This window comes from Streptomyces sp. NPDC014870 (genome assembly GCF_043081505.1).
GTDB lineage: Bacteria > Actinomycetota > Actinomycetes > Streptomycetales > Streptomycetaceae > Streptomyces.
In genome coordinates this window covers 133,392-246,465 of sequence record NZ_JBIBWQ010000001.1, presented here as the reverse complement: position 1 = coordinate 246,465, position 113,074 = coordinate 133,392, and the positions used below count along the sequence as shown (strand labels likewise).

The following is a 113,074-nucleotide window of genomic DNA, read 5'->3' as shown; positions in this document are numbered from 1 at the left end:
CCGTCAGGTGACCTTCTCGCCCGCGGCCAGCTTCGCCACCATCCGCTCCAGGCGCTGCGCCCGGCCCTTGGCCGTGCGGGTCTGCCAGAGCCGCACGATCACCAGATACTGATCGGTCTTGCCGAGCCCCGCGTAGAACTCCCGGGCCCGGTCGTCGGCCGCCAGGGCCGCCGCCAGGTCGTCCGGCACGGTCGCCTCCGCCTGTGACGGGTACGCTCCCTCCCACCGCCCGTCCGTCTGCGCCGCCCGCACCTCGGCGAGCCCAGGCTCCCGCATCCGCCCCGCCGCGGTGAGCGCCTCGACCTTGCGGACGTTCACCTGCGACCAGAGACTGCGGGCGCGGCGCGGGGTGTACTTCTGGACGTAGTACGCCTCGTCCCCGCTCTTGCGCTGCCCGTCGATCCAGCCGAAGCAGAGCATGCTGTCGAGGATCTCCGGATTGCTGAGGGAGACCCCGCCCTTCCCCTTCTTGGCGATCCTCAGCCAGATCCCGGGGCTGTCGGCGTGGTGGGCCTCCAGCCACGTCTCCAGTTCCGCCGTCTCGGTGACGGTCATGATGTCGAGCCCTTCGTACTGCTCCACCGTCCGGCTCCCCTGTCGTGGTCGACGCCGTCCCCGCGGGCCGGGGACGCTCATGACCACGATAGGGAGCCGCACTGACAGTGCCGTCCCGTCAGAAGCGGGCGTGGGTGGTGATGTCCGACTCGAACTGGGTGATCATCTCCGGGGTCACGGTCGGCCGGCACTGGCCGATGGCCTCCAGATAGTCCGCCGTGGTCGCGCCCGGCCGGCCTTCGTCGCCGACGGAGCGGGGGCCGACGGGGACGAGGTCGCGCTCGAAGGAGTTCTGTGCGGCGATCCGGGCGGCGTGCTCGATGTCGGCGGGCGTGAACAGGTCGCTGGCCGCGACCAGTTCGTCGATGTCGACGTCGGAGCGGCCCTCGGTGTAGCGCCCCCAGATCGCGGCACGGGCCGCCTTGTCCGGCGTACCGATCGGGATGAGGTAGTCGAAGCGGCCCGGGCGGAGGAAGGCCGGGTCGAGGGAGCGGATCGAGTTGGTGGCGCAGACCAGCAGCCGCTCGTCCCGCTCGCGGAAGCCCGGGATGAGCTTGAGGAGTTCGTTCGTCACACCGTGCATGCCGCCGGGCTGCGCGAGCTCCTGGCGGACCGGGGCGATCTCCTCGACCTCGTCGATGAAGACGAGAACCCGCTCCAGCTCCGCGATCCGGGCGAACGCGGAGCGCAGCGCGGCCGCCAGGTTCCCCTCGTCGGCGAGCCGGGACGGCAGGATCTCCACGAACGGCCAGCCGAGCCGGGACGCGATGCCCCGTGCGAACGTCGTCTTGCCGGTCCCCGGCGGACCGAACAGACCCACCGCGCGCGGCGGCCGCACACCGTGTCGCGCCGCGCGCTCCGGCTCGGCCAGCGGGAGGACGACGCGCCGTTCGATCAGGTCCTTCTCCCGCTCCATGCCGGCGACCTTGGCCCAGAGGTCTCCCGGCAGCAGCCGGCCGCCGAGGTCGTCGAGGAGGTTGGCGGCGGGGCCGTGCAGCGGCTCCACCTTCTCGAAGTAGGCGACGGCCGGCTGCCGCGTGTAGCCGGCGTTCAGGAGGCCCTCGCCGAGCAGTTCCTCCTCGGGCAGGACGTACGCGATCCGGCCGACCCGCGCCGCGACCAGCCGCCGCTCCAGCTCGACGAGGAGCGCGCTGGCGAGGCCCCGGCCGCGCCAGGCGGAGGAGATCGCGATCCGCATCACCCAGGCCCGCTCCCCGGAGACGGAGGCGAGGGCGGCGCCGATGGGAACGCCCTGGTGGACGGCGACGACGGCCGGCTGGCGGGAGGTGAGGGCGCTGATGCACTCAGCCAGGGAGAAGACGGACTCCTGGCCGAGTTCCGCCGTGGTGTCGATCAGATGGACCACCGCGGCGAGATCGCTCTCGCGGTAGTCGTGGATGAGCCAGTTCACGGATGCCGCCCCTCGTTCGTTCGATCGTGTGATCGTTCGTGTCGCGCCGTTGCGGCGAGGCTAGGGGCGAGGGCGGAGGCGGGTCGTGCGCCACCGTGCACAAGGCGTGAACGGTGATTGCTACGAACCGTCACTGGGCGTACGGCGCCCGACGGGTCGTCCTCGACGCGCCGGCCGCGTGCAGATGGCTGGAAAAGGGCTGTTCGGAACGGGCGAGGCCCCCGAAGGAACTTTCCTTCGGGGGCCTCGCGAGGTGGTGCTCGGTGGTGCTTAGTACGCCGGCGCGAGCTTCGGGTTCGGGCCGTGGGCGTTGTCGGTCTGGTTGCCCTCGGAGGCGAGGAACACGATCAGGATGATGAAACCGACCAGCGGAACGAAGTTGATCAGGATCCACCACCCGGAGCGGCCGGTGTCGTGCAGACGACGGACCGTCACGCCGAGACCGGGCAGGAACACGGCCAGCGCGTAGATCGAGTAGAGCAGCGGGTACGTGCCGATCGCGAAGTCGACGGCGGCGAGGACGATGAACGCGATGATGTTGAACAGCGCGAACATCCAGTATTCCTTGCGGCGCGCACGGCCGCTGAATACCGCGTACTTCTTGAGAACGTCGAGGTACCAGTTCACTTAGTCCCCCCAAGGACTGGGAAATGCGAGTGGGAGCCTGTCCCTGTGGAGCAAGCTTACGCAGAACTTATGTGGCCGAAACGCCGAGGGTCAATTCGTTACCTGCGATGGGGTGTTGGGGGTCGGTGTGTCTTGATTTGCGATTGTTGCAGGGTGGTAGCGGTTGCTGACGCACAGCGACGGTGCCCCGTCCCTGGCCGGGATGGGGCACCGTTCCGAGGGGGGATCAGGGCTTCCTCAGGTCTTTCTGGTCTTGCTCATGAGCAGTCCGCCCGCCGTGAGCGCGAAGAGGCAGACGCACGCGCCCGTGATGACGTTGCTCAGGATCGCGCCGGTTCCGGCGTCGGTGGTGGCGACCACCCAGGGGGAGAGGATCAGCCATACGCCGAGCGCCAGGACGACGAAGTTCAGGTCCTGGGACCGCTCGGGCGCCATCGACATGCAGAGGCCGAGGATCGCAAGGGCGATGCCCGTGACCAGGTTGCTGAGGGCGAGTTCGGGCCTGGCGGTCGAGAAGTGGACCACCCACCCGGAGACCGCGGCGTAGATGCCGGCGAGGATGACGAGTTCCTCCACCGCGGCGACACCTCGGGTCTGGAGTATCTGCGAGTATCGTTCCCGCATTTCCGGAGCGTCGGGGTGTCCCGTCATATCACCGGGGCGGTGAGAGACGTCAGACATACGACTCGCCTCCTTACTGGCGTCCTGCACGTCTGATCGCGCTTGCGGCGTCGTGCCGCGGTTTCATTGTGCTCTTATCTGGCCTTTATGTGTAGGTCTGTCCGATATCGTATCCGGACAGAAATCGGCGGGTCGATTAGCGGGGATCCGCCAAGCGGAAGAAGTGTTCTGTGAATGTTCAATGATGTGTCATGTGGTGTACGGACGGGTGATGATCTCCATGTTGTGACCGTCGGGATCGTCGAAGTAGGCGCCACGGCCGCCGAAGAGGTCGTTCACCCCGCGATCCGTATGGCCGGGGTCGGCGTAGTAGGGCACACCGATCGCCTCCAGCCGCGCGATCATCAGGTCGAACTCCTCGTCCGGCACGAGGAAGGCGTAGTGCTGCGAGACGACCGGCGTCTCGGCGTGCTCGTAGAAGTCCAGCGTCACGCTGTTGCCCAGGGCCACGGGGAGGAAGGGGCCGAAGGGTGCTGCGACCTCCAGCCCGAGGACCGTGGCGAGGAACTCGGCGGAGCGTTTCCTGTCCGTGGCTTGCACGATCGTGTGGTTGAGCTCGGCGGTCACGGGTCCTCCCGGAGTGCGGTCCGTGGTCTTCCCGTTCCGACGGTAGTCCGTCAAACGGGCCCACGGGAGGCGCGGGGTGCGGACGGGGCGGCCGGTGAGGGGTGTCCGGCGTAGCCTGGAAGTGGACTCGGGGACTTCACGTCGCACCGCCGGGAGGCGGAGGAACATGACCGGAATCGTCTCCAGAAGCTTCGACTCGGCGGATGAGACCCGTCCGTTCGAGGACGCCAAGGGCCGGCTCGACCTGATCACCACGGATCGCGGCCCGGTCGGCCGCGCGGTCTTCGAACCCGGCTGGCAGTGGAGCAAGCACATCAAGCCCATCGCCGGTACGGACAGCTGCCAGGCCGCCCATGTCGGCTATGTCGTCGGCGGCCGGATGAAGATCGTCATGGATGACGGGGAGTCCCTCGAAGTGGGCCCCGGCGACCTCTTCGTCGTCGATCCGGGCCACGACGCCTGGGTCGTCGGTGACGAGCCGTGCGTGGCCCTGGACTGGGTCGGCTTCGGCGACTACGCCGTCCGCCCGGGCTCCTGACATCCGGAGTTGACGAAAGGCCCTAGGTGTCGAGCAGATCAAGGAGATGTGATCAGCGGTTTGTGCGAACGGCTGGGCGGCCGTACGGGCGAGTGACGCGCGCTGCTCGGGGGAGGGTGGCGCGTTGCCCGGCCGCTCGCGCAAAAGCCCTGATCAACGGTGGCGCCAGCCTGTTATCGTCGCCCGCATGCGTGAACTGGTCACCCCCACCGCCCACCTGCACCGTTCCTGGCTCGAGGCGCACGCGGAGTGGAATCCCGGCGCCCGCCAGGCGGGCGCGGGGATAGGGCTCGCGGAGAGGGAGGCCCTGGCGATCCCCGAGGTCTTCGCCTCATGGGTCGGCCGACTGCGCGAACAGGCCGATACGGACCGGGTGTTGGGCGAGGAGCGAGTGCACGCCACCCATTGGTGGATCGTCGAGGACGGCGCGTACGTCGGCGCGATCGACCTGCGCCACCGGCTCAACGACTTCCTGCTGCGGGCCGCCGGGCACGTCGGCTACAGCGTCCGTCCCTCCGCCCGCCGTCGGGGCCACGCCACCTGGGCCCTGGGAGCGATCCTCCCCGAGGCCCGCGTCCTCGGCATGGACCGGGTACTGGTGACCTGCGACGAGGACAACATCGCATCGGCCCGCGCGATCGAGCGCAATGGCGGTGTCCTGGAGGACATCCGCGCCACCGAGATCGGCCGCAAGCGCCGCTACTGGATCACCCTGTGAAGAACGGGGGCGCGGGGAGCCTTCGGCACCTCGCGGACGCGCGGGGACGCACGCGGACGCCCCCGCTTCCGTCGGATTCCGCCCGAGGCGTGCGCGGGTGACAGCCCGTCGGGTCCCCGACCGCGCAACGGGCCCCCGTGCGTCACACCGCTCGCGCGGCGGCTAACATCACGGGCTTCTGCTTTCCCCCCATGCAAACGGAGTGCCCATGAACCCCACTTCTGGCTTCCCCCTGTCCCGCCGCGGCCTCATACGCACCTCTGCCGGCGCCGCGCTCGCCGCGCTCGGACTCGGCGTCGGCGCGCAGAGCGCCGCCGCGGTGACCGCCACCAAGCGGTTCGATCTCACGCAGCCGTCGCACGACCTGTTCCGCTCCAAGGACACGCACGGCGCGCGCGTCCAGCAGAGCTTCGCCTTCGACTGGGAGAACAAGTTCCTGTTCGTCGCGACCAAGCGGACGGGATCCACCGAGGCCGACGGCGACCTCTGCATCAACAAGATGGACTTCGACGGCAATTACCTCTCGTACATGCACCTCAACGGCTTCGGCCACGGTGTCGCCTTCGCCGCGCTGCCGAGCGGTTCCGACACCGAGCTGTGGATCGAGTGCGCCGCGAACACCGGCGGCTACGGCACCGCGCTCGCCCCCATCCGCTACACCGCCGACACCACCCTGGGCTCACCGGCGGCCTCGGCCGCGTACCGGCCGATCTCCGGGGCCACCGAGTACACCTGCTCCGTCGACCCGGTCTACCGGCGGATGATCGTGCGCTACCACACCAGCAGCGGCAAGCGCATCGCCGTCTACCCGCTCTCGGCCTTCGAGACGCGCGACTTCGGCGGGCCGCTGGTGGACTTCAAGCAGCCGACGATCCCCGGCACCCCGCAGGGCTACACCCTCTACGGCTCGTACATGTACTACCTGACGGGTGACGCGTATCCCAAGCCCGGCACTCCCGTGGGCGACGGCAACTCCTACCTCACCAGCATCGACATCAACACGGGCACCGTCGAGCAGGGTCCCGTCCTTACCAAGGCCGGCTCCACCCTCCACTTCCGCGAGCCCGAGGGCCTCGCGATCTACCGCACGGACGCCGGTGAGGCCCGCCTCTTCCTCGGCTTCGCCACCGGCGAGGACGGTGACCGGCGGTCCAGCATCTTCTACAAGAACGTGCTGGTCTGACCCGGGCCCGGCCGTCGGCCGACGTCAGCCGTACGCGTCCGTCATGCAGTCCCGGGCGCAGGCGCCCCGTTCGTACTCGTGGCGGAGGGCCGCCGCCGCGAGGCGGGGGTCGGCGTCCGGCCGGTCGAAGTGCTCGTCCGCCAGCCGGACGACGTCCGAGACCGTGATGATCGCCGGCTCCCCGACGCCCGCCGCCCCGCGGGCGGAGGCGATCGCCATGCCGGCCGCCCGGCGCAGCACCCGCCAGTGCTCCCGCTCCGTGGCGTCCCCTGCCCGAGCGGGGGCAGACGGGCGCGCCGAGCGGCCCTGGCGGGCGACGCCGAGAGCCATGAGACCGATCCCGGCGGCGACCACCAGGATCCCGACCGCCGTCCCCGCGTGCAGCCCCGCCATGCGCGACCTCCCTGCCGTCCCCTTGAGTCGTACCCCGGCCGGCCGGACTCCAGTCGAGGGGGGAGGCGATCAGGTGACACGCGTAAGTGACACGTGTCACCTTTCTGTTTCAGGCGTTGACTCGGCTGATCACCGGCCGGACGCTGCTTCTATGACCGTCACCACCGTCACCACCACCCGCGGCCCCGTGCGCGGCGAGCGCCGGGCCGACGGGAGCCTGCGCTTCCTCGGCATCCCCTACGCGCAGCCGCCCGTCGGCGACCTCCGCTTCGCGGCGCCCGTGCCGCCGGAACCGTGGACCGAGCCCCTGGACGCCACGGCGTACGGCCCGACCGCCCAGCGGCGAGCCTTCGCCGAGGTCACGACCATCCCCGAGCCGTCCGTCCCGGGCGCCGGGGTCCTCAACCTCAACGTCTTCACGCCGGGCACGGACCCCGAGGCCGGACTGCCGGTCCTCGTCTGGATCCACGGCGGCGGGTACGTGGCGGGCTCGGCGGCCAGCCCCTGGTACGACGGCTCGGCCTTCAACCGGGACGGTGTCGTCCTGGTCTCCCTCGGCTACCGGCTCGGCATCGAGGGCTTCCTGCACCTCGACGACGCCCCCGACAACCGGGGCGTCCGCGACTGGATCGCCGCCCTCGAATGGGTCCGCGACAACATCGCCCGCTTCGGCGGCGACCCCGCCAAGGTCACCATCGCCGGCCAGTCGGCCGGCGGCGGCGCCGTCCAGACCCTGCTCGCCGTCCCCGCCGCCCGGGGCCTGTTCCGGGGTGCCCTCTCGGTCTCCGGGGCCGTCATGAGCCCCGACGGACCCGAGGTCGCACGCGCCGCGTCCCGGCTGTTCACGGCCCGCACCGGCGTGCCCGCCACCGCCGCCGCGCTCCGGGAGCTCAGCGACGACGAACTCCTCGATCTCCAGGACCGGCTCGGCGCGCCGGGCCCGGACCGCGAGGGTCTGCCGCCCCTGCTCTCCCTGGCCCCCTTCGCCGACGGCGAGCTGATCCCGGAGCCCGTTCTCGGCGCGCTCACCACCGGGGACGCGGGCGCCGACGTGCCGCTCATGCTCGGCTTCACCGCCCACGAGTTCAACGCCTTCCCCGCGCCGGGACCCGACGGCCCGCCCGTCCCGGTACTGCTCGGGGCGCTGGGCCTCGCCGAGGAGAAGGTGGCGGCCTTCACGAAGGCGTACGGCGCCGACGGACCGGACACGCTGTTCGGCCAGGCGCTCACCGACGTCACCTTCCGCGCGCCCTCGCTGGCCGTCGCGGAGGCCCGCGCGGCGAGCGGACGTCCCACCTGGCTGTACGAGTTCCAGTGGGAGTCGCCCGTCAACGGCACCGCCTTCCACTGCCTGGACCTGGCGTACGCCTTCGACCTCCTGGACGCCGAGGGGGTCGCCGCCGCCGCGGGCGACGCGCCGCCCCGCGCCCTGGCCGACGCGATGCACGGCGCATGGGTCGCGTTCGTACGGGACCAGGACCCGGGCTCCTCCTGGCCGCGCTACACGGCGGGCGACCGGGCCACGATGCTCTGGGGGGCCGAGTCGCACGTGGAGCGGGACCCGCTGGCCCAGGTCCGCGAGATCTGGCACGACTGAGCGGCCGAGCCCTGCGGAGCGGGCACGGGTGGACCGAAGGTCAGCCCGCTCGGAAGCCGATGGTCCCGTCGGGCAGGACGGCCTCCACCGTCGCTCCGTGCTCGACGGTGCGGCTCACCGTGCAGAACTTCTCGTGCGTGAGCCGCACACCGCGGGCGAAGACCTCGGCGGCCTTCGGGTTGTTGTCGGGCAGCTCGAACTCGTAACTGACCCTGATCCGGCCCACCCGGCCGTCGTCCTCCGGTGCGGAGACCGACTCCACGACGATCCGCAGGTCGTCGTGGTCCACGGCGCGCGCCGTCCGGTCCACCACCATGCCGCCGCAGCCGCCCATGGCCGCGAGCAGCAACTCGACAGGCGTGAACGAGGGCTGGGCGTCCGGGTCGTCCGCCGCCCCCATGCGTACCTCCGCCCCCCGGTCGTTGCGGGCGGTCCACTGCCGGTAGCCGGTGCGGACGGTCTCGATGCGGTAGTCAGCCATGCTGGTGCGGGCTCCTCGGTGCGAGTGTGCGAATGGATGAGCGCCTGGGTGCGGCGGGTGCGGACGGATGTGCGCGTGGGTGCGGCGGGTGCGTGTCGGTCGCCCGCCCACGCAACCCCACCGGGCCCCGACCGCCAAGGGGACGCGCCGCGACGGGCGTACGCCGGTCTGAGTATGCGGGGCAGGCCGGGTGAGTACGTCGCCGGATGCCCAGCCCGGGCCTCCAGCGGTGGAATGGGGGCATGACCACGGACGCCCGGCACACCAGCCGTATCCAGCACGTCACGGCCACCGGCTCGGCCGTGGCGGTCGCGCTCCTCCCGCTCGTCGTCGGCATGATGCTCGCGCGGAGTGTGGGTGCCGACCCGATGACGTCCGTGAACGCGCTGATCACGAGCGGCGGACAGCGCGCCCGGCTCTCCCGCTGCCAGCTGCGCGCCGTGCCGCGGCCGGCGCTTCCCGCCCTCCCTGCCCTGCCCGCCCTCTCCGTGCTCCGCCGGGGTCGGTGAAGACTCCTCCAACTTCCGTCCAACTCTCGGTATGGGGACCGCGGTTGGGGTTCTCGTGCGTAGCCTTGGGGGTGGGGGAGTCGGCTGCGCGGGGGTGGGGCTTGTGACTGCTGGATCCGGTTCGCGACGGCGCGGGCGGGGGCCGCTGGGCGGACGCCTCGCGCTCTGGCTGACACTGGCCGCGGCCGTGCTCGCCGCGGCCCCGGCCGCCGCCGTCACGGCCGCCCCGTCCGCCGGGCCACCTGCCCAGGCGGCCCGCCCGCCGGCCGCCGGGGCCGCACGGGCGCGGGACTGCGACCCCCGGCGCGCCGGTCCCCGCCCCGACCGGGTGGACGGCGAGGCCGTACGGCGCATCCGGGAGCGCGGGCATCTTGTCGCCGGCGTCGACCTGAACAGCTACCTCTGGGCCTCCCTCGACCAGGACGCCCAGGAGCCGTCCGGCTTCGACATCGACCTCGTACGGGCGATCGCCCGTGACATCCTCGGCCCGAAGGCCACGGTGCGCTTCGTCAGCATGCCGCCCGCCCAGCGGATCCCCCGGCTGCAGAGCCGCCAGGTCGACGTCATCGTGCGCACGATGAGCATCACCTGCGAGCGGCTCGCCGATGTCGCTTTCTCCAGCGTCTACTTCGAGACCGGGCACCGGCTCCTCGTGCCGCAGGACTCCGAACTCACCGGCTTCGACGCGAAGCTGCGCGGCCGGCGCGTCTGCCTGAGCAAGGGCAGTTCGGCCTCCGACCTGCTGAAGAACTCGGGCACCGGCGCCGTCGCCGTGGAGACCGCGAGCCATCTGGACTGCCTCGTCGAACTCCAGCAGCGGAACGTGGACGCCGTCCTCACCCATGCCACGCTCGCCGCCGGACTCGCCGCCCAGGACCCCACGCTCACCATCGTCGGACCGCTCCTCGACACCTCGCTGTACGGCGTCGCGATGAACAAGGACGACACGGACCTGGTCCGGCGGGTCAACGCGGTGCTCGAGGACTATCGGGCGGGCGGCACCGCGAGCCCCTGGATGGTCTCGTACGACAAGTGGCTCGCCCCGACCCTGGGCCCCCGTCCGCAGGGCCCGCCGCCGGCCGCGTACGCCGACTGACGTACGCCGACCGCGGGTGTGCCCTCAGCCCCGGAACGTGGCCGGACGCTCGGGAGACGCCTCGGCGAGGGCCTTGGTGACCGCCTCGACCCCGGCCCGCAGGCCGTAGACCGGGGTGTCGGGCTGCTGGCGCCAGGAGTCGTCGATCCCGCCGGCGTCGACCGTGTCGAAGCCCAACTGGTCGATCAGGGCGCGGACGGTCTTCTTCGCGACCTCGTCGTCGCCCGCCACCGGCAGTGCCATCCGCTCCGGGTCACCGGCCGGAAGCGGCCGGTCCAGGATGTCCTCGGCGTACGTGCCGTTGAACGCCTTGATCACAGGGTGGCCCAGGTGCTGCTCGATCCAGCGGCTCTCGGTGAGGCCGTCGTCCTCGATGGCGGCGATCCGGCCGTCGCGCTGCTGCGGGTAGTAGTTGTTGGTGTCGATGAGGGCGAAGCCCTCCGCGGCGTCCGCGAAGAGGCCCGAGGGCAGGTCGGGAACCGCCTTGAGGGGCACGGTGACGACGACGATCTCCGCGCCGCGCGCCGCCTCCCCGGCCGCGACGGGCGTCGCGCCGGTCTCCTCGGCGAGCGCCGTGAGGGTGTGCGGACCACGGGAGTTGGCGACGGACACGTCGTGCCCGAGTGCCGTGAGGCGACGGGTGAGATTGCCGCCGATGTTGCCTGCGCCGATGATGCCGATCTTCATGGACGTTCCTTCCGAGCCGGTGCGACGGGGTGTCACGAACGGTCTGAACCTCCTGGCCCGGGCGAGGTATTCCCGGTTCGTCCCGCGGTGTCGTGAGGGCTTGGAGGTGCCGCGGTGAATCCTGGGCCGTTCCGGCATGCGGAAGTCGGCAGATGAGCGATGATCCCCTTCGACGTGGTGGTCCGTGGAGAGGGCAGTCGATGACCGTGCGGGAAGACGCGCACCAGCAGCATCAGGAGCGGAACGAGGAGCGGAACGAGGAGCGGAACGAGGGGCGAGGCGCGGAGCGGGACGCGCCGGGACCCGACCGGCGACGCTTCCTCGGGTACGTCCTCGCGGCGCCGACCCTCACCGTCGCCGCGCAGTTCGGCGAGGCGGTCCTCGCTCCCGCCCCGGCGCTCGCCGCCGCCCCGGCACTGGTGCCGTCCCTGCCCGGGCCTTCCGAGATCTACGACCTCAACGACATGCTCACGCACGCCGCCCTGCCCACCGCGAACCTGATCACGATCCGCATCGAGGCCGACGGCTCCGCCTCCTTCGCCCTGCCCCGCGCCGAGGTCGGCCAGGGCATCACCACCTCCTCCGCCATGGTGATCGCCGAGGAGCTCGACCTCCCGCTGGACAAGGTGCGGGTCAGCCTCGCGGACGCCCGCCCGGAGCTGCTGTTCAACCAGATGACCGGCGGCTCCAACACCACCATCTCCACCTTCACCCCGCTCCGCGTCGCCGCCGCCGTCGCCCGGGGCCGGCTGCTGCGCGCCGCCGCGCTCGAACTCGGCGAGCTGCTGGGATCGCTCACCGCCAAGGCCGGCGCGGTCGTCTCCTCGGCGACAGGCCGGAGCCTCGGCTACGGCGAACTGGCCGCGAAGGCGGCCGCGGTGAGTGACGCGGCGGTCGCGGTCGTCCTCAAGAAGCCCTCCGAGTTCACGATGATCGGCACCGCTCAGCGGCGCATCGACGCCCTGGAGGCCGTGACCGGCCGCAAGCGGTTCGCGATGGACGTGCGCGTCCCCAACGCCCTGCCCACGATGGTCTGCCGACCGCCGACCATCAACGGCACGGTCCGCTCGGTCGACAACCTGGCCGAGGTGCGTGCCGTGCCGGGTGTCACCGACGTCGTACGGATCTCCACCGGCGTCGCGGTCCGCGCCCGCACGTTCGGTCAGTGCATCGACGCCGTCCGGGCCCTCAGGGTCACCTGGGGACCCGGAACCGCTGAGGGCGCCTCGGACGCGACCGTCCAGCGCAAGCTGAGGGCGGCCGAACTGCCCCTCGTCGTACCGCCGTTGCCGCTGCTCACCAAGGCCGTCGACGCCCGCTTCACGTTCCACTTCTCCAGCAACAGCGCTCTGGAGACCAACTGCGCCATCGCGGACGTCCGTTCGGACTCGGCCGAGATCTGGGCGAGCCTGAAGACGCCGATCGTGGCACAGGAACAGATCGCCCTCCAGCTCGGTCTTCCGATCACGGCCGTGAAGGTCCATGTCACCGAGGGGGGCGGCTCGTTCGGCCGCAAGCTCTTTCACGACGCAGCCGGGGAGGCGGCCGAGATCTCCCGGGCCATGGGCAAGCCCGTGAAGCTGATGTGGCACCGGACCGACGACTTCCGCCAGGGCCGTACGCACCCCATGTCGACGTCCCGGGTCCGGGCCACGTACACGCTCGGCGAAGTGCTGACGTACGAGCAGCGCCACACCTCCGTCGCCACCGACTTCGGCCACGGCCTCGGCGAGATCATCACCGCCTCTGCCGCCCAACTGCCCGTGGGCGACCTCGCGTTCTCCGAGACCATCTTCGCGCTGACCCAGCAGAGCCCGTATCACTTCGGGGTCACCACCCAGCTGCTCAGCGAGACGGACAAGGGGTTCAACACCGGCTCCATGCGCGGTATCTACTCGCCCAACGTCCGGTGCGCCCAGGAACTGGTCGTGGACGAACTCGCCAGGCGCATGGGCAAGGACGCGTACGACTTCCGGCGCCGGCACCTCAAGGAGGAGCGCGCCCGCGCGGTCCTGGACAAGGTCGCCGAGCTGGGCCGCTGGGGCCGGTCGATGCCCTCGGGCATGGCCCAGGGCATCGCCCTCCACCCCGAGTACCACGCCTTCGTCGCCGTGCTCGCCGAGATCGACTGCCGACCGGAGACCACCGGCCGGAAGGTCCACGACGCCTACACCGGGCCACGTGTGACCAAGGTCGTCTGCGCGGTCGACGTCGGCCTCGCCGTCAACCCGCGCGGTCTGGAGGCCCAGATGATGGGCGGGATCGCGGACGGCATCGCCCTCGCGCTGACCTCCGGCCTCCATCTCGAGAACGGGCACTTCCGGGAGGGGAGCTGGGACAACTACTTCTACACCCGGCAGTGGAACACCCCGCCCGAGCTGGAGATCGTCGTCATGCCGCCGACCTCGGACCGGCCGGGCGGCGCGGGCGAGCTGGCCGTCGGGGCCGCGATGGCCGCCGTGGCCTGCGCGTACGGCCGGGCCACCGGCACCATGCCGACGACCTTCCCCGTCAACCACGGCGAGCCGCTCTCCTTCGAGCCGCTGCCCACCACCCCGCCGATCCCCGCCTCGCCGGTCGACGGCCTCGACCGCGCCTTCTAGGACCCAGGAGCCACCGTGCCGCACCACACCTTCATCCTCAACGGCAAGGCCGTCACGGCCGAGGTCGAGGACGACGTCCGGCTGCTGTGGGTGCTCAGGGACGTCCTCGGCGTCACCGGCCCCAAGTACGGCTGCGGGCTCGGCGTCTGCCAGGCGTGCACCAGCCACATCAACGGCAAGGCGTTCAACCCCTGCTCCGTGCCGGTCGCGGCGATCGCCCCGACCGACGAGATCACCACGATCGAGGGCCTGCCGGCCACCGTCGGCGCGGAGCTGCACCCGATGCAGGAGGCCTGGCTGGATCTCGACGTGGTCCAGTGCGGCTACTGCCAGCCCGGGCAGATCATGACGGCCGTCGCGAAGGTCCGCGCGGCGCGCGAGGCCGGGCGGGAGATCGACGAGGCCGATCTGGACGAAATCCGCAACATCTGCCGGTGCGGGACCTATAACCGGATCCGTGAGGCGATCGTGGCGGGAGCCCGCCGGATGCCCTGACACCAGCGATGAGCCGGCCCGGCGCCGGCCCGGCACGAGGGAGAGCGGACATGGCACGGAAGATCGTCCTGTTTATGGGGGTCTCCCTCGACGGTTACATCGAGGGACCCGACCGGGACATCGGCTGGCACCGGGTCGACGAGGAGCTGCACCAGTACTTCAACGACGAGCTCGCCACGATGGGCGGCTTCCTCGGCGGCCGGGTCACCCACGAGCTGATGGCCGCCTACTGGCCCGACGCCGGCAAGAGCCCGGACAGCGCGCCGCAGGAGGTGGAGTTCGCCGCCCTCTGGCGCGACATGCCCAAGATCGTCTACTCCACCACGCTGGAGAGCGCGGACTGGAACACGACCATCGTCCGCCAGGTCGACCCCGACGAGGTCCGGGCCCTGAAGGAGCAGCCCGGCGGTGACCTGGCCCTCAGCGGCGCCGACCTGACGGCGGCGTTCCTCGAACACGACCTGGTCGACGCGTTCCACATCAGCGTCCACCCCGTGCTCATCGGTGAGGGCAAGCCGCTCTTCGGCCCCCGGCACTCCGAGATCCCGCTGACCCTCACCGCGACCCGCACCTTCGGAAACGGCGTGGTGATCCTGCGCTACGACCGGACCCGCTGAGGGGAGGGGCGGGCGGGCCCCTCGAGCCATCGCGGGCCCCTTACGGCACTGCGGGCCCCTTACGGCACCGCGGGGCTGCGGCATCGCGGGCGCCGTACTCGGCATGCGGGTCGCGCGGGGTTGAGTTGTGCTGGGCGGGAAGTCCCTCGGTCTTCCCGACACTCCCCGAAAGGTGATCCACCCGGACAACGAGCGCCGCATGGCGCGGTGCATGAACCCGCGCCGGATCGTCGAGCTGGACGCCGGGCACGCCTTGCTCGCCTCCCAGCCAGGCCCCGTGACCGACCTCATCGAGGAGGCCGCCGCGGCGGGCGGCTGAGCGCCGCCGGCCCAAGTTGTCACGAGAGCGGCGCCGTTCCTTCCGGTTGTGTTCGTCATGGCTTCCCCGGTCGTACCCAGGATCCTCCTGGGTACGACACAGAGAGAGGCCCCTCCCGTGCAACGACGTGAGTTCGCAGCAGCCGTCACCGCAGCCATCGCCGCCCCGGCCGTCCTCGCCGCGCCTCCGGCGCAGGCCGCCTCGGACCGTGCCGACGAACGCCGGGGGAGCGAGCACCGTACCGACGCGCGCCGGGGTGGCGAGGGGCTGCCGCACCACATGCTCGCGGTGCTCGCCGCCGAGCTCGACGACAAGGTCGCGGCCCGCGCCCTCGTCCCGCACCTGTACGACGTCGGCTTCGACTGGCGACCGGAGACGGCCGCGCTCGGCGAACTCGACTTCATCGTCGCGTACGGCTTCGGCAACCGGCCTCCGGCCGGCGGCGGCGACCCCGCCAAGGTGCGCTACGAGCCCGGCCCGGTCAACGAGGCGCTGGCCGACACCGTCGCCGCACTCCGCAGGCGCCGCGACGTGCCGGTCTACGCGCAGTGGGAGATCGCCCACTTCCTGGAGTCCAAGCACCAGATGACCGACGTGACCTCGATCGAGCCGGTCGTCGCCCCCGACGGGACGATCACCTACCTCTCCACCGACGGCGTCGCCGCACAGGTCGCCGAGGCCAGGAAGGCGCTTCCCGGCGGCATCGGCACGGCGGGTGTCATCGGCTTCCGCGACCATGTGAAGCGGTGTGTGCAGACCACCCGCGACCGGGGGATGCGGGCGTTCGCGCCGCGCGGGATCGAGCTGCCCGCGACATACGACGCCGAGTCCGGCCAGGCCTGGACGCGTCGCCGCGATCTCTACCTGGTGCACGACATGACGGCCCAGTGGACGGTGCTGCGGCAGAAGCTGATCGCGCGCGCCTACCCCAACGGCTGATCCGGGCCGACGCGTTCCGACCCCTTGTGGGCTGCGAGGCAACTCCTTACTGTCGGGTAAGTCGCCCTGGCGGACAGGGCAGTTGATGCCGCACGGTCTCCCGGAAGGAACATCGATGTCTGCTGTCCGGACGCGGGGCGCCCGACGCCTCCTGCTCGGTTCCCTCGCCGCCGCCCTCGCGCTCACCGTCGGAGGCGGCGGTGTCACCGTCGCCGCCCCGCAGGCCGCGTCCTCGGCGCCCACGGGTCACGCGGGACTGCGGCCGGTCATGTTCGTCGGGAACAACTGGGACGGCACCGCCGACGTCATCGAGGCCTCCGGCGACTTCTCCCGCATCGGCCGGATCAACGTCATCCCGGACCGCGAGCAGCGGATGTGGGAGATCGGGCTCAACCCCGTCAAGCTCGCCTTCTTCCTCGGCGTCCGGCTGGGTCCGGGCGAGGGGCACGACCAGTTCGTCGACGACATGTACGCCACGCCCGACGGATCGGCGATGGTGGTCTCCCGGCCGAGCTTCGCCGACGTCGTCTCGATCGACCTGCGGACCGGCGCGATCAACTGGCGCTTCCCCGTGTCCGGTTTCCGCTCCGACCACATGGCCGTGTCGCCCGACGGCACCCGCGTCGCCGTGTCGGCCTCCATGTCCAACCGGGTGCACGTCCTCGACATCACCACGGGCCGGGAGCTCGGCTCCTTCGCGACCGGGGACAAGCCCCACGAGAACGTCTTCACCGCCGACGGCCGGTACCTGTGGAACATGGCCATCGGCGAGGTGACCACCGCCCTCGACGGCCCCGGCTGGGACTGGACCAAGGGCGACCGCCGCATCACCGTGGTGGACGCCCGCACCTTCGAGCAGGTCAAGGTGATCGACATGCGCGCCCGGCTCGACGCCTTCGGCCGCAAGGACCTCTCCGACGCCGTCCGGCCCGTCGCCTTCACCCCGGACGAGTCCACGCTCTACTTCCAGGTCTCCTTCTTCAACGGCTTCCTGGAGTACGACGTCGCCACCGACCGCATCACCCGGCTCAAGACCCTCCCCGAGAACCCGGCGACCGACCCGGACCGGACCACCTGGGTCAACGACTCGCGCCACCACGGCATGTCCATGAGCCCCGACGGCTCCAAGCTCTGCGTCGCCGCCACCATGGACGACTACGCCACCGTCGTGGACCGTGCGAGCCTGAAGGAGGGCCCGCAGGTGCCGGCCGCCAAGCCGTACTGGGCCACCGTCAGCGGTGACGGCCGCTCCTGTGTCGTCTCGGAGAGCGGCGCGGACAAGGTGACGGCGATCGACTTCGCGACCGGGCGCCCTGTCGCCTCGGTCGCGGTCGGCGACCACCCGCAGCGGGTCCGCCTGGCGCACATCCCCGCCGACTGGACGGGCCCGTCGGCCGTGCGGTGAGCAACCGGAGCGCGGGGCGGTCAGAGGGGGGCGACGCGGCCCGTCGCCAACCTCTCCCGTACCGCGTCGAGATACTCGGCCACCGCGTCCCGGTTACGGGTCAGGAACCGGATGCGCTCCGTCATCCGGTCCCGCTCGCCCTCCAGCGTGGCGAGCATCTCCGGGGTGGCGTCGGGGAAATGGATGACACGGGGCTTGTCGAGGCAGGGCAGGATCTGCTTGATGATCCGCGTCGGCAGGCCCGCGTCCAGGAGACCGCGGATCTGCTGGACCCGGTCCACGTTCGACTCGTCGTAGACGCGGTAGCCGTTCGGCAGGCGATCGGCCACGATGAGACCCTGTTCCTCGTAGTAGCGCAGCATCCGGCGCGCGGTGCCGGTGCGGTCCGCGAGCTCTCCGATGCGCATGTGGTCCACCTCACAGCAGTTGGCTTTGACCTTCACATCAATGTGAGGGTTTGAGCATACGTGGCATGAGCAACCACACCGCACAGAAGGCCGGTTCGCCCGCACGCGAGAGCAGGCACGAGAGCGCCATCACCGCCCGGCTGCCCTGGCCCGCGCTCCTCGCCCTGGCCACGGCCGTCTTCGTCACCAGCCTCACCGAGACCCTGCCCGCCGGCGTCCTCCCCGCGATGAGCGCCGACCTCGGCGTCGGCGAACCCGCCATGGGCCAGTCGGTCACCGTCTACGCCGGCGGCACGGCCCTCACCGCCCTCCCGCTGACCGCCGCCACGGCCGGCTGGCGCCGCAAGCGGCTGCTGCTCACGGCGGTCGTCGGCTTCGCCGTCGCGAACACGGTCACCGCGCTCTCCACCCACTACCCGCTCACCATGGCCGCCCGATTCCTCGCGGGCGTCGCCGCCGGTCTCGCCTGGGCGCTCCTCGCGGGCTACGCGCGGCGCATGGTGGCCGCCCACCTCCAGGGCCGGGCGGTCGCCGTCGTCATGACCGGCGTCCCGGTCGCCCTCGCCCTGGGCGTCCCGGCCGGAACCTTCCTCGGCGCCGCGCTCGGCTGGCAGGTGACGTTCCTCCTCATGACCGCACTGGCCGCCGTCCTCACCAGCTGGATCGCGCTCACCGTCCCGGACTTCCCCGGGCAGCCCCGGGGCGGCCGGGCACCCATCCGGCGGACCCTGGCCGTACCGGGCGTCGCCCCGGTCCTCCTCGTCACCCTCGTGCTCGTCCTCGCCCACACGATCCTGTACACCTACGTCGCCGCCTTCCTCGACCACCTGGGCATGGGCGGCTCCACCGGCGCCGTCCTCCTCGTCTTCGGCGCGGCCTCGCTGCTGAGCATCTGGATCACCGGCCTCCGCATCGACCGGGGCGTCCGCGCCCTGACCCTCGCGGGCGCCGCCCTGTTCGCCGTCGCCGCGGGCGCGCTCGCCGTGGCGGCGGACAGCCCGGTCCTCGTCCTCACGGCCGCCGCGCTGTGGGGACTCGGCTGGGGAGGCGCGCCGACCCTGCTGCAGACGGCCGTCGGCGACGCCGGTGGCGAAGCCGCCGACACCGCGCAGACCATGCTCGTCAGCCTCTGGAACGCCGCCATGGCGGGCGGTGGCCTCGCGGGCGGCCTGCTGCTCGACCGCCTCGGCGCGGGATCCCTGCCCTGGAGCGTCCTGGCGCTCCTGCTCCTGGTCCTCGCCGTCGTCGGGGCCGCCCGCACCCACGGCTTCCCGGCCCGGCGAGGCCGCGCCGACGGGTGACGACAGGGGCCGTGACGGCGTGGTGCGCCCGGAGGGGGCCGCCCGGGGAGCCGCCCGGCGGGCTTCGAGAGGTCGTACCCCTACCCGTCATACTTCGGAGCCACCCGCCGACTGCCCCCTCCGGCGGGACGCCGACCACACGACGTGATCCCTACCTTCGGCACCGGAACGACCCACCACCCGGTACGGAAGGACACCCCATGGCGTCCCGCCCGCGCAGCCGCCGGCTGCGCCGCACGCTGCTCACCGCGCTCGTCATCGCCTCCGTGGCGGTGCCCACCGCGGGCGCCGCCCGCCCCGCCGCCGTCCCCGCGCCCCCGCCGCCCGCGCTCGGCCCCCTCGCCCCGCTCACGGCCGACGGCCTCGAACTCCGGTACGCCACCAACCGGGACGCCGTTCTCGCCGCCGCGCGGACCGCCGCCGACTACGGCGACCGGAAGCGGGCCGCCGTCCTGCGCGGCATGGCCGGCCGGGACCGGCGGCTCCTCTCCTTCGACGGCCGGGACGGCGGCCGCAGCGTCGAGGCCGTCGGCGACCTCGCCCGCGCCGAGCGCGTCGCCGTCCTCGTCCCCGGCTCCGACACCGCGCTCGGCAGCGAGCGGTTCCGGGCCGGAGCCGTCGCCCTCCAGCGGGAACTGGGGGAGCGGACCGCGGTCCTCGCCTGGCTCGGGTACAACACCCCCGCCACCGCGAGCGCCGCCGCCGTCACCCCGGGGCGCGCCGACGCGTCCGCGCCCGGACTGCGAGCCTTCGTCGAGGAGTTGCGGGCCGCAAAGCCCGCCGCCCGGATCACCCTCCTGTGCCACTCCTACGGCTCCGTCGTCTGCGCGAAGGCCGCCCACAAGCTCCCCGCCGACGCGCTCGTCCTCTACGGCAGTCCCGGCACCGGCGCCGACCGCGCCGCCGACCTGGGAACCGGGGCCACCGTCTGGGCGGGCCGGGGCACCGCCGACTGGATCGCCCACGTACCGCACCTGCGGATCGCGCTGCCCCTGGGCGAACTCGGCTTCGGCACCGACCCGCTCGACCCCGAGTTCGGCGCCCGCGTCGTCGACGCCGGGACCGGCGGACACAGCGACTACCTCCTGCCCGGCTCCGTACCGCTCACCAACTTCGCCCGGATCGTCGAGGGAAGGGAGCCCACCCGTGCGTGACCTCGTCCGGCGTGTCGAGTCCGCCACCCCACCGGGCCGGGACCGCGGTCTCGACGCGCTGCGCGCCCTGGCCATCCTCGGCGTCGTCCTCGGGCACTGGCTCGTCACCGCCCTGGTCGTCGACAGCGGCACGGTGCGCGGCGCGAGCCCCCTCACCCACCTGCCCGAATTCACCCCGGTCTCCTGGGTGTTCCAGACCCTGGCCGTCTTCTTCCTGGTCGGCGGAGCCGTCGCCGCGCGGGGCCACGCCGCCGCCCGCGCCCGCCACGAGAGCTACCGCTACCACCACTGGGTGGGAGCCCGCCTCGGCAGGCTCTTCCGGCCCGTCGCCGCCGTGCTCGCGGTGTGGACCGTGGTCGCCCTCGCGATGCTCGCCGAGGGAGTGCCCTGGCAGACCGTGCACACGCTCGGCAAGCTCGTGCTCTCCCCCCTCTGGTTCCTGCTCGTCTTCGCGGCCCTGACCGCCGCCACCCCGTTCCTCGCCCGCGTCCACCCGCTGTGGCCGCTCGTCGTCGTCCTCCACGTCGACCTGATCCGCTTCGGCCTCGACGGACCCGCGTGGCTCGGCTGGATCAACGTGGCCGCCGGCTGGCTCGTCCCGTACTGCCTCGGCGCCGCCTGGTCCCGGAACGGGCCGAAGGACCGCCGCACCGGCTGGGTCCTGCTCCTCGGCGGGGCCGCCGCCACCGCACTCCTCGTCCTCCTCGCCGGCTACCCCGCCGCCATGGTCGGCGTGCCCGGCGCCCCGCTCTCCAACCTCAACCCGCCCACCCTCGCAGCCGTCACCTTCGGCCTCGCCCAGTGCGGCGGCGCCCTGCTGCTGCTCGGACCGCTGCGCCGGGCCCTGCGCCGGCCCGCCGCCTGGGCGGCCGTGGCCCTGCTCAACCTCAGCGCCATGACCGTCTTCCTCTGGCACCAGACCGCGATGATCGCCGTCACCGCCACCGGACTGCCGGCGCGCGAACTCCTCGGCCACGGAGCGCTCCTGGGCCTGCACTCCGTCCCCGACGGCTACGGATGGGTGCTCGCCCGCGTCGCCTGGCTCCCGCTCTTCGCCGCCGCGCTGCTCACCTGCTGCGCCGCGTTCCACACGTACGAACAGGGCGGCCGGCGCACACGGGCAGGCCGCCCCGAGCGCCCCGCCGAGACGAAGGAGGCACGACGTGCCTAGGGTTGAGTCGCGCAGACGAGAACAGGTGGGGGAGCGCATGGGGGACGGCTACGGGGTGCGGACGTGGTACGCGCTGCGGGAGACACCGCGCACGGTCCACGGTGAACTGGGGAGCTGGGCCCGCGACCCACTGCCCCGCCACACCTGGCTGGGCTGGCTGCCGCACGCCCATGTCGTGCTGTTCGCGGTGCTCGTGGGCATCGGCGACATCAACGTGTACGCCCGGCTGGAGGGAGCCGGCTCGGGCCAGGCCCGCGCCCTTGTTCTCGTCCAGGTGCTCGCGGTCGTCCTCGCGCTGTCCCGGCCCGTCGGGGCCTGGTGGATCTCCACCACCGTGCTCTTCCTGATCGGGCTGAGCACCCAGCACGTCGCCGGTGCGGCGGGGCTCTGGCCCTGGAGCGGTTTCGGGATCGCCCTGCACACCCTGCTCCTGTTGCTCCTCGCCCTGCGCGTCTCCGCGCCGGCCGCCGGCGCCGCCCTGACCCTCACCGTCCTGTCCGGGGCGCTGAACCTCGTCGTCGCGTCGAGCGGGGGCTCCCTGACCGGCGGGACCATCGCCTTCACGATCGCCGTGGTCGTCGGTGTCGCGCTGCGCAGCAGCCGCGTCGCCAGGACCCGGCTGAGCGCCCAGCAGGTCCTCACCGCCGAGGAGCGCTCCCGGCGCACGCTCCTGGAGGAGCGCGGACGGATCGCCCGCGAACTGCACGACGTCGTCGCCCACCACATGTCCGTCATCTCCATCCAGGCGCAGGTCGCCCCCCACCTCGTCGAGAACCCCTCCGAGGAGCTGCGCGAGCACCTCGCCGGCATCCGCCAGAACGCGGTCGAGGCGCTCACCGAACTCCGACGCGTCCTCGGCGTCCTGCGCGCCGAGGACCCCGCCGCCGAACGCGGGGCGGACACACCCCAGCCGACCCTGGACCGTCTCGGCGAACTCCTCGACAACGTGCGCGCCGCCGGGGTCGCCGTCGAGGCCACGACCCTCGGCGAGCGGCGACCCCTGGCGCCGGGCATCGAACTCTCCGCGTACCGCATCGTCCAGGAGGCGCTCAGCAACGCGATGCGGCACGCCCCCGGCGCCGGCGTCCAGGTGGAGATCCGCCACCTGCCCGGCGGGCTCACCCTCCGGGTGGCGAACACCCCGCCGACCCGCCCCGTCGACCGGGCCGCCGTACCGCTCTCCCCGGGGCCCGGCCACGGCCTGCTCGGCATGCGCGAACGCACCACCATGCTCGGCGGCGACCTCGCCACCGGCCCCACCCCCGACGGCGGCTACGAGGTGACCGCCACCCTCCCCGTCCCGGTCCCGACCGCCCCTCTTCGCGCTTCCTCTCCCGCCCGCGACACCCCACAGAAGGACGGCACATGACGAGCGGCACCATCCGGGTTCTCATCGCCGACGACCAGATGATGGTCCGTCAGGGCTTCACCGTGCTGCTGAACGCCGAACCGGACATCGAGGTCGTCGGCCAGGCCGTCGACGGCGCCGACGCGGTCGCCCAGGCCGCCCGGCTCGACCCCGACGTCGTCCTGATGGACATCCGCATGCCCGGCACCAGCGGCATCGAGGCCACCCGGCTCCTCGCCGAAGCCGCCGACTCCACCGCCAAGGTGCTCGTCCTGACCACCTTCGACCTCGACGAGTACGTCTACGACGCACTGCGCGCCGGAGCCTCCGGATTTCTCCTGAAGGACGCGTCGGCGGAGGAACTGGCCCACGCGGTACGGGTGGTGGCGAGCGGCGACGCCCTCCTCGCCCCGCACATCACCAAGCGCCTGATCGCCGAGTTCTCCCGGGTCACCGCCGCGCCCCGGGTCCCCCGGAAGGACCGGGTCGGCGATCTGACCGAGCGCGAGACCGAGGTGCTCGCCCTGATCGCGAACGGACTGTCCAACGCCGAGATCGCTGCCCGGCTCGTCGTGGCCGAACAGACGGTCAAGACCCACGTGGGCCGCATCCTGGTCAAGCTCGGTCTGCGCGACCGCACCCAGGCCGCCGTCTACGCCTACGACACCGGACTGGTGCGCCCGGCCGGACACTGAACCACCGCCACCACGGGCGGTCCGGTGGGCGTCAGTCGGTGTCGGTGGCGGCGATGAGCGCGACCCGGGTGCGCGTCGGGTCGAGGACGGCGAAGGCGAGGTCCGACAGGTCGCCGAAGAAGAAGTCGCCGCGCCCCGGCGCGAGACGCAGCCACCGGTGCTCGGCGCAGGCGCGGACGGCATCGCCCAGTTCCACCGAAAGGTCGAGGTCCATCAGGGCGTACATCGCGCGCCAGGTCAGCAGTCTGGCGTACGCCCTCGGCCTGCCGTCGCCCCACATGCCGCCGTCGAAGGCCGCGACCATCAGGTCGCCGGCCACGTCGTCCGCCGTGGTGTGGGCCGCGGCCGGGCCGTCCGGCCCGTACCCGGCCAGGCAGGTCGAGCCGAGGGAGGCCAGTAGCCCGGAGTTGAAGTCGGCGGGATCGACAGGACGCGGCAGCGTGAAGAACTCCACCGAGTGGCGGCCGAGTTCGGCGAGGGGAGCGCGGGCCGTCCCGATGCGCCGCTCGTCCGGGACCCGGCGGGCCGCCCGCCCCGCCTCGCCCCCCGCGGCCGTCGGGGGTATCGCCGGATAGGCGGCGTACAGCTCCTCGGGACGCAGCGAGCTGAGCAGGACGCCGCGCGTCCACGTCCGCTGCCGCATGGCGTTCTCGAACTGGAACGAGGCGAGCGGCAGCCAGGAGAGCGGATGACCGAGGGCCCGCAGCCCCTCCTGGAACGCCAGATACGGCTCGTCGCGCAGGCCCCAGCGCAGCGCCATCTCATGGATCAGGACGGCGCGGAACTCGGTGCCGGGATCGTCGGCCGCCGGCGGCCGCTCGAAGTGCGGGCGGAGCGCCGCCGAACTCGGCCGCCGCACCAGCTCCTGCGCCAGATGGGCCATGAGCGTGGCGGCCCCGGTCGCCCTGCCGAGCCGGGCCGCGTGCTCCCCGAGCCGTACCGCCTGGTCCGTGGCGGCCCGGGAGTGGTGCTCGGTCAGGAACTCGACGGCCTTCAGAACACCCGGGCCGTACCAGTCGCGTGCGCCGAGTCCTTGCTCGACAGCGAGGTCGTGGAGCCGCTCGGGGTCGGTGGCGGCGTAGACCCTCAGCGAGGCGTCGTTGGGCAGGGCGGGGGGTCGGGACTCCGGCATGGAGCCCAGGCTACGTGTGCCGAACGGGGCGAGCGGTCACGGGTCCCGGCCGGGACCCATGACCGCTCGGCGCTGTCCGACGGGGCGGGTCAGACCGCGGGCGGCACCCGGGAGGGCCGTCCGGAGCCCTTGGTCAGGGAGTACCCCGCGACGCCGGCCAGCGCGGCGAGCACACCGCCGACCGCCGTCCAGATCCAGCGGTCCGACCACCAGCCGGAGGACCAACCGTCCTCGGGCGCCCGGGCCTCGACCGCCGACGGCGCGCCGGCCACGGCCGCGTCCTCGGTCGTGGCCCCCGGGACCAGCGGCGCGGCGAGCGAGCCACCGCCCGCGTACGCCCCGCCTTGCTCGACCGACACGGCGCCCACCTTGGCCGTGAACGACTGCCCGAGGTCGTCCTCGGGCAGCCCCGTCACGGTGAGGCGGACGTAGTAGCTGCCGGGCAGCGGGTCCTCGTCCCAGGTGTCGGCCCACGGGCGGACCGGGCGCAGGGTGCAGGACAGCTCCACGGACGGAGCCTCCTTCGCCGCCACGCGGGACTGCATCCCGTACATGCACGGCTGGCGGCGCCGCAGTCCGTCGTAGACGTCGATCCGCCAGGTGGAGGCGCCGTGCCGGGCGGTGGTCTCGGGCAGCGTGACCGAGGCCGTCACCGTCGGCCGCTGCCCGGTGTCGGCGGGGAACACCCAGTAGAGGTAGTCACCCGTGGAAGCCTGGGCGGTGGCCTGCTGGCCCTGCCGGAAGAAGGCGGCGGTACGGAACGTGGTGCCGGCCTCGGTCGGACCGGCCTGCGCCTCGGCGCTCGCGCTGCCGCTGGGGGTCGGGGTGTCCGCGAGGACGGGTGCGGCCGCCGGCCCGAACAGGGCGGCGCCCGCGAGCAGGACGGTGGTCAGCGCGCGTACGGTACGCATCAGTTGGTCCTCCAGACGGCGATGCGCCAGCGGGACACCCAGCCCCACAGCAGACCACCCACGAAACCGGCCAGGACGAGCGCGCCGAGCAGCCACCAGCCCCGGCCGAGGCCGAACGCGGCCACGTCGGAGGCCTCGTCGGGCGCGTCGACGATGTCGAGGGCCAGCTCGACCGGCATGCCGGGGGTCGTCTTCACGGACGGCGGCGCGGAGAAGGAGTTGCTGAGCTGGAGGCAGACGGTCTCCGCCGCGGGCTTCGTGTCCGCGTCGACACCGTCCACCGGCTGCTTGGGATAGCGCAGCCCGGTCGAGATGACGTCCGTCCGTCCGTCACCCGCCTCGGATCCGCGGACGATCTCCCGGCCGCGCACGGTCACCGCCCGCAGCAGCACGCCGTAGTCGTCGTTCACGGCGCGGTCGGCGGACACGCTGACCGAGGCACGCAGTTCCTGACCGGGCAGGACGTCCACCCGGTACCAGCGGTGCTGGCCGAAGGTCTCGCGGTCGGTGTACACACCGGGCTTGAGCACCGGGGCGTCCGCGCAGCGCTCGGCACCCTGGGTGGCCACGGGGGTGACGACCGGGTCGGCCGCCCGGTCGACCAACTGCCGGACCCGCTTGGAAAGTTCCTCGGTGTGCCGGATCGAGGTGTACGTGCCGCCGGTCGCCTCCGCGATGCAAGTGAGCTGCTGACGGATCTTGGCGTTCGGCACGAGGCCCAGGGTGTCGATGGTGAGGTGGATGCCCCGGGCGGCGATGTCACGCGCCACCTCGCACGGGTCGAGCGGTGCGCAGGTGTCCTCGCCGTCCGTGATGAGCACGATCCGGCGGGTGGCGTTGCCCTCGCCCTTCAGGTCCTCGGCCGCGCCGAGCAGGGCGGGCCCGATCGGCGTCCAGCCGGTGGGGGCGAGGGTGGCGACGGCGGTCTTGGCCTCGGTGCGGTCGAGCGGGCCGACCGGGTAGAGCTGCCGGGTGTCCTTGCAGCCCGTCTTGCGGTCGTTGCCCGGGTAGTCGGCGCCGAGGGTGCGTATGCCGAGCTCCACCTCCTCGGGCACGGCGTCCAGCACCTCGTTGAAGGCCTGCTTGGCGGCGGCCATCCGGGACTTGCCGTCGATGTCGGTCGCCCGCATCGAACCGCTGACGTCGAGCACCAGCTCGACCTTGGGGGATTCCTTCGCCGCCGGTTCATCGGCGACGGCGCCGCTCGGGAACAGCCCGACGGCCAGGACGGCAAGCAGCGCGCAGGCCCCGGTCGACAGCCGTTTTCTCGTGATCATGGGCGGGATCGTAGGGATGATCGTACGACAATCCAAAACGGCCCTCCCCGCAGGGGGACCGGGCTACGCCATGACCTCGCGGGCGGCGTCGAGAAACACCAGTCGGTTGTCCTCCAGGTAGTCCCGCACGCTCTCGTCGGCGGGCAGGCCCTCCCACACCGTCCGGTTGAGGTCGAGGAAGTAGGCCCGGGCCGCGTCATGCACGGGGAGCGGAAACTGGATGCGGATGAGCCGTTCCGCGACCCAGAGCCGGTTCATCACGCCCTGGGTCGTGAGGTACCAGTCGTGGGTGTCGTCCCACTCGGAAGGGCGGGTGAACGCCGAGCGTTCGGCCTCGGCCGCCACCTCGATGAACCGCTCCAGCAGCGCCAGCCGCTCCGCCCGACGACTCTCCGCATCGTCCAGCAGTTCCTGCGCGGCAGGTCCGACAGCAGGCCGAGAACCAACTTCCCTGCCCGGCGGCGGGATTCGACGCGCGTGAACCGTCCCGCCATCCGGCCCATCAGGGACTCGAACGCCTCCTGCCGGCGGCAGGTTTACGCTGTGACCTGAGGCCATCGCATGATCTTCAGTCCTCATACGCCGATGATCAACGGTGGCCGCACTCATCTCCATAGCGCGTCAGGGTCGCGCAGCGTCTGCCTGCCGTCCTATGTCTGGAGGACTTGTGCAACGTGGCGAAGTCTGGTGGGTCCAGTTCGACGAGCGGAGGTTGGTCGTACTGCTGTCGGGAGACGACCCGTCCGGGATCCGGGTGATCCAGGTCGTCGCTCCGGCGGGCGTCGACATCAGCGGTCTGGGCATCGAAGTGACGGTTGGCGCCGGTGAAGGACTGCCGTTCGAAGGCGTGCTACGGCTCGCGTTCCCGCGTTCAGGCTTCACCCCGTGCACGTGGCTGACCACGGTGTCACGGGACGACCTTGTAGAGCGGGCGGCCGTCCTGTCCTCCGCGAAGCTCAGCGAGATCGACGGTGCCCTCCGACTCGCCGAACAAGCGCAGGAGCAGACCCCGGCGACGACCGCGAAGCTCAGCGAGATAGGGGACACCCTCCGTCTCGGCGAACTCGGGTAGAGAAGGAGCCGACGTCCGCGACCACTCTGCTTCGTGCCCACCAAGGTGGGCCGCCACCGCGACCTCATCCGATGCCCTGGGGCCACGACACCGTCAGATCAGTTGACCGCGTGGACCTGCCCGGTGAAGGTGCGCAAGGCCGCGCGACGGACCTGGTCGATCCGAAGGCGACCACCACCGGGCCTCCGACCGCTCCGGCCCGCACTCAGCGGTGTTCGGGGTTCTCGAAGTCGAAGCGGCAGCCGGCGTCCCACTCGGAGCGCTGGTTTCCGTGGGCGGGGATGCCACCGCCGTCCTTGAGCATCCTCGCCAGGTGGAGCTGGTTCCAGGTCATGAAGGTCGTGTTGCGGTTCGTGAAGTCGTTGTCCGGCCCGCCGGAGCCGGGGTCGAGGTACGACGGGCCCGGGCCCGCCTCACCGACCCAGCCCGCGTCCGCCTGTGGTGGAAGGACGTATCCGAGGTGCTGGAGACTGTAGAGGACGTTCATCGCACAGTGCTTGGCGCCGTCCTCGTTGCCGGTGATCAGGCAGCCGCCCACGCGACCGTAGTAGGCGTACTGGCCGCGCTCGTTGAGGATCGACGAGCAGGCGTACAGCCGCTCGATCACCTTCTTCATGACCGAGGAGTTGTCGCCCAGCCAGACAGGGCCCGCCAGGGTCAGGATGTCGGCGGCCATCACCTGCGAGTAGATCACCGGCCACTCGTCCGTCTCCCACCCGTGCTCCGTCATGTCCGGCCAGACACCGGTCGCGATGTCGATGTCCACCGCCCTGAGCACCTCGACCTGCACGCCCTGGCGCTCCATGATCCCGGTGCTGATGTCGATCAGCCCCTGTGTATGGCTGCGCTCCGGGGAACGTTTCAGGGTGCAGTTGATCACCAGGGCGCGCAGATCGGCGTACGACGTCGTTGAGTCCGGCACGGAATCCTCCTCCAAACGCTCGGGGAGTCCGGATGGGAAGGCACCGGAGATCTCCCAGTACAGCCCACCAGGCCTTCGCCCCGGGCGCTCGCGGAGCTGGGCCGGTCGCCTGACGCTCCGCCCTCCGAGCCGCCGGCCAGGGCGGAGCGCTTGAGCGGCGGCCATCTCCTTGCCGGGCGGTCAGGCGCAGCGGCAGGGCCAGGACTCTCAGCGCCGGACGCGAGCCGCCACCGGGAGGTGGTCGCTGCCCGTGGCGGGCAGCGTCCATGTCGGGCCGACCTCGGCGGTCCCGCGCGCCAGGACGTGGTCGATCCGGGCGAGAGGCAGGGCCGCGGGCCAGGAGAAGGCGAACGCGTCGCGGTTCCCGCTCACCTCGGACAGCACGGGTGCGAGGCCCCGGTCATCGACGGTGCCGTTGAGGTCGCCGAGGACCAGCACGGCGGAGGAGCGGTCGGCCGCGAGGGCCCGGCCGAGCCGCGCCGCGCTCTCGTCGCGCCACGCTGTCGCGTACCCCTGACTCGCCCGCAGCCGGACCGACGGCAGATGCGCCACATAGGTCGTGACGTCCCCGTGCGGGGAGCGGACGACGGCCCGCAGTCCACGGTCCCAGCCGGGCCCCACGCCCGCCGGTTTGAGATCCACGCGCGCGATGCCCGTCAGTGGATGCTTCGACCACAGCCCGACCGTGCCCACGGTGGCCCGGTAGGGGTGCGTGGGGTCCAGGACGAGTCGGTACGCGGGCAGGCTCTCCTCCGTCAGCTCCTGCAGCGCGATGATGTCGGGGTCGGGACCGAGGAGGATCCGGCCGACCCGGGACGGGCTCGTGTTCTCGTCGCTCACGTTGTGCTGGACGACCGTCAGGTCGTACGCCCCGCCGCTCTCGTCACTCCCCAGCGGCTCCCGGAACACCCCCACCCAGGCGACACCGACGAGCAGGCAGACGAGGGCCGCGAGGAGCGAGCGGCGCACGGCGGCGACGATCAGCCCGATGGGCACGGCGAGACCGAGCCACGGCAGGAACGTTTCGACCAGGCTCATCGGGTTGCCCGGCAGCCCGGGCAGCCAGGGATGGGCGAGTAGCAACCCGCCGGCGACCGCGACGACGACCGCCGTCAGCAGTCCGCGCCTTCTCCGTGTCTCCTCCACCGGACCCCCCTTCGGGGGAAGGGACGTCCTCGTGTGTGATCCAGTTCCCGGCCCGACGGACCCGCCTCAGACCGGGGCGCCGTCCCTCGCCACCACCCGGCCCGCCCTGACCACCAGCGCGCGGCGCGGCTGATCGACCACGACCTGGGGCACGCACTCGCCCTCCACCAGCATGAAGTCGGCGGGGGAGCCGGGCCGGAGGTCGGTCCGCTCCAGGCCCATCAGCTCCGCGCCGCCGTCCGAGGCCAGCCGGAAGCAGTCCTCCAGCTCCTCGTCGAGCCGGGCGTCCAGCGCCCAGCCCGCCAGCCAGGCCCGGTGCAGCATGTCCGCGTTGCCGAACGGGCTCCAGCTGTCCCGTACACCGTCCGAACCCAGGCCCACCCGGACCCCGCGCTCGACGAGGCGGCGGAAGGGGAGCACGGTGTCGGCCGACAGGGCGACCGTGGTCAGCGACACCCCGGCCGCGGCCAGCACGTCACCGATCTCGTCCAGCGCGCCGCCCGACAGGGCCGCCACCGCGAACGCGTGCCCCACATTGACCTTGCCCGCGAGACCCAGCGCCTTGGTACGGGCCGCGATGTCGCGCAGTGGCGCGAGGCCCTGCTCGCCGCGGTCGTGGAGGTGGATGTCGAGCCCCAGGCCGTGCCGTTCCGCGATGCCGAAGACCGTGTCCAGCTGGCCGCCGTCGCGCCCCGCGCCCTCCAGATCGAAGCCCGCCGGGTCGATACCGCCGATGTGCGAGACGAGCCCGCCGGCCGCCGCCGCCTCCAACAACTCCGCCACGCCCGGGGTGCGCCCCACGCCGTGCTGCGGGAAGGCCACCAGTTCGACGTCCACGACACCGCGCAGCCGCTCCCGCGCGGCGGCGACGCCCTCGACGCCTTCAAGCCCGTAGGCGGGGGCCACGTCGACATGGGCGCGCGTCGCCCGGGTGCCCTGGGCCGCCGCGTGCGCGAGCAGCCGGAACGCCCGCTCCGCGAGCGGGGTGCGCTGGGCGCGGTACAGCTCCACGTCCGCCTCGACGTACGCGGCGATCCCGCGCGCCGGCCGGCGGCTGTGCCAGGGCTCGCCCCACGTCGTCTTGTCGGGGTGCAGGTGTGCGTCCACCAGGGTGGGCAGCGCGAGCATGCCGCCCCCGTCGACGACATCGGCCACCGCGTCAGCGGGGATCGAGCCCTCCGCGACCAGCACCCCGTCCACCGCGACGAGGTCGGTCGGCGGACCGCCCCAGGGGCGGACGTCACGGAAGACGGTGGTGACGGATGCAGAGGGTCGGACCACGGGATCTCCTCGTCGCGGAAAGGGTCGGTGCGATCTGATCTACCACAGGCCCGCCGCGGTCGGCGGGCGGCGCCGGTGCTCGTCCCGCGCTACAGGACCACGATGCCCAGCGGACGTTGACCCGCCGGGAGGCGCCTGGTCTCACCGCTCGGCAGGTCGACCACCGTGATGCCGTCCCAGAAGCCGTCGCGGGTGAAGCCGCCGGTGACGTACGCGGTACGGCCGTCCTCGGAGACGGCGACGTCCTCGTGCGGACCGTCCAGCGGGTGGATCCGCTCGCTGCCGTCGGGCGCCCGGACCGTGAGCGACGGGCCCTCGTCCCCGGCCGGGTCGATCGGTCCCGTGCCGACGACGAACAGGGTGCCGTCGGGCGTGATCGCGGCCCCGTGCTGATGGGTGTCGGCGGTCATCGGCTCGATCTCCGAACGACCCGTCCTCGGATCGACGACCACGAGCCGCTCGCCCTCGAAGGGGAGCAACAGGCGGCCGTCCGAGGGCCGTACCACGGAGTAGTGCGGCTTGAGCCAGGATCCCAGCCCGCCCTCCGTGCCGTACGGGGCGACCTCGATACGACGCGGGGCGAGGGTGTCCGCGCGGACGACGGTCACGTCGAAGGAGTCGTGGTCCGTCGCGTACACCTCGGAACCGTCCCGCGCCACGTCGACGTCGAACGGCCGCCGTCCGACCGGCACGCTCGCCGTGACCTCACGGCTCGCCGTGTCGATCACCTCCAGGGCTCCGTGCCCGCCCGGCACATTGACCCCCACGTACACCCGGCGTCCGTCGGGGGAGAGCGCGATCCCCATCCCGCCGCCCCGGTACTCGCCGGTCCCGACGGGACCGCTGTCCGTCGCGTACGGGACGAGGGCGAGCCGCGTGCGGGTCCGGGTGTCGACCACCGCGACGCCCTCGGCGGTCGCCACCCAGGCGCGCCCGTCCGCGCCGACGGCCAGGCCGTACGGTGCCGTGCCCACCTCGACGGACGCGATCGCTCCGCGTCGCGGGTCCACGAAGGTGACGGTGTCGGAGCCGAAGTCGGCGACGAGGAGCGTCCCGTCCGGCGTCGGCGTCGGGGCAGTGTCCACGGCGGGGGCGGAAGGCACGGCCGAGGACGAGGTCGGGGCCGAACCGGCGGGCGTCGTACCGCCGTCCGCGTCCGCCGCGCACCCGACGAGGACTACCCCCAGCGCGGCCACCGACACGAGGAGCCGCCCGTGTGCCCGGGCCCGCGCGGTCGTGCGCGGTGCGCGCCTCATTGGGCGGCCTTCCGTCCGGTGCGGGCCGTCGCGGCGGCGAGGAGCCCCGCGATCCCGGCGAAGCCGCGCCGTCGCGCGTGCTCCAGCGGGCCGGTCCCGTCGTGGTCCGCGAGCAGCGGGTCCGCCCCAGCGGTGATCAGCAGCTCCACCACCTCCTCGTGCGCCAGGCCGCCGTCGCCGAGGATCACCGCCTCCAACAGGGCGGTCCAGCCGAGCCGGTTGACGTGGTCGACGTCGACGTCGGTCTCCCGCAGCACGGCCCGTACGTACGCCACATGGCCGCGCTCGGCCGCCGGGATCAGCGAGGTCCCGCCGAAGCGGTTCGTCAGCGTCAGGTCGGGACCCGCGGCGAGCAGCACCCGCATCATCGGCACGCTGCCGGTCACCCCGGTGACCAGCCACGGCGTGTCCGCCCGGCTGTCCCGGGCGTCCGGGTCCGCGCCCGCCGCGACGAGGACCGCCGCGGCCTCCACCCGGTCCGCCCGCGCGGCAAGCAGCAGCGGCGTGCGCAGCTCGGCGTCCCGGCAGTCGACGTGCGCGCCCGCGTCAAGGGCCGCCCGGACGCCCGCGGTGTCGCCCCGGTCGGCGGCGGCGAGCAGCAGCCGGTCGTTCGCATCCATGGCGGTTCTCCTTCTGGCGACGGTCAGCGGCACGGACCTCGTCCCTTCACGGTCAGCGGCACGGACGTCGTCCCTTCGAGCCGGGCGGCGGAGGCAGTCGGTCCGCCCTCCCCACCATCCTGAGGCGGCCCGCCCTCGCTCCCGGTCGGCTCTGTGGATCCGCGTGCGGCGCCGACCGGTGGACGGCGGGGTCAGCCGATCGGTTGACCCCGCGACCGACCCGACCGTCGCCTGCCGCCGGAAAAGAACTGTCGGTTCGCGGACCGCGCAGGTCACAATGAGTCACCACTGACCAGGAGGAATGATGAGCCAGGCACACCTGACTCTCCAGGAGCTGCTGCCCGCGCAGGAGCTGGCCGCCGCCATCGACGCGGGGCACGTCACCCGCAAGGCACACCCCGAACTGCCGCTGTCCATCTACACGTACACGCGGTCGTGCCAGTACGAGCGGATCTGGAACCAGGTGACCACGCGCTGCCGTGGGCTCGTCGCCGACGACGCGACGGGGGAGATCGTCGCGCTGCCGCTGCCGAAGTTCTTCAACATCGGTGAGCACGAGGCAGGTCAGCCCTACGCGCCGGCGCTCCCCGACGAGCCGTTCGAGGTGTACGACAAGGTCGACGGCAGCCTCGCGGTGATCTTCCACTACGCGGGCCGCTGGCAGGTCGCCTCCAAGGGCTCCTTCATCAGCGCGCAGGCGACCTGGGCGCAGCGCCGGCTGGACGGCCGGGACACCGGGGCGCTGACGCCCGGCGTCACCTACCTCGCCGAGATCCTCTACCCGCAGAATCGTATCGTCGTCGACTACGGCGACCGCCGTGACCTCGTCCTGCTCGCCGCCTTCGGGCCGGACGGCACCGAGGTCCCGCTCGCCGAGGCCGCCGCCGACTGGGCGGAGATCGGCTCCGTCGTACGGACCTGGCCCGCCATGCCGCTCGACGAACTGCTCGCCCTCACCGAGTCGAACACCCTGCCCGGCGGCCACCCGGCCACCGGCACGGACGCCGAGGGCTTCGTGCTGCGCTAAGCCTCCGGGGTGCGCGCCAAGGCCAAGCTGAGCGAGTACGTCCGCCTGCACAAGGTGCTCACCGGGGTCACCGAGCGGGACATCTGGCGCAGCCACGGCATCCAGCGCTTCGCCGGCACCGCCGTGAAGCGGCTCGCGCAGGGCCTCGGTCTCTCGGTCGCCGAACTCGGGGGCGTCACCTCCGCCGGCGGCCGGCCACTGGACGCCCTCCTGGAGCAGGTGCCCGACGAGTTCGACGCCTGGGTGCGCGGAGTCGTCGCCCGCCTGGAGGACGAGGCGGCGGCGCGGGAGCGCGCCCTCGACGAGGCCTACAAGTGCGTCGCCCCCCTCGCCGACGACCGGGGCGCCTTCGCCCGGGCCGTCAAGACCCTGCCGGTCGACCCGCAGGTACGGTCGGCGCTGTTCCTGCGCCTCGACGGACGGCCGACCGACCTGTACGTCTGGCGGTCCATCAGGCCCGAGGCGGCCGACCCGTACACCACCGACCCGGAGAACTGAACCGTGCCCGAAGTACACGTCATGACAGGGCTCCCCGCCTCGGGGAAGACCACGGCCGCCCGACGGCTGCAGGCCGAGTCCGAGGGCCGGATGCGCCGCGTCAACCTGGACGACCTGCGCACCATGCTGGACGTCCCCGCCCCCGAGCGCGGCCGTTCGCACGCGCACGAGCGGACCGTCCTCGACATCCAGGACGCGGCCGTCCGCTCCGCCGTCGAGGGCGGATTCGACGTCGTCGTCGACAACACCCACCTCACCCCGCACATCCCCAAGCGGCTGAAGGCGGCCGTCGTCGGCCTCGACGCCCGCTTCGTGGTGCACGACTTCACCGACGTCCCGGTCGAGGAGTGCGTACGGCGCGACGCCGCGCGCGAGCGTTCGGTCGGCGAGGAGATCATCCGGATCCTCGCCGACAAGCACGCCAAGGCGGTGCGCGGCGGCTGGCGGCTGACCGCCGAGTGGCTGGACGCCCGCCCCGCCGCCGCGCCGTACGTCGCCGATCCCGCGCTCCCCTCGGCGGTCCTCTGCGACATCGACGGCACGCTCGCCCTGCGCGGCGACCGGGGCCCGTACGACTTCTCGCGCTGCGACCTCGACCTGCTGAACGTCTCCGTGGCACGCGCGCTGCGCGCCTTCCGCAGCGCCGACGACGACACGATCGTGCTGCTGTCCGGGCGCAGCGAGGACCACCGCGCGCTCACCGAGGCCTGGCTGGCCCGCCACGAAGTGCCGTACGACGAGCTGTGGATGCGGGCGTCGGACGACGGCCGGAGCGACGACATCGTCAAGGCCGAGCTGTTCGACGCGCACATCCGGCACCGCTACGCGGTCCGGGTCTCGCTGGACGACCGCGACCGGGTCGTCGCCCTCTGGCGCCACATGGGCCTGCCGACCTGGCAGGTCAACTACGGCAACTTCTGAGCCGTGGCGGGCGCTCCGCACGGCGGCCCGCGGACGCGCGAGGCGGCCGCACGGCGGGTCGTTCGGCTCGCCGTGCACGGCCTGTCGCTCCGGCCTAGCCTGAGGGAGGGGGTTCGTCCTCGTCCGGCAGGAGGCCTGCCCGTGAGGTTCTCGCAACAGCGCTCGCCCCACTCACCGCGCTTGCCGTCCAAGGCGAGGTGGCGCCGGGTCTGTGTGGTGCTGACCGCGACCGGCATGCTGGCCGTCCCCGTCTCGGCGGGCGCGGCCTTCTCCGTGGAAGCCCCCGTGGCGCCCGCACACAGCGCCGCCGTTCTCGCCCCGGCCGCCACGAACGGCGACTTCGCCGAGCTCACCCCGGAGGTCGCGGACCGTCTGGACACGGCGATCCAGCAGGTCATGAGCGAGGCCGGCGTGCCCGGGGTGATGGTCTCGCTCTCCGCCCCCGGCAAGGGCAGCTACGTCCGGTCCTTCGGCGTCGCCGACAAGGACACCGGGGCGCCCATGAACCCGGACCTCTACATGAGGGTCGGCAGCGTCACCAAGACGTTCACCGTGACCGCCCTGCTCGAACTGGTCGACCAGGGCCGCGTCGGCCTGGACGACACCATCGACCGGTACGTCAACGGCGTCCCCAACGGCGACGAGATCACGCTCCGTCAACTCGCGGGGATGCGCAGCGGACTGTTCAACTACTCGGCGGACGACGACTTCTTCAAGGCGCTCACGTCCGACCCGGAACGGCCCTTCACCCCGCAGCAGTTGCTCGACTACTCCTTCAAGCACCCGGTGAACTTCCAGCCAGGGGCGGAGTTCGAGTACTGCAACACCAATCTGATCCTGCTCGGTCTCGTGGTGGAGAAGGAGGGCGGACTTCCGCTGGACCGGTACATCCAGCGGAACGTCGTCGAACCGGCCGGACTGCGGCACACGGTCTTCCCGATCGGCACCGAGTTTCCTCGCCCGCACGCCCACGGCTACACCAACCAGACGGCGTCCGGGAAGGTCGAGGACTCCACCGACTGGAACCCCTCCTGGGGCTGGGCGGCGGGCGCCATGATCTCGCAGCTCGCGGACCTGCACACCTGGGCGCGGATCCTCGCCACCGGAACGCTCCTCACCCCCGAGACCCAGGCACAACGGCTCCAGACCCGGCCGACCGGCATCCCGGGGGCCGGGTACGGCCTCGGCATCTTCGACGTCCGGGGCTGGATCGGCCACAACGGCTCGCTGCCCGGCTACGAGTCGCTCGTGGTGTACCTGCCCGAGGCCCGGGCCACCATGATCGTCATGCTCAACACGGACATCCTGCACAACGGGGTGGAGCCCAGCACGCTCTTCGGGCAGGCGATCACCGAGATCGTGAGCCCCGGCCATGTCTACAACCTCCCCGTGACCCCGAGCCCCAAGACATGAGCCGCTCGGCCCGCCCCGGCAGCTCAGGCCCGCCGGGCGCGCCGCGTCTACCCTGGGTACATGGACGGTGACCTGGTCGGACTGTTCCTCTGCGGCGACGTGATGCTCGGCCGCGGGGTCGACCAGATCCTTCCGCACCCCGGCGACCCGCACCTGCGCGAGCGGTACGTGCGCGACGCACGGTCCTACGTGGCGCTCGCGGAGGCGGTGAGCGGCCCGATCCCGCACCGCGTGGACTTCGACTACCCCTGGGGCGTCGCCCTCGACGCCCTCGACGCGGCGGCGCCCGACGTCCGCGTCACCAATCTGGAGACGGCCGTCACCACGAGCGACGAGACCGCCCCCGGCAAGGCCGTGCACTACCGGATGCACCCGGAGAACGTGCCCTGCCTGACCGCCGTCCGCCCCGACGTCTGCGTCCTGGCCAACAACCACGTCCTGGACCACGGCCGCGGCGGCCTCGCCGAGACCCTCGACACCCTGGCGAAGCACGGCGTGCGCACGGTGGGCGCCGGCGAGGACGCCGAGGCAGCCGCCAGGCCCGCGATCGTCGACCTGCCCGGCGGCGGCCGGCTCGTCGCGTACGCCCTGGGCATGGCCTCCAGCGGCATCCCGCGCGACTGGGCCGCCACCGCCCGCCACAGCGGGGTCCACTACGCCGCCGGGCCCACCGCGGCCTCGGCCGCCCGCCTCCTCGCCCGGATCCGGGACACCAAGGCCCCCGGCGACCTCGTCCTGGTCTCCCTCCACTGGGGTTCCAACTGGGGGTACGCGCTCACCGGGGGTGACGTCGACTACGCGCACGCGCTGATCGACGCCGGCGCCGACGTGGTGCACGGCCACTCCTCGCACCATCCCCGGCCGCTGGAGGTCCACCGGGGCAAGCTCGTGCTGCACGGCTGCGGCGACCTGATCAACGACTACGAGGGCATCACCGGCTACGAGCAGTACCGCGACGAGCTGCGCCTGCTGTACCTCGTCTCGGTGCGGCCCGACGACGGCCTGCTCCAGGAGGTGAGGATCATCCCCCTTCGGGCCCGGCGCATGCGGCTGGAACACGCCCCCGGTCGCGACACGCGCTGGCTCCACGACGTACTCGGCCGGACCAGCCGGCCCCATGGCGCGCGGGTCGACCTCGGCGAGGACGGAACCCTCGTCGCGCGCCCCGCCTGACGGGCGCGGCCCCGCCCCCGCCCGCGCGCACGCTCAGCACCAGGGAGACGAGCGGGTCATGTACTTCACCGATCGGACCGACGCCGGACGGCAGCTCGCCGCAAGTCTGGGGCACCTCAAGGGCCGCGACGTCGTGGTCCTGGGGCTCCCGCGCGGCGGTGTGCCGGTCGCCGAACAGGTCGCCGACGCCCTCGGGGCGCCGCTCGACGTCTGTCTCGTCCGCAAGCTGGGGGTGCCCTACCAGCCGGAGCTCGCGATGGGCGCCATCGGCGAGGGGGACGTACGGGTCCTCAACGACCACGTCCTGGCCGACAGCCGGGTCTCGGCCGGGGACCTCGCCGGTGTGGAGGCGCGCGAGCGGGTCGTGCTCGGGCAGCGCTCCCGCCGCTACCGGGGCGCCCGGCCGGCGGCCCGGCTCGACGGCAGGACCGTGGTGGTCGTCGACGACGGCCTCGCGACAGGCGCCACGGCGGTCGCCGCCTGCCGGGTCGTGCGGGCCCAGGGGGCCGCGCGGATCGTCCTCGCGGTGCCGGTCGCACCGGCCGACTGGCGGGACCGGATCGGCCGGGAGGCGGACGAGACCGTCAGCGTCCACGAGCCGGCCTTCTTCTACGCGATCGGCCAGTTCTACCAGGACTTCTCGCAGACCGCCGACGAGGAGGTCGTCGCCTGCCTGGAGCGCCACCACGCCCGGCAGGACCAGGACGACGGAGACCCGGAGGTCCGTATCCCGGTCGCGGGCGTGGAGGTCGCGGGCCATCTCGTGGTGCCCGTCGAGGCTCCGGGGATCGTGGTCTTCGCCCATGGGAGCGGCAGCAGTCGCCACAGCCCCCGCAACCGCGCCGTCGCGGAGTCCCTGAACCGGGCCGGGCTCGGCACGCTCCTCTTCGACCTGCTCACGGAGGACGAGGCGGCCGACCGGGCCAATGTCTTCGACACCGAACTCCTCGCCGGCCGACTGGCCCGGGCCACCCGCTGGCTCGTGGGACGCCCCGGCCTCGAAGGGCTGCGAACCGGCTGGTTCGGCGCCAGCACCGGCGCGGCGGCCGCCCTGTGGGCCGCAGCCGATCCGCTGTCCGAGGTGGCCGCCGTGGTCTCCCGGGGCGGCCGCCCGGACCTCGCGGGGCGACGGCTCGCCCAGGTACGCGCGCCCACCCTGCTGATCGTGGGCGGCGACGACCGCCTCGTCCAGGAGCTGAACGAGGCGGCCCGGTCCCGCCTGACGTGCGAGAACCGCCTCGTCGTCGTCCCCGGTGCCGGGCACCTCTTCGAGGAGCCCGGCACCCTGGAACAGGTCGGCGAACTCGCCGCGAGCTGGTTCACCGACCACTTCTAGCGGGGCCGGTGCCCCGCCTCTCCGCCGGTGGGGCTAGTACGGCCCGTTGACGTTGTCGATGGATCCGTACCGGTCGGCCGCGTAGTTGCAGGCGGCGGTGATGTTGGCGACCGGGTCGTAGAGGTCCATCGAGGTGCCGGGCACGTGGTAGGCGAGGAACGTCGGCTCGATCACCTGGAGCAGACCCTTGGACGGGGTGCCCTTGGCGGCGTTGGAGTCCCAGTTGTTGATGGCCAGCGGGTTGCCGGAGGACTCGCGCATGATGTTGCGCTGGATCCCCTCGTACGTACCGGGGATGCCGTACTTCTGCATGATGTCCAGCGACTCCCGGATCCAGCCGTCGAGGTCGTTGGTGTAGCTCTTCGCGGCCACCGGGGTCGCCTTCGCGGGCGCGGCCTTCGCGGGAGCCGCCTTGGCCGGGGCGGTGCGCTGCTGCGAGCGGTCGGCGCGGTCCGTGCTCGTCGTACGCGCCTGCGACTTCGGTTTCTTCGGGGCCGCGGCCTTTCCGTGCAGCGTGAGTTCGAGGCCGGGGTGGATGAGTGACGGATTGTCACCCACGGTCGCGCGATTCGCGCGGTAGAGGGCCTGCCAGCCACCCTGCACACGCTGCTCGTGCGCGATCACCGAAAGGGAATCACCGCGGGTGACGGTATAGGTCTTCGCGGCGGAATTCTGCGCGGTCGGAATGGATTCCGCGATCTTCGCCGGGGCGCTGAGAACGGTCTTCCCCACGGGGGAGACCGCGGGCGCCGAGGTGGGCGCGGCGTGCGCGGTGGCCGTGCCGACCAGGGGCAGGGCCAGGGCGGCGCCGCCCGTGCTCGCGAGGGCGAGGCCACGGGTCAGGGGCCTTCTCTTGGGGCGCCGGTGCTTACCGTGTGCGGGCATGTTGCAGTCCTCTCCGGCGCCTGCGGGGTGAGCTGTCGGGTTCGGGCTGGAGATGCCCGGCCGCGCGTGCGCGACTTCACCCCGAGCCGTGCCGGAAATCCGGACCGGCGAAAAGTGGGTCCCCCGCTCCTGCCGTCGGGTGAATGAGCGGTCTATTTCGGACGGTGGCAGGATTCGGCGTTCCGTCCGGGTCGAGGTGACCGTAAGCGAGAAATGTCGGACGAAACAAGGCGCCGAATGCGCGGGTATTTCTCCGAGGACTTCCGCCGTCCGCCCGGCGCGCCGAACTTCCTTGCCGGACAAGGGGACGGGGCGGTTCCAAAGATCGTCGAAAAGGTGAGGTGATTCGCCTCACGCGCCGTACCATAACGGACATGCAGGGAAATTCCGCCGAGTTGAGAAATGGGGCACAAGGGGATGTGAAATCCCTTGTGCCCCATTTGGCCGGAACTGTGGATGTGCGGGTCAGCCGGTGATGCTCGGCGCGCCCGTCTCGATGTGGCCGGTGTAGCGGCGCGACCAGGTGCCGTCGATGTCGGCCAGGATCGTGAAGTCGTACCAGCCGTCGTTGTACGCCACCGCGTTGAAGTAGTCCTCGCGCGAGGAGTTCGCCGCCACCGTGTACGTCCACGGCCCGTCCGTGCGGTAGGCGTTCGAGCGGACGGTGAAGGTCACCGGTCCTGCCGAGGTGTTGGTCAGCTTGAACCAGACGGCCGTCTTGCCGGTGCCCGGCTCGGTCGCGAACCGGGCCGCCACCTCGATCGCCTTACCCGCCTTGGAGGCGTCGCCGATGAAGCGCCGCAGGAAGCGGTTGGGGCCCATCATCGAGATGTCGTACTTGCCCGAGCCCGACCCGAGGCCGATGTTGAAGTAGTCCGTGGACGTGGCGCCCGGCTCGACCGTGTACTGCCAGGCCGCCGTGTCCCGGTGCTGGTGCGGGTGGATCGTGAAGTGGGCGGGGCGCTTGGCCGGGGTGCCCTGGTTGGTCATCGAGAACCAGGCGAGGATCTTGCCCGCCGCCCCGAACTCGAAGCGGTCGAGGTTTCCGTTGACCTGGTACGGCAGGGCACGCGCCGGACGCGTTCCGGACTCCTGCGCCGGCAGGGCGTTGTCCTGCGGCACCGGGTTGGGCAGCGGGCCGCAGGTGTCCTGGCCGATGACCTTGGCCGTGGACGGCAGACCCGAGGGGACGCCGTACACCGGGCGCGCGAAGTCGAAGACGCCCGTCAGGTCGCCGACCACCTTCCGCCGCCAGGCGCTGATGTTCGGGCAGGTGGCCGGGGTGCCGAGGGCGGCCGTCCAGACCTCCATGAAGCGCAGCACGGAGGTGTGGTCGAAGACCTCGGAGCTGACCCAGCCGCCACGCGTCCAGGGCGACATCACGAGCATCGGGACCCGGAAGCCGAGGCCGATCGGCACACCGTCGATGAACTCGCCGGGGGTGCCGGGCGGGGCGACCGGCGGCGGCACGTGGTCGAAGAAGCCGTCGTTCTCGTCGTAGTTGAGGAACAGCACCGTCGAGTCGAAGACCTCGGGGTTCGCGGCCAGCGCGCGGTAGACCAGGTCGACGAAGTGCGCGCCGTCGCCGGGCGGGGCGTACGGGTGCTCGGAGAACGCCTCGCTCGCCACCACCCAGGAGACCTGCGGCAGCGTGCCGGCGACGACGTCGGCGCGGATCGCGGCCGCGATGTCGTCCGGGGTGGAGCCGGTGACCTTCGGCACCGACCCCATGCCGCGGTCGTGGAGCGGGTCGCCGGGGCGGGCGTCGGTGAACTTCTTGAAGTACGCGAGCCCGTTGTCGCCGTAGTTGTCCTGGGCGTTCTGGTAGACCTTCCAGCTCACCCCGGCGCGCTGCAGCGCCTCGGCGTACGTCTCCCAGGTCAGCCCGGACTCCTCGCCGCCGTCCTTGCTGGAGGCGTCGATCTTCCCGCTCCACAGGAAGGTGCGGTTGGGTCCTGTGGCGCTGAGCGCCGAGCAGAAGTAGGCGTCGCAGACGGTGTAGTTGTCGGCGAGCGCGTAGTGGAACGGTATGTCGCCGCGGTCCAGGTAGCCGAGGGTGCGGGTGTTGCCGACGCCGGTGACCCAGTTGTCCATCCGGCCCTTGTTCCACGCCGCGTGCTGCGAGGTCCAGCTGTGCGGGAGGTCGCCGTTGCACTGGGCGAGGGTCTCGCCGTCGACACCGCCCGCCGGCGGCGTGGCGCTCAGCTTCCACGGGTACTGGCGGCCGCCCCAGTTGGGCTGGTTGAACATGCCCCAGCCGCCCGGGATGTTGCCCGCGGCCCGGTCGCCGAAGCCGCGCACACCGCGCAGCCGGCCGAAGTAGTGGTCGAAGCTGCGGTTCTCCTGCATGAGCACCACGATGTGCTTGACGTCCGTGATGGTCCCGGTCGCGCCCGCTGCGGCGGCCGACGCCGTGCCCGCGGGCAGCGCCGCGCCCGCCGCGAGCCCTGCCCCGATCCCGACGAATCCCCTGCGGCTGATGGGAGTCAATGCCCCGCCTCTCGTGTCACCGCATGCCCCACTGGCACACGGTGGACAGGATGGGGGAGCCGGAGCTAAAGGTATACATCCGCGCGGTAAGTCTTTGGTGAACTTCCGAAGGGCAGCAGGTAGTTGCACTTGATTGGTTCGTACATGAACCAATGCGGCTAGCGCGGGGTTGTCCCTGCGGGGTCGCGCTGCACCATCAGCAGCGCCGCGTCGTCCTCCGCGTGCGGGCCGCCGGTGAGGGAGTCGAGGAGGTGGTCGGCCAGCTCCTCCAGATCGGGCGGCCCGCTCGTGAAGGCGGCGGCCAGCCGCGACAGGCCGATGTCGAAGTCCTCGCCCGGCTTCTCGACGAGCCCGTCGGAGTAGAGCAGCAGCGTCTCGCCCGGTGCGAGGACGGTCGTCGTGTACGGATACGGGGCCGTCCCCCACTCGGCGGGCAGGCCCAGTGGTGGGCCGCCCGCCAGCCGCACGCGCTCGACCGACCCGTCGGCGTGGCGCAGCAGCGGCGGCGGATGGCCCGCGTTCGCCACATGGGTCTCGCCCGTGGCGAGCGAGACCCGCAGGTACTGGCACGTCGCGAACCGGTCGCAGTCCAGCTGGGCCAGGAACGCCGACGCCTTGCCCAGGACGGTCTCGCAGCCGTGGCCCTCCGCCGCGTACGCGGCCATCGCCACCCGCAACTGCCCCATGAGCGCCGCCGCCTCGGTGTCGTGCCCCTGCACGTCACCGATCGCGAGCCCGAGCCCGCCGTCGGGCAGTACCACCGCGTCGTACCAGTCGCCGCCGACCCGCACCCCCTTCCGGGCCGTCCGGTACCGCACCGCGATCCGCCCGCCGGGCGGCCGGGGGATCCGGCGCGGCAGCATCGCGCTCTGCAGCGCGGTGGCGATCTCCTGGGACCGGTCGAGCGGCACCACCCGGTGCACCGCGCGGGCCACCGCCTTGGCCCAGCCGGCCATCAGGGTGTGGTCCGCGTAGGAGAAGACCGACCGGTCGTCGTAGAACACGCCCAGCGCGCCGAGCGGCTGCCCCTCGTCCACCAGCGGCAGGAACGCGGCGGCCGTGGCGCGGAAACCGAGCCGGTAGGGCTCGAGGTTCGGGTAGCGGTCGAGGAAGGCGTGCACGGAGGTGAAGAAGAGCGGGCTGCACGTACGGACGACGTCGTTCAGGGGCAGCGAGTCCGCGAGCCGTGACTTCGAGGGAAAGCCGCTGGTGCCGGGGGAGACCACGGTGCGGACCAGTTGCAGCCGTCCCTGTTCCAGTACGCCCAGGGAGATCCCCCGTGCCCCGAGCGGGCGCAGGCTCACCTCGCTCCCGAGCACTTGGGCGACCTCGTTCACACTCATCGCACGGGCCAGCGCGAGCGCCCCTTCGCCCAGGGCGCGCAACGGATCCCGCTCCTCCTCCGCCGGTAGCCGCAGCGCGGTGCGGGCCAGGTCGAGGGTGGCGTCCCGGACCACCCCCACCACGCGCACCGCCCCGCCCGGGCGCTCGCGGACCAGGGAGCCACGGGCGTGCGTCCAGCGGGTCCGTCCGTCGTGGAGGCGCACCTGGAAGTAGGCGCTGTACGCGTTCCTGCGGCCGGCCAGCAGGTCGGCGGAGAGCCCCGACAGCAGATCCCAGTCCGCCGGCCGGATGCGGGGGCGCAGATCGGCCGTGGAGCCGGTGACCTCGGCCGGCAGCAGCCCGAACACCGTCCGGGCCACCGGGTCGAGGACCATCCGCCCACTCGCCGGATCCCAGGCGAAACACCCCACGCGGGTCGCCGCGAGCGCCTCGCCCGGCTCCAGCCGGGGATCCGTGTCGACCATCCGGGTGGCCGTCAGCGCCGGGCGCGCCGACGGGCGAGGTACATGCCGAGGAGCATTCCGACGAGCAGGGTGACCGTGAGAACGCTCCAGAGCGGCAGCGTGACCGTGGGGATCCACAGCCTGATCGTCACCGACCCGGTGTTCGCGGCGATGAACCAGATCGCCGCGACCGCGAGGACCAGGAAGCCGATCGTGCGCAGCCGCATGTCCCGGCCTTTGACCGTGACGGTCGGGGGAGCGTGCGGTGCAGATTCCTTACGGGCCATGGTGCTCATTATCGGACTTTTCGGGCGAGTGTGCTGATCGTCGGCAGTGACTTCCCCCGGATGCCCCGCCGCCCGCCAGGAACTAGGCTCCCTGGGCAACGGCAGATGTCCGCCCACGCCGAGTGCGAGGCACGATGGCAGAGCGTGAGGATTCCCCGGTCGAGGACGGTCGGGAAGGCCGCGCGGCCCCGGCAGAAGGGCCGGCTCCGGAAGAGCTGCCGGGTCCGGCAGGCAGGCCGGGTCCGGGTGCCCGCGAGGGGCGCGGCGCCGTCGCCGTCCTCGACGAGCGCGGAGTCGTCGTGGCCTGGAGCCGGGCCGCCGAGCGGCTCCTCGGTGTGGACCCCGCCCGGATCCTGGGCCGTCCCGTCACCGACCTGCTCACCGAGGTCGTCGTCGAGGAACTCTCCGAGGGCGTGACCGTCGGCCCGGTGATCACCGACGGCGAGGCCGAGCCCGGGCGCTGGGGCCTGTGGCCCGCAGGGCCGCTCCCCGGGGGCATCCGTTCCGGGGTCCTGGAGGCCGTCTTCACCCAGTCGCCGGTCGGCCTGCACGTGGTCGACGCCGATCTGCGGGTGCTCCGGGTCAACTCGGCGGCCGTCGGCATGCGGGGCATCCCCGAGCGGGAGATCGTCGGCCGGCCGTTCAGCCAGGTCTACGAACGCTTCACCTCGCTGCCGGTCGAAGGAACCCTGCGCCAGGTCCTGGCCTCGGGCGTCCCGGTCTTCGACCGACGCGTCTCGGGCTACCCGCGCGCGGACCCGCTGCGCGAACACATCTTCTCCGTCTCCATCTTCCGTCTCGAGGACGACGCCGGCCGCCCCCTCGGCCTCGTCGCCTCCGCCGTCGACGTCACGGCCCGCGAGCGCGCCCGCGACCGGCTCGCGGCCCTGCACCTGGTGCACGGGCGGATGGGCCTCCTCCTGGACCCGGTGCGGTGTGCCCGGGAACTGGCCCGGGCCGCGGTTCCGATCCTGGCCGACGTCGCCACGGTCGCCCTCACCGCCCCACCGCTCCACGGCCCCGACGCCGACCGTTCCCGGACGCTCGACGAGACCCTGCGCTGTGTGGCCGTATGGCCGCCGCACGCCGACGAGGCACCGGAGGTGGGCGCCGAGGTCGCCCCCGAAGGCCGGATCGGAGACGGGCCGTACATCGAGCCGCAGACCGCGGGCGGGCCCACCCTCGTGGCCCCGATCATGCTGCGCGGCGCGCTCCTGGGCGTCGCCCGCTTCTCCCGGCCGGGCCGGACCGACCCGTTCGAGGCCGACGACCTGCGCCTCGCGGCGGACCTGGCCGCCCACACCGCCGTCTGCGTCGACAACGCCCGGCGCTACGAGCACTCCCACGCCGTGGCGCTCGCGCTCCAGGGCAACCTGGTACGGCGCGGCGGCACCGGCGTCAGCACCGGCGGCGGCACGCTGGAGACCGCGCACCGCTACCTCCCCACCGGACTCGGCACCGGCGCCTGGTTCGACGTCATCCCGCTCTCCGGCGGCAGGGCTGCCCTGACGATCGGTCATATCGCCGGTGTAGGACCCGATGCCACCGCCGCCATGGTCCAACTCCGCTCAGCGGTCCAGGCGTTGGCCGCACTCGATCTCGACCCGCACGACCTGCTCGCCCGCCTGGACGACGTCACCCGCCGCCTCGACGAGGAACGCTCCGCCGCCGGTACAGGGGAACCCCTCACCGCCCAGTGCGTGTACGCCGTCCACGACCCGGTGACCGAGACCTGCGCGATCGCCCGGGCGGGCCGCCAGACCGTCCTCGTCGGGCGTCCGGACGGCAGCCGGGGGACCCGCCTCCTGGAGGAGACCACCGCGCTGGGCCAGGAGGGGCCGCCGTTCGCCGCGGAGGAGATCCCCCTTCCCGTCGGCAGCACCCTCGTCCTGCTCTCCGGGTACGCGGCACCCGGCGATCCGGCTCTGGCCGAGCTGATGGAACAGCTCACCGGACCGCCCCCGGCCCGCCGGCTCTCCGCCGCAGCCCTCGACGACCTCCCCGCCGACCAGGCCGCCGTCCTCGTCGCCCGCACCCTGGCCCTCGACCCGGCCGACGTCGCCGAGTGGGACATCGGCCCCGCGCTCTCCTCCGTGGCCGGGGCCCGCCGCCGCGCCGTGGCCCGACTCGACGACTGGGGGCTGACCGAGGACACGGCCTTCTCGATCGAGCTCATCGTCAGCGAACTCGTCACCAACGCGATCCGGCACGGCACCCCGCCGATCCGCCTCCGTCTCGTCCGTAACCCGGCGGATCGCACCGTGACCTGCGAGGTCTCCGACGCGGGAGCGGCCGCGCCGCACCTGCGCCGAGCCCGCGCCGCGGACGAGGGCGGGCGCGGCCTGTTCATCTCGGGGGAACTGTCGGACCGTTGGGGGGTCCGTTGGCTCGGCGAGGGCAAGACCGTCTGGACGGAGAGCGCGTACGACGCGTGAGCCCCGCGGCCCCGACGCTCAGCTTCCGGCGCGCGGCCTGCCGACGGTCGGCGTGGCGGACGCGGTCGGCGTGGCGGACGCGGACCGCGTGGCGGAGGGCCGGGCGTTCGCGCCGTCGCGGGCCCACAGCGACCGCACGTGGCTCAGATGGCGCACCATGCAGGCCTCGGCGCCCATCGCGTCCCCGGCCAGCATGAAGTCGAGCAGTTCCAGGTGCTCCTCGGCGGACGGCAGCAGTTCGCCCCGCTCGTCCAGGGCGGTCAGGCCGTAGAGACGCGACCGCTTGCGCAGATCGCCGACCGTCTCCACCAGCCGTTCGTTGCCGGACAGACCCAGCAGCGTGAGGTGGAATCGGCGGTCGGACTCCAGATATCCGATCAGGTCGTGGGCGCGGGCGGCCGCCACGATCTCCTCGGCGATCGGGCGGAGCGCCCGCAGCTCCTCGCGGTCCGCCGTCAGGGTCACCCGGCCCACCGTCGGCACCTCGATCAGGAGCCGGATGTCCGTGTACTGGTCGAGGTCCCGCTCGTTGACCTCCGTCACCCGGAAGCCCTTGTTGCGGACCGGCTCGACCAGGCCCTCACGGGCGAGGTCGAGCATGGCCTCACGTACCGGCGTCGCGGAGATGCCGAAGTCCTCGGCCAGGCCCGGCGCCGAGTACACCGCGCCGGGCTGCAGTTCGCCGGAGATCAGCGCCGCGCGCAGAGCGTGGGCCACCTGGTCCCGCAGGCGTTCCCGGGTGGTGATCAGTTGGCTCTGCTTCAGATGGCCCATGTGCCGCTCTCCGACTTCCGCTTGTCGCGCCGCCCGGCTGCCGGGGCGTGGCGCCGCACCAGCGTACAATTTCACATCAGGAACCCTCCCGGGAACGGGTCGTCGGGGTCCAGGAAGTACTGCGCGGTGCCCGTGATCCAGGCCCGCCCGGTGATCACGGGAACCACGGCCGGTACGCCGCCGACCTCGGTCTCCTCGATCAGCCGACCGGTGAACCGGGTGCCGATGAACGACTCGTTGACGAAGTCCTGGTCCAGCGGCAGCCGGCCCCGCGCGTGCAGTTGCGCCATGCGCGCGGAGGTTCCCGTGCCGCAGGGGGAGCGGTCGAACCAGCCCGGGTGGATCGCCATCGCGTGCCGGGAGTGCCGGGCGTCCGAGCCCGGAGCGGTGAGATGAACGTGCTTCACGCCGGCTATCTCCGGCCGCAGGGGGTGCCTGGGGCGGTCGGTCGCGTTGATCGCCTCCATGATCGCCAGACCCGCCGTGAGCAGGTCGTCCTTACGCTCCCGGTCGAACGGAAGCCCCAGCGCGTCCAGTTCGACGAAGGCGTAGAAGTTGCCGCCGAAGGCCAGGTCGTACGGGACGACTCCGTACCCCGGCACCTTCACCTCTTGGTCAAGGGCGGCGCAGTAGGCCGGGACGTTGGTGAGGCTCACCGCCTTCGCGACGCCGTCCTCGACCTGGACCTCGACCCGCACCAGACCGGCGGGGGTGTCGAGCCGCACGGTGGTCACCGGCTCGGAGACCGGCACCATGCCGGTCTCCACGAGCACGGTCGCCACCCCGATCGTCCCGTGGCCGCACATCGGCAGCAGCCCGGAGACCTCGATGAACAGGACCCCGAAGTCGGCGTCGGGGCGCGTCGGCGGCTGCAGGATCGCCCCGCTCATCGCGGCGTGCCCCCGGGGCTCGTACATCAGCAGCGTCCGGACGTGGTCCAGGTGCTCGATGAAGTGCAGCCGGCGCTCGGCCATGGTGGAGCCCGGGATCACCCCGACCCCGCCCGTGATCACGCGGGTGGGCATGCCCTCGGTGTGCGAGTCGACGGCGTGGAAGACGTGACGGGTGCGCACGCGGGACTCCTCTCAGTTCCGGCCGTCGGCGACGGCCTTCTCGGTGGCGGCCCTGACCTCGGCCTCCACGGCACCTGTCAGGGGCGAACGCGGTGCACGGCAGGGGCCGCCGGGACGGCCGACGATGTCCATGGACAGCTTGATCGCCTGCACGAACTCCGTCTTGGAGTCCCAGCGCAGGAGCGGGTGCAGCGCCTTGTAGAGCGGCAGGGCGCGGTCCAGGTCTCCGGCGACGGCCGCCCGGTACAGCTCCGCGCAGGACGCCGGAAGGGCGTTCGGGTATCCGGCCACCCAGCCGACCGCGCCCGCGAGGGCCAGTTCGAGCAGGACGTCGTCGGCGCCGATCAACAGGTCGAGTTCGGGGGCGAGTTCGGCGATCTCGTACGCGCGGCGGACATCGCCGCTGAACTCCTTGACCGCCACGATGTGGCCGTCCGCGTGCAGACCCGCGAGCGTGGCGGGGGTGAGGTCCACTCTGGTGTCGTGCGGGTTGTTGTACGCGACGACCGGCACGCCCACCGAGGCCACCTCCGCGTAGTGCGCGCGGACGGCGGAGAGGTCGGCGCGGTAGGTGTTGGGCGGGAGCAGCAGCACCGAGCCGCAGCCGGCCTCGGCGGCCTGCTCGGTCCAGCGGCGCGACTCGGCGCTGCCGTAGGCGGCGACCCCGGGCATGACACGGGCGCCGTCGCCCGCCGCCTCGACGGCGGTACGGACGACACGGGCGCGTTCCTCGTCGCTCAGGGTCTGGTACTCGCCGAGCGAACCGTTCGGGACCACGCCGTCGCAGCCGTTCTCCAGGAGCCACCGGACATGGGCGGCGTAGGCGTCGTGGTCGACGGAGCGGCCGTCGGCGTGGAAGGGGAGCGTGGTGGCGACCATGATGCCGCGCCAGGGGCGCGCGGTGGTCCAGTCGGAGGAGGCGGGAGTGACGGTCACGGAGACCCCTTCAGTTGTGTGATGTGACATTGCACAGATGGATCGTCGGGGGTGGATGGAGAGCGGTCGACGGCCGCCGGCCGGGCGGGCCCGGGCGGCGGCGTCATGCCGGATCGGCGGTACGGGGCCGGTCCCCGTCCGGCGCGGGGTCCAGGGTCTCCTCCAGCGCGGCCAGCGCGCCCAGGGTGACCGGCACGGCCAGCGGCCGCCGTTCGGGGGAGGGGGGCGGCGGAACGGGCCGCTCGCTCAGGGTGCCGCCGACCGGTGCGGCACCGTCCGTCGGCGCCGCAGCACGCGCCAGGCAGGCGACCGCCGGGCCGCAGACCCGGCCCTGGCACCAGCCCATGCCCGCCCGCGTCAGCAGCTTCACGGTCCGCGCGTCGCGGGCGCCCAGGCTCTCGACGGCCTCCCGGACGCGCCCCGTGTCGACCTCCTCGCACCGGCACACTTCCGTACCGTCCTCCAGCCAGTCGGTCCACCCGTCCCGCGGCGCGTGCGCGGCGGCCATCAGCGCGGCGAAGGCGCGCAGCCGCGAACGGGTGCGCAGCAGGGACCGGGTCCGCGCGGGCGGGCCCTCCGCCGTGCACCCCCGGAGCCGCGCCGCCACCGAGGCACCCGCCAACTCGCCCTCGACCATGGCCAGTCGGGCACCGCCGACACCGGCCGTCTCGCCCGCCGACCACAGCCCGGGCACCGAGGTCCGCTGCCGCGCGTCCACGACGAGGGCCGTGGCACCGTCCTCCGTCGTGCGGGTCGAGCAGCCCAGCGAGGTGCCGAGATCGATCCGGGGGACGAGGCCGTGACCCACCGCCAGGACGTCGCAGGCGATGCGCCGTTCCGTCCCCGGAACGGGCCGCCACGCCCGGTCGAGCCGGGCCACCGTGACCGCCTCCACCCGCTCCGTGCCGTGCGCCCTGACCACGGCGTGCCGCAGGTACGGCCGCACCCCGTGTGCCGCCAACGGCGTCCCGTGCGTCAGGGCCTCCGCCCACTTGCCGGGGACCCTCGCGAGCACATCGGGCCGCCGCGCGTAACCGAGGAACCCGGCGGCCTCCACCACCGCGGGGACCCGCGCCCCTGCGGCCAGCAGCGAGGAGGCCACGGCCAGCAGCAGCGGCCCGCTGCCCGCGACGACGATCCTGGGACGGGTCCCGCCGGTCGTGCCGGGCAGCACGAGCCCCGACTTGAGCATCGCCTGCGCCCCGCCCGCGCCGACCACACCGGGCAGGGTCCAGCCGGGGAAGGGGAGCTGGCGCTCGGCCGCCCCCGTGGCCAGGAGGACGGCCCGGCCCCGGACGAGCGCGGGCCGCGCGCCGTCCCCGTCGGGCCCGGTCACGGCGTGCACCGCCCAGCAGGCGCCGTCCGCGCCCGCGCCCCGGACGCCCGCGGCCGGTTCGGCTGTCACGGTCCACACGTGGTGCTCGGGAAGGTGGACGCCCCCGCTCGCCTCCCAGCGCCGGCGCAGTCCGTCGAAGGCCGCCCAGTCGTGGTGCAGCGCCTCCGGCCGCACGGCCCCGAGACCGGGCGCGGGATGGCGGTAGTACTGGCCGCCGAGCCGGGCGTCGCCGTCGAGCAGCGCCACCGAGAGGCCGCGCTCGGCGGCGGTGGCGGCGCCCGCGAGACCGGCCGGGCCCGCGCCGACGACCACCAGGTCGTACGGGACCTGCCGGTCGTCAGGGGAGGTCGAGGTCGGCACGACCGTGTCCTTCCTGGGTGGTGACGACGTCACCCGGCGCGGCCGGGACGAGACACGCGCGGCGGCCCGGACGGCCGTTGACGGTGACCAGGCAGTCGAAGCACTGGCCGATCCCGCAGAACGCCCCACGCGGCGCGCCCCCGACCCGGGTCGTGCGCCAGGCGAGGACGCCCGCCGCCCACAGCGCGGCGGCCAGCGACTGCCCCGGCAGCGCGGTCATCGGCCGCCCGTCGAACGTGAACGGCACGGGCGGGCCTGACGGCCGCGCGTCGACGAGCTCGCGCGGGCCGCGCGCACGGTCGGCGCGGCGCCGGAAACGACGGAGCATGCTCACTCCCAGCCGAAGGGGGACGGGGTTCGGGGGTGCCGGGCCGACCGGACCGGCCGAACCGCTGTGACGGGTCGGGGTGTTCGGGCAGGGCGGGTCGGGCGGGTAGGTCGGGCCGGGCGAGGCGGGGAGGTCACGTGCGGTCCTCCGGAGTCTGCTCGGCGAACCGCTCCGGACGGAAGGGCCGGGCGTCCAGATCCGGTGCGACCCCGGTGAGGAAGCGGGAGATCAACAGGCCCGTGGCCGGGGCGAGTCCGATGCCCGCGCCCTCGTGGCCGCAGGCGTGCAGCAGCCCCGGGGCCCGCGGGTCGGGGCCGATCGCGGGCAGATGGTCGGGCAGGTAGGGGCGGAAGCCCGCGTACGCCCGCATCACCCGTACGCCGGCCAGGACCGGGAAGAGCCGCGCGGCGCCCGCCGCGAGCCGGCCCACGGCACGCGGTGAGAGCGTGCGGTCGAAGCCGACCCGCTCCCGGCTGGCGCCGATCAGGACCGGCCCCGCGGGCGTGCCCTCGACCACGGGGGAGGTCTGGAGCGCCGCCGAGTCGCTCGCGACATCGGCGACGTAGTCCGCCGCGTACACCTTGTGACGTACGAGGCGCGGCAGCGGCTCGGTGACCAGGACGAAGCCGCGCCGCGGCAGCACCGGCAGGCCGGCCCCCGCGAGCCGGGCCACCTCGCCGGCCCAACTCCCGGCGGCGTTCACGACGTACGGCGCGAACAGCCGCCCTCCGCCGGCCGTGCCGACTCCGCGCACGGCGCCGTCGGCCCCGGTGAGCAGGGTGGTGACCTCCGCGCCGAGGCGCAGCTCCGCGCCCGACGCGCGCAACAGCCGCGCGGCCGCGAGCGCCGGTTGCACCTGGGCGTCCTGCGGGTAGTGGAACGCCCCGGCGAGGCCGCCGGCGAGGTGCGGCTCCAGGTCGTGGAGCCGGTCGCCGGGGATCTCGTACGTCTCGACGCCTGCCGTGGACTGCTCCTTGGCGAACCGGCGCAGCGCGTCCAGCCCGGCCGGGTCCGAGGCGACCACCAGGCCGCCCTTGGCCTCGAACTCGGCCTCCGTCCGTAGGACGGGGCCGAGTTCGCGCCAGAGGCGGAGGGAGAGCAGGGCGAGGCCGAGCTCGGGACCCGGCTCCTTGTCGGAGACCAGCAGGTTGCCCTCGCCCGCTCCCGTCGTGCCGCCCGCGACGGGGCCGCGGTCGACGACGGTGACGGAGAGGCCCGCGCGTGCGGCGTAGTACGCGCAAGCCGCGCCGATCATTCCGGCGCCGACGACGATGACGTCGGACGCCGTGGAAGGGTGTCTCGTGGGCACGTCAGTAATATTTCACATGCCACTCGGCTTGCCAAGATGCTCAACAACCCCTGGTTGAGAGGGGGTTCAATCCTCTGGTCGGCCGTGATGCCACGGCTTTGGAGGGTGGGGGCGCGGAAAACTGACGAGACATAAGCCTTCTCAGTGCAATTTCACATTGCTATGTTACCCGGCATGTCCAGGGCAGGGGCATGTCAACCGCCCTGCTCCCCAACGAAGTTCACCCCTCACAGGAGACCTCGTGTCCCAGCACAGAACCGTGCGCACGACCCTGCTCGCCGTGGTGCTCACCGCCGGCCTCACCGCACCGCTCGCCTCCACCGCCCAGGCCGTGGCCCCCACCACGACCCCCGCCGCCCAGGGCGGCACCCTCGCGCCGGGCGCCACCGGACCGACCGCGCCGGCGACCTACGCGCCGAACCCGCACGACGAGGTGGACCGCCTCGCGACGGCCCCCGCCCTGAAGACGGGGCCCGCCGCCGCGCCCCGCGGCGTCACCGAAGGCCGCGTCCCCGGCCCGCAGACCGCTCCGCGCGCCACTGCGCGCGCCGCCTCGCAGACCACCGCCACCACCGCCGCGGGCGTCCCCTGCACCCTGGACGGCATCACGGGGCTGACCCCGACCCAGTTCGCCGACTTCCTCGCAGACCCCGCCGTCCAGGCCGACGGCTGTCTGCGCGACCTCATCTGGACCTGGGACGCACGCCTCGCCCCCGTGATGTCGGACGCCCACGTCCAGGCGGTGTCGAAGCGGATCAGCTCGCTCGCCGCGGGCCACGACGGCACCAACTCCAGCCACCTCCTGGAGATGTTCACCTATCTCCACGCCGTCGCCTACCACGACTTCAGCCGCCCCGAGATCGACGTCACCGACGCCCCCACGGTGGAGACCATGCGTGCGGCCACCGCCGCCTACGCCTACGCCGCACGCACCTTCGACGTCACCCCGGAGAACGCCCAGACACTCCGCGAGGCCCTCTACGCCGGCAGCGCCCCCGGCCTGCGCCAGCACCAACTCGGCCTGATCGCCCAGGTCCTCGCCCGCATGGGCGCCGCACACCCGCAGACCGCGACCGACCCGACCTGGGGCGGCGCCGCCCTCGCCGCGCTCTCCGTCAACTACCTCGGCGTCTACCCCGGCAACCAGGACACCGCCTTCCGTACGGCCGCCGCGCAGAACGCCGGGTACCGCGCCGCGTTCAAGGACTTCTCCACCTACACGTACCTGAAGAACACCGCCAACGCGTGGGTCGTCCGTGACGCCCTGGGCGAGTACGGGCGCTTCGGCCAGATCGACAGCCTCAAGACCAGGATCGTCGCCGACATCGGCGGACTCCTCGGCCCCGTGGAGACCAACTTCGGCTACGGCAGCGCCCCGTGGGCCTCCCTCGTCGGCTGGCTCAACTTCTACGAGGCCTGCGCCCCGTACAAGGTCTGCAAGGCAGACATCGAGGCGCGGATCTTCCCGTACACGTACAGCTACGACAACGGCGCGATCAAGGTCCGCACCGGACTCGACCGGGCCACCGTCGACCAGCTCTACTACGCGAGCAAGCAGGTCAAGTCCCAGTTCCACCGCGTGCTCGGCACCGAGCAGCCGCTCGCCGGCGACCCCAACGCCGTCCTCACCGTCGTGCTCTACGCCTCCCGGCAGGACTACGAGACCTACCACCCCATCCTCACCGGGATGAGCACCGACAACGGCGGCATCTACATCGAGCGCGGCGCGACCTTCTACACGTACCAGCGCCGCGTGCCCCAGGACTCCAGCCTCACCCTCGAAGAGCTGTTCCGTCACGAGTACGTCCACTACCTCAACGGCCGCTACGCCGTCCCCGGCTTCTTCGGCGAGGGTCCCTGGTACGAGAACGACCGCACCACCGCCATGGACGAGGGCACCGCCGAGTTCTTCGACGGCGCCACGCGCGACGACGGCGTCGCCGTCCGCAAGTCCCTCGTGCAGGGCGTCATCAGGGACACCGCGGGCGGCGGACCGCGCATGACCGTCGACCAGATCCTGCACGCCACCTACGAAGGCGACGGCTTCCGGTTCTACAACTACGCCGGCACGTTCTTCGAGTACCTGTGGACCGAACGGCCCGCGCTGCTCCAGGCCATGTACGGCTACCTCCGCGCGGGCGACGTCCAGGGCTACGACACCTGGCGCAACCTCCTCGGCAAGGACGCGGGCACCCAGCGCGACTACGACGCCTTCCTCGACCGCCAGATCGCCCACGTCGACGACCTGTTCGTCCCGGACACCCGGCACGAGCCGACCGCCGGCCTGCGCCACGCCACCCCCGACCAGATACGCACCGCCTTCGCGGCCGCCACGAGCAACACCCCGACCTGCACGCAGAGCGGCGACCCGGCGCAGCCGCGCTTCGTCTGCACGGGCCGGATCACCGCCAACCTCGGCGCGGCCTCCGACCCGGACCAGGTCTTCAAGGACATGTCGGAGACGGTCGACTACTTCGTCCTCGACCGCAGCCTCGCGGGCGGGAACAACTTCAACGACATGAACTGCTCCTTCGGACCGGTCGGCATCTGGTCCGACCGCCGGGCCGGCACGTCCGACTTCACCTGCGAGGGCCCGCTCCGCCGCTGAGCCCGCGGATCAGTGCGGCGGCTCGGGCACCGCGGTCTCCCGCTCCGGCGGGGCCGCGTCCGAGGACTGCAGGGGCCGGGACGCCGGCCCCTGCAGCACCCGCCCGTCCGCGGCCGCGAAACGCGAGCCGTGGCACGGGCACTCCCAGGCGTCCTCCAGCTCGTTGAAGCCCAGCTCGCACCCCATGTGGGTGCAGCGCGGCGGACGCGCGACCAGGTAGTGGCGGGCCACCGACGCCTGCGCCCGGGCCACGTCGCGGTACTCCCGCAGGGGCAGCGGGCGGCGCGGGTCGAACAGCTCGGTCCAGTCCGGGCGCGGCGCCCCGGTCACATGAGCCGCGAGGAGCCGCCCCGCCATCACGCCGTTGCTCATACCCCAGCCCCCGAAACCGGTGGCCACGAAGACGTGCTGCGTGTCCGGGTGCTCATGCCCCACGTACGGGAGGTGGTCCGCCGACATCACGTCCTGCGCGGCCCACCGGTACGTCTCCGTGGCCTCCCCGAACTCGGGGAAGATCCGCCGGGCCCACCCGGTGAGCCGCTCAAGGCGTTCCCCGGCGTGATCGGTGCCGGGTGCGCAGGCCTCACCGGTGACCAGGAGCAGCCGCCGGCCCTCGTCGTACGGTGCCGTGCGCACCGAGCGCGTCCGGTCCTCGGGGGTGAGGTACATGCCGCGTGGCGCCCGGTCGGCCGGCACGGGGGCGGCCACGACCAGCTCGCGCCGGACCGAGAGCCGGGCGAGCAGCGAGCTGTGCACGGTCAGCGGGAAGTGGGTCGCGACCACCACGTCCCGCGCGTGGACCGTGTGACCGGCCTCCGTGGTGAGCCGGCAGTCCGCGTGCTCCCGCAGCTCCGTCACCCGGGTCCGCTCGTGGATCGTGCCGCCACGCGCGACGACGGCCTCGGCGAGCCCCAGCAGGAACCTGCGGGGGTGGAAGAGCAGCTGCTCGTCGAGGCGGACCGCCGCCGCGACCGGGAAGGGCAGGTCGCTCTCCGTCCCGAACACGACGTCAAGACCCGCCTCCAGGGCGGCCGCGGCCTCCGCACGGATCTCGTCGGCCCGGCGCGCGTCCGTCACGTACGTGGAGGCGGGGGCCCGCTCGAGACCCGCGTCGATGCCGAGCTCCTCGCACAGGTGGACCACGTGGTCCATCGCGTCCCGCTGGGCGAGGGCGTACCGCGAGGCGGCGAGCGCGCCGTGGGTGTCGCGGAGCCGGGCGTAGGTGAGCCCGTGCAGCGCGGTCAGCTTCCCCGTGGTGTGCCCGGAGGTCCCGCACGCGACCCGCTCGGCCTCCAGGACCACCACCTCGCGCCCGGCGCGGACCAGCTCGTACGCGGTGCACAGGCCCGCGATGCCGGCCCCGATGACGACGACATCGGCCCTGAGGTCCCCGGCGAGCGCGGGCCGGTCCGGGGAGGGGGTGTCGCGCAACCAGTACGACGTGCCGAAACTCGCGTCCGCCGGCATCGCACGCTCCTTCGGTACGGGGCCGCCGCCGCGCGTGGCCCGCGAGGAGACGGACCGTGCGCGCGACCGCGCCGGGGTGAGTACCTGCTTCCGAACCTAGATCAGGCCGCGGCGATCCGCGTCCCGGGCCGTGGTGCCCCGCGGGCTACGCCTTCGGGGAGAGGCGTTCCACGGCGACGAGCGCCGCGTCGTCGCCGAGGTGACCGCCCGCGTACGTGCGCAGGTCGTCCCTGAGGTGGCCGAGCAGGGTCGGCGGGTCCTCCCCGACCCAGGCCGCGAGCCGCTCCGTGAGCGGATAGAAGGCCCGCGCGTGGTCACGTGCCTCCACGACGCCGTCCGTGTACAGCAGCAGGACGTCGCCCACGTCGAAGGGGAAGGTCTCCACCGTCACGTCGGGGGAGAGCACGTCGGCGAGACCCAGCGGAGGGCTCGCCTCGGCGCTGTCCAGAGGGACGATCCGCCCCCGTCGGAGCAGCAGGGGCGACGGATGCCCGCAGTTCACCAGCCGCACCACCGGCTCACGGTCGGGGATGTCGAGGACGAGCGCCGTGACGAAGGCCTCGGCCGCCTCGTCGGCGGCCTCCTCCGTGCCGGGTCCGGGCGCCGCGATGTCCTGCGGCTCCTCGGCGGAGCCGACACCCGCCTCCAGATGCCCGACCAGCGCGGGCAGCTCGGACTCACGGCGCGCCGTGACCCGGAAGGCGCCGAGCACGAGGGAGGCCTCGCCGATCGCGTCGAGCCCCTTGCCCCGGGCGTCCCCGATCAGCAGCCGGGTCCCCGTCGCCGTACGGGCCGCCGCGTACAGATCGCCACCCATCTGCGCCTCCTCCTCGGCCGCCAGATAGACCGACGCGATGTGCAGCGGCCCGGCCCGGTGGGGCAGCGGGCGCAGCACGACACTCTGCGCGGCCTGCGCGATCGAACGGAGCTGCGTCACCTTGCTCTCGTGCTGCTCGCGCAGGTAGGCGAAGAAGGTGACGATGACGGAGATCAGGACCAGCGCGATGATCTGGTACGTGTGGTTCAGATCGGTCAGGCTCGTCCGCACGATCGCCACCACCGACTGGGCCAGGACCGCGACCGCGCCCACGAACGCCGTCATGCGCGGCCCCGCGAACGACGCCGTCACGGCGGGCGCGGCGATCAGGAACGGCCCCAGGTGGACCTCGGGCGGAGCCAGGATGTCCACCACGGTGACCGCCGCGATCAGGGCGAACGACGCGCCCAGCAGCAGTCGCCGCCCGCCGCGCCGGGAGAGGCGGGATGCGGGGCCACGCCGACGGGCATCCATGGAAAAGGCATACATCAGCTCATGGGACCTGTCCTGTTGCCGCGCCTCCCGGCGCCGCGCGTCCCCGCCGGGCGACGCTCTGTGTGCGCCGCCGCCCGTGCGAGCCGCTCAGGACGGGGCCGCTGTCGCGCGGTCGGTCGTGGCGCGGTCCGTCGTCGCGTAGTCGGCGAGCGTACGGTCGGCGCGCCAGCCCTTGGCCCGCGCCTTGGACACGTCCAGGACGACCCGGTGCGCCAGCTGATCGACGGCGTACCGCGTCAGCGGCGGTTCGGCCGTGGGCCGCAGGCGCCCCAGGGCCTCCGCCGCCGTGGCCGCGCCCCACGCCAGGGGCAGGGGAAGGTGCAGGATCCGGGCGCGCACGCCATGGGCCCGCAGGACGGTCCGCACCGCTTCGTCCCGGCGGTACGGAACGGGGTCGGCGATGTTGTAGGCGCCCGGGCCCCAGTCGGCCGCGCCGAGGCAGGCGTCGGCGAGGTTCTCGACGGCGGTCAGGCTCAGGACCACGTCGGGGCCCGGCAGCGCCAGCAGGCCCGCCCGGACCCGGGCGAGGAGCCGGGGGACCAGGTGCGGGTCGCCCGGGCCGTAGACCGCGCGCGGACGCAGGACCACCGCGCCGGCCGCGAGGGCCAGGGCCTCGCCCGCCGCTTTCGTACGCCCGTACGCGTTGAGCTGCCCGCCCACCGGGTGGTCCTCGGTGATCAGGTCCCGGCCGGGACCGGGGGCGTACACGCTGGAACTGCTCACCCAGACCACCGGGCGGTCCCCTGCGGCCTCCAGGAGGCGTGCCGTGCCGTCGACGTTGACGGCACGCATGGTCGCCTCGGCCGGTGAACCGGGCACGGGGTCGCCGACGGCCGCCGCGCAGTGCACGACGAGGTCGGCACCGGACAGGTCGGGCGGTCCGCCCTCGGCATCCCAGAGGACGTGCCGGCCGACCGGCCCGGGCCGCCGCCCGACGCACAGGACGTCGGCGCCGCGCGCGGCGGCGAGGGCGGCGACGTGCGATCCGCAGAAGCCGCTCGCTCCGGTGACGGCGATCGTGGTCATGCGAGGTCGCTTTCCTGAGGAGGAGAGGGGGTGGCGGTCGCTCGGACCGTGAGCCTGTGCCACCCGGGCAGTGCGGCCCGCCGGTCCACGCGGGCGGTGACGACGGCCGGACGGTAGGGGGCGAGCGCGGCCAGGACGTCGTCCAGCTGCGCCAGGGCGAGCCGCGCGCCCGGGCAGGCGTGCGGACCGGCCCCGAAGACGAGCCGGGCGACGGCGGCCGGGGCGGGCCGGTGGGCGTCCGGCGGGTCGGCGTCCCCGCCCACGGCGTGCCGCGCCACGAGCAGCAGCCGGTCCCCGGCCCGCACCGGACGGCCGCCGAGCACGGCATCGGCCGCCACGACGCGCGGCAGCACCGGGGACGCGGCGGTGACCCGGAACAGCTCCCCGACGAGCGCGCCCCGCAGCCGGTCGTCGCCCGCCTCGTCCCAGAGCAGCCCGTCGGCGCACCAGGCGACCGCACGCGGCAGGGCGGCGACGGTGGTGTTGACGGCCGCGACGGCGATCATGGCGCGCAGCGCGACATCCGCGTGCGGGGCGCCGGGCGCGGACGCCGTGCCCGCCGTCTCCGCCGACGACCGCGCGTCGCGGTGCGGGCAGGCGGTCCCCACGGGCGGCGTCGCGCTCCCGCCCCCGGTCGCGAGCAGCGTCTCAAGGCGGGCGGTCGCCCTGGCCGCCGCGCGGGCGGTGCCCGGTGGCCGCGGCCCCGGGAGATGGTCCCGGACGGCGGCCGAGGCGGCGTCCGCCGCCGCTGCCGCGAGGAGCGAGGCCTCGGCGGGGGTGCCGAGGAGCGCGCGGACGGTCGTACCGGCGAGTTCACGGGCCAGCGGGACGAGGTCGACGGTGTGCCCGTCCGCGAGCGGCGCGAGCCCGCGGTCGAGTACCGCCCGCCAGACCGGCCGGAGCCGGTCCACCCCGGCGGCGCCGAGATCCCCGGCGACGGCGCGCCGGGTGTCGCGGTGGTCGGCGCCCTCCTGGTCGAACAGCGTTCCCCCGCCCGAGAGTTCACGCGCCGCGCCACCGGTGGTGCCGGCCGCGGCGCGGTCCAGCGGCACCCGGGTGAGCGCCTCGCGGTACGGCTCGGTGCCGTTCACCAGGACCGCCCGCCCGAGCCGGACGACCGGCCGCCGCCGGACGGCCGCGAGCAGCGCGAACAGCACCGGATGCGCCCGCGTGTACACCCGCCGGTCCCGCCGCCGCGCAGCCCGCAGCGCGGCGGCCCGGTCCGTCCCGGACCCGGCCTCCGTCGCGGCGTCCACGAGGGTCACCCCTCCGGCTTCCGCCTCGGTCGCCGCCCTCACCGTCCCGCCTCCGTCGCCCCGACCGTCGTCCGTGCCGCCGCGAGTCGCGCCGTCGCGGCGCGGTCCGGCTTCAAGGAGCGGCCGGCCAGCGGGATGTCGGCGAGCACGAGGGCGTCGGGGCGGGCCGTGCCCATGCGACGCAGCGGGCCGGCCAGGGCCGCCCGCACCCGGGCGGGGTCGGCCTCGTGGTGCGGCTGGACGACGGCGACCAGGCGTTCGTCGCCGTCCCCGGCGGGAACGCCCACCAGCAGGGCCAGTTCGACCCCCGGCACGTGCAGCGCGGGCTCGTAGAGGCCGGGGTAGATGTTCTCCGCCCGCCTCAGCACCATGTCCTTGCAGCGGCCCGCGAGCACGATCCGTCCGGCCTCGTCCAGCCGCCCCCGGTCACCCGTGCGCACCCACGGCTCGGGTTCCTCCCCGAGATAGCGGTCCCGGGCCGCGGGCCCGGCGAGCAGCACCTCACCGCCGGGACCGGGCCGGGCCTCGACCCCCGGCAACGGCGCGCCCACGAGGTCGCCCTCACCGGTGAACGCCGCCTTCTCCGCCTGCTCGACGGCGGCGGCGGGGAACAGCTCGGTCAGCGCGTACACCCCCCACGCCTCGCAGGCCCCGGCCCGCCGCACCCGGGTGAGCAGCTCCGCGCTCGCAGGCGCCGAGCCGGTCCACACCCGCCCGTGGAACCGCGCGTCCGCCGCGAGGGCCGCCCTCAGCTGAGGCGGCGTCAGATAGGTCGCCTGGGGTGCGAGGCGGCGCAGCTGCCTCGCCAGGACCCGGGGCGAGCGGGCCGGCAGCGCCACCGGCGCGCCGCTCGCGAGCGAGGGCACGAGGACGAAGAACGTGCCGCCGAGCACGGGCGACCGGGGCTCCGGGCGGACGAGTCCGGTCACCGTGGCCATGCCCGCGGCCAGCGAGGAACGGGTGTGGACGACCGCGCGGGGCCGTGAGGTCGTGCCCGAGGTGAAGACGATCACCGCGTCACCGTCCTCGTCCACCGCGCGCGGCAGCACCGAGGCCCGCGCGTCCGTCGCCAACGCGGGGGCGCACCCCGGCAGTCGCCGGCCGACGGTGGCCACCGGACCGCCGAGCTCCGCGAGGTCCGGCAGGGCGAGCCGGGCCCGCCGGGCGAGCGGCCGCGCCCAGCCGGCCACCGCCTGGGCGGTCGCGTCGGCGAGCACGAGGTCGGGGCGGGCAAGCGCCAGGCGCGCCCGCAGGACGTCGGGACCGGCGCCGGGGTCGAGGACGGCCGCCCGCAGGCCGAGCCGGTGCACCGCGAGCAGCACGGCGAGCGCGCGCGGCCCCGGCCGCACCGCGACCCCGACCGTGTCTCCGCGCCGCAGCCCGCGCGCGTGCAGCGCCCGGGCGTACCCCTCGGCGAGGTCGGCCAGCTCCCCGCACGTGGCCTTCGTCCGGACGGAGCCGGAGCGGGTCGTGCCGAGGACGGCCGGGCGGTCGGGACGTGACCGCAGGGTGTGGGCGAGAGCGTCCAGCATCAGCGCGGGTCCTCTCCGTGTCGCCCCGGTCCCCGGTCCAGGTACCAGCGGGCGGTGCCGACGATCCCGTACGCGCGCAGCCGCCGGGTGGAGTTCTCCACGACCATGCCGGGGGCGTGCACGATCGCCGTGGTGGAGCGGCGCACCCGGTTCAGGAAGAGCCGGTCGGTGGGGGAGGGGCGGCGGGGCATCCCGCCGACGGCCTCGTACAGACGGGCGGTGATGGCCATGTTGTTGCCCGCGTGCATGCGGTACGGCGCCAGATAGCCGTGCCGCCGCCGGTGCGCCGGGCGCACGCGGCCGAAGAACGCGGCCACGCGGACGAGCGTCCGGAAGGCGGCGCGTCCGACCGGCCCGTGCTCGTCGCGCCGGGCGTCGATCCGCCCGCACACCAGACCCGCGCCGTCGCCCAGCGCGGTCCGCGCGGCGGCCGTCCAGCCGGGACGCGGCAGACAGTCGGCGTCCGTCCGGGCCAGGAGCACGGCCCCGCGCCCGATCGCGTACCGGAAGCCGGTGTCCACCGCGCAGCCCACGCCCTTGTCGCGCTCGTCCAGGACATGCACGGGGAACGGCGCCCGCCGGGCGAACGCGCGCGCGATCGCGGCGGTGTCGTCGTCGGAGGCGTTGTCGACGACGACCAGCTCGAAGTCCCGGTCCGCCTGGGCGGCCAGCGCCTCCAGGGTGTCCCCGATGCGCGCGGCCTCCTGATGCGCGGGCACCACCACCCACAGCGCGTCGCTCATGCCTTCTCCCACACCATCGTCATCAGGCTCACGCCACCGCCGAGCCCCACGAACAGCACCCGGTCCCCTGACCGCAAGTCCCCTTGCACCCGGTCGAGTTGGACACCGAGCGTCGCGCTCGCGATGTTGCCCAGCTCGGGGACGGTGACGACGAGACGGTCCTCGGGCACGCCCGTGATCTCCACGAACCGCCGCAGATACGGCACGGTGACCTGATGGACCAGGACGTGTCGGAAGTGGCGCCAGTCGAGGCCCGTCCGGTGCCGCATCCGGTCGATCACCGAGGTGCCCACCTTCTCGAACACCTCGCGCAGCTCGCTGCCGTCGCCCTGGAAGTACGTGTGCTCGTCACCGCGCGGATGGCGTGAACCGCCGCCGAATATCCCGCCGACCGGCCAGTGTTCGGAGTGCGTCTCGCTGTCCACGTCGAGGATCCCGCCCCGCTCCACCGTCTCCAGGACCACTGCGGCGCCCGCGTCGCCGAAGGTGTAGCCGGCGAAACCGTCCCGGAACTGGGCCGGATCGGCGGGGTCGTGGCGCACGGCCCGGCTCGGGGTCTCCCCGGTGACGACGAGGGCCCGCCGGGCGCGCCCGGCGAGGATCATCGTACGGGCGAGGTCGATGCCGTTGACGAAGCTGTTGCAGGCGTTGGTCACGTCCAACGCGTGGGCCCGGGAGCCCAGTTCGGCCTGCACGATGTGGGCGGTGGCCGGCTCCACCATGTCGCGGGTGGCGGAGGCGAACACCAGCAGGTCGATGTCGGCCGGCTCGACCCCCGCCCGGCCGAGCGCCTGCCGGGCGGCCCCCACCGCCAGGGTGGACGCGTACTCGCCCGGCCGCACGGCCCGGCGCGTCAGGATCCCCGTGGCCCGCTCGAACACCCCGGCGGGCAGCGCCATCCCGCTGCCGGCGGCGACCCGCAGCCGCAGCTCCTCCGAATCCACGACCTGCTCGGGGAGGCAGGAGCCGACCCCGGTGATCCCGACACGGAGAGGGCCGTCCGCGACGGCCTGATGACTGTTCATACGACGGAGGCTACGAACGCCACGGGGTCCGCGGCCTGAGTGCGCGTACTCAACCTCCCTAGGGGAAATTCCCGGTCCAGGACGGTCCCCGACGGTCCCCGGCCGTGCCGGAGGGTCCCGGGCCGTGCCGATACGGTGGCCGGAAGATCGTTCGGAGGAAGGTGACGCGACCATGCCAGTCAACCAGGAGACCCCGCCGGACGCGGACGGCACCCACGTCCTCGTCCGTACCGAGGGGCGGGCCGGCCTCCTCACGCTCAACCGGCCCCGCGCCCTCAACGCGCTCACCCACGCCATGGTGCTCCGCGTCGACGAGGCGCTCACCGCATGGGAGGCCGATCCGGCCGTCGAGACCGTCGTCATCCGGGGCGCGGGCGAACGCGGACTGTGCGCCGGGGGCGACATCCGGGCCATCCACGAGGACGCTCGGGCGGGCGGCGGCGTGGGCGGCGCCACCGTCGACTTCTGGCGCGACGAATACCGGCTCAACGCCCGCATCGCCCGCTACCCCAAGCCCTACGTGGCCCTCATGGACGGGATCGTGATGGGCGGCGGCGTCGGGGTCTCCGCCCACGGCTCCGTCCGCGTCGTCACCGAACGCTCGCGTGTCGCCATGCCGGAGACGGGCATCGGCTTCGCCCCCGACGTCGGCGGCACGTATCTGCTGAGCCGGGCCCCCGGCGAGCTGGGCACCCATCTCGCCCTGACCGGCGCCCAGGCGGACGCCGCCGACGCCCTCCTGACCGGCCTCGCCGACCACTTCGTACCGTCCGACGAGCTGCCCCGGCTGGTCGAGGAGCTCACCCGCGCCCCCGCGCACGAGGTACTGCCCGGGTTCGCCAGGACGGCCCCGCCCGGGCGCCTCGCCGCCGCCCGCGACTGGATCGACACGGCCTACGCCGCGCCCACCGTGGAGGAGATCGTCGACCGGCTCCTCGACTCGGGCGTCACCGAGGCCAAGGAGACCGCCGCCACCCTCCTGACCCGGTCGCCCACCGCCCTCAAGGTCACCCTCGAGGCCCTCCGCCGCGCGCGCCGCCTCGACTCCCTCGAAGCCGTTCTCGCCATGGAGTTCCGGCTCTCCCACACCGCCCTCGGCTCCGCCGACCTGGTCGAGGGCATCCGCGCCCAGGTGATCGACAAGGACCGCTCCCCGCGCTGGACACCCGCCACGCTCGCCGAGGTCACGCCGGGCCACGTCGCCGCCTACTTCGCCGAACGGGACCTCCCGAAAATCCGGTGACCCGGCCGGGCTCCCCTCCCTACACTCGCAGCACGCACCGCCGAGATCACGGCGAGCGCGCCGACGACCGAACGAGGGGAGCCCGACCGTGTGTTGCCACACCACCGTCGTCGTTCCCCGGTCCCGGTACGACGTGATCCTGACGTCCCGGTCTCCCCGGTGCCGGCTGCGCGGCCGCCACCGGACCCCGTGACGAACCTCTGAGACCCCGCCCGGGCGCCCCTGCCGCCCGGCGCGCCGTGAGCCTCACGCGCGCCGTCCGCCGCGACGCCGAAGGGTCTCCTGCTCCGCCCGTCGCCGGGCCGCTTCGTCCGGGAATCGCGCCGACCCTTTCTCGCCTCCACCGAAAGGCCGGGCCGTGCGTACCCCGCTCTCCCGTCAGCTCACCGCCAACCCCCTCGACCGCGTCCGCAACCTGGGCATCCTCGCCCACGTCGACGCCGGCAAGACCACCGTGACCGAACGGATGCTCTATCTCACGGGCGCCGTCCACAAACGCGGCGAGGTCCACGAGGGCACCACCGTCACCGACTTCGACTCGCAGGAACGCGACCGCGGCATCACCATCTTCGCCGCGGCCGTCAGCTGCGACTGGGACGGGCACCGGATCAACCTCATCGACACGCCGGGACACGTCGACTTCTCCGACGAGGTGGAGCGCTCGCTGCGCGTCCTCGACGGCGCGATCGCCGTGTTCGACGCCGTCGCCGGGGTCGAACCGCAGAGCGAAACCGTGTGGCGCCAGGCCGACCGGCACGGCGTCCCCAGGATCGCCTTCGTCAACAAGCTGGACCGCGCGGGCGCCGACCTGGACACGGCCGTCGCGTCCATCCGGGACCGGCTGCACACGGTGCCGCTCGTCGTCCAGCTGCCCATCGGCCGCGAGGACGCGTTCACCGGCGTCGTGGACCTGGTGCGCATGCGCGCCCTGGTCTGGGCGACGGGCTCCGACACGTACACCGAGGGGCCCGTCCCCGAGGAGCTCGTGGCGGAGGCACGGCTCAGGCGCCGCGCCCTCGAGGAAGCGGTCGCCGAGCTCCACCCGGATGCCCTGGAGGAGTTCTGCGCCACGTCCGCGCTCACCGCGGACACCCTCACCGCGGCGCTGCGCGACCTGACCAGGACCGGCGAGGGCGTCGTCGTGCTCTGCGGCTCCGCCTACCGCAACCGGGGTACGGAACCGCTGCTCGACGCCGTCGTCGCCTACCTGCCCTCGCCGCTGGACGTGCCGCCCGTGAGCGGCACCCTGGACGGTGCGGAACAGGAGCGGAACGCCGACCCCGCGGAACCGTTCGCCGCGCTCGTCTTCAAGGTCAACTCCACCGCCACCGGGCGGCTCACCTACCTCCGCGTGTACGCGGGGACCGTCGGAAAGGGGGAAACGGTGCTCGACGTCGCCGCCCGGCGCACCGAGCGCGTCGGCAGGATCCTGCGCGTGCAGGCCGACCGGAACACCGAGGTGGACTCCGCCCGGGCCGGCGACATCGTCGCGGTCGTCGGCGTGAAGGAGGCCCGCGCCGGTGCGACGCTCTGCGCGCCCTCCGCCCCGCTGCTCCTCGAACCGCCCACGCCGGCCGACCCGGTCGTCTCCGTGGCGGTCGAGGCGCGGCGGAGCCTGGACACCGACCGGCTGGCGACCGCGCTGGCCCGACTCGTCGAGGAGGACCCCTCGTTGACGGTCAGGACCGACGCGGAGACCGGTCAGACCGTCCTCTCGGGCCTGGGTGAACTGCACCTGGAGGTGGCCGTGGAGAAGATCCGCCGGGCCCAGGGCCTGGAGATCGCCGTCGGCCGACCGCAGGTGGCCTACCGGGAGACGGTCGTGCGCGGGGTGTCGGGCCTGGTGTACCGGCACGTCAAACAGGACGGTGGCGCGGGCCAGTTCGCCCATGTCGTCCTGGACGTCGAGCCGGTCGGCGCGACGGAGGAGCGGGAGTTCGTCTTCGCCTCCACCGTCACGGGCGGCCGCGTGCCCCAGGAGTACGTCCGCGCGGTCGAGGCCGGCTGCCGGGACGCGCTCGCGGAGGGCCCGCTCGGCGGCCACCCGGTCACCGGCCTGCGGGTGACGCTCACCGACGGGGCGACCCACTCCAAGGACTCCTCGGAGATGGCGTTCCGCACGGCGGGCCGCTTCGCGCTCCGCGAGGCGCTGCGGGACTGCGCGATGACGCTCCTGGAGCCGGTCGTCGAGGTCACCGTCACGGTGCCGGACAGCGCCGTGGGCGGTGTGCTCGGTGACCTGGCGGCCCGGCGCGGCCGGGTCTCCGGCTCGACCGCGCGCGCCGGAACGGCCGTGCTCACCGCGACCGTTCCGCTGGCGGAGCTGTTCGGCTACGCGTCCCGGCTGCGCGGCCGGACCCAGGGCCGCGGCACGTTCACCGCCCGGCCCGTCGGCTACGCCCCGGTGCCGGCCGGTGTGGCGGCCGGTACGGCGACCCGGTGACGGCTGGGGACGGGCCCGCCCCACGAGGGCGGGCCCGTCCCACACGTATGATCGAACGGATCGTGGAGGGGGGCGACGTGACGTCATCGAGGGAGTCCGCGCGTGCGGCACGGCGGCGGAAGCGTCGCGAGGACGGCGAGGAAGGCTGCTGCGCGGGAGCGGCGGACCAGTGCTCGGCCTGTGGCATGTACTGCCCGCAGTTCGCGCTGGTGGCGCTCACCACCCTGCTCCTGGGGAAGCCGCACGCCTCGCCCCGCGCCGCGCGCCCGGCTGCCGGCCGTCCGGCGGGGCGAGCGGCCGGTGCGCTCCTCGGGGCCGTGACGCTCTACCGGGAGGAGATCAGCCCGACCCGGCCGCCGTGCTGCCCGTACACGCCCAGTTGTTCCACCTACGCCGTGAAGGCCCTGAGCCGGCACGGCGCCCTGCGCGGCGGCCTCCTGACGGTGGCCCGGCTGCTGCGCTGCCGCCCGGCGGCGGCCCGCCGGCGGGGCTACACCGACCCGGTGCCGAACTGACCCGACCGCTCGTTCCCGGCCGCCGTGCGTCGGACCGGGGCGCGACGGCGTCGTCCGTCAGACCGTGAGAGCCCGGCGCGGCCGGGGGAGCAGCTCGCCGCCGCAGTTGGGGCAGACGCTCTCCATGACGTCGCCGCAGGGCACGCAGAAGGTGCACTCGTACGAGCAGATGAGTGCGGGCGCGTCCTGCGGCAGCGTCGCTGTCTCGCAGCGCTCGCAGGTCTCACGCATCTCCAGGGCCATCGTTCGTCCGTCCTCGCGGTGAGCCGGTGGGGTCACCCCCACTCTCCCGGCCGGGGCCGGGAGTCCGAAAGCGCGCCGAGGGCCAGAGATCACTACGATCGGGTCGCGTCGCCGGCGCGGGGCGGTGCCACCAGGCCGGCGGACTGGTGCGAGCGCCGCAGCGACGCGGCCACGGATCCGTCGGCCTTCAACTCCTCGACCAGTTCCGTGAGGAACCGCACGGTCGACGGGCGCCGCGCCTTCGTCGTGCCGACGGCCTGCCGGATCTCCATGAACCGCTCCTCGATCAGCCGGAGTTCCGGGTGCGCCGTGACGAACGCGGTCATCGGCTGCCGGATCCCCGCCGCGACCTCCAGGCCCTCGGCGCGGAAGACGTCCACACCCTCCTCGCCGCGCACGAGGGTCGCGTGCCGCAGCGTGCGCGTGAGGTAGAGGTCGTACGCGGAGCCGGCCTTCACACCGATCCGCACGCCGTCCCGGTCGACGTCGCCGGGCGCGGTGAGGTCCGAGGCGGCCGGGACCGCGTAGACCCCTTCGATCACGACGTACGGCGCGGTGAAGGCGACCTCGGCCTCGCGCGCCGGCTCGACGGCGAGGAAGCAGAGGTCCGCGCGGCCGGTGGCCATCGCCTCGTAGGACTTGCGGGCCGCGTCGAAGCAGACGTACTCGACCGGCAGGCCGAGGCGCGCGCCGATCTCCCGGGCGAGGTCCACGGTGACCCCGCCGGGCGAGTCGGCCGTGCCCCGCGCGAGGACCGGGTTGCCCAGGTTGATCGACGCCCGCAGGACGCCCGTCGGCGCGAGATCCCGGGCGATGTCGGTGATGTCGGCGTGGTCGGGGGTGGCGCTCGTCATGCGGCGGAGTCTACTGACCGGCCGGTCACGGCCGGGGGCGGGGCCACGGGCGGCCCTCCAGGCGCTCGATGTCGCCGTTGAAGCGGCGCAGGTACGAGGCGAAGTCGGCCACCTCCTCGGGCGTCCACTTCTCCAGGACCCGTTCCAGGCCGTGGACGTTGGCGGCGCGGTCCGCGTCCAGCCTCCGCCTGCCCTCCGCCGTGATGCTGAACTTCCGGGCGATCCCGCCGTCGGGGTCCGGGATCCGTTCGACGACCCCGGCCTTCAGCATCGCCGCGGTCTGCCGGTTGAGCGTCGAGGCGTCCAGGCCGAAGGCCTCGCTCAGCTGCCCGATGGAGAGCGGCCCGTCGATCTCGATGCGGCTGAGCAGTACGTAGGCGCTCCGGTCGAGCCGTCCGCTCGCGCCGCGCGCACGGGGGTCGAACAGGTGCGAGTGCCGCCCGACGAGCATGGTCTCGAACTCGATCAGGTGCGTGGGCTTGTCCATGGCCCCATCCTCCCTGTCCCTGCCGCCCGCCCGCATCTATGCATGGTACATGAGATGTGTATTCTGCACGGGATGTGCATCATGCATGTCGCATGTCGTGCCGTCCTGCCGTGTCGTCCACGCGTCGCCCTAGGGAGAACCCCGTGACCAGCTCCAGGACCGACCCCCGCCCACGCGGCGTCGTCGGCGTCCTCGCCTTCGCGGGCATCGTGGCCGCGCTCACCCAGACCCTGGTGGTGCCGCTCCTCGGTGACCTGCCGAGGCTCTTCGGCACCACCGCGTCGAACGCGTCCTGGGTGGTCACCGCGACCCTGCTGTCGGCGGCGGTGGCCACCCCCGTCGCCGGGCGCCTGGGCGACATGTACGGCAAGCGGCGCATGCTGCTCGTCTCGATCGCGCCCCTCGTGGTGGGCTCGGTCGTCTGCGCGCTCTCCTCGTCCGTCGTCCCGATGATCGTCGGCCGCGGTCTTCAGGGCCTGGGCATGGGCGTGGTGCCGCTCGGCATCAGTCTGCTGCGCGACGTCCTGCCGCTGGAGCGGCTCGGCGCGTCCATCGCCCTGATCAGCGCCTCCATGGGCGTGGGCGGTGCGCTCGGCCTGCCGTTCTCCGCCGCCGTCGCCGAGAACGCCAGCTGGCGCGTGCTGTTCTGGGTCGTCGCCGGCCTGGCCGCGGTGGTCGGCGTGCTCGTGCGGCTGCTCGTGCCCGCGGGCCGTACCGCGGCCGACGCCGGCCGCTTCGACGTGCCCGGCGCGATCGGTCTGGGCGGCGCGCTCGTCTGTCTGCTGCTGGGCGTCTCCAAGGGCTCCGACTGGGGCTGGACGAGCGGGACGACGCTCGGTCTGCTCGCCGCCTCGGTCGTCGCGCTCCTCGTGTGGGGCTGGTGGGAACTGCGGACCGCCGAGCCCTTGGTGGACCTCCGTGTCACCGCCCGCCCGCTCGTGCTGATGACCAACCTCGCCTCGATCCTCGTCGGATTCGCGATGTACGCCCAGTCGCTGGTGGTGCCTCAGCTGCTCCAGCTGCCCGAGGCCACCGGCTACGGGCTGGGTCAGTCGATGCTCGCCATGGGGCTCTGGATGGCCCCGGCCGGGCTGATGATGATGGCCCTCGCCCCGCTCGGCGCCAAGCTCACGGCCGCGCGCGGCCCCAGGATCACGCTCGGTGTCGGCAGCCTGGTCATCGCCGTCGGCTACGGGTGCGCCCTGCCGCTCATGGGCTCGACCGTCGGGCTGCTCGTCGTGACGCTCATCTGCAACACCGGCGTGGGCCTCGCGTACGGCGCGATGCCCGCCCTCATCATGGGCGCCGTGCCCCGCTCCGAGACCGCGTCGGCCAACAGCTTCAACACCCTGATGCGTTCGATCGGCAGCTCCGTCTCCGCCGCCGTGATGGGCGTGGTCCTGGCCCAGATGACCACGGACTTCGCCGGTCGCCTCCTGCCCTCCGAGGACGCCTTCCGGGTCGCCCTGCTCGTCGGCAGCGGGGTGGGGCTCGCGGCGGCGGTCGTCGCCTTCCTCATCCCGGCCGGCCCGTCGGCCGGGGCCGAAGGGGTCGAGGGGCGGCCCGGCCAGGACGCGTCGCCGCACGTGCCCTCGGGGGCGAAGGTCTGACGGACCGGCGACCGCCGCCCTTCACCGCGCCGTCATCGGCCGGACCTCCTCGCGACAGCGGGGTTCGAGAGAACTGATCTGGGCATGCCAAGCACGCACACCCCCATCTCATTTCTCGCGCCCCGCACGGCGGTCCCTCAGGAGGACGCAGTTGAAGACGAGTTCGTGGTTCCGCAGGGTCTCGGTCACCCTCGGCAGCAGCATCACGCTGGTCGTCGCGGTCTCGGGCAGCGCGTTCGCGGCGCCGCCCCCGCCGCTGCCGGCCAACGCCGACGCGCTCGAGCAGACGTTCCAGCCCGCCTTCGACTACGACACGGACGGCTGCTACTCCACGGCGGCCATCGGACCCGACGGCACGCTCAACCCCGGCCTCAAGCCCACCGGCGCCCTCAACGGCTCGTGCCGGGACGCCTGGGACCTCGACAACACCAACGGGTACTCCCGCGCCAAGTGCAACAACGGCTGGTGCGCGGTCCTCTACGGCCTCTACTTCGAGAAGGACCAGGCGATACCCGGCATCAGCCTCGGCGGCCACCGCCACGACTGGGAGCACGTCGTCGTCTGGATCCAGGACAACCAGGCCAAGTACGTCTCGACGTCCGCCCACGGTGAGTTCAACACCTACGGCCGCGACCAGATCCGCTGGGACGGGACGCATCCCAAGGTCGTCTACCACAAGGACGGCGTGAGCACGCACTGCTTCCGCCCCGCCAACGGCAACGACGAGCCGCCGGAGAACCACGAGGGCCAGTGGCAGTTCCCGGCGCTCGTCGGCTGGAACGGCTACCCCGCGGGCGTGCGCGACAAGCTGGTCCAGGCGGACTTCGGAAGCGCCCACTTCGGTCTGAAGGACGGCAGCTTCGGCCCGCACCTCGAGAAGGCCAAGCCCGCCGGAATCCCGTTCGACCCGTACGCCTGACAGCCCTCGCGCCGTCCCCGTGGACGCCTCAGTCCACGGGGACGGCGCGTGCGGGCACGTCGTGGCTCTGGTGCCCGCCGCTCGCGAGCATCCGTACGTTCCCGTGCTCGTCGATCTCGGCCTGCACGATGCCCGTCTCGTCGGAGTACACGGGATGCCCGCCGGCACCCTTACGGTCCGTCCGGGTGACCACGATCGAGTCACCCGACACCGGAAAAGTCAGTTCATAGCGTTCGGCACGGTGCATGCGCCCGTTTATACCGAGCCCCGCCGCCGAACCGGGACCGCGCCGGGCCCCCGCACCCGTACGGGCACCGGAAACCGGTCATTCGGCGGCGCCGACCCCCAAGGAGTACCGGACGTCGGTCAGCCGCTCCGAGACCTCCCACAACCGGCGTCCCGTCCCGGCGTCCGTCGCCCCGGGGGCCAGGCGGACGAGGGTCGGTGCGCCGCGCAGTTGGCCCGGGCCGCCCGGCCCGAAGAACTGCCCGCTCTCGACGCCGGGGGCCGTCGCCGCGTAGAGCTGCGGGAGCGCGCCGCGCTCCGGAGACTGGGCGAGCGGCTTGAGCACACGGCCGAACATCAGGCGTACGAGGGGGACCGGTGCCTCGACCGGAAGGTTGGTGGCGGCGTAGCCGGGGTGGGCGAGGAGGCTGCGGACCGGGCTGCCGGCCGCCGTCAGCCGCCGGTGCAGCTCGTGCCCGAAGACGGCGTTGGCCAGCTTCGACTGGTCGTAGAAGGGCATGGGGGCGTACCCCCGCTCCCCGTCGAGGTCGTCGAACCGCAGCCGGCCCTTGCGGTGCTTGAGTGAACTCACCGTGACCACACGCGGATCGTCCCCGGCCGCCAGCCGGTCGAGCAGCAGGCCGGTCAGGGCGAAGTGCCCGAGATGGTTGGCGGCGAACTGCAGTTCGTGGCCCTGTGCGCTCCGTGTGCGTGGGGGCGCCATCACCCCCGCGTTGTTGACCAGCACGTCGAGCCGCGCGTGCTCCGCGCGCACTCCCTCGGCGAACGCGCGCACCGAGTCGAGGTCGGCCAGGTCGAGCCGGCGCACGTCGAGCCGGGCTCCGGGATGTCCATCGGCGATCTCCGCGGCCGCCCCGCGCCCCTTGGTCTCGTCACGCACCGCCAGGATCACGTGCCCGCCACGGCGGGCGACCGCCCGCGCCGTGGCCAGGCCGAGGCCGCTGTTGGCGCCCGTGACGACGTACACCCGCCCGGTCTGGTCGGGGATGTGCTCCGCGGTCCACTGCTGAGTCTCCGCCATATGGCACAGACTGCTTCTAGTGGCACCAAGTGTCAAGCTGCGCCCAAGTGTCATCATGAGCCTGAGTGTCATCGAGGGCATGAAGTGTATGCTTGCTCGCGTGAGCCCCGACATGACCCTGGCCCAGCGCAAACGACAGCTCGTCTCCGACGAGTTGACCGAGGCCGCGCTCCAACTCCTCGCCGTGAAGGGCTTCGACGCGGTCACCGTCGACGAGATCGTCGCGGCCGCCGGGGTGTCCAAGCGGACGTTCTTCCGCTACTTCGCGTCCAAGGAGGACGTCGTCGTCCAGTTCCTGGCCGACATGGGCGCCGGCATCCGGGCGGAACTGGCCGCCCGGCCCGCGGACGAGCCGCCCTCCGTGGCGCTGCGCCACGCCATGACGGTCCCCATCCACGCCTGCACGGACCAGCCGGACCACACCGAGCGGGCCCTGCGCGTGGTGCGGCTCATCCTCGGCACCCCCGCGCTGCACGCGCGCTTCCTGGAGCGCCGGCTGCGGTGGAGCGAGGACCTCGCCGCGGAGCTGACACACCGTCCGGGACTCGACGCCGCCGACGACCTCTACCCGCGGCTCGCGGCCGGTATGGCGCTCACCGCCTTCGACATCACGCTGGAACGGTGGGGCGCGGGCGACGACCCCGTCGAGCTGATCGAACGTGCCTTCGCCGCCCTCGCCCCGGCCCTGGACGCTCAGCCCCCGTCGGCGACGAGCACCGCGACCTGATCGGTGACCAGATCCAGGAGCGCGGCCGAGGACTCCTCGTCGTGGCCCACGACGAGCAGGTTCAGCGTCAGACCGTCCGTGACCGCCGCGAGATAGCGGGCAAGCACCGGCACGGGGACCCGGAGATCGAGCATCATGCTCGCGTCGAGCTCCTCGATGAGCTCGTGGTAGATCTCCGCGTACCGCTCGTGCTGACGGCGCGCCAGCGGTTCGAACCCCGGCGTGCGCAGCGCGTACTGGGTGAGTTCGTACGTCAGCATGTGCTCGCCCGGATGGGCGCGCACATGCTCCCAGTACGCCCCGAAGCCCGCCCTGATGGTCTCCCGGAAGGAGCCGCGCGGCCGGAGCGCCTTCTTCACCGTCCCCACGTAGTGGTCCGTGATCGCCGTGATCACGGACTCCAGCAGGGCCTGCTTGGAGTCGAAGCAGTAGTGGAAGACGCTCAGCGACACGCCCGCCTCCGCGGCGATCGACCGGGTCGTCGTCCTCGGCACGCCGTCCCGGGTCATGGCCCGGATCGCCGCCTCGGTCAACTGCCGACGCCGTTCGGCGAGCGGCATTCGGGACATGGGGTGGTTCCTTTCTCGTACGCGTACGACGAGGGTGGGGCGACCGGACCCGGCCGCCCCACCCCGTCCGTGGATCTCCGTCAGCCGCTGTAGACGCCGACCTCCTTGAGCGAGTACCCCCACTGGGTGCCGCGCTGCACTCCGTAGATCCGGACGTGCCGTGCGGTCGTGGCGGAGAACTGCACGGTGTCCAGACCGCCGTCACCGCTCGTGGTCGACCACGCCGTACGCCATGTCGTGCCGTCGTCGGAGAGTTCGACGCGGTACGCCCTGCCGTACGCCCGCTCCCAGTCGAGCGTCACCCGCTTGACCAGCTGCGGCTCCCCGAGGTCGATGCGGAGCCACTGGTCGTCCTTCCACTCGCTCGCCCAGCGCGTCCCAGGGTCCCCGTCGACGGCGCGGTCGGCCGAGAAGGTGGTGAACGGGTTCCACCACTCCGTGGTGGACGCCGAGGCGGGTGCGCGCGCGGCCAGGTTCACACCGGCGCGGTGCCGCTCGGAGGCGCCCCAGGTGTCGAGGTAGGACTCGGCGCCCCTGAACAGGTCGTCCACCACGCCCTGGCCGCCGACCTTCCGGATGTCCTCGATCCAGTCCGGCACCATGCCGTGGTGGGCGGCGCCGTCCGTGTTCAGGTCCCAGGTCCGCTGTCCGGTGGTCTGCCGGTCGATGACCGAACCGCCGTCGGTGGAGCGGAACGGGTACGTCACGGCGTTGGGGGCGTCCGCGCCCCGGGGGCCCGGCCAGCCGCCGACGCCGTTCATGTCGGTGCCGTAGCCGTAGCCCACGTCGTACTTGTCGCGCAGGGCGTCCTTGGCCTTGGCCTCCGCGCTGAACGCCTCGGACCCGTTCATGTACTGGGCGGCGAACCCGCCGAGCTTGTACAGCCGTTCGGTCCAGGAGCTGTCCATCCAGCTGTGGGAGGAGATCGCGCCGGGGTAGGACACCGACTCCATGATGTCGAAGGCCCGACCCGCGGCCTTCACGCTCATGTGGTCCAGTTCCAGCATCATCTTGCGTTTCATCATCCCGCGCACCGCGTACTCACCGAGATCGGTGAGACCGCGGGTGTTGCACCGGGCGTCCTGGCTGTACGCGGGAACGCTCACGCCGGCCGGCAGCTCCTTCTGCGCGTTCGGGGCCGCGGCGAGCCCGATGGGGTTGTCCTGCTGCGGGCCCGCGCACTGCTCGGTCTTCCAGAAGGTCCCGGTGGACAGGAACTGTCCCACGTTGATCGCCGTGCCGAGCGCTCCCGAGTCGAAGCGGACCCCGCAGAGCGCGTTGTCGAACTTGTGGCACAGGAACATGCTGCGCACACCGAGCGCGTGCAGCTCGTCGAGGCCGCGGTCGATGTCCGCCCTGCTGCACTGCGCCACGTCCAGGATCTGCTTGCAGCCGAACGGCTCGGACGTCTCGACGCCGAGAACGACCGCCAGCTTGCCCTGCTCGATGACCTGACGGGCCTGGGCGGAGTCGGTGACGATCCGGAACCAGCCCTTGCCGGGGCCGCCGAACATCGTGTCGATGTACTCCTGCATCTCGTACGTCTTGCGGGCCTGCAGCCGGATCGACGTCATCTCGTCGCAGCTGCGGTCCTTGAAGAAGTAGACGGAACAGATGACCCCGTTGGTGACGAGGTCGTTGACGAGGACGCGCTGGCCGCCCCGCCAGGCCCGCTCCACCCAGGCGTAGTAGTTCTGCTGGTGGGTGAGCGAGTCGTGGGCCGGCCAGTCCTTGAACGTCGGCCAGCCGTCCGGGTCGTGCTTGCCGTCGCCGCCCTTGGTGATGAAGTCGAAGATCGCCAGCGAACCGTCCGGGTAGTGCTCCGGGCAGTCCTTGAGCGCGTCGGCCACGCCGTTCACCGAGAAGGTCTGGCCACAGATGAGACGCCCGCCGAAGGCCTCGTTGGACATCAGGTGGTTGTGCGCGTCGACGAAGCCGCGCACCTCGCCGCGTTCGTTCGTGCCCTTGAACGGCTCGCCCGTGACGTTGATCTGCGAGTCGGGCGCGGGGCGGGCCGTGGGGTTCCACCAGGAGGCGTCGGCGGCCGAGCCGGACGCGGGGGCGAGCAGCATGGTCACGGTGGCGAGCAGCAGCGCCAGCACGGCGAGCGGCCCGCGCCTGCCGGACGCACGGCTGCGCGTGGGGGGTCTCATGGGCATCACTCACGTCTTCGGTCGAGGGGGGTGTGCGGGCGGCGGAGCGGAGGATTGTCATGTTCCATGCGAAAGGCGTGGTCGAGGATCCCGACTGCCGCGAGCGGAGTCAAGAGTCCGGGACAGATGACCTGAAGGGCGGGGCGGCGACGCGAACAGGCCACGGAGTCCACATTCTGATCTTCCGTCAGAACGTGCGGCCCGCCAGGCTGGAACGGGCTGTCGCCCCGTACGCTCGCGAAAGGAACCGTCTTGATCAGGCCGAACCCCCCGATCGTGCTCGACCCCACCGGTGCCGACCGGCACGCCGAACACCGGCAGCTGCGCGCCCACGGCCCGGCCGCCCTCGTGGACGTCCTCGGTGTGCGGGCGTGGTCGATCACCGACCCGCTCCTGCTCAGGAAGCTCCTGACCGGTCCCGACGTGTCCAAGGACGGCCGCAGGCACTGGCCGGCGTTCGAGGAGACCGTGCGGGACTGGCCGCTCGCGCTGTGGGTCGCGGTCTCCAACATGTTCACCGCCTACGGCTCCGACCACGCCCGGCTCCGCCGCCTGGTCGCCCCCGCGTTCACCGCCCGCCGCGTCGCCGCCCTCCGTCCGGTCGTCGAGGCCCTGGTCACAGGGCTCCTCGACGACCTGGAAGCCGAACCGCGCGGCGCGGTCGTCGACCTGCGCGAGCGGCTCGCGTACCCGCTGCCGATCGCCCTCATCGGCCACCTGATGGGCGTCCCCGAGAGCCGCCGCGAGGGCTTCCGCGCGCTCGTGGACGGCGTCTTCGACACCACCCTCACCGCCGAGGAGGCCACGGCCAACGCCGGGCGCCTCTACGGCCTCCTCGACGAACTCGTCGCCGCCCGACGCGCCGAGCCGGGCGAGGACATGACCTCGCTCCTCATCGCCACCCGCGACGAGGACGGCTCCACCCTCGCCGAGTCCGAACTGCGCGACACGCTCCTGCTCGTCATCAGCGCCGGGTACGAGACGACGGTGAACGTCATCGACCAGGCGATCACCGCCCTCCTCACCCGGCCGGGGCAGCTCGCCCACCTCCGCGCCGGCCGGGCCGGCTGGGGCGACGTCGTGGAGGAGACCCTGCGCCACGAACCGGCCGTCAAGCACCTGCCGCTCCGCTACGCGGTCACCGACATCCCGCTGCCCGACGGCCGGACCATCGCCCGCGGCGACGCGATCCTCGCCTCCTACGCGGCGGCCAACCGCCACCCCGACTGGCACGGCCCGACGGCCGACGCCTTCGAGATCACCCGCGCCACCAAGGACCACCTGGCGTTCGGCCACGGTATCCACTACTGCCTGGGCGCCCCGCTGGCCCGGCTCGAGGTGGCCACCGCCCTCGAACACCTCTTCACCCGGTTCCCTGGTCTGAGCCTGGCGGTCGCCCCCGAGGACCTCCAGCCGCTGCCCTCCCTGATCAGCAACGGTCACCAGCGCCTCCCGGTCCGGCTCCACCCCGCGTGACGCTCGGCGCGCCGCCCGGCCCGACGCGCCGCGTGAGGCGCCGCGTGAGGCGCCGCGTGAGGCGCCGCGTGCGCGGCGCCGCGGCCGGGCCGGCACCTGCCGCCCCCGAAAATCCCGTGCCGTCCCGCCGCCGGGCGGGCAGACTCGCCCCATGATCGAGATACGGGAGTTCCGCGCGGCCGTCGGGGTGTGCGCCGGCGGCGGACCCGCCGGACCGGCCCGGCAGTGGGCGGAACGGGCGGGCGTCCGGACGGTGGTGCTGCTCGAAGGCCTGAGCGATCTCGCCGCCGTCGAGACGCTCGCCGAGCGGCGCGGCCGGGACCTGGCGGCCGAGGGCGTGTGCGCGGTCTCCATGGGCGGGGCCATGAACGTCCGCCGGTACGCCGCCGTCCTCGGGCCGACCGGCCTCGGCCTCCGGCTGACCGGACTCTGCGACGTCCAGGAGCGGCCGTTCTACGACCGCGCCCTGGAGGGGACCGGGGCGCCCCTGTTCGTCTGCGCCGCGGACCTGGAGGACGAGCTGATCCGCGCGCTCGGCACCGACACGGTCGAGGACGTCGTCGCGACCGAGGGCGACCTCCGCCCCTGGCAGACCTTCCTGCACCAGCCCGCCCAGCACGGCCGCCCCCGGGAGCGGCAGTTGCGCCGCTTCCTCGGGACGAAGAAGGGCCGCAAGATCCGCTACGGCCGCCTCCTCGTCGACGCCCTCGCTCCCGAGCGGGTACCGGCCCCGCTGGACGACCTCTTCGCGAGCCTGTGAGGCCTCCCTCGGGGCGTAATTCGGTTGACCGTTCGGGCGGCGACCGGAGAGCCTCGGCCGAGAAGCGACCCTCTCGCGACCTGTACGACCACTTGCATGCCGGAGCGGCGCGCTTCGGCGGAACGGACACCCCGGCATGACGTCCCACCTCCACGCCCTCTGCGTCGACGCGAACGACCCGCTCCTCGTCTCCCGCTTCTGGGCCGGCCTCCTCGGCTGGGAGACGGCCGACGACCCCGACGACGGCATCGTCCTCGCGCCCGCCGACGACACCGGATTCCGGCTCCGCTTCCTCCCGACCGACGCGCACAAGTCGGTCCAGAACGCGATGCACTTCGACCTGACGAGCACCTCCCTCGACGACCAGAGCGCCGTCGTGGACAAGGCGCTCGCACTCGGGGGCCGGCACATCGACGTCGGCCAGACCCCCGAGGACGGGCACGTCGTCCTCGCCGACCCCGAGGGCAACGAGTTCTGCGTGATCGAACCCGGCAACGCGTTCCTCGCCGACTGCGGGTTCATCGGAGCTCTCGCGTGCGACGGCTCCCAGGCGGTCGGGTACTTCTGGAGCCGGGCGCTGGGCTGGCCGCTGGTCTGGGACCAGGACCAGGAGACCGCGATCCGCTCGCCGCACGGCGGCCCGAAGGTCACCTGGGGCGGACCGCCCCTGATGGAGCGGGCGCCCCGGGACCGTATCCGCTACGACCTCGCCCTCCCCGCCGGCGGCGACCACGAGGCGGAGGTCGACCGGCTCCTCGCCCTCGGCGCCACCCGCGTCACCACCGAGGACGACGGCCACGGGCGGGTCGTCCTCGCCGACCCCGACGGCCAGGAGTTCCGCCTCCTGCCGCCCCGGTGACGGCCACCGCCTCCCCGGACGCGCCCGGGTGACGGCCGCCGCCTCCCCGGACGCGCCCAGGTGAGAGCCGCCGCCTCCCCGGACGCGCCCGGTGAGAGCCGCCGCCTCGCCGAGAGCGTCGAACCTTACGAATCGCGGACGCCCGCGCTCCGCCTGCCGGAAGAGGCCGCTCCGGTCCGTACGGTGACCCCCATGCGCGTACTCGTCACCGGCGGCGCCGGTTTCATCGGCTCCCACATCGTCGAGGCCCTCGTGGCCCGCGGCCACCACCCCGTCGTCCTCGACGCCCTCCTGCCCACCGCCCATCAGGGGCCCGAGCCGTCGGTTCCGGCGGAGGCCACCTGGCTGCGCGGCGACGTGCGGGACCCCGAGACCGTCGCCCACGCCCTCCGGGGCGTCGACGCGGTGTGCCATCAGGCCGCCATGGTCGGCCTCGGCAAGGAATTCGCCGACGCCCCCGACTACGTCTCCTGCAACGACCTCGGCACCGCCGTCCTCCTCGCCGCCATGGCCGAGGCCGGTACCGACCGGTTCCTGCTCGCCGGCTCCATGGTCGTCTACGGCGAGGGCGCGTACGCCTGCCCCGCCCACGGCCCGGTCCGCCCCGGCCCGCGCGCCGAACCCGACCTCGCGGCGGGCCGGTTCGAACCCCGTTGCCCCCGCTGCGGCGCCGACCTCACGCCCGGCCTCGTCGCCGAGGACGCCCCCGCCGATCCGCGCAACGTGTACGCCACCACCAAGCTCGCCCAGGAACACCTCGCCGCCGCCTGGGCCCGCACCACCGGCGGCCGCGCCGTCTCCCTGCGCTACCACAACGTCTACGGACCCCGCATGCCCCGCGACACCCCCTACGCCGGCGTCGCCTCCCTCTTCCGCTCCGCGCTCGCCCGCGGCGAGGCGCCCCGCGTCTTCGAGGACGGCGGCCAGCGCCGGGACTTCGTCCACGTGCGGGACGTGGCCGCCGCAGGCGTCCTCGCCCTGGACGCCCTCGGCGACCGGGCGCCCGCGACCCTCACCGCGTACAACACCGGCAGCGGCGACCCCCGTACCGTCGGCGAGATGGCCGCGGCGCTCGCCGCCGCCCACGGCGGACCGGCCCCGGTGGTGACGGGGGAGTACCGGCTCGGCGACGTACGCCACATCACCGCCGACTCCGCCCGGCTCCGCGCCGACCTGGGCTGGAAGGCAGAGGTCGGCTTCGCCGACGGCATGGCCGAGTTCGCTACGAGCGGGCTGCGGGGAGCGTGACCTCGAAGCGGCAGCCGCCGTCCACGTTCCGCACGTCGGCACGGCCCATGTGGGCCTCCACGATGCCCTGGACGATCGCCAGACCGAGCCCCGCGCCGCCGGGCGGGGTACGGGCCTCCGTACCCCGCCACCCCGTGTCGAAGACCCGCGGCAGCGCGTCCTCGGGGATACCGCCGCAGCCGTCCGTGACCGACAGGACAACGGACGCGTCACGGCGCTCCGCCGCGACGGCGACCGTGCCGTCCTCCGGCGTGTGACGGATGGCGTTCACCAGCAGGTTCGACAGGACCCGGGTCATCTCCCGGCCGTCGACCTCCACCGGCACCGCCGCGACCCCGTCGCCCACCAGCCGTACGCCCTGCTCCCGCGCGAGCGGTACCGCGCCCGCCAGCGCGTCGCCCACGAGGTCGTGCACCGACATCCGGGCCGGGTTCAGCGTCAACGCGCCCGCGTGGATGCGGGAGAGCTCGAACAGATCGCCCACCATGCTGTTGAGCCGGTCCACCTCGGTACGGATCTGCCGGTGATAGCGCGCCGGATCGGCCACCACACCGTCCTCCAGAGCCTCGGACATGGCCCGCAGACCGGCCAGCGGCGTCCGCAGGTCGTGCGAGATCCAGGCGACCAGCTCCCTGCGGGACGCCTCCAGATTCCGCTCGCGCTCCCGGGACGCGGTGAGTCGCTCGCTGGTGACCGACAACTCCCGGCTCAGCGCGGCGAATTCGGCCGGGGCGAGCACGCGGGGGGCGGTGAACACCCCGCCCTCGCCGAAGTCCCGTGCGGCCACGGCAAGTTCCCTGGCACTGACCACCACACGACGGCCGAGCAGCAGCGAGGTGCCGAGCGAGACGACCGCCGCCATCGCGACGACCGTGGTCACCACCCAGAGGTCGTGCGGTGACAGGAACATCGCCCAGGCCACCGCGAGCGTCCCGGCGAGCATCGCCGTCACCGCGACCGACACGACGACGGCGAGCGACACCGCCACCGACCTGTGCCGGGCCACGCGCAGCAGACCGGCCCCGATCAGACCGGCGGCCGCCGCGCCCACGAAGGCGTAGACGGCGATGAGGAGTATGTCGCGCACGGCTCAGCCTTCCGTCGTCGCGGGGGAGCCGGAATCGAAGCCGGGGGAGGAGCCGGTGTCCGTGCCCGGGCCCTTGGCCGTGGGGGTTGCCGGGCCCGGTGGCAGGTCCGGTCGCAGGTCGGGGCGCGCGGTCGCGTCGAAGCGGTAACCGGCGCCCCACACCGTCCGGATCAGGAGCGGGTTGGCCGCGTCGTCCTCGACCTTCCCGCGCAGCCGCCGGATGTGGACCGTGACCGTCGACAGATCGCCGAAGTCCCAGCCCCACACCTCCCGCATCAGCCGCTCGCGGTCGCACACCTCGCCCGGGTGCTGCATGAAGTAACTGAGTAGGTCGAACTCCCGCAGGGTGAGCGCGAGCGGTCGCCCGCCCCTGAGCGCCTGCCGGGCCGCGGGGTCGACCTCCAGGTCACCCGCGCGCAGCAGCGCCCCCGGCCGCCGGACCTCGGTGTGACGGCGGAGCACCGCCTCCACCCGCAGCACCAGTTCACGCGGGCTGAACGGCTTGGTGACGTAGTCGTCCGCCCCGATCTCCAGGCCGAGGATCCGGTCCTCCTCCTCGCTCCGCGCCGTCAGCATGATCACCGGAACCGGCCCGCGCCGGCGCAGCTCACGGCAGACCTCGAGGCCGTCCATGCCCGGCAGCATCAGGTCGAGGACCACCAGGTCCGGCCATCGCGCCGCGGCGGCCGTCAGCGCGGACGGCCCGTCGTCCGCCCGGTCGACGGCGAAACCGGCTCGTTCCAGGTAGCCGGCGACCACTTCGGCGACGGTCGGATCGTCGTCCACGACCAGGACGTGCGGTGCGGTCCGCGGGGGCTGTTCAGGCTGCTGCATGGGGTCAGCCTCGCACCCGACGGGCGGCCGGGTCGCCCGCGGGCCTGCGCAGCCTGGGCGACGTCCGTGTTTCGTAAGGTTCGCACGTCCCTTTTGCCCGTTCGGGGTTCGTACGGTGAAGTCCGTGACCGACTCGCCTTCCGCGACCACGTACGCGGTGAACGTTGTCCTGCCCTGCCTCGACGAGGCCGAGGCGCTGCCCTGGGTGCTGGAGAGGGTGCCGCCCGGCTGGCGGGCGATCGTCGTCGACAACGGATCGACCGACGGTTCCCCGGCCCTCGCCCGCGCCCTCGGCGCGACCGTCGTCACGGAACCCCGCCGCGGCTTCGGGGCGGCCTGCCACGCGGGCCTGCTCGCCGCCGACGCGGACATCGTCTGCTTCTGCGACTGCGACGGCTCCCTCGACCCCGCGCTCCTCGTGCCGTTCGTCGCCCAGGTCGCGGCGGGCGAGGCCGACCTGGTGCTCGGCCGCCGCCGCCCCGCCACGCGCGACGCCTGGCCGCCGCACGCCCGGGCCGGCAACATCGCGCTCGCCCGGATGCTGCGCCGCCGCACCGGACTCCGCCTGCACGACCTCGGCCCGATGCGGGCCGCCCGCCGCGATGGCCTGCTCGCCCTCGACCTCACCGACCGGCGCAGCGGCTACCCCCTCCAGATGGTCGTCCGCGCCGCCGACGCAGGTTGGCGGGTGCGCGAGCGGGACGTCCCCTACCTGTCCCGTACGGGGAAGTCCAAGGTCACCGGCACCTGGCGGGGCACCTGGCACGCCGTCCGCGACATGCGCGCGGTGCTCCGTGAGACACCACGGACGCCTTCCCCGACCGCCCCGACCACCACCGGCCCCGCGGAGGCGCACCGGTGAGCACGCTCCTCGTCATCGCCAAGGAACCCGTACCGGGCCGGGTCAAGACCCGGCTCACCCCGCCGTTCACGCACCGGCAGGCGGCCCGCCTCGCCGAGGCCGCCCTCGCCGACACCCTGGCGACCGTGCGGGACACGCCCGCCGACCGCCGCGTCCTCGCCCTGGACGGGGCGCCCGGCGACTGGCTCCCGTCCGGCTTCGAGGTCGTCGCCCAGGGCCCGGGCGGCCTGGACGAACGGCTCGCCGCCGCCTTCGCCCGCTGTACGGGGCCCACGCTGCTGATCGGCATGGACACTCCCCAGGTCACCCCGGAACTCCTCCTCGCGGGGCTCGACTTCGGCGCCTGCGACGCGTGGCTCGGGCCGGCCGAGGACGGCGGCTTCTGGGCGCTCGGCCTCGCCGTCCCCGACCCCGCCCTGCCGCGTGGCGTGCCCATGTCCGTACCGGAGACCGGAGCGGCGCAGCGTCACCGCCTCACCGCCGCCGGCCTACGGGTACGGGACCTTCCGAGGCTCCGAGACGTCGACACGGCCGCCGACGCCCGCGCGGTCGCCGCACTGGCCCCGCGCAGCCGCTTCGCCTCCTGCCACGCGGAGTTGACCGCGACCGCCACCACCGCTCGGGACCACGCCGGGATCGGGACCGGATGAGCGCGCTGGAGTCGGAGACGACACGCCTACGCCCCCCGACCCCTCGCCGCGCCTGGCGGGCCGACCCCTGGGGCGACGCCCTGCGGTCGGGCCGCGGGCCGCTCTTCCTCCGGCGCGCGGACGGCTGGCTGCTGCCCCTGGAGGTCGAGCGCTGGTGCGCCGCGGCCGACCCGGCCGACGCCACCGTGCTCGCCCGCTGCGAGGGCGCCGTCCTCGACGTCGGCTGCGGTCCTGGGCGCCTCGTGCACGCGCTGGCCGCCGCCGGTCGACCCGTGCTCGGCATCGACGTGTGCCAGGCGGCCGTCGCCCGCACGGTCGACGGCGGCGGCACCGCCCTGTGCCGGTCCGTCTTCGACCCGCTGCCGGGCGAAGGCCGCTGGGGAACCGTCCTGCTGATGGACGGCAACATCGGCATCGGTGGCGACCCCGCCGGCCTCCTCGCCCGCGCCGCCGCCCTGGTGACGCCCGGCGGACAGACGCTCGTAGAGGCCGCCGCCCCCGACGTCGACGAGCGGGTCGAGGTCCGGGTCGACGACGGACGCGGCGCGCGCGGCGTCGACTTCCCCTGGGCCCGTGTCGGAGCCCGGGCCCTGCCCGCGTACGCCGACGCCTCGGGGTGGCGGGTCGAGCACCGCTGGCGGGCCGGGGACCGCAGTTTCCTTCAGCTCCGGCGCCGCCGCTGAGCCAGCCGCCGCGCGCCGAGCAGCGCGCCCGTACCGACGGCCACCACCCCCATCAGGACCAGCCAGTTGCGCAGGTAGTCCAGCGGGAGGGCCGTCGGGTTGGGCGCGCTGCCCGGCCGCAGCAGCAGGGGCAGCGCGATCAGCGTCAGCGAACCGGCGACGACCAGACCGCCGCGCAGCACGCCCCGGGCCGGCACGGCGGCGAGCAGCAGCCCGACACCGCGCACGAGCGGCGCGATCAGCCCGTCGTGCAGCACGATCGCCCCCGCCAGCCACAGCAGCACCTCACCGACGGTCCCCGTGCGCACCACCAGAACGGCGCCGAGCCCCATCAGCCCGACCCCCAGCGCCCCCACCGCGTAGCGGACCACCATCACAGCACCTCCAGTCCGGCGACCCACTTGGTCTGCAGCACACCCGGCCGGTTCGGTGCGATGATCCGCGCCGGGAAGCCGTGGTCGAGCGAGAGCACCTGCCCGTTGAGCCGGAGCGCGAGCAGGGTCAGCGGATCCTCCGCGTACTCCGCGCCCATCTCCATCACGCGGTACGCGCCCCGGCGCTCCAGGGACACCACCCGTACCCGGGACGACGGCCGCGCTCCCGCCCGCTCCAGCAGATCCCTGATCCGTACGCCGGTCCAGCCGGCCTCCACGCTCCACCCCTCCACGCAGGCGATCGGCAACCGGACCTCGACCTGCGGCAGGGCCCTGAGTTCCGCCAGGCTCAGCGTGTACGGCAGGGGGCCGGCCACCTTCAGCCGCCAGTCCTCCGCCGTCGCCGCCGTCACCCCGGCGGCCGCTGCCGTACGGTTGATCGGCAGCCCCTGCGTCCCGTGATCGGGGTGGCGCGGCGCGAGCAGGTCGAGACGCTTCAGCGGAGTGAACGACTGGCCCACCGTCGTCAGCGTGACCGCCGCGACACCCGCCGCGACACCGGTCAGGAGCGACCGGCGGTCGACCTCGTCCTCGGCCGGCAGCTTCAGCGTCCCCTCCGACCGCCGACCCCAATGGGCCCGGATGTCGGGCCACTTGACGGCCACGTGCAACAGCAGCGCGCCGAAGAGGAGCCAGGCCACGGCGAAGTGCACGGGGACGAAGGAGAACGGCCACGGGTACCACTCGACGATGTTCAGCAGGCCGGTCAGCAGCTGGAAGACACCGGCCGCGACCAGGACGGCCACCGAGAGACGCTCGAGCGCGTGCCGCACGGACCGGACGGGCGGCCAGACGAACAACCTCGGGTAGACCGCCCACAACTTCGCCATCAGCAGCGGGATCGCGGCGATACCGCTCGCCACGTGCAGCCCCTGACTGAACCGGTACCCCCACGTCGGGCGGCTCGGCAGGACGTCCGCGAGCCAGTCCGGCGGCCGCTGGAGGTAGTGACTGGTGACGCCGGTGACGAAACAGACCGCCAGGGCGAGGCCGAGCCAGCGGCCGATCGCGGTGGCCGTCCTCGCGTCATGCAGGCGGGCGCGGAACGTGGGCAGAGGGGGAGGCGCGATGCGCGGTGTCATGCGCTCCATCTCACCGCCCCGCGGGCCTCCCGAGGCGGAACCGACACCTTACGAAACACGGACGGCCGGGGCGGCGGCCCCCTCGCCGCGCCGGCGGCTGCCACGCTGCCGGGTGTGATCGACTTCCGTACCGCCCTCGCCGGCGGGCTCCTGACCGCGCTCACCACGGTCCTGGTGGCCACCGTCCGGCACGACGGCTACTACACCGACCCCGGCGGTCTTTCCGGGTGGTACGCCGTCTCCTGGGCGCTCTTCGGCGCCTGCGTCCTGGCCCTGCGGAAGGTGCCGCCCCGCCGGGCCGTCGTCCTGGTCCTGGCCGGCTCGGCCCTTGTCGCCGCCACGGGCCTGGTCGCCCCGGCGCGCACGAGCACCGACGCGTACCGCTACGCGTGGGACGGCCGGGTCCAGGCGGCGGGCGTCTCGCCGTACGATCACGCCCCCGCCGACCGCGCGCTCGCGCCGCTCCGGGACGACTGGCTCTTCCCGACCGGACCCGCCTGCCAGGGGCCGACCCTGGCCCCGCTCCCCGCCCTCGCCCCACTCCCTGCCCCGGCCCCGCTTCCCGCCCTGGCCCCGGTTCCGACTCTCGCCCCGCTCTCGACCGGACCGGCGGGCGGCGCACCCCCCTGCACTCGCGTCAACCGCCCCACCGTGCACACCATCTATCCGCCGGTCGCCGAGGCGTACTTCCTCGGCGTGCACCTCCTCGCACCCGACGGCAGTCGGCTGAAACCCCTCCAGGCCGGCGGCGCGCTCCTCTCCGTCGCCGTCACCGGAGCGCTGCTGCTGATCCTGCGCCGCCGCGGCGATCCCCGTACCGCCGCCTACTGGGCCTGGTGCCCCGCCGTCCCCGTCGAGGCCGTGAACAACGCCCATGTCGACGTCCTCGGCGTGCTGTTCGCCGTCGCCGGACTCGGCCTCGTGGCGCACCGCCGACGCGCGGCGGGCGGGACGCTCCTGGGCGCCGCCGTCGCCGTGAAGCTGATGCCGGCGATCGTGCTGCCCGGAGCGCTGGCCGGCGTACGGCGCGCGAGGGACGCGGCGGCGGTCCTCGTCCCGGCGGCGGCCGTCACCGCCCTGTCGTACGTCCCGTACGTGCTCCTCTCCGAGGGCTCGGTCCTCGGCTATCTGGGCGGATACGTCGAGGAGGAGGGATACGACGATGCCGCGTCCCGCAACCGCTACGCCCTGCTCCGGCTCGTCCTGCCGCCCTCCTGGGCCCTGCCCGCCCTGGTCGTGGTCCTGCTCGCCGTCTGCGCCCATGTCGTCCTGCGCGGCGATCCCGAACGCCCCTGGAGCGGCGCGCTGCTGGTCACCGGGACGGCCTTTCTGCTGCTGACCCCGGGGTACTCCTGGTACGCCCTGCTCCTGGTCGCCCTCGTCGCGCTCGACGGGCGCTGGGAGTGGCTGCCGGTCGCCGTGGCGGGGGCGGCGAAGTACGTGACCGGGGCGGCCTTCTCCGACGCCAACGCGGTGGGCACGGTCGCCTACGCCGTCGCGGCGGTGTCCGTCCTGGTCGGAGCCGTGCTGCGGCGTAAGACTTTCGTCATCGGCCGGGAGGTGGCGCGCCCCGCGCCGCCCGCGGTGGAATGCGGGGGAAGGAAGACCGATGGAACGTAGGAAAGGGACGATCGTGGCACGTGGGGGCAGGAAGTCGCTGCTGTGGGGCGCGATGGTGGTCGCGGTGGCGCTGGGGGCCGTGGGGCTCTACTGGTTCCAGCCCTGGAAGCTGTGGCAGAACGAGACGATCGACGAGGCGCTCCCGACGGTGGCGCCCGGAGCGTCGTCCTCCGGTGCCGTGAACCCGGGAGCGGACCCGGGAGCGGACCCGGCCGCCGCGCCGAAGACCGTCGCGCAGGGGTCCCTCATCACCCACGAGCACGCCACCACCGGCACGGTGAAGCTCATCCGGCTCGCCGACGGCAGCCTGACCCTCCGTCTGGAGGACCTGGACACCAGCAACGGCCCGGACCTGCGGGTCTGGTTGACCGACGCGCCGGTCAAGGAGGGCATCGCCGGATGGCGTGTCTTCGACGACGGCAAGTACCTCAGCCTCGGGAAGCTCAAGGGCAACAAGGGCGACCAGAACTACCCGCTGCCGCCCGGCACCGACCCGTCCGCCTTCACGAGCGTCACCATCTGGTGCGACCGCTTCGACGTCTCCTTCGGGGCGGCGGCCCTGAAGGCCTGACCACCCTGCCGGCGACCGAGGGGCCCCGCGCGACGGCGCGGGGCCCCTCGGTCGTCACACGCGGACTCGCGCGTGCGCACGCGGAATCGCGCACGGACTCACGCGGACGGGGCCGTCGCCGCCGTCGCGATCCGGGCGAGGGTCGTGCGCATGCCGTGCCGGTTGACGGCGATACGGCGCTCCGTGTTCGTCCCCGCGAAGACGGTGCCGAGCAGCTCGGCGTGTCGTGAGCCCCGCCCGGTGCGCAGGTCCTGCCAGGTCTCCGTCACGCGGGTGCCCGTCCCCTCGGCCTCGAAGCGGTAGCCCCAGCGGGCGATCGGCAGCCCGAAGACGCCGACGTCGAAGGTGAACTCCTCGCCCTCGCGCGCCGCCGACACCCGCCCCGTCGTGAACCAGAGGTACGGCCCGCGCCGGTTGAGACCGACGAAGCGGCTCCCGGTCCGCACGGGAGGCCGCGGCACCCAGACCCGGCGGCACTCGGGGCTCCACCGGCCCATGTCGGGCAGGTTCGCCACCAGGCGGTAGACGACCTCCGGCGCGGCATCCACCACGACGGACTCCTCAAGACTCCACTGACGCCCCATCGACGGCCTCCCTGTCGTCGCCCCACTCCGTCCCTACCGGCCGGTAGGGTAGCGGACCCCGCGCGTCAGGGAGGCGTCAGGATCCAGGGCGCACGCGGCAGAGAGGCGTCAAGCCGCCTGTGCGCTCCGACGTCGACGCGGTTCCTTGTGTCTGGATGTGCGCAAACGCCAAGGAACCTCCGGATCAAGGGAGTCGGTCACGCATGGGTGTGGAGAACATCGTCGGCCTGCTGGTGGCCGTCAGCCTGGTCGGCTACCTGGTGGCCGCCCTGATCAAGCCGGAGAAGTTCTGAAGCACGACGCCCCGCACGCGGCTTCCGCTCCGCGCGCGGCATACGCCCCGCACACGGCCGCGGCTGCCGGCCCGGCCGCTGTCGCCCCCCGCCACGGCCCCGCCGCCGTCGCCACGCCCCCTGGCCCGGATCCGGCCCCGCGTTCCGACCCGGAACCGCGCCAGGGGCTCCACCCCGTCGCAGGCCCGGGGCCGGCCCCGAGCCACCCCCCGGTCCCGGCCCCGACGGATCCCCGACCCGGAAGCCTCAAGGTCTTCCTGGGCGCCGCCCCCGGCGTCGGCAAGACCTATCGGATGCTCGACGAGGGCCGGCGCCGAGCCGCGCGTGGCACCGATGTCGTCGTCGCCGCCGTGGAGTGCCACGGCCGTCCGCACACCGAGGCGATGCTGGACGGCCTGGAGACCCTGAGGGCCCCGGACCGTGTGCGCCCCGCCACCACCACCGGAGCCGGCTCCCGCCCGGGCCCCGCTCCCGACACCGGTCTCCGACTCGGCCCCGCCCCCGACACAGGGCTCGACCTCGACGCCATCCTGCGCCGCCGCCCCGAGGTCGTCCTCGTCGACGAACTCGCCCACGCCAACCCGCCCGGCTCCCGCCACGCCCAGCGCTGGCAGGACGTGCAGGAGCTGCTGGCCGCGGGCATCGACGTCGTCGCCACCCTCAACATCCAGCACCTGGAGTCCCTCACCGACGTCGTCGTGAAGATCACCGGCGTGCCCCAACACGACACGGTGCCCGACGACGTCGTCCGCCGCGCCGGGCAGATCGAGCTCGTGGACGTCCCGCCGGAGTCGCTGCGCCGGCGCATGGCCCACGGCAACATCTACCCGCCCGAGAAGATCGACGCGGCCCTCGCCAACTACTTCCGCCCCGGCAACCTCACCGCGCTCCGCGAGCTCGCGCTGTTCTGGACCGCCGACCGGGTCGACGAAGCCCTCCGCCGCTACCGCTCGGAGAAGGGCATAGACGGGGTCTGGGAGACCCGCGAGCGGATCGTCGTCGCGCTGACCGGCGGCCCGGAGGGGGAGACCCTGATCCGGCGCGCCGCCCGGATCGCCGCCCGCTCGGCCCGCGGCGGCGCCCTGCTCGCCGTGCACGTCGTCCGCAGCGACGGTCTCGCGGCCGGCGCCTCGCACGCCGCGCTCGCCCGGCAGCGGCGCCTCGTCGAGAGCGTCGGCGGCAGCTACCACTCGGTCGTCGGCGACGACGTACCCACCGCCCTGGTGGAGTTCGCCAGCGCGGAGAACGCCACCCAGCTCGTCCTGGGCACCAGCCGGCGCCGCCGCCTCGAACGCTTCCTCACCGGCCGCGGCATCGGCGAGACGACCGTCGCGCTCTCCGCCGACATCGACGTCCACATGGTCACGCACGAGCGCGCCGGACACGGCCGCCTGCTGCCCTACCGGCGCCGTACCCTGCCCGTCTCGCGCCGCGTCGCCGGACCGGTCGCCGGACTGCTCCTGCCCGTCCTGCTCACCCTCCTGCTCGACGGCGCGCGGGGCCACCTCGACCTGACCAGCGAGGCCCTCCTCTTCCTGCTGACCGTCGTCGGCGTGGCCTGCATCGGCGGGGTCGCCTCCGCGCTGATCGCCGCGCTGACCGCGTCCCTGCTGCTCAACTACTGGTTCGTGCCGCCCATCGGCGCGTTCAGCCTCGGTGACGCCGACAACGTGCTCGCCCTCGGTGTCTTCGCCGTCGTAGCCGGTACGGTGGCCGCCGCCGCCGACCGCTCCCTGCGGTTGTCCAGACGCGCCGCGCGGGCCACGGCCGAGGCGGAGACCCTGTCCTCGCTCGCCGGCGACATCGTCCGCGGCGACCAGGCGATACCGGCCCTGCTGGCCCGCACCCGCGAGACCTTCGCCATGGACTCGGCCGAACTCGTCGAACAGCCCGTGGACGACCCCGACGCCGTCCACGTCCCCGTGGGGTCCGACCTGTTCCTGCTCCTACGGGGCCGTACGCTGCCGTCCTCCGAACGCCGGGTCCTCTCCGCCTTCGTCGCCCATGTGGCCGCCGCCGTCGAACGCTCCCGTCTCGCCGAGGCCGCCGCAGAGGTGGAGCCGGTCAAGGCCGCCGACCGGATGCGCACCGCCCTGCTCGCCGCCGTCAGCCACGACCTGCGGACCCCGCTCGCCGCCGGCTGGGCCGCCGTGGGCTCCCTGCGCAGCCCGGACGTGGAGTTCACCCCCGAGGAACAGGACGAACTCCTCGCCACCGCCGACGAGTCGATGGCCCGCCTCAGCCGACTCGTCGACAACCTGCTCGACATGAGCCGGCTCCAGGCCGGCGCGCTCACGCTCCATCTGCGCGCCACCACGCTGGAGGAGGTGTTGCCCGCCGCCCTCGACTCCCTGCCGCCCGACGGTCCGGCGCCCGTCATCCACACCCCCGAGGACCTGCCGCCCGTCCTGGCCGACCCGCCGCTGCTCGAACGCGTCCTCGCCAACCTGCTCGCCAACGCCGTACGCCACTCCCCGCCCGGACACCCCGTGCTCGTCACCGCGAGCGCCCTCGGCGGGCGTATCGAGGTACGCGTCGTCGACCGGGGCCCCGGACTCCCGCCCGCCGACCGGGAACGGATCTTCGAGCCCTTCCAGCGTCTTGGCGACACCGACAACACCACGGGCGTCGGCCTCGGCCTCGCCCTCTCCCGGGGCCTCACCGAGGCCATGGACTCCACCCTCACCACGGAGGACACGCCCGGGGGAGGACTGACCATGGTCGTGTCGCTGCCCTGCGCGGACGCCACATGACCAGGTCCGTACGGAGCCGGGAGACGAGCCTGACGCATCTCTGACGCCCGCCCATACGCGACCCTGACGCCGAACTCCCGTGCGAAAGGCGGCCCGGAGCGCCCCCATCGGCCATCGTGAACGACGTGACGTCAACCCTCCACCTCCGCATGCCCGTCGGGCAGCGCTCCCAGCACATGGTGATCTGCGGCGACGACGGTCTCGCCCGCCGACTGGCCGTCGAACTCGACGCGGTGTGCGGCGAAGCGGTCACCGTCGTCCTGCCCTCCCGGCGCGACGAGCACGGCGCCGAGATCGCCGCCCTCCACCGCGACCCGCTCTCCCCGGTCGAACTGCTCGTCGCCGCCCGGCCCGACGAGCAGACCCTCAGGGCCGCCGGAGTCGAACGCGCCACCGCCCTCGCCCTCACCTACGGCGACGACCAGACCAACATGACGGCGGCGCTGGTCGCCCGCGGCCTCAACCCCTCCATACGCCTGGTCATCCGCATGTACCACCGCGAACGCGGCCGTCACCTGGAACGCCTCCTGGACCGCGCCGCCGAGGTCCGCGCACCCGCCGGCGACGCCACCGCGGACACGAGCGCCATCGCGGACACGAGCGCCGACGCGTCCACGACCGTCCTCTCGGACACGGACACGGCCGTCCCCGAACTCGTCTCGGCGGCCGCGCTCGGCCACGGCCACACCCTGCAGATCGACGGCAAGGTCTTCCGGGGCGTCGTGCGGCGCGCGGGCGCCCCCGCCCAGTCGACCGACCTGGCCACGCTCGCCGTGCTCTCCGGAGCGCACCAGGACGACCCGGCCGGCGAGGACAGCGCCGAGACCCCGGGCGAGGACGGCACACAACTGCTGCCCGACACGCACACCGCGTACCACCGCCAGTTCACCCACGGCCGGCTCATGCTCGAAGAGGTCACCCACCACCACGCACCCGAGGCGCCCACGGTCTCCCGCGGCTACGGCGAACGGCTCCGCGGCCACCTCCGCCACCTGCCCTGGCGGGTCTTCCTCTCCCGCGAGGTCACCGCGGTCTTCGGAGCGCTCGCCGCGATCGTGCTGCTGCTCGCGGTCGCCACCGCCCTCGTCGAGGACGGCCCGCTCTGGCGCGCCGTGTACCTCCCGCTCCTGGACATCTTCACCATGGGGGACCCGGCGATCGGCGAGGAGGAGTCCGCCGCCCGCCGTGTCCTGCAACTCGTCGCCGGCTTCGTCGGCCTGGCCGTCCTGCCGCTCGTCGTCGCCGCCACGATGAACGCCAGCGAAGCCTTCCGTACCGCCTCCGCGAACCACCCGCCCGCCGAGGACCTCGGTGACCACATCGTGCTGATCGGCCTGGGCAAGGTCGGCACCCGGGTTCTCGCCCAGCTGCGCACCACCGCCCACCAGGTCGTCGCCGTCGAACGCGACCCGCACGCCCGGGGCGTCGCGCTCGCCCGCGAGCTGGGCATCCCCCTGCTCCTGGAGGACGCGTCCGCCGCGGGGGTCCTCGAGCAGGCGCGGATCAGGCAGAGCAAGTCCCTGCTGGTCCTCACCCGTGACGACAGCGAGAACCTCGACATCGTCATGGCCGCCCGGGAGATCAACCCGGGCATCCGTGTCGTCATGCGGCTCTACGACGACGACTTCGCCGCCACCGTCTCGGCCACCATGCGCGCCTCGTACCCCGCCGTCCTCACCCGCAGCCGCAGCGTCTCCGCGCTCGCCGCCCCTGCCTTCGCGGCCGCGATGATGGGCCGGCACGTCCTCGGCGTGATGCCCGTCGAGCGCGGCTCGCTCCTCTTCACCGTCGTCGAGGTCGCCGGCCACCCCGAACTGGAGGGCCGCTCCGTCCACCAGGCGTTCCGGGAGAACGAGTGGCGCGTCCTCGCCGTCGGCGCCTCGGGCGCCCGCCTCACCGCCCGCGCGTCGGACACCCTCGCGGGCTTCCCCACCACCCTCCAGGGCCTCGACTGGCGACCGCCGCACGGCCGGATCCTCCGGGCGGGCGACCGCGTCGTCCTCGCTACGACCCGCCGGGGCCTTGACGTCCTGATGACCGGCGTCCAGCCCCACCCGCCGAGCCGCAGGACCTGAGCCGGGAGCCGCGGCGGCGCCGCGGAGCCGGTCAGCATGCCGGAGCCGGTCAGGGTGCCGGGGCCCGGTCAGGGTGCCGGGGCCCGCTCCGCGAACCCCGCCCGCTTGTACGTCCGCATCAGCAGCGCCACGTCCGTCGACGTCACCCCGTCAAGACGCCCGAAGACGCGGGACGCGAACGTGTGCAGATCGCGGGCGGAGCGGTGGCTGGAGTAGCCGAGCAGGGTGGTCGTCCCGGTCGTCACGACCAGGTGCCGCACCGCCGCCTCGCGCGCCAGCGCGCGGATGGCGCCGTCGAGCCGGTCGTGCCCCACGGCCAGCCGGAACCGTGCCTCGACGGGATAGCCGAGCACCGCCGGATCCGCGTGCAGCCGCAGATGCAGGATGTGCGAGGTCATCAGCCGCGCGAGGCGGCGCCGGGCCGTCGTCTCGCCGACCCGCAGTTCGCGCGCGAGCCGGGTCGTCGACATCCGGGCGTCCCGGTGCAGCAGAGCCACCAGGCGCCGGTCGAGTTCGTCCACGGCGAGCGGCTCCGGCAGCGGCCGCCCCTCCATGGCGTGGAGCCGTACGTCGGTCGGCTCCTCGTCGTACGGCGCCCAGTCGCTCGCCGTGAGCAGCAGCCGCAGCACGACGGACGAGTGGACATCGACGACCCCGTCCATCCGCCCCACCACCGAGTCGACGACGGTCAGCAGCGTCTCGTGGTCGGGCACGTTCAGTTCGACGAACACCTCCAGGGCGCCGGTCGCCACCTCCACGGACCGCGTCTCCGGCCGCCGCGCCAGCGCAAGCGCCGTCTCGTGCACCCGCCCGGGCGCGCAGCGCACCGCCAGCTCCGCCGTGACGCCCTCACCCAGGTACTCGGGGATCAGCGCCGTCGTGAAGCCCACGTCACCCCCGGCCGTCATCCGGTCGAGCCGGCGCGCGACCGTCCGCTCGTGCACCCCGGCCGCCGCCGTGATCGCCTCCGTCGTGCTGGTCGAGCTGTCCAGCGGCATCACCCAGGGCTTCCTGTCCCCACTGCTCAAGGGGCTCACCGAGACCCTCCGGGTGACCGCGGCCGACCTGAACTGGATCAGCATCGCCAACCTGCTCTCCAGCGTGGCCTTCACCCCCGTCCTCTCCCGGATGGGCGACCTGTACGGCCACCGGCGCGTCCTGCGCTGGAACCTCGCTATCGTGCTGCTCGGCTCCGTGCTCGTCGGCCTGAGCCGCTCCTTCGGCGTGCTGCTGACCGGCCAGATCCTCCAGGGCGCCTTCGCGGGCTTCTTCCCGCTCCTCGTCGGCATCCTCCGCAACCGGGCGACCACCTCCCCGGACGGTGCGGGCGAAGGCGGCGAGAGCCGCCGGGGCATCAGCTTCATGGTCGCCGCGCTCGTCGGCGGTCTCGCGCTCGGCCTGGTGGCCAGCGGCTTCGTGGCGCGTACGGTCGACAGCCCGACCGCCGCCCTCTGGGTCCCCACCGCCGCCGTGGGCCTCGCCCTCGCCGCCACCTGGCGCCTGCTGCCGGAATCCGCCCACCGGCCCGGCGGCCGTATCGACTGGGCGGGCGGGATCCTGCTCTGCCTCGGCCTCGTCGCGATCATGCTCGGCCTCGGCATGGGCGGCCTGCCCGGCTGGGAGTGGGACTCGGCCCGCACGCTCGGCTGCCTCGTCGGCGGCACGCTCGTCACGGCCCTGTGGGTCCTGGTGGAACTGCGGACGGACGAGCCGATGATCGACGTCAGGATGTTCCGGCACCGCAACGTCGTCACCGTCTCCCTGGTGACCCTCACCTTCACCTTCTGCATGCTGGGGCTCCAGGTCGCCAACCCCGTCTTCATGGGCACCGGCGCGGCCGAGCACGGCTACGGCCTCGGGTTCGACCCCTTCGCGATCGCCCTCGCCATGCTCCCCAACCTGCTCGCCCTCGCCCTGGCCGCGCTCGCCGCGCCCGCCGTCGCGGCCGCCCTCTCCGACCGGCTGACCCTGGTCGCCGGCTCCCTCCTGATGGCCATCGGCTACCTGGTCTCGCTCACCTGGCACACCTCGATGCTCCCGTTCCTCCTGGGTACGGCGGTGGCGGGGGTCGGCACCGGGTTCCTGCAGCACTCCACCAGGACGCTCGCCGTCGAGAGTGTGCCGCACGACCGCACCTCGGTCGGCTCCGGCATCAACGAACTTCTCATCAACGTCGGCGGTTCGCTCGGCGCGGCGGCGGTCCTCACCGTCTTCGCGGCCCGCACCCCGGCCGGCGCGGTCCTGCCGGAGCTCGGCGCGTACACCACGTCCTGGACGATCTGCGTCGCCGTCTCGCTCGCGGGCGCCGCGATCGCCCTGCTGTACCGCACCCCCAAGAACGTGGAGGGCCAGAAGTGACGACCACCCCGACCGAGCACGCCCGCGTGGTCCTGACGCGGCGCCAGGACGAGGTCCTCGCCCTCAGCCACCAGTTGCACGCGGACCCGGAACTCGCCTACGAGGAGCACCGCGCGGCCCGCCGCATCACCGACCTCGTGGAGGCCGCGGGCTTCGAGGTGGAGCGGGGCGTGTGCGACCTGCCCACCGCGTTCTCCGCGACCGCCGGCACGGGCGACCTCGTCATCGGCATCTGCGCCGAGTACGACGCCCTGCCCGGCATCGGCCACGCCTGCGGCCACAACGTCAACGGCGCCGCGTCGGTCGCCGCCGCCCTGGCGCTCGCCCCGCTCGCCGACGAGCTCGGCATCACCGTGAAGCTGCTCGGTACTCCCGCCGAGGAGTTCGGCGGCGGCAAGGTCGACATGCTGCGCGGCGGCGCCTTCGACGACGTCGCCGCCGCGATGATGGTGCACGCCGCGCCGCACGACTCCGTCGGGCTGACCTCACTGGCCATCAGCAGCTGGAAGGTCGGTTACACCGGCCGCGCCGCCCATGCCGCGGCCATGCCCGAGCGGGGTGTCAACGCGGCCGACGCGATGATGATCGCCCAGGTCGCCATCGCCGCGTACCGGCAGCAGATGCGGCCCGGTTCGGTCGTCTCCGGGGTCGTCACCTCCGGCGGCGAGGCGGCGAACGTCATCCCGGCCCACACCACCGCCGACTACGACTGCCGCGCGGACACGGCGGAGGAACTGCGTGAACTCCAGGCGCGGATCCGCGCCTGCTTCGAGGCGGGCGCGCTCGCCACCGGCGCCGAACTCGCCCTGGAGACCGTGGGGAACGACTACGCCGACCTCCGCCAGGACCTCGCGGTGGGCCGCAGCTACCTCGCCGCCGCCCGCGCGCTCGGTCGCACCGTCCCCGACACGGACCCGAACCTGCGGGCCGGTTCGACGGACATGGGCAACGTCTCGCACGTCGTTCCCACCATCCATCCGATGATCGGCTACGACTGCGGCGACACGATCATGCACAACCCGGAGTTCACCCGCTACGGCACCACCCCGCAGGCCGACCGCGCGGTCCTGGACGGCGGACTCGCCATGGCGTGGACGGCCGTCGACCTGGCCACCGACCCGGCCCACCGCGAGACCCTGCTGTCCCGCCTCGCGACCCGCGAGCGGCTCGACGCACGCTGAACACGCCCAGGAACCGGGCCGGGTGGAAGCGAGGACGGCGCTCCCACCCGGCCCTCGCCGCACGAGAGTTCTCGGGGAGCACTGTATGCCCCCTGGTATGGGCTCGCCGTTCGCACAGTCGCGACGTCGGTGGGCCTCACCAGTACATCGGCTCCTCCCACTCGTCGTGCTCGGCCTTCGGCCGATGCGCGCCGTAGAGGCGCGTCACACGCATGCGGACCACCACGTCCCGGCCCGCGACGGCCTCCTTGAAGACCCGCTGCTCCGAATAGCCGTTCAGCCGGGCCGTGATGAGAAGCTCCCGCCCCACATCATCGCCCAGTTCCCGCGAAGGCTCGGAAATCTCGATCTTGCCCTCGGCTGCCGCCCAGGAACCGCCGTAGGGGCCCTCGCGGACGATCCGTACCCAGGGGTTGGCCCGGAGCATCTCCAGCAGGGCGCTCTCGTAGATGGTGGAAACCCCCAGGCGCACGATCCGAGTGGCCGGCTCCCAGTAGTACCGCACCTCCCCGCCGGACAGCCGCTCGCCTTCGAACCGCCCCATCTGCTCCTGCTCGGCCCACGCCCTGAGGTGGCCGTCGTACCCGTAGATGCCGCCACGTCCCGGCCCGCGGAAGGCGTACGACGCCTCCGCGTCGGACATCGGCCCCCCGTTCAGCGCGAAGTCCCGCAGTCTCGCGGCCCGCTCGTCGGCGCTGCGGGAGTCCGCCGCTGCCTTGTCCGACGGTGGTATGCGGTTCAACCAGCCGGCGGTCGTGAGTTTCGGAGGTGCCGATCCCTCGACGGTGATGGTGAGCTGGTGCTGGGGGACGGTCAGGGTGATGTCCTGCCCGGTCTCGCTCGTCCAGGTGGTCGTCGTCCCCTCGGCGATCCGGAACAAGTACTCACCATTGTCGAGCCCTTGGGCGCTGTCGAAGAAGATGCCGTCAGAGGTCCGCACGCCGTCCAGGTTGAAGAAGCCCCTGATGGCAGATCCTCCCGCTCCGGGCACTACCTCGTACCAACTGGTTCTGCGCACCTTGGGCTTCTCGAACCTGTTGTCGATCGGGACGTACTCGTGCTGGCAGCGGTCAAGGCGGGGAACGCCCTCGTCCACGACGTACGTCTTCCGGTACAGCGCGCAGTGCACGAACTTGTGGCCCCCATAGATGGGGACTCGCACCCCGAGGCGCGTTTCCGTCATGTGCACGCCGTCCTCGGACGCGCTCTCCACCCAGTCGGTGTAGATCCACTCGCCGGACATGATGTTCCCCATCTCCACCTCGGACTTGAGTCATCAGCGTAGATCGGGGACCGGAATCCTGGACCGCAGCAGCGCGTAGCAGGCGGACGTGACGGCGATGCCGACGGGCAGGGCGAGGTCGATCCCGCCGAGGGCCGCGGCGATCGGACCGGTGTACAGCGTGTTCACGCACAGCGCCGCCGCGGTGACCCCCGTACCGAGCGCGAGCACGCCCGGTACGCCGACGCCGCCGGAGTACCAGAAGGGGCTGGTGCGGCTCTCGTCCATCAGCGCGGGACCGTCGTAGCGGTTGCGGCGCAGCGCCATGTCGGTGGCGTAGAGGGCGGTGGCCGGCCCGAGGAGGACCACGGTCAACTGCAGGACGTTGCTGACGGTGTCGAGGAAGTTGGACACGAGCAGCGCGTACAGGGTCAGGCCCGAGGCGACCACCCCGTCGACGACGACGCTGAGGGAGCGTCGGATACGGATGCCGACGGCCTGCAGCGCGAGTCCGGCGCTGTACGCGGTCAGGGCGTTGATCGCGATCGTGCCGAGGACGAGCGCGAGCAGGAACACTGGCGTGAACCAGCCGGGCAGGATCTCCTCCAGCGCGGTCTGCGGATCGCTCATGTCGACGGCCGTGGCCGCGAGCGCCCCCAGGGAGCAGACGAGGACGCTCGGCAGGAACCCGCCCAGCGCGGTCCAGCCCATGACCGCGCGGGACGAGGCCGTACGCGGCAGATAGCGCGAGAAGTCGGCGCTGGTGGTGTACGACAGCGGGCCCGCGGCGATCAGCGTGACGCCCGCCAGGAGGGTGGCCCAGAGGTCCGTCCCGGAGAGCCGGCCCTGCGGCGGCGCGTAGCCGAAGTCGGCGTGCAGCAGCACCGCGTACGCCACCACGCCGAAGGCGGCGGTGAGGGCGAGGGTGATCGGCAGGTACAGCTTCACGATCAGGGCGTGCCCGTAGACGCTGATGGTCAGGGTGACCGCGGCGATGAGCAGGACGACGGCGGTCTTGACGACCGTGTTCGTCGGCAGGCCGGTCTTGGCGACCAGGGCGAACGCGGCGGAGGCGGCGGCCGCCAGATTGAGGGCGAAGTAGCAGACCGAGATGGTCCAGCCGGTGACCGCGTTGTTCACCCGGTTGCCCCGGACCCCGTACATGGCCCGGGTGATCACCTCGCTCGGCGCGCCCGCCGCCGGTCCGGACATCGCGAGCACGCCGGTGAGCAGCCAGAACAGATTGCCCACGACGATCACCCCGAGGGCCTGCCAGAGGCTGAGACCCATCAGGACGAGGGCGCCGCCGATGACCAGGCTCAGGTAGTTGACGTTGGCCGCGGCCCACACGGAGAAGAGCTCGCGGGGCCGCCCGTGGCGCTCGGCGTCGGGGATGTGGTCGATGCCGTGGACCTCGACCCGGCCCGCCCGCTCGGTGTCGGGCGGCGCGGTGCGCGCGCCCTCCGCGCCGGGACGGGGGTCGGGGATGGTGGACGCCATGAGGCCCTCCGGATGCGTGTCGTGCCGACCTGCTTGCTTATTGGTCGCACACTCAATAGCATCGCCCGTATGTCGTCAAGCGTCCAGCGCAAACGAATCCGCAAGACTCCCGAGGCCCGCCGCGCGGAGATCGTCGAGAGCGCGGCCCGGGTCGCCCTGCTCGAAGGCCTCGAATGCGTCACCCTCCGGCGGATCGCGGAGGAACTCGACGTCAGACCCGGTCTGATCAGCCACTACTTCCCCTCGGCCGAGGAACTCGTGGCCGAGGCCTTCGCCACCGCCGCCACGGGTGAACTGGACGCGCTGCTGCCCGCCGACCGCCCCGAGGGCACCCCCACGGAGCACCTGGCGCGCTACTTCGCGCTGTCGACGGGCGAGGCGTACGACGACATCAGCCGCCTGTGGATCAACGCGCGTCATCTGAGCCGCTACCGCCCGCTGCTGCGCGAGCGCGTGGCGGAGATGGAGCGCGCATCCGACGACCGCCTGGAGGGCCTGATCCGCGACGGCGTGCAGGCGGGGGAGTTCCGCACGGACGCCCCCCGGACGGCGGCCATCCAGATCCTGGTGGTCCTCGACGGCCTCGGTGCCCACGCCAACACCGACCGGAGCGACCGCCCGGAGGCCGTGACCCGCATGGCCCTCACCACGGCCGAACGCGCACTGGGCCTCCCCGACGGCGCCTTGACGCCGACGGGCTGACGCGGCTTCCCCGCCCCCTCCCTTTCCCCCTCACTTGGAGTTGTTGTCGTGGGTTGTTCCCTGATCATCGTGTCGGCGCGGCTGCTGGACCCGGCCACGGGCGCCCTCCTGCCGCAGTCGGCTCTGGCGGTGTCCGCCGGCCGGATCGTCGCGCTCGGCGACGACCGTGAGATCCGCGACCTGGCGGACCCTTCCACCACGGTCGTGGACGTCAGGGGCGGGGTGATCGTCCCCGGCCTGGTCGACGGTCACATCCATCCCGTGTCGGGCGCCGAACTCACCCAGGGCCTCGACCTCTCCGCCTGCACGGACCTCGCGTCCCTGCGCGAGCTTCTCGCCCGTGCGGTCGGGCGGCTCGACCGGGGGGAATGGCTCTTCGGCTGGGGTCTGGACCCGAACGTGTTCGGTGACCGTCCCGTCGAGGCCGCGGCGCTCGCACCGGTCCTGGACGGCGTACCGGCCCTGCTCCAGCTCTTCGACGCGCATTCGTCGCTGGCCAGCGCCCGCGCGCTGGAACTCGCGGGCATCGACGGCCCGCGGACCTTCGAGCAGGCCGCCGAGATCGTCTGCGACGAGCAGGGCAGGCCGACGGGTCTCCTCCTGGAGGACGCGGCCTGCGCGCTGGTGGAACGCGTCGCGCCGCAGCCCTCGCGCGCCGAGCGTCGCGACCGGCTGGCCGCGGTGCTGCGGGAGATGGCGGCGGCCGGCCTCACCGGCGGCCACGCCATGGACGCCAACGGCGACAGCCTCGCGCTGTACACGGAACTGGAGGCGGCCGGCGACCTGCCGCTGCGCCTGCGCGTCGCGCCGTGGTGCCAGCCGGGCACGGACGAGGACGGCGTGGCCGCCCTGATCGCGCAGCAGGGCACGGGCGGGGACCTGTGGAGCGTCCGGGGCGTGAAGCTGTTCATGGACGGCACGATCGACAACGGCACTGCCTGGCTGGAACACCCGGACCGGCTGGGCGAATCCCTCCACGCCTTCTGGCCCGACCCCGAGGCGTACACGCGCGTGGTGGCCCGGTTGCACGGCGCGGGGGTGCCGACGGCGACGCACGCGATCGGGGACGCGGCCGTGCGGCACGTCCTGGACGCCGTGGAGAAGGCCCGCGCCGAGGGCGGGGGCGCGACCGGGGACCACGTCAGGCACCGCGTCGAGCACATCGAGAGCGTGCCGGACGACACGCTCCGCCGCTTCGCCGCACTCGGCGTGGTGGCCTCGATGCAGCCCACCCACTGCTGCGACTTCACCCGCGCCGACCACACCGACAACTGGTCCCGTCGGCTGGGCGAGGAGCGCGCCTCGCGCGCGTGGCGCTGCCGGGACCTACGCGATTCCGGCGCCACGGTCGTCCTCGGCTCGGACTGGCCGATCGCCTCCTTCCCGCCCCTCGGGGTGATGGCGGGCGCCCGCCACCGCCGCCCGACGCGCGACCTGACCCAGCCCCCGCACGGCCCCGACCAGGCACTCGAAGCGCTGGACGCGCTGCAGGGCATGACCACGGGCCCGGCGTTCGCCGCGGGCCAGGAACACCAGGAGGGCCGGCTCGCCGTCGGGTACCGGGCGGACCTCACGGTCCTCGCCGACAACCCGCTCACGACCCCCGCCACGGCCCTCGCGGACCTGCCGGTCCTCCTCACGGTCCTCGACGGCCGGATCACGCACCGCGCCGAGACGCTCTGATCCCTCTGATCCGCCCGATCCGTCTGGTCACGACAGGGCCCGGGTGACCGCCCTCGCGGTGTCGGCGATCAGCCGGTTGTCGTAGGCGGCGTCGGGACGGTGCCGGTGCGAGAGGACGGCCAGCACGATCGGTGCTCGCCCGGGCGGCCACAGGACGGCGATGTCGTTACGGGCACCGTACGTACTGCCCGCCCCGGACTTGTCGCCCACGACCCACCCGGAGGGCACCCCGGCGCGGACGAGCTCCGCGCCGGTGGTGCTGGTGCGCAGCCACCGCGTCAACTGCGCGCGCTGCGGCGGCCCGAGCGCGTCACCGAGTACGAAGGCCCGCAGGTCGTTCGCCAGGGCCCGGGGCGTGCTGGTGTCCCGAGTGTCCCCGGGAGCCCACCGGTTGAGCTCGGGCTCGCGGCGCACCACACGGGTGACGGTGTCACCCAGTTCCTCGAGCACGGCGTCGAGCGCGGCGGGCCCGCCGAGTTCGTCGAGGAGGAGATTGACGGCCGTGTTGTCCCCGTTCCGCACGGCGGCGTCGCACAGTTGCTCCAAGGTCATCCCGGTGTCGACGTGCCGCTCGGTGACGGGGGACGGCGCGACCAGATCGCTCCGCGCGTACCTGACGACCCGTTCCATGTCCGGGCCGCCGCGCCCGCGCAGCACCGCCCCGGCGGCCAGCGCCTTGAAGGTGGAGGCGTAGGGAAAGCGCACCGCGTCGTTGTACGCGATCTCCCGCCCGCTGCCGGTGTCGAGCGCGTACACCCCCAACCGCGCGCCGTACACCCCTTCCAACTCCCGCAACCGCTCCCGCACATCGACCGCCCCCGAGGCGGGGGCACCGGCCGGTACGGGCGCGCGGCCGGGTTCACCGGCGGCGCACCCGGCCAGCGGCAGGAGCACGAGTGCACCCAGGACGGCGAAGATCCGGAGCGGGGGACGACGCGGGTGAATCGGCATGCGGAAGAGGCTCCCCCAGGAGGGGTGGAAGCACGCGCACATCGGGTGCGTCGGGCGTGTCGGCACCAGAACCGCTCCAACGGCGCCGCCTGCGGTGTCAGTGGGGCGTGGCACGATCGGGGTCATGACCGTCTCGCTGGATGCCCTGCTGCCGACCGCCACCGGTGCGCACGTCTCGACCACGTACGCCGACTGGGCCGACGCGTACGACCCGGACAGGGCCGGTACGGCGCGTGAGCTGGTCGGCGAGATGGGTACGAAACTGGGCCTGTTCCGGAGCAAGCCGGGCCGGTTCGTGGACACCATGGCGGCGCGGGCCCGGAGCCTGCCCCCGGCGCACCTGCCGTGGTTCTGGGACACCGTCGGCCACCGCCTCATCGGCCAGGGCGGCCGGCCCGGCGGCCGGCCCGGCGGCCGGGCCTACGCCGCCGCGCGGGCGGCCGAGGCCGCACACGGTCTTCCGGTGGACGTCGAGTACCGGAAGGCCAACGCCCTGCTGTTCGCCCGCGGCGGCGCCATGCCCGCGAAGGAGTTCGCCGCCCACCAAGGCTTCCTCGCCGAGACCTCGGCCCCCGCCGCCGCCCACGCGGCCCTGGACGAGTTCCTGACCGCCTGGACGGCGTCACCGGCCGACCTTCCTGCCGACCTGGTGCGCCGCGTGAGGGCCTCGGCGAAGGCGGCGGGCCCGGGGGACAAGGAGGCCGCCAGGCTGGTGGGCGAACTCCTCGCCGACACACGGGACAAGGCCGTCCCGGACGCCGTGCTGAAAGGCGCGACGCCCCTGCTGCGCGCCCACCCGCCGACGGACGCGGTCGCGACCGGACTCCTCGGCATGTTCCCCGACGGCGTCACCGACGGCGGGGCGTGGCTGCGGATGCTGATCGCCTCGGGCGCGACGGAGGCGATGGAATCCGGTCGGGTGGTGCCGCAGGGCGGCCTGCGGCACTGGGTCGGGAACTTCGCGCGCATGTACGAGTACGCGGCCCAGAGCGGCGGAGGCGTGGCGCGGCAGCCGCTCCCGGCCGAACTCTGCGACCTGGTCGACCGGCTGGGCCCCCGCCTGCGCGCGGAGGGCGGCGCGCCGCTGACCCTGCACACGACCCGCCACCACTACGAGGGCTTCGACGCGGACGTACTGGACGCCTGCCTGGCCACCGGGGCCGAGGTCATGGACCCCGGCCCCGCCGTCCGGCTGCGCTTCTGGGGCGAGCGGTCCCGACGCGACCTGCGCGCGCTCGCCGCCGACCCGGTGTTCGGCCCGCGACTGGAGGCGACGGTCCACGCCACCCTGCTCCCCGAAGGGTCCCTCCACCGCCGCCGCACGCCCGGAACGGCGGTCACGCTGCTTCCGGGCAACGAGGGCATCGCCCGCCTGGTGGCCGCCAGAGTGGACAAGCTCCTCGCCACGGTCGCGGCCGGCGGGATGGCGGGCGCGGAGGAAGCCCTGGCCGAACTGGAACTCCTCCTGGACGGACCGACGGTGGAGGCCCTGGACGGCGTCGCCGACGCCCTCGCCGGCGCCGGCCCGGCCGGCACGCTGCACCGCTCCCTGACGGCCGGTCTGCCGGAGGAACTGGCCTGGCCCGCGCTGGAAAGGGTCTACGAGGACTTCGCGAAGGAAGCGGCCGAGTCCCCCGTGACAGAGGGCGAAGGACCTCTTCCGGGCGTCTCGGGCGTGACGTCCACGTGGCCGGTCCTGACGGTCTTCGGCCGCCACCGCGCGGTCGCCGTGGCCCCCGACGGTGTCCGGGCCTCCTGCCGCTACACGATCCCGGAGGACGCGACGATGTTCGCGGTGCACTACGCGGGCGGCTCGTTCCTGGTGAGCTGGACGGCGAAGCCGAACCCGTACTACTGCGACACCGCGTTCTGGGCCGACCACCCCGACGACCCCTTCGCCCCCGACGAGGTCGGTGGCCTCGTCCCCTTCGGCGGCAGCCTGGACGGCGCGTACGGCTTCCAGTTCGAGACCGCGGACGGCAGCGGTCGGCACGGCGGTACGGGCATCCTGCGTCCCGGCGGCAGACAGGGCATCGACAGGGACGAACTCCAGCTCGGCGACGGCTCCACGATCTGGACCAACGCGGTCTTCGGCCGGCAGCCGTGGCAGCAGGTCCACCCCCTCACGGGGGAACGCGAGGGCGCGACCCCCCTCCCGGACTTCCTCAGCGCCTCACCCGCGACCGCACCCGACACGGACCTGGACCTGGCCACGGAAGCACTCCAACTGGCCCCGCTCCCCGCCGGCCTGACGGACTCTCCTCTGGGCACGCGCGACGGCCTGGTCGGAACCAGGATCCACGGCCGGCCCGGCCACTACCTCCTGCAGAGCGTGGACGGCCGCACAGCCCGCTTCACGAGCGACCGCCAGGGTCAGCAAGCCTGGGCCCTGTGGGCCCCACCCGGGGCCCCGACGCAGACCGTCGTCCTCGCGGAGGCCCGGACCCCGACGGGCGTACGCGCCTACACCGCCGACGGCACCCTGCTCTGGGAACAGGACGGCCACCGCTCGCCCCGCCACCCCCGAGTCCCTCCCGCCCGGCACGCCACCCTCTCCGGGGGAGTGGCTCTCCCGCCGGCGTTCTGGTATCTCCTCCGCACCCGCGACGGGACCGCCTCCCAGGCGCTCCGCGCGACCACCCGACAGACCGCCGACACCCTCCTCGCCGCGGCCCTGGAATCCCCCCGATCCCTGAGCGCGGCGCTGGCCACCGAGTTCCCCGCCCTCATGGACCCGGTCCTGACGACGGCGGTCACCGCCCTCGCCACCCGCGCGGCCCGAACGGCCAACCGCCTCAAGGCACTTCACCACCGCATCACCTCCCCCGGAGCGGCCTGACCACGGGGCGCGCGGGGGAGCATGCGAGGATCCTCGGGTGGGTAGCGGCCCGCTGTCCGCGCGCGTAAGTGACGAGTCATCGGGAGTTACCGGTGTGGGAAATCTTCGCCGACGTCATGGGCCGCCTGGCCACGGCCGTCCGGGTCGCCGACTGGATACTGCCGCGATGGCGCCGGAGGCGCCATGCCCAGATGATCTCCGCCCTGCGAGGCGGGGAAACGGTCGACATCAGGTGCGCCGCACGGTTCCGCAACTCCGGTGGAGCCCGGCACCGCGCGACCCTGACCTTGCGGGCCGAAGGCGTCTTCCTGTCCACCGCCGACGGCACACTTCAGGAACTGCAGCTCGGCACAGCGGCCACTGATGTGGAGCTCGTGTCCGAACGCGCGATGCTGCTGTGCGACGTCGACGGCCGACGACTGGAGGTTCTGCTGCGCGACGAGGAGGGCCACTTGTTCCGGGCGGTGGCGCTCAGCCTTCGGGACCGTGGCATCCTGACCACGCCCGGACGGGAGGGTGGGACGGGGCCGGCCGGATTCGAACCGGCGTCCTCCCACACGCGGTGAAGGCGCGACGACCGCTGCGCTACGAGCCCCGTCCCGGACGCGATCATACGAGCCGGTCGCCCTCCGGCGCATCCGACTAAGCCGGTACGGCGACGGGGTACTCCGATCGCACTCGTCGCGTCCCACCGGTTCCATGATCCACACCGCGGCAGCGACCGGTAGCGTGTGTTGTTGTGAGCGCATCAGAGGTCGAAGAGTCCGACAGCACGTTCGTGCAGCTGTTGCAGTACGCGGGGCGGGACGCCGCGGCGCAGGTCGCCGAAGCGATCGGAACTCGGGGACGGGCCGGGGCCCTGGGGCAGTGGTGGCGTGTGCTGCCGGAGGGGCTGCGGGACTGGGTCGCCGAGCACGGGGAGAGCGGCGAAGTGGAGGCGCTCCTCCAACACTGGGGCCTGACCCGGCATCAGGCCGCGCTCGTCGCCTCCCGCGGCGACCTCGACCCCGTGCTCGTCGAGGCGGCGGGTTCCGGGCAGGCGGCGGTGGCATCCGGACTGGTCGAGAAGCAGTGGCTTGCGGGGCCCGTCGTACGGTTCGAGGGCTACGGCCCGAACAGAGCGCTGCGGCCGGAGGTGGAACGACGCGTCCAAGCCCGGCTCGGCACCGACGAGCGGGCCTGGGAGCGGGCGTTGCAGCTGCTCGCGAACGGCTTCACGGGCGATTTCCCGGCCTTTCTCGACGCCGCCGTCAGCCACGACACCGGCCTCGATCAGCAGAATGTCCCCGTCGACCCCAAGAAGGAAGTCGCTTGGCTGATCCGGATCGCGCCAGGTGACCTGCCCCGGCGTCTCCTCTCTTGCCTCGCCCCGCGCACCCTCCATCGGATCGCCGACGGGTCACACAAGGTGGAGCTCGCCCAGCCTCTGATCGACACCGGTGACCGCGACGTCTGGCAGAGCATGCTCGGCGGCGACTACCGGCTGAAGCACCGCACCAGTCGCCAAGAAGCCACGATCGAGCGCGCCTTCCTGCTGCGCGACGATCCCGAGATCAACGAGTGGCTGCTCACGGGCCTGCTCGACCAGGCGCGGGACACGGGATACGAACTCGCTCCCGCCATCCGGCTGGCCCTGCTCGAGGGCCGCGCCTTCGGACCCGGCGCCCCGGACCCGCTGCCCCGGACGTCCGCCGTGCACGCCCTCGTCGCCGCCCCGCGCCTCCCTTCGTCGCGCCCGCGCGACGCCGACCTGCTGCGCCTGTGCTTCGACTCTCGCGAACCCGGTCTGGTCGCCCAGGCCTTGCGGGCGTCCGTCGAGAGCGAGGACGCCCTGCTCACGCCGTACCAGCAGCTGACAGCCGGCATACGGATGTGGAAGGCAGGCCGCGCCGACGAGCTCCGCGCGCTGCTGGCCGAACGACCCGGTGGCCTCCGGGACGCGGCAGCGCGCGAGGCGTTCGCGCTCGCGCTGGACCAGGACTCCCCGCGACCGCTGGAGGCCGCCGCGGCGGTACTCCGGGAGCGCGACGACCACTTGGACGAGGCCCTGAACTTCTGGTGCCGGCGTTTTCCGGACGGGCTGCGGTCCTCCCACATGGACCTGATGCACCACGCCGAGCTCGCCGCGGCGAGCCGGGCCATCACCGAGGGCCGCGCGTACCGCGTGGACTGGGACCTCGTCCGCAGTCGACTCGCCGACCCGGAGATGCGCCACCACCGCGAGCGCGCACGCGCACGGTACGGGGTCCTGCTCGCGCACCGCCGACTGCCCGCCGGACGTCGTGACCGCCCTGACCGATCCCGGTCTCAACGAGCTCGACCTGCTGCGCCTGTACGCCGACCGGGACACCGCCCTGGCGACGCTGACCCGGGGACACCTCGCCGCACACAACGGCGAGGGCGCCGCGCTCTGGGAACCCCTGCGCCGGACCTCCCCGCACTCCGGGGGCCGGACGCCCGCGGTGAGCCCCGAGGACGTCCTTCGGTACGCCCGCCCCGTACAGGTAGCCGTCGGCTCCGCGCCGGCCGAGGCCGTCGACCGGTTCGTCCAGGAGCATCTCGCTCCGCTCGTCGCCGAGGATCCCGCGGCCGAGGCGGGACTCTGGCTCGCCCTGCGACGCCTCACCCCCTACTTCTCCGGTCCACTGCCCGCTCTCCTGCGCACCGCCGTCCGGCTGCGCGGGGGCGGCGCGCCGCTCGACGTCGTGCCCGCCGCCGACTTCCTCGCGGGCCCGGACCGGGACACCGCGGCCGACCTCGTCCGCGAGAGGCTGGGTCCGGCCCCCGGACCCTGGATCCACGCCGTACGCCTGCTCGCCACCGGATTCGACGGAACGCTGCCCGAACTCCTCGACTCCGCGCGCACGGTGGAGCCGCACGTCGAACCGGGCGCGGCCACACGCCTCCTCGTGGGGCCGGCCGCGCTGCTCGGTCTCGCTCCCGCTGACGTCGTCGACGCCGTCGTCGCCGGACTCGACCGACCCACCCGAGTCGTGCTCGCCCGGACGAGCGTGAGCGCGGGCACGCTGCGCGCCCTGGTCGCGCTCGGTGATCGAGAGGTGTGGGACGTGCTGCTGACCGCCCCCTTCGTACGGCCTCCGATCGCGAAGCCGGGCACCGAGGCGTTCAGCAACCGGCGCGCCGACGTCCTCGTGCCGGCGATGCTCGCCCAGGACGACCCCTGGCTCAACGCCCGTATGGTCCGCGAGGAGTTCGACTGGCCGTTCAGGGAGAACGCCGCCCTGATCAGCGCAGTCCTGGCCGGGCACCCCTTCGGCCCGCGCGAGGTGCCCGTACCGGTCCTGCCCGGGCTGCGGGCCGACTACGCCGACTGGACCCCCGACTCGGGCACCGAGCTGCCGCGCTGGACCAGGAACCCGCACTTCTACACCTCCGACGAGCCGGTGCTGGCGATGCAGGCCATGATGACCGTGCGCAAGACCAACCGCGTGGACCCGCCGGAGACGTTGATCGGCGTCCGCCAGAGCCTGCTGGCCGCGTCGACGATCGCGCACGCGGGCCGCTTCGACCTGCTGGAGTACGTGGTCAGGCACTGGAACATCCGCTTTCCCTACGGAGGGTGCGGCGAGACACGGGACCTCTTCGCCCGGGCGGTACGGCTGCGTTCCGCCACGGAGATCGACGCGGAGCTCTCGGCGGCCGACTGACCCCGGGTACGCGCGACCAGGACGAACGTGACACTGATCAGGAGGGCCCAGGCGCCGAACTTGGAGAGGGGGACGGGTTGCCAGCCGTCGAGCTGGTGGGGGTAGGCCCAGGCGCCGACGTACGTGGCCGCGTTCTCCGCGACCCAGAGGAAGAACCCGATCAGGGTGAAGGCCAGGGCCAGCGGCATGCGGTAGCGGGAGAGGCCCACCGTGAAATGCACCCAGGTGCCGGCCGTCGCGCCGATGAGCAGCACGGCCAGCGGCACGCGCGCGTCCGGCAGCCAGTGGTGGGTGAAGAAGTTCAGGTACACGGCTGCCGCGAGCACGGCCATCAACCGGGGCCGGTACCCGGACAGCGACAGGTCCATGATCTTCCACGACCGGCAGCAGTAGCTGCCCACGGCGCTGTAGAGGAACCCGCCGTAGAGGGGGACGCCGGCGACCTTGAAGACGGCGTCCTCCGGATAGGTCCACGAGCCCATCTGGACCTTGACGAGCTCGAAGAGCAGGCCCACTAGGTGGCAGCCCAGGATCACGGCGGTGTCCCTGGGGCCGTCCCAGCCCACCTTGCGGGCCAGGACGGTCAGGGCCACGCCGTACAGCAGGAGCAGGTCGTAGCGGGCGACCGGCAGGTCGCCCGGCAGCAGCCGCGAGGCCCCGATCCCGCCGACGAGCACCACGGCGAAGGCGACGGCCCGCACCTGGTTGAGCCCGAAGCGCCAGAACTGGGCGCAGCCGTGGGCGATCCCTTGAAACGTCATGCCCGACCAGACTGCCGACGGGCGACACGCGGTTCCGTGGGCCTCACCACACCAGAGGCCGAACGGGGGAGGCCCGGCCGGGAGCCTCCCCCACTGCGGCTGACGCCCACGTCGTGTCCGGGGGCCGTCAGACGGTTCTGATCGCCGGGTCGGAGACGCCCGGGGCTCCCGTTTCCACGTGGCCGGCGAAGCGGCGGAGGAAGGTGGTGTCCGAGGCGGAGGTGACCGTCACGTCGTACCAGCGGCCCGTGGTGCTCAGGTCGATGGTGCGGGAGACGGTGGCACCGGCGTTGACCGTGACGGTCTGGGCGGTGTTCCCGTAGGCGTTCCTGACCGTGAGGGTGACCGCCGCCGTGCCGGAGTTCGTCAGAGTGAGGGCCAGGTTGCCGGTGGAGGCGACATGGCGGGCCGTGACCTCGGGGCCGGCCTGCTTCGTGGGGCCCTTCCAGGTCCGCAGGAAGCCGTTCGGGCCCCATACGGTGAGGTTGATCTGGTTGCCGGTGGAGGCGCTGGTGCTCCAGGTGTCGGCGAGGGTCTTGCCCGCCTCGACGGTGTACGGCCAGGGGCCGTCGGTGCGGTTGCCCGAGGTGCTGTGGAAGTGGGCGCCGAGGCTGGGGCCGCTGGCGAAGGTGAGCGTGAACTTGCCCGTGGAGAGGGTGCGCGCACCGTCCACGTACGGGCTGTAGCCGAGCGGGCGGGTCGGCTTGGAGCCGGCCTCCTGCTTCGGGAGCGTGCCCGTGGCCGGAGCCACCGGACGGTAGTCCGGGTGGCGGTTCTTGTCCGGCGGGACGTAGCCGGCGGTCGACGGCAGGGCGGCGGGGGTGGCGTCCGCCCGGCTGAAGTCGAAGGCCGAGGTG

Annotated in this window: 106 protein-coding genes, 1 tRNA gene, 2 pseudogenes and 1 riboswitch (2 of these 110 only partly in view); of the genes and pseudogenes, 51 read left to right on the top strand and 58 right to left on the bottom strand. The window is 73.3% G+C overall.

The genetic code is table 11. The annotated features are described in order from the left end of the window. Positions 1-11: the 3' end of a GNAT family N-acetyltransferase gene (locus ACF09C_RS01080; RefSeq protein ID WP_392087217.1), read on the top strand. Its footprint begins 532 nt before the window's first position; only the last 11 of its 543 coding nucleotides appear in the window; the start codon falls outside the window, past its left edge; it ends in the stop codon at positions 9-11. Here ACF09C_RS01080 and ACF09C_RS01075 read toward each other — a convergent pair. From ACF09C_RS01075 to ACF09C_RS01055, 5 genes are all read right to left on the bottom strand, one after another. Further along, positions 4-555, bottom strand: coding sequence for a YdeI family protein (locus ACF09C_RS01075; RefSeq protein WP_392088631.1), 552 nt, complete (start codon positions 553-555; stop codon positions 4-6). The two genes, ACF09C_RS01080 and ACF09C_RS01075, sit on opposite strands and share 8 nt — an antisense overlap. Positions 556-673: 118 nt before the next feature. Beyond that, positions 674-1,966, bottom strand: a complete 1,293-nt coding sequence (locus ACF09C_RS01070; RefSeq protein ID WP_392087215.1) for an ATP-binding protein — start codon at positions 1,964-1,966, stop codon at positions 674-676. A gap of 270 nt (positions 1,967-2,236) precedes the next feature. Continuing rightward, positions 2,237-2,593, bottom strand: coding sequence for a DUF805 domain-containing protein (locus tag ACF09C_RS01065; protein WP_362415493.1), 357 nt, complete (start codon positions 2,591-2,593; stop codon positions 2,237-2,239). A gap of 237 nt (positions 2,594-2,830) precedes the next feature. Then, positions 2,831-3,217 carry an SPW repeat protein gene (locus ACF09C_RS01060; RefSeq protein ID WP_362415495.1) on the bottom strand — a complete coding sequence of 129 codons (387 nt, stop codon included), beginning with the start codon at positions 3,215-3,217 and terminating at the stop codon, positions 2,831-2,833. Positions 3,218-3,463: 246 nt separating this feature from the next. Continuing rightward, a complete protein-coding gene (locus ACF09C_RS01055) occupies positions 3,464-3,841 on the bottom strand; it encodes a VOC family protein (protein ID WP_392087212.1) in 378 nt (125 codons plus the stop codon). A gap of 166 nt (positions 3,842-4,007) precedes the next feature. Here ACF09C_RS01055 and ACF09C_RS01050 point away from each other — a divergent pair, with 166 nt between their 5' ends. The 3 genes from ACF09C_RS01050 to ACF09C_RS01040 all read left to right on the top strand — a co-directional run bounded on the left by ACF09C_RS01050 (position 4,008) and on the right by ACF09C_RS01040 (position 6,280). Then, complete coding sequence (locus tag ACF09C_RS01050) at positions 4,008-4,379, top strand: cupin domain-containing protein (protein ID WP_362415499.1); 372 nt, start codon at positions 4,008-4,010, stop codon at positions 4,377-4,379. Between the two features lie 187 nt (positions 4,380-4,566). Continuing rightward, the gene (locus ACF09C_RS01045; protein WP_392087209.1) at positions 4,567-5,097 is read left to right on the top strand and encodes a GNAT family N-acetyltransferase; all 531 of its coding nucleotides are present in this window, start codon (positions 4,567-4,569) and stop codon (positions 5,095-5,097) included. Between the two features lie 208 nt (positions 5,098-5,305). Further along, positions 5,306-6,280 carry a teichoic acid biosynthesis protein C gene (locus ACF09C_RS01040; protein WP_392087207.1) on the top strand — a complete coding sequence of 325 codons (975 nt, stop codon included), beginning with the start codon at positions 5,306-5,308 and terminating at the stop codon, positions 6,278-6,280. Between the two features lie 24 nt (positions 6,281-6,304). Here ACF09C_RS01040 and ACF09C_RS01035 read toward each other — a convergent pair whose 3' ends face one another. Further along, positions 6,305-6,673, bottom strand: a complete 369-nt coding sequence (locus tag ACF09C_RS01035) for a hypothetical protein (RefSeq protein WP_392087205.1) — start codon at positions 6,671-6,673, stop codon at positions 6,305-6,307. A gap of 151 nt (positions 6,674-6,824) precedes the next feature. Here ACF09C_RS01035 and ACF09C_RS01030 point away from each other — a divergent pair, with 151 nt between their 5' ends. Continuing rightward, positions 6,825-8,270, top strand: a complete 1,446-nt coding sequence (locus tag ACF09C_RS01030; protein WP_392087203.1) for a carboxylesterase/lipase family protein — start codon at positions 6,825-6,827, stop codon at positions 8,268-8,270. 40 nt (positions 8,271-8,310) lie between these two features. On the opposite strand, the gene ACF09C_RS01025 is transcribed toward ACF09C_RS01030, so the two are convergent. After that, complete coding sequence (locus ACF09C_RS01025; RefSeq protein ID WP_392087202.1) at positions 8,311-8,751, bottom strand: OsmC family protein; 441 nt, start codon at positions 8,749-8,751, stop codon at positions 8,311-8,313. Between the two features lie 242 nt (positions 8,752-8,993). Between ACF09C_RS01025 and ACF09C_RS01020 the strand changes: the two genes are divergently transcribed. Further along, positions 8,994-9,260 carry a hypothetical protein gene (locus ACF09C_RS01020; protein WP_392087199.1) on the top strand — a complete coding sequence of 89 codons (267 nt, stop codon included), beginning with the start codon at positions 8,994-8,996 and terminating at the stop codon, positions 9,258-9,260. Between the two features lie 103 nt (positions 9,261-9,363). Further along, the gene (locus ACF09C_RS01015; protein ID WP_392087197.1) at positions 9,364-10,356 is read left to right on the top strand and encodes a glutamate ABC transporter substrate-binding protein; all 993 of its coding nucleotides are present in this window, start codon (positions 9,364-9,366) and stop codon (positions 10,354-10,356) included. Positions 10,357-10,380: 24 nt separating this feature from the next. On the opposite strand, the gene ACF09C_RS01010 is transcribed toward ACF09C_RS01015, so the two are convergent. After that, on the bottom strand, positions 10,381-11,181 hold the full coding sequence (locus tag ACF09C_RS01010) for an NADPH-dependent F420 reductase (protein ID WP_392087195.1): 801 nt from the start codon (positions 11,179-11,181) through the stop codon (positions 10,381-10,383). Positions 11,182-11,243: 62 nt separating this feature from the next. On the opposite strand from ACF09C_RS01010, the gene ACF09C_RS01005 reads away from it, so the two are divergent. From ACF09C_RS01005 to ACF09C_RS00980, 6 genes are all read left to right on the top strand, one after another. Further along, on the top strand, positions 11,244-13,646 hold the full coding sequence (locus tag ACF09C_RS01005) for a molybdopterin cofactor-binding domain-containing protein (protein ID WP_392087193.1): 2,403 nt from the start codon (positions 11,244-11,246) through the stop codon (positions 13,644-13,646). 15 nt (positions 13,647-13,661) lie between these two features. After that, positions 13,662-14,141, top strand: coding sequence for a (2Fe-2S)-binding protein (locus tag ACF09C_RS01000; protein ID WP_362415521.1), 480 nt, complete (start codon positions 13,662-13,664; stop codon positions 14,139-14,141). Between the two features lie 50 nt (positions 14,142-14,191). Next, complete coding sequence (locus ACF09C_RS00995) at positions 14,192-14,758, top strand: dihydrofolate reductase family protein (protein ID WP_392087190.1); 567 nt, start codon at positions 14,192-14,194, stop codon at positions 14,756-14,758. Between the two features lie 172 nt (positions 14,759-14,930). Beyond that, positions 14,931-15,077: a hypothetical protein gene (locus tag ACF09C_RS00990; protein ID WP_392087188.1), complete on the top strand. Its 147-nt coding sequence runs from the start codon at positions 14,931-14,933 to the stop codon at positions 15,075-15,077. Positions 15,078-15,194: 117 nt separating this feature from the next. After that, positions 15,195-16,016 (top strand): hypothetical protein, encoded by an 822-nt coding sequence (locus ACF09C_RS00985; protein ID WP_392087187.1) that lies wholly within the window; start codon positions 15,195-15,197, stop codon positions 16,014-16,016. Positions 16,017-16,131: 115 nt separating this feature from the next. Further along, positions 16,132-17,421, top strand: a complete 1,290-nt coding sequence (locus tag ACF09C_RS00980; protein ID WP_392087185.1) for a YncE family protein — start codon at positions 16,132-16,134, stop codon at positions 17,419-17,421. A 20-nt stretch (positions 17,422-17,441) separates the two neighbouring features. Here ACF09C_RS00980 and ACF09C_RS00975 read toward each other — a convergent pair whose 3' ends face one another. Further along, positions 17,442-17,828, bottom strand: coding sequence for a MerR family transcriptional regulator (locus tag ACF09C_RS00975; RefSeq protein WP_392087184.1), 387 nt, complete (start codon positions 17,826-17,828; stop codon positions 17,442-17,444). Between the two features lie 65 nt (positions 17,829-17,893). Here ACF09C_RS00975 and ACF09C_RS00970 point away from each other — a divergent pair, with 65 nt between their 5' ends. The 5 genes from ACF09C_RS00970 to ACF09C_RS00950 all read left to right on the top strand — a co-directional run bounded on the left by ACF09C_RS00970 (position 17,894) and on the right by ACF09C_RS00950 (position 23,497). Continuing rightward, entirely contained in the window at positions 17,894-19,129 is a 1,236-nt protein-coding gene (locus ACF09C_RS00970) for an MFS transporter (RefSeq protein WP_392087182.1), read from the top strand. 200 nt (positions 19,130-19,329) lie between these two features. Further along, on the top strand, positions 19,330-20,283 hold the full coding sequence (locus ACF09C_RS00965; protein ID WP_392087180.1) for an alpha/beta hydrolase: 954 nt from the start codon (positions 19,330-19,332) through the stop codon (positions 20,281-20,283). Next, positions 20,276-21,454, top strand: coding sequence for an acyltransferase (locus ACF09C_RS00960; RefSeq protein ID WP_392087179.1), 1,179 nt, complete (start codon positions 20,276-20,278; stop codon positions 21,452-21,454). Before ACF09C_RS00965 ends, ACF09C_RS00960 begins: the two co-directional genes overlap by 8 nt. Beyond that, positions 21,447-22,823 carry a sensor histidine kinase gene (locus ACF09C_RS00955; protein ID WP_392087177.1) on the top strand — a complete coding sequence of 459 codons (1,377 nt, stop codon included), beginning with the start codon at positions 21,447-21,449 and terminating at the stop codon, positions 22,821-22,823. The genes ACF09C_RS00960 and ACF09C_RS00955 overlap by 8 nt, the downstream gene beginning before the upstream one ends. Beyond that, positions 22,820-23,497, top strand: coding sequence for a response regulator transcription factor (locus ACF09C_RS00950; protein ID WP_362425363.1), 678 nt, complete (start codon positions 22,820-22,822; stop codon positions 23,495-23,497). The genes ACF09C_RS00955 and ACF09C_RS00950 overlap by 4 nt, the downstream gene beginning before the upstream one ends. A 31-nt stretch (positions 23,498-23,528) precedes the next feature. On the opposite strand, the gene ACF09C_RS00945 is transcribed toward ACF09C_RS00950, so the two are convergent. From ACF09C_RS00945 to ACF09C_RS00925, 5 genes and pseudogenes are all read right to left on the bottom strand, one after another. After that, the gene (locus tag ACF09C_RS00945) at positions 23,529-24,629 is read right to left on the bottom strand and encodes a DUF6183 family protein (protein WP_392087175.1); all 1,101 of its coding nucleotides are present in this window, start codon (positions 24,627-24,629) and stop codon (positions 23,529-23,531) included. Between the two features lie 89 nt (positions 24,630-24,718). Next, entirely contained in the window at positions 24,719-25,540 is an 822-nt protein-coding gene (locus tag ACF09C_RS00940) for a hypothetical protein (protein WP_392087171.1), read from the bottom strand. Continuing rightward, a complete protein-coding gene (locus ACF09C_RS00935; protein WP_392087169.1) occupies positions 25,540-26,817 on the bottom strand; it encodes a VWA domain-containing protein in 1,278 nt (425 codons plus the stop codon). Before ACF09C_RS00935 ends, ACF09C_RS00940 begins: the two co-directional genes overlap by 1 nt. Before the next feature lie 63 nt (positions 26,818-26,880). Further along, a pseudogene (locus ACF09C_RS00930) lies at positions 26,881-27,213 on the bottom strand (hypothetical protein); the annotation flags it as partial. Then, positions 27,198-27,320, bottom strand: a pseudogene (locus ACF09C_RS00925) (IS701 family transposase); the annotation flags it as partial. The pseudogenes ACF09C_RS00930 and ACF09C_RS00925, both read right to left, overlap by 16 nt. A gap of 164 nt (positions 27,321-27,484) precedes the next feature. Here ACF09C_RS00925 and ACF09C_RS00920 point away from each other — a divergent pair. Further along, positions 27,485-27,889: a type II toxin-antitoxin system PemK/MazF family toxin gene (locus ACF09C_RS00920; RefSeq protein ID WP_392087167.1), complete on the top strand. Its 405-nt coding sequence runs from the start codon at positions 27,485-27,487 to the stop codon at positions 27,887-27,889. A gap of 205 nt (positions 27,890-28,094) precedes the next feature. Here ACF09C_RS00920 and ACF09C_RS00915 read toward each other — a convergent pair whose 3' ends face one another. The 5 genes from ACF09C_RS00915 to ACF09C_RS00895 all read right to left on the bottom strand — a co-directional run bounded on the left by ACF09C_RS00915 (position 28,095) and on the right by ACF09C_RS00895 (position 33,114). Then, positions 28,095-28,811, bottom strand: coding sequence for a flavodoxin family protein (locus tag ACF09C_RS00915; RefSeq protein ID WP_392087165.1), 717 nt, complete (start codon positions 28,809-28,811; stop codon positions 28,095-28,097). Positions 28,812-29,018: 207 nt separating this feature from the next. Beyond that, entirely contained in the window at positions 29,019-29,957 is a 939-nt protein-coding gene (locus ACF09C_RS00910) for an endonuclease/exonuclease/phosphatase family protein (RefSeq protein WP_392087163.1), read from the bottom strand. A 66-nt stretch (positions 29,958-30,023) separates the two neighbouring features. Continuing rightward, positions 30,024-31,238: an amidohydrolase gene (locus ACF09C_RS00905; RefSeq protein ID WP_392087161.1), complete on the bottom strand. Its 1,215-nt coding sequence runs from the start codon at positions 31,236-31,238 to the stop codon at positions 30,024-30,026. A gap of 89 nt (positions 31,239-31,327) precedes the next feature. Next, a complete protein-coding gene (locus ACF09C_RS00900; protein WP_392087159.1) occupies positions 31,328-32,494 on the bottom strand; it encodes a hypothetical protein in 1,167 nt (388 codons plus the stop codon). After that, positions 32,491-33,114, bottom strand: coding sequence for an ankyrin repeat domain-containing protein (locus ACF09C_RS00895; RefSeq protein ID WP_392087157.1), 624 nt, complete (start codon positions 33,112-33,114; stop codon positions 32,491-32,493). Before ACF09C_RS00895 ends, ACF09C_RS00900 begins: the two co-directional genes overlap by 4 nt. 304 nt (positions 33,115-33,418) lie before the next feature. Here ACF09C_RS00895 and ACF09C_RS00890 point away from each other — a divergent pair, with 304 nt between their 5' ends. From ACF09C_RS00890 to ACF09C_RS00865, 6 genes are all read left to right on the top strand, one after another. Next, entirely contained in the window at positions 33,419-34,141 is a 723-nt protein-coding gene (locus ACF09C_RS00890; RefSeq protein ID WP_392087155.1) for an RNA ligase, read from the top strand. 9 nt (positions 34,142-34,150) lie between these two features. Further along, positions 34,151-34,639 (top strand): hypothetical protein, encoded by a 489-nt coding sequence (locus ACF09C_RS00885; protein WP_392087153.1) that lies wholly within the window; start codon positions 34,151-34,153, stop codon positions 34,637-34,639. Between the two features lie 3 nt (positions 34,640-34,642). Further along, positions 34,643-35,560, top strand: a complete 918-nt coding sequence (locus ACF09C_RS00880) for an AAA family ATPase (protein WP_392087152.1) — start codon at positions 34,643-34,645, stop codon at positions 35,558-35,560. Between the two features lie 234 nt (positions 35,561-35,794). Further along, complete coding sequence (locus ACF09C_RS00875) at positions 35,795-36,973, top strand: serine hydrolase domain-containing protein (protein WP_392088630.1); 1,179 nt, start codon at positions 35,795-35,797, stop codon at positions 36,971-36,973. 60 nt (positions 36,974-37,033) lie between these two features. Then, positions 37,034-38,146: a CapA family protein gene (locus tag ACF09C_RS00870; protein ID WP_392087150.1), complete on the top strand. Its 1,113-nt coding sequence runs from the start codon at positions 37,034-37,036 to the stop codon at positions 38,144-38,146. A 58-nt stretch (positions 38,147-38,204) separates the two neighbouring features. Then, complete coding sequence (locus ACF09C_RS00865; protein WP_392087148.1) at positions 38,205-39,482, top strand: phosphoribosyltransferase family protein; 1,278 nt, start codon at positions 38,205-38,207, stop codon at positions 39,480-39,482. Between the two features lie 33 nt (positions 39,483-39,515). Here the strand turns inward: ACF09C_RS00865 and ACF09C_RS00860 are convergent, their stop codons facing one another. The 4 genes from ACF09C_RS00860 to ACF09C_RS00845 all read right to left on the bottom strand — a co-directional run bounded on the left by ACF09C_RS00860 (position 39,516) and on the right by ACF09C_RS00845 (position 44,940). Beyond that, positions 39,516-40,367: a transglycosylase SLT domain-containing protein gene (locus ACF09C_RS00860; protein ID WP_392087146.1), complete on the bottom strand. Its 852-nt coding sequence runs from the start codon at positions 40,365-40,367 to the stop codon at positions 39,516-39,518. A 4-nt stretch (positions 40,368-40,371) separates the two neighbouring features. Then, positions 40,372-40,527, bottom strand: a riboswitch (cyclic di-AMP (ydaO/yuaA leader). A 305-nt stretch (positions 40,528-40,832) separates the two neighbouring features. Beyond that, positions 40,833-42,857, bottom strand: coding sequence for a phosphocholine-specific phospholipase C (locus ACF09C_RS00855; RefSeq protein WP_392087144.1), 2,025 nt, complete (start codon positions 42,855-42,857; stop codon positions 40,833-40,835). 158 nt (positions 42,858-43,015) lie between these two features. Next, on the bottom strand, positions 43,016-44,665 hold the full coding sequence (locus tag ACF09C_RS00850; RefSeq protein ID WP_392087142.1) for a SpoIIE family protein phosphatase: 1,650 nt from the start codon (positions 44,663-44,665) through the stop codon (positions 43,016-43,018). Between the two features lie 11 nt (positions 44,666-44,676). Continuing rightward, positions 44,677-44,940, bottom strand: a complete 264-nt coding sequence (locus ACF09C_RS00845) for a LapA family protein (protein WP_392087140.1) — start codon at positions 44,938-44,940, stop codon at positions 44,677-44,679. A 125-nt stretch (positions 44,941-45,065) separates the two neighbouring features. Here ACF09C_RS00845 and ACF09C_RS00840 point away from each other — a divergent pair, with 125 nt between their 5' ends. Next, the gene (locus ACF09C_RS00840) at positions 45,066-47,366 is read left to right on the top strand and encodes a PAS domain-containing protein (RefSeq protein WP_392087138.1); all 2,301 of its coding nucleotides are present in this window, start codon (positions 45,066-45,068) and stop codon (positions 47,364-47,366) included. An 18-nt stretch (positions 47,367-47,384) separates the two neighbouring features. Here the strand turns inward: ACF09C_RS00840 and ACF09C_RS00835 are convergent, their stop codons facing one another. The 6 genes from ACF09C_RS00835 to ACF09C_RS00810 all read right to left on the bottom strand — a co-directional run bounded on the left by ACF09C_RS00835 (position 47,385) and on the right by ACF09C_RS00810 (position 53,482). Next, complete coding sequence (locus ACF09C_RS00835) at positions 47,385-48,140, bottom strand: GntR family transcriptional regulator (RefSeq protein ID WP_392087136.1); 756 nt, start codon at positions 48,138-48,140, stop codon at positions 47,385-47,387. Between the two features lie 71 nt (positions 48,141-48,211). Further along, positions 48,212-49,213, bottom strand: a complete 1,002-nt coding sequence (locus tag ACF09C_RS00830; RefSeq protein ID WP_392087134.1) for a proline racemase family protein — start codon at positions 49,211-49,213, stop codon at positions 48,212-48,214. A gap of 12 nt (positions 49,214-49,225) precedes the next feature. Further along, positions 49,226-50,092, bottom strand: a complete 867-nt coding sequence (locus ACF09C_RS00825; RefSeq protein WP_392088628.1) for a dihydrodipicolinate synthase family protein — start codon at positions 50,090-50,092, stop codon at positions 49,226-49,228. A gap of 160 nt (positions 50,093-50,252) precedes the next feature. Beyond that, a complete protein-coding gene (locus ACF09C_RS00820; RefSeq protein WP_392087132.1) occupies positions 50,253-51,845 on the bottom strand; it encodes an FAD-dependent oxidoreductase in 1,593 nt (530 codons plus the stop codon). Then, complete coding sequence (locus ACF09C_RS00815; protein WP_392087130.1) at positions 51,823-52,173, bottom strand: (2Fe-2S)-binding protein; 351 nt, start codon at positions 52,171-52,173, stop codon at positions 51,823-51,825. Before ACF09C_RS00815 ends, ACF09C_RS00820 begins: the two co-directional genes overlap by 23 nt. A 133-nt stretch (positions 52,174-52,306) precedes the next feature. Then, a complete protein-coding gene (locus ACF09C_RS00810) occupies positions 52,307-53,482 on the bottom strand; it encodes an NAD(P)/FAD-dependent oxidoreductase (RefSeq protein WP_392087128.1) in 1,176 nt (391 codons plus the stop codon). 241 nt (positions 53,483-53,723) lie between these two features. Here ACF09C_RS00810 and ACF09C_RS00805 point away from each other — a divergent pair, with 241 nt between their 5' ends. Beyond that, a complete protein-coding gene (locus tag ACF09C_RS00805; RefSeq protein WP_392087126.1) occupies positions 53,724-56,090 on the top strand; it encodes a collagenase in 2,367 nt (788 codons plus the stop codon). Between the two features lie 9 nt (positions 56,091-56,099). On the opposite strand, the gene ACF09C_RS00800 is transcribed toward ACF09C_RS00805, so the two are convergent. The 7 genes from ACF09C_RS00800 to ACF09C_RS00770 all read right to left on the bottom strand — a co-directional run bounded on the left by ACF09C_RS00800 (position 56,100) and on the right by ACF09C_RS00770 (position 64,451). Then, entirely contained in the window at positions 56,100-57,557 is a 1,458-nt protein-coding gene (locus ACF09C_RS00800; protein WP_392087124.1) for an FAD-dependent oxidoreductase, read from the bottom strand. A 145-nt stretch (positions 57,558-57,702) separates the two neighbouring features. After that, positions 57,703-58,848 (bottom strand): PP2C family protein-serine/threonine phosphatase, encoded by a 1,146-nt coding sequence (locus tag ACF09C_RS00795; RefSeq protein ID WP_392087122.1) that lies wholly within the window; start codon positions 58,846-58,848, stop codon positions 57,703-57,705. Between the two features lie 108 nt (positions 58,849-58,956). Beyond that, positions 58,957-59,895 carry an NAD-dependent epimerase/dehydratase family protein gene (locus ACF09C_RS00790; RefSeq protein WP_392087120.1) on the bottom strand — a complete coding sequence of 313 codons (939 nt, stop codon included), beginning with the start codon at positions 59,893-59,895 and terminating at the stop codon, positions 58,957-58,959. After that, complete coding sequence (locus ACF09C_RS00785; RefSeq protein ID WP_392087118.1) at positions 59,892-61,193, bottom strand: cytochrome P450; 1,302 nt, start codon at positions 61,191-61,193, stop codon at positions 59,892-59,894. Before ACF09C_RS00785 ends, ACF09C_RS00790 begins: the two co-directional genes overlap by 4 nt. Then, positions 61,190-62,683: a class I adenylate-forming enzyme family protein gene (locus ACF09C_RS00780; protein ID WP_392087116.1), complete on the bottom strand. Its 1,494-nt coding sequence runs from the start codon at positions 62,681-62,683 to the stop codon at positions 61,190-61,192. The genes ACF09C_RS00785 and ACF09C_RS00780 overlap by 4 nt, the downstream gene beginning before the upstream one ends. Continuing rightward, a complete protein-coding gene (locus ACF09C_RS00775) occupies positions 62,683-63,426 on the bottom strand; it encodes a glycosyltransferase family A protein (protein WP_392087114.1) in 744 nt (247 codons plus the stop codon). Before ACF09C_RS00775 ends, ACF09C_RS00780 begins: the two co-directional genes overlap by 1 nt. Further along, positions 63,423-64,451 (bottom strand): 3-oxoacyl-ACP synthase III family protein, encoded by a 1,029-nt coding sequence (locus ACF09C_RS00770; RefSeq protein ID WP_392087113.1) that lies wholly within the window; start codon positions 64,449-64,451, stop codon positions 63,423-63,425. Before ACF09C_RS00770 ends, ACF09C_RS00775 begins: the two co-directional genes overlap by 4 nt. Positions 64,452-64,623: 172 nt before the next feature. Here ACF09C_RS00770 and ACF09C_RS00765 point away from each other — a divergent pair, with 172 nt between their 5' ends. The 3 genes from ACF09C_RS00765 (at position 64,624) to yidD (ending at position 68,652) form a co-directional block, all read left to right on the top strand. Beyond that, complete coding sequence (locus ACF09C_RS00765; protein ID WP_392087111.1) at positions 64,624-65,694, top strand: enoyl-CoA hydratase/isomerase family protein; 1,071 nt, start codon at positions 64,624-64,626, stop codon at positions 65,692-65,694. Between the two features lie 358 nt (positions 65,695-66,052). Then, positions 66,053-68,137, top strand: a complete 2,085-nt coding sequence (gene fusA / locus ACF09C_RS00760; protein ID WP_392087109.1) for an elongation factor G — start codon at positions 66,053-66,055, stop codon at positions 68,135-68,137. Between the two features lie 77 nt (positions 68,138-68,214). Further along, the gene (gene yidD / locus ACF09C_RS00755; protein ID WP_392087107.1) at positions 68,215-68,652 is read left to right on the top strand and encodes a membrane protein insertion efficiency factor YidD; all 438 of its coding nucleotides are present in this window, start codon (positions 68,215-68,217) and stop codon (positions 68,650-68,652) included. A gap of 57 nt (positions 68,653-68,709) precedes the next feature. Here the strand turns inward: yidD and ACF09C_RS00750 are convergent, their stop codons facing one another. The 3 genes from ACF09C_RS00750 to ACF09C_RS00740 all read right to left on the bottom strand — a co-directional run bounded on the left by ACF09C_RS00750 (position 68,710) and on the right by ACF09C_RS00740 (position 70,236). Continuing rightward, the gene (locus ACF09C_RS00750; protein WP_392088626.1) at positions 68,710-68,895 is read right to left on the bottom strand and encodes a DUF1272 domain-containing protein; all 186 of its coding nucleotides are present in this window, start codon (positions 68,893-68,895) and stop codon (positions 68,710-68,712) included. A 92-nt stretch (positions 68,896-68,987) separates the two neighbouring features. Next, on the bottom strand, positions 68,988-69,749 hold the full coding sequence (locus ACF09C_RS00745) for a transporter substrate-binding domain-containing protein (protein ID WP_392087105.1): 762 nt from the start codon (positions 69,747-69,749) through the stop codon (positions 68,988-68,990). Between the two features lie 25 nt (positions 69,750-69,774). After that, a complete protein-coding gene (locus ACF09C_RS00740) occupies positions 69,775-70,236 on the bottom strand; it encodes a MarR family winged helix-turn-helix transcriptional regulator (protein ID WP_392087103.1) in 462 nt (153 codons plus the stop codon). 143 nt (positions 70,237-70,379) lie between these two features. Here ACF09C_RS00740 and ACF09C_RS00735 point away from each other — a divergent pair, with 143 nt between their 5' ends. Both ACF09C_RS00735 and ACF09C_RS00730 read left to right on the top strand, forming a co-directional pair. Further along, a complete protein-coding gene (locus ACF09C_RS00735; protein ID WP_392087101.1) occupies positions 70,380-71,846 on the top strand; it encodes an MFS transporter in 1,467 nt (488 codons plus the stop codon). Positions 71,847-71,997: 151 nt separating this feature from the next. Continuing rightward, a complete protein-coding gene (locus tag ACF09C_RS00730; protein ID WP_392087100.1) occupies positions 71,998-72,765 on the top strand; it encodes an NPP1 family protein in 768 nt (255 codons plus the stop codon). Between the two features lie 28 nt (positions 72,766-72,793). Here the strand turns inward: ACF09C_RS00730 and ACF09C_RS00725 are convergent, their stop codons facing one another. Both ACF09C_RS00725 and ACF09C_RS00720 read right to left on the bottom strand, forming a co-directional pair. Further along, complete coding sequence (locus ACF09C_RS00725) at positions 72,794-73,012, bottom strand: DUF6296 family protein (RefSeq protein WP_392087098.1); 219 nt, start codon at positions 73,010-73,012, stop codon at positions 72,794-72,796. 78 nt (positions 73,013-73,090) lie between these two features. Continuing rightward, the gene (locus tag ACF09C_RS00720; protein ID WP_392087096.1) at positions 73,091-74,032 is read right to left on the bottom strand and encodes an oxidoreductase; all 942 of its coding nucleotides are present in this window, start codon (positions 74,030-74,032) and stop codon (positions 73,091-73,093) included. A 112-nt stretch (positions 74,033-74,144) separates the two neighbouring features. Between ACF09C_RS00720 and ACF09C_RS00715 the strand changes: the two genes are divergently transcribed. After that, positions 74,145-74,759: a TetR family transcriptional regulator gene (locus ACF09C_RS00715; protein ID WP_392088624.1), complete on the top strand. Its 615-nt coding sequence runs from the start codon at positions 74,145-74,147 to the stop codon at positions 74,757-74,759. On the opposite strand, the gene ACF09C_RS00710 is transcribed toward ACF09C_RS00715, so the two are convergent. Both ACF09C_RS00710 and ACF09C_RS00705 read right to left on the bottom strand, forming a co-directional pair. Then, a complete protein-coding gene (locus tag ACF09C_RS00710) occupies positions 74,726-75,328 on the bottom strand; it encodes a TetR/AcrR family transcriptional regulator (protein WP_392087095.1) in 603 nt (200 codons plus the stop codon). The two genes, ACF09C_RS00715 and ACF09C_RS00710, sit on opposite strands and share 34 nt — an antisense overlap. 80 nt (positions 75,329-75,408) lie before the next feature. Then, entirely contained in the window at positions 75,409-77,487 is a 2,079-nt protein-coding gene (locus tag ACF09C_RS00705; protein ID WP_392087093.1) for a discoidin domain-containing protein, read from the bottom strand. A 246-nt stretch (positions 77,488-77,733) separates the two neighbouring features. Here ACF09C_RS00705 and ACF09C_RS00700 point away from each other — a divergent pair, with 246 nt between their 5' ends. The 4 genes from ACF09C_RS00700 (at position 77,734) to ACF09C_RS00685 (ending at position 81,824) form a co-directional block, all read left to right on the top strand. After that, positions 77,734-78,957 carry a cytochrome P450 gene (locus ACF09C_RS00700; RefSeq protein ID WP_392087091.1) on the top strand — a complete coding sequence of 408 codons (1,224 nt, stop codon included), beginning with the start codon at positions 77,734-77,736 and terminating at the stop codon, positions 78,955-78,957. Positions 78,958-79,108: 151 nt separating this feature from the next. Then, entirely contained in the window at positions 79,109-79,717 is a 609-nt protein-coding gene (locus tag ACF09C_RS00695) for a TOPRIM nucleotidyl transferase/hydrolase domain-containing protein (protein ID WP_392087089.1), read from the top strand. A gap of 136 nt (positions 79,718-79,853) precedes the next feature. Continuing rightward, entirely contained in the window at positions 79,854-80,576 is a 723-nt protein-coding gene (locus ACF09C_RS00690; protein WP_392087087.1) for a VOC family protein, read from the top strand. A gap of 192 nt (positions 80,577-80,768) precedes the next feature. Beyond that, positions 80,769-81,824, top strand: coding sequence for an NAD-dependent epimerase/dehydratase family protein (locus ACF09C_RS00685; protein WP_392087085.1), 1,056 nt, complete (start codon positions 80,769-80,771; stop codon positions 81,822-81,824). Here the strand turns inward: ACF09C_RS00685 and ACF09C_RS00680 are convergent. Both ACF09C_RS00680 and ACF09C_RS00675 read right to left on the bottom strand, forming a co-directional pair. Further along, entirely contained in the window at positions 81,799-82,911 is a 1,113-nt protein-coding gene (locus ACF09C_RS00680; RefSeq protein WP_392087083.1) for a sensor histidine kinase, read from the bottom strand. The genes ACF09C_RS00685 and ACF09C_RS00680 overlap by 26 nt on opposite strands. A gap of 3 nt (positions 82,912-82,914) precedes the next feature. Then, positions 82,915-83,745, bottom strand: a complete 831-nt coding sequence (locus ACF09C_RS00675) for a response regulator transcription factor (protein ID WP_392087081.1) — start codon at positions 83,743-83,745, stop codon at positions 82,915-82,917. Positions 83,746-83,860: 115 nt separating this feature from the next. On the opposite strand from ACF09C_RS00675, the gene ACF09C_RS00670 reads away from it, so the two are divergent. Genes ACF09C_RS00670 through ACF09C_RS00660 form a run of 3 tightly spaced genes read left to right on the top strand, consistent with a single transcriptional unit; the run spans position 83,861 to position 85,940 of the window. Next, a complete protein-coding gene (locus ACF09C_RS00670; RefSeq protein WP_392087080.1) occupies positions 83,861-84,607 on the top strand; it encodes a glycosyltransferase family 2 protein in 747 nt (248 codons plus the stop codon). Beyond that, positions 84,604-85,257, top strand: a complete 654-nt coding sequence (locus tag ACF09C_RS00665; RefSeq protein WP_392087078.1) for a DUF2064 domain-containing protein — start codon at positions 84,604-84,606, stop codon at positions 85,255-85,257. The genes ACF09C_RS00670 and ACF09C_RS00665 overlap by 4 nt, the downstream gene beginning before the upstream one ends. After that, positions 85,254-85,940: a methyltransferase domain-containing protein gene (locus ACF09C_RS00660; protein ID WP_392087076.1), complete on the top strand. Its 687-nt coding sequence runs from the start codon at positions 85,254-85,256 to the stop codon at positions 85,938-85,940. Before ACF09C_RS00665 ends, ACF09C_RS00660 begins: the two co-directional genes overlap by 4 nt. Here the strand turns inward: ACF09C_RS00660 and ACF09C_RS00655 are convergent. Both ACF09C_RS00655 and ACF09C_RS00650 read right to left on the bottom strand, forming a co-directional pair. Beyond that, positions 85,919-86,314 carry a hypothetical protein gene (locus ACF09C_RS00655; protein ID WP_392087074.1) on the bottom strand — a complete coding sequence of 132 codons (396 nt, stop codon included), beginning with the start codon at positions 86,312-86,314 and terminating at the stop codon, positions 85,919-85,921. The two genes, ACF09C_RS00660 and ACF09C_RS00655, sit on opposite strands and share 22 nt — an antisense overlap. Beyond that, positions 86,314-87,456, bottom strand: coding sequence for a molybdopterin-dependent oxidoreductase (locus ACF09C_RS00650; protein WP_392087072.1), 1,143 nt, complete (start codon positions 87,454-87,456; stop codon positions 86,314-86,316). Before ACF09C_RS00650 ends, ACF09C_RS00655 begins: the two co-directional genes overlap by 1 nt. 114 nt (positions 87,457-87,570) lie before the next feature. Between ACF09C_RS00650 and ACF09C_RS00645 the strand changes: the two genes are divergently transcribed. Both ACF09C_RS00645 and ACF09C_RS00640 read left to right on the top strand, forming a co-directional pair. After that, entirely contained in the window at positions 87,571-89,076 is a 1,506-nt protein-coding gene (locus ACF09C_RS00645) for a glycosyltransferase 87 family protein (protein ID WP_392087070.1), read from the top strand. Continuing rightward, entirely contained in the window at positions 89,066-89,647 is a 582-nt protein-coding gene (locus ACF09C_RS00640) for a DM13 domain-containing protein (RefSeq protein ID WP_392087068.1), read from the top strand. The genes ACF09C_RS00645 and ACF09C_RS00640 overlap by 11 nt, the downstream gene beginning before the upstream one ends. 98 nt (positions 89,648-89,745) lie before the next feature. On the opposite strand, the gene ACF09C_RS00635 is transcribed toward ACF09C_RS00640, so the two are convergent. Next, entirely contained in the window at positions 89,746-90,231 is a 486-nt protein-coding gene (locus ACF09C_RS00635) for an SRPBCC family protein (RefSeq protein WP_392087067.1), read from the bottom strand. Between the two features lie 203 nt (positions 90,232-90,434). Between ACF09C_RS00635 and kdpF the strand changes: the two genes are divergently transcribed. The 3 genes from kdpF to ACF09C_RS00620 all read left to right on the top strand — a co-directional run bounded on the left by kdpF (position 90,435) and on the right by ACF09C_RS00620 (position 95,352). Then, on the top strand, positions 90,435-90,524 hold the full coding sequence (kdpF, locus tag ACF09C_RS00630) for a K(+)-transporting ATPase subunit F (RefSeq protein WP_362014401.1): 90 nt from the start codon (positions 90,435-90,437) through the stop codon (positions 90,522-90,524). 293 nt (positions 90,525-90,817) lie between these two features. Beyond that, positions 90,818-93,277 (top strand): ATP-binding protein, encoded by a 2,460-nt coding sequence (locus tag ACF09C_RS00625; RefSeq protein WP_392087065.1) that lies wholly within the window; start codon positions 90,818-90,820, stop codon positions 93,275-93,277. A 125-nt stretch (positions 93,278-93,402) separates the two neighbouring features. Further along, positions 93,403-95,352, top strand: coding sequence for an NAD-binding protein (locus ACF09C_RS00620; protein ID WP_392087063.1), 1,950 nt, complete (start codon positions 93,403-93,405; stop codon positions 95,350-95,352). A gap of 68 nt (positions 95,353-95,420) precedes the next feature. On the opposite strand, the gene ACF09C_RS00615 is transcribed toward ACF09C_RS00620, so the two are convergent. Further along, the gene (locus ACF09C_RS00615; RefSeq protein WP_392087061.1) at positions 95,421-96,350 is read right to left on the bottom strand and encodes an Lrp/AsnC family transcriptional regulator; all 930 of its coding nucleotides are present in this window, start codon (positions 96,348-96,350) and stop codon (positions 95,421-95,423) included. Between ACF09C_RS00615 and ACF09C_RS00610 the strand changes: the two genes are divergently transcribed. Beyond that, positions 96,325-97,710, top strand: a complete 1,386-nt coding sequence (locus tag ACF09C_RS00610) for an MFS transporter (protein ID WP_392087059.1) — start codon at positions 96,325-96,327, stop codon at positions 97,708-97,710. The genes ACF09C_RS00615 and ACF09C_RS00610 overlap by 26 nt on opposite strands. Further along, positions 97,707-98,891 carry a M20 family metallopeptidase gene (locus ACF09C_RS00605; RefSeq protein ID WP_392087057.1) on the top strand — a complete coding sequence of 395 codons (1,185 nt, stop codon included), beginning with the start codon at positions 97,707-97,709 and terminating at the stop codon, positions 98,889-98,891. The genes ACF09C_RS00610 and ACF09C_RS00605 overlap by 4 nt, the downstream gene beginning before the upstream one ends. Before the next feature lie 136 nt (positions 98,892-99,027). Here ACF09C_RS00605 and ACF09C_RS00600 read toward each other — a convergent pair whose 3' ends face one another. Further along, positions 99,028-100,146, bottom strand: a complete 1,119-nt coding sequence (locus ACF09C_RS00600; RefSeq protein WP_392087055.1) for a hypothetical protein — start codon at positions 100,144-100,146, stop codon at positions 99,028-99,030. A 21-nt stretch (positions 100,147-100,167) separates the two neighbouring features. Then, positions 100,168-101,613 carry a purine-cytosine permease family protein gene (locus tag ACF09C_RS00595; protein ID WP_392087054.1) on the bottom strand — a complete coding sequence of 482 codons (1,446 nt, stop codon included), beginning with the start codon at positions 101,611-101,613 and terminating at the stop codon, positions 100,168-100,170. A 69-nt stretch (positions 101,614-101,682) separates the two neighbouring features. On the opposite strand from ACF09C_RS00595, the gene ACF09C_RS00590 reads away from it, so the two are divergent. Next, positions 101,683-102,315, top strand: a complete 633-nt coding sequence (locus ACF09C_RS00590; RefSeq protein ID WP_392087052.1) for a TetR/AcrR family transcriptional regulator — start codon at positions 101,683-101,685, stop codon at positions 102,313-102,315. Between the two features lie 48 nt (positions 102,316-102,363). Then, positions 102,364-103,998, top strand: coding sequence for an amidohydrolase (locus ACF09C_RS00585; RefSeq protein WP_392087050.1), 1,635 nt, complete (start codon positions 102,364-102,366; stop codon positions 103,996-103,998). 27 nt (positions 103,999-104,025) lie between these two features. Here the strand turns inward: ACF09C_RS00585 and bla are convergent, their stop codons facing one another. Continuing rightward, positions 104,026-104,949, bottom strand: a complete 924-nt coding sequence (gene bla / locus ACF09C_RS00580) for a class A beta-lactamase (protein ID WP_392087048.1) — start codon at positions 104,947-104,949, stop codon at positions 104,026-104,028. A gap of 124 nt (positions 104,950-105,073) precedes the next feature. On the opposite strand from bla, the gene ACF09C_RS00575 reads away from it, so the two are divergent. Then, positions 105,074-107,788 carry a hypothetical protein gene (locus ACF09C_RS00575; protein WP_392087046.1) on the top strand — a complete coding sequence of 905 codons (2,715 nt, stop codon included), beginning with the start codon at positions 105,074-105,076 and terminating at the stop codon, positions 107,786-107,788. Positions 107,789-107,874: 86 nt separating this feature from the next. On the opposite strand, the gene ACF09C_RS00570 is transcribed toward ACF09C_RS00575, so the two are convergent. The 4 genes from ACF09C_RS00570 to ACF09C_RS00555 form a co-directional block, all read right to left on the bottom strand. After that, a complete protein-coding gene (locus tag ACF09C_RS00570) occupies positions 107,875-108,240 on the bottom strand; it encodes a hypothetical protein (RefSeq protein ID WP_392087044.1) in 366 nt (121 codons plus the stop codon). A gap of 70 nt (positions 108,241-108,310) precedes the next feature. Further along, positions 108,311-108,384, bottom strand: a tRNA-OTHER gene (locus ACF09C_RS00565). A 152-nt stretch (positions 108,385-108,536) separates the two neighbouring features. Continuing rightward, positions 108,537-109,172, bottom strand: coding sequence for a hypothetical protein (locus ACF09C_RS00560; RefSeq protein WP_392087041.1), 636 nt, complete (start codon positions 109,170-109,172; stop codon positions 108,537-108,539). A 15-nt stretch (positions 109,173-109,187) separates the two neighbouring features. Next, positions 109,188-110,048: a hypothetical protein gene (locus tag ACF09C_RS00555; protein ID WP_392087039.1), complete on the bottom strand. Its 861-nt coding sequence runs from the start codon at positions 110,046-110,048 to the stop codon at positions 109,188-109,190. Positions 110,049-110,070: 22 nt separating this feature from the next. Here ACF09C_RS00555 and ACF09C_RS00550 point away from each other — a divergent pair, with 22 nt between their 5' ends. Next, positions 110,071-111,456 (top strand): hypothetical protein, encoded by a 1,386-nt coding sequence (locus ACF09C_RS00550; protein ID WP_392087037.1) that lies wholly within the window; start codon positions 110,071-110,073, stop codon positions 111,454-111,456. Here the strand turns inward: ACF09C_RS00550 and ACF09C_RS00545 are convergent. Together ACF09C_RS00545 and ACF09C_RS00540 are read right to left on the bottom strand one after the other, a co-directional pair. After that, entirely contained in the window at positions 111,360-112,217 is an 858-nt protein-coding gene (locus ACF09C_RS00545) for a DUF817 domain-containing protein (protein ID WP_392087035.1), read from the bottom strand. The two genes, ACF09C_RS00550 and ACF09C_RS00545, sit on opposite strands and share 97 nt — an antisense overlap. Before the next feature lie 127 nt (positions 112,218-112,344). Further along, positions 112,345-113,074 carry the 3' end of a phosphocholine-specific phospholipase C gene (locus tag ACF09C_RS00540; protein ID WP_392087033.1) on the bottom strand. It continues 1,331 nt past the right edge of the window, so only the last 730 of its 2,061 coding nucleotides appear in the window; its start codon lies beyond the right edge, outside the window; its stop codon occupies positions 112,345-112,347.

Coding starts and splice junctions, on each gene's coding strand:
- ACF09C_RS01075 (WP_392088631.1), bottom strand. CDS start 555: ATGACCGTCACCGAGACGGCGGAACTGGAGACGTGGCTGGAGGCCCAC.
- ACF09C_RS01060 (WP_362415495.1), bottom strand. CDS start 3,217: ATGCGGGAACGATACTCGCAGATACTCCAGACCCGAGGTGTCGCCGCG.
- ACF09C_RS01050 (WP_362415499.1), top strand. CDS start 4,008: ATGACCGGAATCGTCTCCAGAAGCTTCGACTCGGCGGATGAGACCCGT.
- ACF09C_RS01045 (WP_392087209.1), top strand. CDS start 4,567: ATGCGTGAACTGGTCACCCCCACCGCCCACCTGCACCGTTCCTGGCTC.
- ACF09C_RS01040 (WP_392087207.1), top strand. CDS start 5,306: ATGAACCCCACTTCTGGCTTCCCCCTGTCCCGCCGCGGCCTCATACGC.
- ACF09C_RS01035 (WP_392087205.1), bottom strand. CDS start 6,673: ATGGCGGGGCTGCACGCGGGGACGGCGGTCGGGATCCTGGTGGTCGCC.
- ACF09C_RS01030 (WP_392087203.1), top strand. CDS start 6,825: ATGACCGTCACCACCGTCACCACCACCCGCGGCCCCGTGCGCGGCGAG.
- ACF09C_RS01025 (WP_392087202.1), bottom strand. CDS start 8,751: ATGGCTGACTACCGCATCGAGACCGTCCGCACCGGCTACCGGCAGTGG.
- ACF09C_RS01020 (WP_392087199.1), top strand. CDS start 8,994: ATGACCACGGACGCCCGGCACACCAGCCGTATCCAGCACGTCACGGCC.
- ACF09C_RS01010 (WP_392087195.1), bottom strand. CDS start 11,181: ATGCCGGAACGGCCCAGGATTCACCGCGGCACCTCCAAGCCCTCACGA.
- ACF09C_RS01005 (WP_392087193.1), top strand. CDS start 11,244: ATGACCGTGCGGGAAGACGCGCACCAGCAGCATCAGGAGCGGAACGAG.
- ACF09C_RS00995 (WP_392087190.1), top strand. CDS start 14,192: ATGGCACGGAAGATCGTCCTGTTTATGGGGGTCTCCCTCGACGGTTAC.
- ACF09C_RS00980 (WP_392087185.1), top strand. CDS start 16,132: ATGTCTGCTGTCCGGACGCGGGGCGCCCGACGCCTCCTGCTCGGTTCC.
- ACF09C_RS00975 (WP_392087184.1), bottom strand. CDS start 17,828: ATGCGCATCGGAGAGCTCGCGGACCGCACCGGCACCGCGCGCCGGATG.
- ACF09C_RS00970 (WP_392087182.1), top strand. CDS start 17,894: ATGAGCAACCACACCGCACAGAAGGCCGGTTCGCCCGCACGCGAGAGC.
- ACF09C_RS00965 (WP_392087180.1), top strand. CDS start 19,330: ATGGCGTCCCGCCCGCGCAGCCGCCGGCTGCGCCGCACGCTGCTCACC.
- ACF09C_RS00950 (WP_362425363.1), top strand. CDS start 22,820: ATGACGAGCGGCACCATCCGGGTTCTCATCGCCGACGACCAGATGATG.
- ACF09C_RS00945 (WP_392087175.1), bottom strand. CDS start 24,629: ATGCCGGAGTCCCGACCCCCCGCCCTGCCCAACGACGCCTCGCTGAGG.
- ACF09C_RS00940 (WP_392087171.1), bottom strand. CDS start 25,540: ATGCGTACCGTACGCGCGCTGACCACCGTCCTGCTCGCGGGCGCCGCC.
- ACF09C_RS00935 (WP_392087169.1), bottom strand. CDS start 26,817: ATGATCACGAGAAAACGGCTGTCGACCGGGGCCTGCGCGCTGCTTGCC.
- ACF09C_RS00900 (WP_392087159.1), bottom strand. CDS start 32,494: ATGAGGCGCGCACCGCGCACGACCGCGCGGGCCCGGGCACACGGGCGG.
- ACF09C_RS00895 (WP_392087157.1), bottom strand. CDS start 33,114: ATGGATGCGAACGACCGGCTGCTGCTCGCCGCCGCCGACCGGGGCGAC.
- ACF09C_RS00890 (WP_392087155.1), top strand. CDS start 33,419: ATGAGCCAGGCACACCTGACTCTCCAGGAGCTGCTGCCCGCGCAGGAG.
- ACF09C_RS00875 (WP_392088630.1), top strand. CDS start 35,795: ATGCTGGCCGTCCCCGTCTCGGCGGGCGCGGCCTTCTCCGTGGAAGCC.
- ACF09C_RS00870 (WP_392087150.1), top strand. CDS start 37,034: ATGGACGGTGACCTGGTCGGACTGTTCCTCTGCGGCGACGTGATGCTC.
- ACF09C_RS00865 (WP_392087148.1), top strand. CDS start 38,205: ATGTACTTCACCGATCGGACCGACGCCGGACGGCAGCTCGCCGCAAGT.
- ACF09C_RS00860 (WP_392087146.1), bottom strand. CDS start 40,367: ATGCCCGCACACGGTAAGCACCGGCGCCCCAAGAGAAGGCCCCTGACC.
- ACF09C_RS00850 (WP_392087142.1), bottom strand. CDS start 44,665: ATGGTCGACACGGATCCCCGGCTGGAGCCGGGCGAGGCGCTCGCGGCG.
- ACF09C_RS00845 (WP_392087140.1), bottom strand. CDS start 44,940: ATGAGCACCATGGCCCGTAAGGAATCTGCACCGCACGCTCCCCCGACC.
- ACF09C_RS00840 (WP_392087138.1), top strand. CDS start 45,066: ATGGCAGAGCGTGAGGATTCCCCGGTCGAGGACGGTCGGGAAGGCCGC.
- ACF09C_RS00835 (WP_392087136.1), bottom strand. CDS start 48,140: ATGGGCCATCTGAAGCAGAGCCAACTGATCACCACCCGGGAACGCCTG.
- ACF09C_RS00825 (WP_392088628.1), bottom strand. CDS start 50,092: ATGGTCGCCACCACGCTCCCCTTCCACGCCGACGGCCGCTCCGTCGAC.
- ACF09C_RS00815 (WP_392087130.1), bottom strand. CDS start 52,173: ATGCTCCGTCGTTTCCGGCGCCGCGCCGACCGTGCGCGCGGCCCGCGC.
- ACF09C_RS00800 (WP_392087124.1), bottom strand. CDS start 57,557: ATGCCGGCGGACGCGAGTTTCGGCACGTCGTACTGGTTGCGCGACACC.
- ACF09C_RS00795 (WP_392087122.1), bottom strand. CDS start 58,848: ATGGATGCCCGTCGGCGTGGCCCCGCATCCCGCCTCTCCCGGCGCGGC.
- ACF09C_RS00790 (WP_392087120.1), bottom strand. CDS start 59,895: ATGACCACGATCGCCGTCACCGGAGCGAGCGGCTTCTGCGGATCGCAC.
- ACF09C_RS00780 (WP_392087116.1), bottom strand. CDS start 62,683: ATGCTGGACGCTCTCGCCCACACCCTGCGGTCACGTCCCGACCGCCCG.
- ACF09C_RS00775 (WP_392087114.1), bottom strand. CDS start 63,426: ATGAGCGACGCGCTGTGGGTGGTGGTGCCCGCGCATCAGGAGGCCGCG.
- ACF09C_RS00770 (WP_392087113.1), bottom strand. CDS start 64,451: ATGAACAGTCATCAGGCCGTCGCGGACGGCCCTCTCCGTGTCGGGATC.
- ACF09C_RS00765 (WP_392087111.1), top strand. CDS start 64,624: ATGCCAGTCAACCAGGAGACCCCGCCGGACGCGGACGGCACCCACGTC.
- ACF09C_RS00750 (WP_392088626.1), bottom strand. CDS start 68,895: ATGGCCCTGGAGATGCGTGAGACCTGCGAGCGCTGCGAGACAGCGACG.
- ACF09C_RS00745 (WP_392087105.1), bottom strand. CDS start 69,749: ATGACGAGCGCCACCCCCGACCACGCCGACATCACCGACATCGCCCGG.
- ACF09C_RS00740 (WP_392087103.1), bottom strand. CDS start 70,236: ATGGACAAGCCCACGCACCTGATCGAGTTCGAGACCATGCTCGTCGGG.
- ACF09C_RS00725 (WP_392087098.1), bottom strand. CDS start 73,012: ATGCACCGTGCCGAACGCTATGAACTGACTTTTCCGGTGTCGGGTGAC.
- ACF09C_RS00720 (WP_392087096.1), bottom strand. CDS start 74,032: ATGGCGGAGACTCAGCAGTGGACCGCGGAGCACATCCCCGACCAGACC.
- ACF09C_RS00715 (WP_392088624.1), top strand. CDS start 74,145: ATGACCCTGGCCCAGCGCAAACGACAGCTCGTCTCCGACGAGTTGACC.
- ACF09C_RS00710 (WP_392087095.1), bottom strand. CDS start 75,328: ATGTCCCGAATGCCGCTCGCCGAACGGCGTCGGCAGTTGACCGAGGCG.
- ACF09C_RS00705 (WP_392087093.1), bottom strand. CDS start 77,487: ATGCCCATGAGACCCCCCACGCGCAGCCGTGCGTCCGGCAGGCGCGGG.
- ACF09C_RS00695 (WP_392087089.1), top strand. CDS start 79,109: ATGATCGAGATACGGGAGTTCCGCGCGGCCGTCGGGGTGTGCGCCGGC.
- ACF09C_RS00690 (WP_392087087.1), top strand. CDS start 79,854: ATGACGTCCCACCTCCACGCCCTCTGCGTCGACGCGAACGACCCGCTC.
- ACF09C_RS00685 (WP_392087085.1), top strand. CDS start 80,769: ATGCGCGTACTCGTCACCGGCGGCGCCGGTTTCATCGGCTCCCACATC.
- ACF09C_RS00675 (WP_392087081.1), bottom strand. CDS start 83,745: ATGCAGCAGCCTGAACAGCCCCCGCGGACCGCACCGCACGTCCTGGTC.
- ACF09C_RS00660 (WP_392087076.1), top strand. CDS start 85,254: ATGAGCGCGCTGGAGTCGGAGACGACACGCCTACGCCCCCCGACCCCT.
- ACF09C_RS00655 (WP_392087074.1), bottom strand. CDS start 86,314: ATGGTGGTCCGCTACGCGGTGGGGGCGCTGGGGGTCGGGCTGATGGGG.
- ACF09C_RS00650 (WP_392087072.1), bottom strand. CDS start 87,456: ATGACACCGCGCATCGCGCCTCCCCCTCTGCCCACGTTCCGCGCCCGC.
- ACF09C_RS00640 (WP_392087068.1), top strand. CDS start 89,066: ATGGAACGTAGGAAAGGGACGATCGTGGCACGTGGGGGCAGGAAGTCG.
- ACF09C_RS00635 (WP_392087067.1), bottom strand. CDS start 90,231: ATGGGGCGTCAGTGGAGTCTTGAGGAGTCCGTCGTGGTGGATGCCGCG.
- kdpF (WP_362014401.1), top strand. CDS start 90,435: ATGGGTGTGGAGAACATCGTCGGCCTGCTGGTGGCCGTCAGCCTGGTC.
- ACF09C_RS00625 (WP_392087065.1), top strand. CDS start 90,818: ATGCTCGACGAGGGCCGGCGCCGAGCCGCGCGTGGCACCGATGTCGTC.
- ACF09C_RS00615 (WP_392087061.1), bottom strand. CDS start 96,350: ATGCCGCTGGACAGCTCGACCAGCACGACGGAGGCGATCACGGCGGCG.
- ACF09C_RS00600 (WP_392087055.1), bottom strand. CDS start 100,146: ATGGGGAACATCATGTCCGGCGAGTGGATCTACACCGACTGGGTGGAG.
- ACF09C_RS00595 (WP_392087054.1), bottom strand. CDS start 101,613: ATGGCGTCCACCATCCCCGACCCCCGTCCCGGCGCGGAGGGCGCGCGC.
- ACF09C_RS00590 (WP_392087052.1), top strand. CDS start 101,683: ATGTCGTCAAGCGTCCAGCGCAAACGAATCCGCAAGACTCCCGAGGCC.
- bla (WP_392087048.1), bottom strand. CDS start 104,949: ATGCCGATTCACCCGCGTCGTCCCCCGCTCCGGATCTTCGCCGTCCTG.
- ACF09C_RS00575 (WP_392087046.1), top strand. CDS start 105,074: ATGACCGTCTCGCTGGATGCCCTGCTGCCGACCGCCACCGGTGCGCAC.
- ACF09C_RS00560 (WP_392087041.1), bottom strand. CDS start 109,172: ATGGAGGGTGCGCGGGGCGAGGCAAGAGAGGAGACGCCGGGGCAGGTC.
- ACF09C_RS00545 (WP_392087035.1), bottom strand. CDS start 112,217: ATGACGTTTCAAGGGATCGCCCACGGCTGCGCCCAGTTCTGGCGCTTC.